Raw genomic sequence first — 111324 nt, forward strand, 5'->3', positions numbered from 1 at the left:
CTCAGCGGGCCCGGGCGGCGCTTCGTGGCGCTCGGCGGCGATCACACCGTGGCGCTGCCGGCGCTCCGGGCCGTGGCGGAGGCGCACGGCCCGGTCGCGCTCGTGCACTTCGATGCCCATCTCGACACCTGGGACACCTACTTCGGGGAGGCGTACACGCACGGCTCGCCGTTCCGGCGGGCGAGCGAGGAGGGACTGCTGCGGCGCGATCGCTCCGCCCACGTGGGGCTGCGCGGTTCGCTCTACAGCGGCGACGACCTGCTGGACGACGAGCGGCTCGGCTTCACGGCGGTGCACAGCCGCGAGCTCGACGCGATCGGCGCGCCCGGCGTGCTGCGGCGGATCCTCGATCGCGTCGGCGACGCGCCCGTGTACGTATCGATCGACATCGACGTGCTCGACCCGTCGATGGCGCCCGGCACCGGCACGCCGGAGGCCGGCGGCATGACGAGTCGCGAGCTGCTCGAGATCCTCCGAGGGATGCGGGCGTTGAACCTCGTCGGCGCGGACATCGTCGAGGTGTCGCCGCCGTTCGACCACGCGGCGATCACCGCCGTCGCCGCCGCGAACCTCGCCTACGAGCTGCTCGGCATCATGGCCGAGCAGCTCGCGGCCGAACCGGCCGTCAGCCCCGGCTGAGCTGCACGGCCGCCCAGAGCTCGAGCCGACCGCGGAGTCCGGAAGGATCGAGGCCGAGCAGCTCGCCCGCGGCGTCGATCCGGTGGCGGAGCGTGTGCCGGTGCACGCCGAGCCGCCGCGCGGCCGGCTCCCAGGCGCAGTCGTGCTCGATCCACGCTTCGACCGCGTCCCAGAGCTCGCCGCCGGTGCGTTCGTCGTGCTCCCGCAGGGTGCGCAGCGTGGCGCGCGCGAGCTCGCCGGCACCCTCGGCGGCGAGTGCGCCGAGCACCCCGCCGGCGGTGAGGTCGCGGTACTCGGCGACGTGCGGCGCGATGCCGCCCGGCGCGCGGCGCAGGGCCACGCTCGCGTCGTCGAGCGCGCCGGGCAGTCCCGCGAGACTCGTCGCGGTCGTGCGCCCGGCCCGCAGCGCATGCTGTGCGATCACGCGGCGGACCGTCGCCTCGGCGGCCGCCTCGACGAGCACGACGATGCGGCCGTCGTGGCGACCGAAGAACAGCCCGCCCGTGTTCGCGTTCGCCGCGAGTTCGAGGGCGTCGAGCACGAGATCGGTCTCGGGCGCAGCGTCGAGCACGAAGACGCCGAGCGGCGGGCCGGGCAGCTCGCCCCACGCGTCGCGGGCGGTGCGCCCGGCGAGTTCCACCGCCCCGCCGAGGAGCTGCTGCAGCACGCCGTCCCGAAGATGCAGACGTGCGGCGGCGAGGGCGCGGTGCTGGGCGAGCGCGAGGCTCGCGAAGGCGATGACGCTGTTCACGAGGTCGGTGGCCGAGGGATCGCGGTCGCGCAACCCGGCCAGGACGATCGCGCCGTCCAGATGCTCGACCCCGATCGTCTGGAGGGCGTACTCGAGCCCATCCACCTCGAGCCTGGAGGCGCCCCGCACGCCGCGGCCGAGGGCTTCGGCGACCGCGGTCCGCAGCCCGGGCGCGGCCGGTCGCGAACGGTCGGAGGCGAGCTGGGAACCCGCCGCGTCGAACAGCAGCACCCGGCAGTCGAGTTGCCGCTCGAGCTCGGCGACGATCGAGGCGAGTCCGTCGGGGCGGAGCGCGGCCTTCGTGAGTGCGCGCTGCGCGGCGACCGACCAGCGGATCCGCTCGGTGCGCTGCGCGTCAAGCGCCTCCGCCACGAACTGGATGTACGCGAGGTAGGGCGTGAGGTCGGTCATCTCGATGAGCGGCAGCCCGTGTGCTCGGCAGGCCGCGATGAGCGCGGCCGGTGTCTCGCCGTGGTGCAGCCGCGCGCCGAAGCCGAGCCCGACGATACCGTGCCGCTGCAGTCGCGCGACGTAGTCCTCGTAGCGCTCGTCCGGCGTCGCGCCAGGCGGGAACTGCGCGCCGTCGGTGAGCAGCAGGTGGCCGGCGGCGAGGAACGGCGTCGGGTCCGGCAGGTCCGAGCCGTGCACCCAGGAGATCGGTCGTTCGATCGAGTCCGGGGAATCGCCCGGCACGAGCAGCAGCAGGCGGTCGCCCCCGAACTCGAGGAGGCTGCGGATCGTCGGCGGCGCGGACATCCCGGAAGTATATGAGGGCCCAAGACGAAAGGCCCGGGATCGCCGGGCCGTTCGCACGTTCCCGCGGAGGACGGGAATGACCTGCACGCTAGGCGAGGCCGCCGGAATCCGCAGCCTCCCCGATCTGGGGACAGGGGCGGAGCCGGCGAGAGAAGACCGGGCCCGCGGCCCTAGGCTTGCCCCATGACCGATCGACTCCGCTGGGGCATCCTCGCGACGGGCGGCATCGCCCGCCTCTTCACCGCCGACCTGAAGCTCGCCGGCTTCGACGTGCGCGCCGTCGGCTCGCGCAGCGCGGCGTCGGCCGCCGCCTTCGCGGCGGAGTTCGGCATCCCCACGGCGCACGCGGGCTACGAGGCGCTGCTCGCCGACCCCGAGGTCGACGTCGTCTACGTCTCCACGCCGCATCCGCTGCACGCCGAGAACGCCGTCGCGGCGCTCGAAGCCGGCAAGCACGTGCTCGTCGAGAAGCCGTTCGCCCTGAACCGCGCCGACGCCGAGCGCATCCGCCAAGCCGCCGTGGCGAACGGCCGGCTGGCGCTCGAGGCGATGTGGACGCGCTACCTGCCGCACATGGTGCGCATCCGCGAGCTGATCGCGGCCGGCGCGCTCGGCGAGGTACGCTCGCTCATCGCCGACCACACCCAGCTGCTGAGCGACGACCCCGCCCACCGCATCAACGCGCTCGAGCTCGGCGGCGGCGCCCTGCTCGACCTCGGCATCTACCCGATCTCGTTCGCGTGGGACCTCTTCGGCGAACCCGCCGCCATCCGCTCCTCCGCCGTGTTCAAGGAGACGGGCGCCGACGCGCAGATCGCGACGATCTTCCAGTACTCGGGCGGGCGCACCGCCACCACGTACTCCGCGAGCGACACCCGGGGCCCGAACCGCGCCGCGGTCATCGGCACGGCCGCGCGCATCGAGATCGACGAGGTCTGGTACTCGCCGACGAGCTTCCGGCTCATCGCGGCCGACGGCGGCGTGCTCGAGACGTACGAATCACGGGTCGAGGGGCGCGGGATGCAGTTCCAGGCCGCGGCGTTCGAGGCGCTCGTCGCCGCCGGTCGCCTCGACGGCGGCGAGCTGCTGTCGACCGCCGAGACGGTGGGGATCATGGGCACGCTCGACGCGATCCGCGCCGAGATCGGCCTGCGCTACCCGGGGGAGTGACGCCGTCGTCGCGCGTCGTCACCGCACCCTGGTGCTGAGCCGCGCTCAGGAAGCGTGGAGGCATCCCCTCCGTAGAATGCCCTGGTGAACGAGCGGATGGATGAGGCGCGTGCACCCGGGGGTGCGAGCGCTTCGACCGACCCCGCATCCAGCGGCCTGCTCAGCCGAGTGCGCGCCGTCCTCGGTGCGCACCGCCTCGCGACCGCGATCGGCGCCGGGGTGATCGGCCTGCTCCTCCTGGGAGGCGGGGCACTCGCCGTGGGGGCCGCCACCCGCACGCCGCCGGCCCCCGCTCGCGTCGCCGCGGCGGCGGCGTCGACCCCGACGGCCGAGCCGCGACCCAGCCCCGACGCCGTCGCGGCCGCCGTCGCACTCCGCACCTGCTCGGTCGCCGACCTCGCGGCCGACCCGCGCCTCGCAGCGCTGCAGGCCCAGGTCGTGAACGCCGGCACCGGCGAGGTGCTGTTCGACCGGGGCGGCTCGACGCCGTCGCGCACGGCGAGCGTCATGAAGGTCCTGACCTCGGCGGCCGCCCTCGCCGTGCTCGGTCCCGACTACCGGGCCACCACGACCGTCGTGAAGGGCGCTGAGCCCGGCACCGCCGTGCTCGTCGGCGGCGGAGACGTCACCCTCTCACGCACGCCGAGCGGCGACGAGGGCGTCTACCCGGGGGCCGCGCATCTCGACGATCTCGCCGCGCAGGTGCGCGCCGCGTGGGACGCGGACCCGTCGAACCCGCCGCTCACCCGTCTCGTGCTCGACGCGAGCTACTTCGGCGGCGAGGAGTGGCAGCCGAGCTGGAACCTGAAGGAGCGCGACGACGGCTACATGTCGAACATCGCGGCGCTCATGGTCGACGGCGACCGAGACGATCCGTTCTCGAACACCTCGTTCCGCAGCGACGACCCGGTCGGGCGCGCCGGGCAGGCCTTCGCCGACGAGCTCGGCGGCATCGGGACGATCGAGCGGGGAACGGCGCCAGCGGGCGCGGCGCAGCTCGGCGCAGTGTCCTCCCCGACGGTCGCGCAGCTCGTCGACAAGGCGCTCGTCGTCTCCGACAACACGGTGGCCGAGATGCTCGCCCGTCTCGTGGCGATCGAGACCGGTGCGGGCAACAGCTTCGACGCCATCAACGCGGGGGTGCTGCAGGGCCTGGCGGGCTACGGCGTCGACACCTCGGGCATCGTGATCGTCGACGGCTCCGGGCTGTCCGACGACAATGCCGTGCCGCCCGCGTATCTCACGCGGCTGTTCCAGAAGATCGCGGCGCGCGAGGGACAGCTCGGCGTGCTGCTCGACGGGCTGCCGGTCGCGGGGGAGCGCGGCTCCCTCTCCTACGACGACCGCTTCACGGGCGACAACGCGGTCGCCGACGGCCAGGTCATCGCGAAGACCGGATGGATCGACACCGGCTACACGCTCGCGGGCGTCATCCACGCCGCGGACGGCACGACCCTGACGTTCGCGATCTACGCCCTCGGCGACGTCTCCGACGACGCGAAGCAGGCGATCGACACGCTCGCGACCGGCTTCTACCGCTGCGGCGCTCAGCTGTCGAACCGCTGATCCGTCCGGCCGCGTCGGGCCGGCGGTGCTGCGGCGAGGTGCCGAGCGCGCCCGGCGAGGGCACAATGGAGGCATGACGAAGGCGCTGTTCATCATCGACGTGCAGAACGACTTCACCGAGGGCGGGGCGCTCGGGGTCGACGGCGGGGCCGCCGTCGCGGCGGGCGTCACCGACTACCTCGCCGAGCACCGGGACGAGTACGAGCTCGTCGTCGCCTCGCGCGACTGGCACGACGGCGACAGTGACAACGGCGGCCACTTCGCCCGCGATGCGGCGCCAGACTTCGTCGACACCTGGCCGGTGCACTGCGTCGCAGGAACGCCCGGCGCCGAGTACCATCCGGCGCTCGACGTCACCGACGTCGACGTGCACATCCGCAAGGGCCAGGGCGAGCCCGCCTACTCGATCTTCGAGGGCACCGACGAGGCTGGTCGCGGCATCGCCGACCTCTTGGCCGAACGCGGCATCACCGAGGTCGACGTCGTCGGCATCGCGACCGACTACTGCGTACGGCAGAGCGCCCTCGACGCACTCGAGCACGGGCAGCGCGTGCGCGTGCTCATCGGGCTCGTCGCCGGCGTCGCGCCGGAGTCGTCCGAGGCGGCGCTCGCCGAGCTCGGCCACGCGGGCGCCGAGATCGTCGCGGCCGACGCATGAGCCGAGGGCGCACGGGGCGGGCCGAAGCGTGAGCCCGACCCTGCCCGGGGCGGCGGGGCCTGTCCTGCACGCCGAGGCGGAGGACGGCTCGCTCATCGCGTACCGACGCACCCCGGCGGCGGAGGCGACCGCCGATCACGCCGCGGCGCTGCCGCCCGTGCTCCTCGTGCACGGCTTCGGCGCCGACGGCGCGATCACCTGGCAGGGCACCGGCTGGGTCGAGGCGCTCGGCCGGGCCGGGCGCGAGGTCGTGACGGTCGACCTCCGCGGCCACGGCGACAGCGACGCCCCGCTCGAGCCGTCCGCCTATCGCGCCGAGGTGCAGGGGGCGGATCTCGCGGCCGTGCTGGACTCGATCGGCGCCAGGCGGGCCGACGTCGTCGGCTACTCCCTCGGCAGCCGCATCGCGGCCGCCCTCGCCCGGCGCGAGCCCGCGCGGGTGCGGCGCATCGTGATCGGCGGGACGGGACCGGAGGAGCTCTTCGCGAGCTGGGACCTCGGGCGCGCTCGGCAGCTGCTCCGCACGGCGGACAGGTCGGCGCCACGAGCGGACGACGCTCCGGATGCCGCAGCGCGCGGGCCGGAGGACGCCGTCATGCGTGCGGTGCTCGGCACGGCGCTCCGCTCCGGCGCCGATCCCGAGGCGCTGCTCGCCTGCATCGAGGGGGTCGCCGGCGCGCCCCTGGAGCTGCCGCCGGGCCTGCCGGCGCTGCTCGTCGCGGGGGCGCTCGACCCGGTGCCGCGCGGTGCCGCCGAGCTCGCCCGCGAGTGGGGCGCCGACTTCCTCGAGATTCCCGGCCGGGACCACGTCTCGACGCTGACCTCGCGCACGTTCAAGGACGCCGCCATCCGCTTCCTGGGCTGAACGGGCAGCGCTCCCGAACTGGGGGTGGGCCGGGCGTCGCGCCGGCGATTCGGGGCGCTAGAGTCGTCCTCGCCCGGGCCCGATGCGCGTGCCCGCGAGAGGAGCCTCCCCCGTGACCTCGACCCCAGCCCGGATCGTCCCGGCCGCGCTCGCCGCCGGCCTGCTGTTCGCCGCGGTCTCGGCAGCCGCTCCCGCTGCCGCCGATTCGGCGCCCGCCGCCGAGTGCCGCACGAACTGCACCACGGTGTTCGACACCGCGGGCCTGCACACGATCAGCATCCCGGCCGGCGTCGTCTCGCTGCAGGCGACCGTGTCGGGCGCGGCGGGCTCGCCCGCGGCGGCGGCGCTCGGCCTCTTCCCCGACGCCGTCGGCGGCGCGGGCGGCGTCAGCACCGTGACCCTCGGAACGAGTCTCGGCGGCAGCGCGCTCACGGTCCTCGTCGGCGGGGCCGGCCAGGGCAGCGCGCTCGCGGATGCCGCAGGCGCACTCCTCGTCGTGGCCGGCGGCGGAGGCGACGGCGGCTACGCCGGGCGCTTCGAACTCCCCGACCAGCTCTTCGCCGCCTATCCGGGCGGGGCCGGCGGTGCGCCGAGCGCGCCGGGCGTCGCACCCGGCGGCGACGGGACGACGTTCGGCACCGGCGCGTTCAACGGGGCGGGTGGCGGCCTCTCGGGCGGCGCCGGCGGGACCGGCGGCGCGAGCGGCGATGCAGGCGAGGCCGGCGCTTCGAGCGCGCCCGGCACGATCACGCTCTCCGCGGGCGGCGCCGGCGGGACGCTCGCGGTGCAAGACGACCGCTTCCAGGCGGGTGCCGGTGGTGGTGGATACACGGGCGGCGGCGGTGGCGCGGTCGCGCTCGACGCCGTCGACGGCGGGGACGAGATCATGATCGACGTCGTGGGCGCCGGCGGCGGCGGGTCGGGCTTCCTCGCGGACGGGCTCGCCGCGGTGGCCGGGGAGCCGAACCCCGGCGCAGCGTCCGTGACGCTCGTCTGGTCGCTCCCGCCCCTGCCCGCGCCCGAGCCGGTCACGCCGGCGGCCGAACCCGCAGGGCCGCGGCTCGCCGAGACCGGCGCGGAGCCGCTGCCGTTCGCGCTCGGCGCGCTGCTCGTCGTCGGGGCCGGTGCCGGGCTCCTCGCCGCGCGTCGTCGCCGCACGGCCTGAGCGCCCCGCGACGCGGGACGCTCCTGAGACGCTGAACGCCGCCCGGCGATCCCCGGAAGACGGGGCCGTCGGGCGGCGTTCGTGCGTGGCGTGAGGCGGCGGCTCAGAGGGTGTTGCCGAGCTTGAAGCCCTGCTCCTCGTCGCCCTTCCGCGTGTACGAGAAGCCGTCGGCCCCGATCGTGACCTCCATCTCGCTGTCGTCGGTACGGGCGACGACGGGCTTCGGGTTGCCGTCGAGGTCGAGCACCAGCGAGGCATCCGTGTACCAGCTCGGCACGACCGGGTTGCCCCACCAGTCGCGGCGCTGGTTGTCGTGCACGTCCCAGGTGACCACGGGGTTGTCGGGGTCACCGGTGTAGTAGTCCTGCGTGTAGATCTCGACGCGGTGGCCGTCGGGGTCGCGCAGGTACAGGTAGAACGCGTTCGAGACGCCGTGACGGCCCGGTCCGCGCTCGATCGCGTCGGAGCGGCGCAGCGAGCCGAGCTTGTCGCAGATCGCGAGGATGTTGTGCTTCTCGTGCGTGGCGAAGGCGACATGGTGCATGCGCGGCCCGTCGCCGCCCGTCATCGCCGTGTCGTGCACCGTGGGCTTGCGACGCATCCACGCCGCGTAGACCGTGCCCTCCTCGTCCTGGATGTCCTCCGTGACGCGGAAGCCGAGCGACTGCATGAAGTTCACGGCGCGCGGCACGTCGGGGGTGACCTGGTTGAAGTGGTCGAGGCGCACGAGCTCGCCCGGCGTGTGCAGGTCGTAGCGCCACGACAGCCGCTCGACGTGCTCGGTCTGGAAGAAGAACTCGTAGGGGAAGCCCAGCGGGTCCTCGACGCGCACCGAGTCGCCGATGCCCTTCGTGAAGCCCTCCGCCCGGCGCTCGACGCGGCAGCCGAGCTCCGAGTAGAACGCCACCGCCTTGTCGAGGTCCTCCGGGGTGCGCACCCGGTACGAGAAGGCCGCGACGGCGGCGACGGGGCCCTGGCGCAGCACGAGGTTGTGGTGGATGAACTCCTCGGTGGAGCGGAGGTAGATCGCCTCCTCGTCCTCCTCGGTGACGTACAGCCCGAGCACGTCGACGTAGAACACGCGGGAGGCCGCGAGGTCGGTCACGATGAGCTCCATGTACGCGCAGCGCAGGATGTCTGGAGCGGGCGCCGAGGGCGTCGGCACCGGGTTATCGCTGTGGATCGGGGCCTCCTGGCTCACGTAGAAGCCGGAGGAGGTGAGGGTCATTTCGTCGCGGTGGGTCATGTCAGCGTCCTTGCCTGGGGTGGAGTCTGGGGCGTGGGCCGGTCAGCGGGGGTCCGGGTCGTCGAGGTCCGATTCGTGGACCTCCTGCTTGCCGAACGTCGGGTTGTGCGGGGCGCCGAGCGTGATGTGCACGCTCTGCTGGTCGGTGTAGAAGTCGATCGAGCGGTAGCCGCCCTCGTGGCCGAGGCCCGAGGCCTTGACGCCGCCGAACGGGGTGCGCAGGTCGCGCACGTTGTTCGAGTTCAGCCACACCATGCCGGCCTCGACCGACTGCGCGAAGTTGTGGGCGCGCTTCAGGTCGTTCGTCCAGATGTAGGCGGCGAGCCCATACTTCGTGTTGTTCGCGAGGGCGAGCGCCTCCTCCTCGGTGTCGAACGGGGTGATCGCGACGACCGGTCCGAAGATCTCCTCCTGGAAGATGCGCGCATCGGGCGAGACGTCGGCGAAGACCGTCGGGGCGACGTAGTTGCCCTCGGGGAAGCCCTCGGGGCGACCGCCGCCCGCGACGAGGCGGCCCTCAGTCTTGCCGAGCTCGACGTAGCTCATCACCTTGTCGTAGTGCTCGGGGTGCACGAGCGCGCCGACCTCGGTCGCCGGGTCGTGCGGGTGGCCGACCTTCACGCGCTTCGCCTGCGCCGCGTAGCGCTCGACGAACTCGTCGTAGACGTCGCGCTGCACGAGGATGCGGCTGCCCGCGGTGCAGCGCTCGCCGTTCAGCGAGAAGACGCCGAAGATGCAGGCGTCGATCGCGACGTCGAGGTCGGCGTCGGCGAACACGACCGCCGGGCTCTTGCCGCCGAGCTCCATCGAGAGGCCCTTCAGGTACGGCGCGGCGTTGCCGAAGATGAGCTGCCCGGTGCTGCTCTCGCCGGTGAACGAGATGAGCGGCACGTCGGGGTGCTTCACGAGCGCGTCGCCGGCGTCCTCGCCGAGGCCGTTCACGAGGTTGAAGACGCCCTTCGGCAGGCCCGCCTCCTCGAAGATGCCGGCCCAGAGCGAGGCGGAGAGCGGGGTGAACTCGGCCGGCTTCAGCACGACCGTGTTGCCGGTCGCGAGGGCGGGGCCGAGCTTCCACGACTCGAGCATGAACGGGGTGTTCCACGGCGTGATGAGCCCCGCGACGCCGATCGGCTTGCGGTTCACGTAGTTCATCTGCCGGCCGGGGACCTTGAAGGCGTCGTCGGCCTGGGCGACGATCAGGTCGGCGAAGAAGCGGAAGTTCTCGGCGGCGCGGCGGGCCTGGCCGAGCGCCTGGGTGATCGGCAGGCCCGAGTCGAAGGACTCGAGCTCGGCGAGCCGGGCGTCGCGCGACTCGACGAGGTCGGCGATCTTGTGCAGCACGCGCGAGCGCTCGCGGGGGAGCATCCGCGGCCAGGGGCCCTCCTGGAAGGCGCGCTTGGCGGCGGCGACGGCGCGCTCGACGTCGGCCTTCTTGCCGGCGGCGGCGTGCACGTAGGTCTCGTTCGTGACGGGGTTCAGCACCTCGAACGTGTCGCCGTCGATCGAGTCGACGAACTCGCCGTCGATGTAGTGCTGGATCTTCTCCGGCAGATCGGCCGGGCGGTACGCGTCGGTCATGCGGTTCTCACCTTCATCGTGTCGTGGCGCCGAACCGTTGCGGCGGCGCCGGTGGGGCTCAGGGGGTCGGGGTGTGCGCGTGCTGCTCGGCCTGGTAGGCGAGCACGGCGTCGAGCGTCGCGGTGCGGTGACCGCGGGCGGCCAGCTCGATCTCGATCGCGGCGGCGCCGTCCTCGATGAGCCGGAGGATGGCCTCGTGCTCCTCGACGGAGGACTGCGCGCGGCCCGGCACGAAGCTGAACGAGGAGTCGCGCAGCACCTTCATGCGGTTCCAGCCGCGGTGCACGAGGTCGAGGATGTGCGGGTTCGGGCACTCCTCGAAGAGCACGGCGTGGAACTCGAGGTTCAGCGCGGTGAAGCGGTGCGGGTCGAAGGCGTCGAGGCTCTCGCGCATCCGTTCGTTCACGGCGCGGGCCCGGGCGACGTGCTCCGCCGTGAGCGTCGGCGCGGCGAGTGCGGTCGCGGCGCCCTCGACGAGGGCGAGGGTCTGCATGGTGTGCAGGTACTCGGTCTCCTGGATGAGGGCCACCTGCGCGCCGACGTTGCGCTCGAAGGTGACGAGCCCCTCGGCCTCGAGCAGGCGGATCGCCTCGCGGACGGGGACGACCGAGACGCCGAGCTCCCGCGCGATCGTGCCGAGCACGAGCCGGAAGCCCGGCACGTAGCGGCCGTCGTCGATGCGCTCGCGGATGAAGCGGTACGCCTGCTGCGCCTTGCTCTCGTTCATCGGGACGCCTCCGCGCGCTCGGCCTCGTACTTCGCGCGCCACTCCGCGTTCATGGGGAAGAGGCCGTCGACGGATGCCCCGGCGGCCACCTGCTCGGCGACCCAGGCGTCCTCGCGCTCCTGCGCGGCGGCCTCGGCGGCGACCTCGGCGGCGATGGCGGCGGGGATGACGAGCACGCCGTCGCCGTCGCCGACGATCACGTCGCCGGGCTGCACGGCGGCGCCGCCGCAGGCGATCGTGACGTCGGTCTCCCACGGTACGTGGCGGCGGCCGAGCACGCTCGGGTGCGGGCCCTGCGAGAACACGGGGATCTCGAACTCGGCGACCGCGTCGAAGTCGCGCACCCCGCCGTCGGTGACGATGCCGGCGGCGCCGCGCACCTGGGCGCGCAGGGCGAGCACGTCGCCCACGGTGCCGGTGCCGCGCTCGCCGCGGGCCTCCACGACGAGGACCTCGCCGGGGGCGACCTGATCGAAGGCGCGCTTCTGCGCGTTGAAGCCGCCGCCGTGCTCCTTGAAGAGGTCGGGGCGGAAGGGGATGAACCGCAGCGTCTTCGCGGTGCCGACGATGCGGTCGCCGGCGTGGTTCGGGAAGACGCCCTCGATGAAGACGTCGTGGTAGCCGCGCTTGCGCAGGGCCGCGGAGATCGTCGCGACAGCAGCCTGCGAGAGGAGTTCGCGCACCTCGGGGTCGAGGCCGGCCGGCGCGGCCTCGCGCACGGCGGCGGCGGAGTCGGGCGCGCTCGCGCGGCCGTCGGCGACCGCGGCGAGCAGCTCGGCTTCGCTGCCCCAGGCCTCGAGGCGCTGGTCGTCGTCGATGGCGGGCTTCGTGCCGAAGTCGCCGAAGGCGTGCTCGCCCTGGGTGACCGTGGTGACGAGGCGGCCGGTGCTCGGCGCGCCGGGCGCGGCGGGGGCGTCGACCTCGACCTCGACGACATCGCCCGGGACGACGACGGAGGAACCGGCCGGCGTGCCGGTGAGGATCACGTCGCCGGTCTCGAGGGTGAGGTGCTGGGAGAGGTCGGCGACGAGGCGGCCGAAGGGGAAGAGGAGCGTGTCGGAGGTGTCCTCCTGCACGAGTTCGCCGTTGACCCAGGTGCGGACGCGCCATCCGTCCTGCCCGGCGACTGAGGCGGGGATCGCGGCCGGGCCGATCGGCGTGAAGCCGTCGCCGCCCTTGTTGCGCACGTTCGAGCCCTTGTCGGCCGAGCGCAGGTCGTAGACGCCGAAGTCGTTGGCTGCGGTCACGGCGGCGATGTGCGACCAGCCGTTCTCGGGGGAGACCCAGCGCGCGGGCGCGCCGATGACGATCGCGATCTCGCCCTCGAAGGCGAGCAGTTCGGTGTCGGCGGGACGTTCGATGGTGCCGCCGGTCGCGGCGAGCGAGGAGGCCGGCTTGAAGAAGTAGCTCGGCTGGGCGGGGGTGCGGCCGCGCTGCGCGGCCCTCGACGGGTAGTTGAGGTGCACCGCGATGATCTTGCCCGGGGTGGGGATACCGAAGGTCATTGACGTCCTCGTCTCGTTGTATCTGAAATGATATACGATCTGGCGACGCGGCGGAAGTGCCGGCGCTCAGTAGCTCTCGCGGGGGGTGCTCGCGTCCGAGGCGATCGCGCCGGAGGCAACCGCGCCGTCGCCGGCCCGCTCGTTCGCGGGGTGCGCCCCGATGAAGCGGTCGGCGAGTGCCTCCGAGGCGCGCGCCAGGATCGCGACGTCGGCGCCGACGGCGGCGAACGCCGCGCCCTCGGCGAGATAGCGGTCGGCGTCCGCCGGGACGAAGGCGTTGATGCCGGCGGGCTTGCCGGCCGCGCGCGCGGCCTGGATCGCGGTCAGCGCGGCGTCGACGACGTCCGGATGGCTCGGCTGGCCGAGCAGGCCCATCGAGCCCGCGAGATCGGCCGGCCCGATGAAGATGGCGTCCACGCCGTCGACCGCGAGGATCTCCTCGACATTCGCGACCGCGGCCGCCGACTCGATCTGCACGATGAGGCTCACCGTCTCGGAAGCCCGGCCGAGGTAGCCCTCGATGCGGTTCCACCGGGAGGAGCGGGCGAGCGAGGCGCCGACGCCGCGCGCGCCGTGCTCGGCGGGAGCGACGTCGCCGCCGGCCGGGCCCGGGTAGCGTACGGCGCGGACGAGCTCGCGGGCCTGCTCGGCCGAGTCGACCATCGGCACGAGCAGGTTCTGCACGCCGAGGTCGAGGTACTGCTTGATGAGCACGGCGTCGCCGATCGGCGGCCGCACCACGGCCGAGACCGGGTAGGCCGACATCGCGTACAGCTGGTGCAGGATCGACCGCAGGTCGTTGGGGGAGTGCTCGGCGTCGAGCAGCACCCAGTCCACGCCGCTGCCCGCGGCGACCTCGGCGACGATCGGGCTGGCCGAGCAGACCCACATGCCGATCTGCGGGCGGTCGGCCGCGGCGAGGCGGGCCGAGAACGTCTGCGGGGCGTTCATTCGAATCGGCACGTGATCGCCCCCAGCTGGCCGTAGTCGGCGTGCACGGTGTCGCCGCGCTCGACCCACATCGGCCGGGTGAACGAGCCCGCGAGCACGATCTCGCCCGCCTCGAGGGACTGCCCGTGCTGCGCGAGCTTGTTCGCGAGCCAGGCGACGCCCATCGCGGGGTGGCCGAGCACGGCCGCGGCGACGCCCGACTCCTCGATCGTCTGGTTGCGGTACAGCAGCGCGCCGACCCAGCGCAGGTCGAGCTCGTCCACCTTGACCGGACGACCGCCGAGCACCATGCCGCCCATCGCGGCGTTGTCGCTGATGGTGTCGACGATCGTGCGGCCCTCGAGCTCGATGTGCGAGTTCAGGATCTCGAGGGCCGGCACGACGTAGGCGGTCGCGTCGAGCGCGTCGAAGATCGTCGTGTTCGGGCCTGCGAGCGGCTTCGCGAGCACGAAGGCGAGCTCCACCTCGATGCGCACGTTCGAGAAGCGGTCGTACTCGACCGTCGCGCCGGACTCGAACACCATGTCGTCGAAGATCACGCCGTAGTCGGGTTCGGTGATGCCCGTCGCGACCTGCATCACCTTCGAGGTGAGGCCGATCTTGCGGCCGACGAGGCGGGCCCCGGCGGCGGCGCGGCGCTCGGCCCAGAGCTTCTGCACGGCGTACGCGTCCTCGACGGTCATGCCGTCGTGGCGGGCGGTGAGCCGCGGCACGATGCCGCGGTCGCGATCGGCGATGAACAGTTCGTCGGCGATCGCCTCGATGGTGGACTGATTCAGCACGCGGGCTCCACTTCCTCGTCGGGCGCTTGCGTTGATCGTATACGATCCAGCGCCTCGCGCGCGAGGCATCCGGGGTCAGCGGGAGTTCACGCGGATGATCTCGTGCTGGTACGGCGCGATCACGTCGCCCGAGATACGGCAGTCGAGGAGCAGGAACGGGCGCTCCGCCACCGGGCGTGCGGCCCAGTCCGCGAGGGCGTCGAGCTCGGCGAGCTCGCGCACGACGACGCCCTCCGCGCCGAACGCGCGCGCCGCGGCCGCGAAGTCGGCCTCGGGGATGCGCATCGGGCCTTCAGCGAGCCCCTTCAAGCCGTAGAGGTTCACCTCCGCGCCGTAGGCGGCGTCGTTCCAGACGACGGCGACGCCGCGTCCGCCCGCCGTGCGGATCGCGGTCTCGAGGTCGGCGATCGCCATCAGGCCGCCGCCATCGCCCGTCGTGAGCACGATCGTGGCCTCGGGGCGGGCGGCCGCCGCGCCGGCGACGCTCGGGAAGCCCTGCCCGATCGACTGGAACGCGGTGCCGACCATCATCATGCGGTCGGGCGCCGCGACCGGCCAGTACATGTTCGCCCAGCCGATGAAGTGCCCGCCGTCGGAGACGACCACGCGGTCCTCGGGCAGCAGTTCGGCGATCCGGCGCGCGGTGCTGCGCGGGTCGAGCCGGCCGTCGGGCGCGGCGGCCTCGCCGGGCTCGTAGGCCCGCGCGGCGGCGACGTCGACGCGCTCCCGCCAGCCGTCGGGGCGCACTGCCTCGCCCGTGAGGGCGATGAGCTGCGAGACGAGCTCGCGGGCGACGAGCCCGGCGTCGCCGCGCACGTAGCCGCCCACGTTCGGATGCGTCGCCGCGGCGGCGACATCGACCTGGAACACGCGCGTGCCCGGCGCGAACAGTTCGCCGAAGCGCATCGTGAACTGGTTCAGCGATGCGCCGAAGACGACGGCGACATCGGCCTCGCGGACGAGCGCCATCGCGCCGTCGGCGCCGAAGCCGCCGGTGACGCCGAGGTCGAAGCGCGCCTCGGGGAAGACGCCCCGGCCGAGCGCGGTGGAGGCGGTGAGCGCGCCGGCTGCGGCCGCGAGCTCGCCGAGCGCCTCGCCGGCGTCGGCGAGCCAGGCGCCGCGGCCGGCGAGGAGGAACGGTCGCTCCGCCCCGGCGAGAGCGCGGGCGATCTCGCTCAGCTGGCCGTGTGCGAACTCGCCGGCCGGGGCGATCGGCGCCGGCAGCGCGGGGGAGGGCGCCGCGGCGAGGGGGCCGGCCTCGGCGGCGGCGACGTCGTAGGGGATCGCGAGCACGACCGGCAGCCGGTACTGCAGGGCGTGCTCGACCGCGATGACCGTGGTCGCCGCGGCATCCGCGCGGCCCACCGTATAGGTGCGCGCGCCGACCGCCGAGGCGAGCGCGATCTGGTCGACGTCCCAGGGGCGCGGGCCCGAGGTCGGCTCGTCGCCGACGACGAGCACGAGCGGCACGCGCGCCTGCGCGGCCTCGGCGAGCGAGGTGAGGGTGTTGGTGAAGCCGGCCCCGTAGGTCGAGGTCGCCGCGGCGAGGCGCTTCGAGGCGCGGTAGTGGGCGTCGGCGGCGACGACGCCGCCGGCCTCGTGGCGCACGGCGGTGAACACGGCGTCGGTCTCGCGCTCGATCGCGTCGAGGAAGTAGGCGTTGCCGTTGCCCATCACGCCGAAGACGTGGCTGACGTGGGCGGAGAGGGCGTGGGCGACGTGGGAGGAGACGGTGGGCATGCGGCGGCCTTTCGAGACGCGACGGACGGATTCCGTATGTGTCTCGCAACCGACGCCGGCATCGGCTCGCTTCGTGCCCATTTTTCGAGCACCGGCGCGGATGGCGCGCCTGGACGCAACGAGTATACGGCGACGGAAGGATGCCGCGGGCACGGCATGATTGAGCCATGAAGACCGTGCAGTTGCGTCGCTATCAGATCGTCGAGGGCGAGTTCGAGGCGTTCGTGGAGTGGTTCGAGACCCGGATGCCCGCGGTGCGGCGCGCCACCGGGTTCGAGGTGGAGTTCGCCTACGGGCGGCCGGAGGCGAACGAGTTCGTCTGGGCCGTGAGCGTGCCGGGCGACCGCGCCGAGTTCGAGCGCGTCGAGGCCGCCTACCTCGTCTCCCCGGAGCGCCAGGGGGCGTTCGAGGGGATCCCGGAGCGCATCGCGGCCAAGGAGATCTCCTTCGTGGAGGACGTCTCGATCGCCTGAATTCCGGGGGCGGACCGCGGGGGCGGCGACGTGCGCGGGCACGTCGCCGCCCCGTCTTTCTCCAGGTGTTGTGTTTCTTGTCAACAGTTGTAGACTTACCCGCACGGCACATCGAGGTGACGACCTCTCGAGCTCCACGGCTACGGCGCCGCGGCGCATCGACGCGCAGAACGCGACCGGAGGGATCGGCACTCGCCCTGACCGCGATGTCCCGCAGCACCCACCTGTTTCCCCGCAATCGAGAGAAGAAGACATGAAGAAGGCACTGCCAGGCGTCGCCCTCGCCGCGGCCGCCGCGTTCGCGCTCACCGCGTGCACGTCCGGTACTGACGCGCCCTCCGACGGTGACGGCGGGACCTCGGTCCACCCGCTGAGCATCGGCAACTTCCTGGACGTCACCTCCTGGGACCCCTCGCTCGCCGACATCGGCTTCGACGGCCCCTACCTGTCGGCGGTCTACGACCCGCTGCTGACCATCGACGGCGACGGCCAGCCGCAGCCCGGCCTCGCGACCGACTGGGAGGTGTCCGACGACTTCACCACCATCACGATGAACCTCCGCACCGACACCGAGTTCTCCAACGGCGAGGCCTTCAACGCCGAAGCCGCCGTGAAGAGCCTCGAGTACCTGAAGGCGGGCGTCCGCTCGCAGGAGGCGTACCAGAAGGTCGAGAGCTTCGAGGCGGTCGACGAGGACACCATCGCCATCCACCTCACCCAGCGCGACGACACGATCCTCTACTTCATGGGCCTCGGCCGCAGCTACATGATGGCGCCCTCGGCCATCGACGACGGCTCGCTCGCCACCGCCCCCGTCGGCTCCGGCCCCTACACGCTGGGCGCGAGCTCGGTGCCCGGCGCGGAGTACCACTTCGACAAGGTCGCCGACCACTGGGCCGCCGAGGACTTCCCCTTCGACCCGCTCACCATCTCGCCGCTCTCGGACGCGACCGCCATGCTGAACGGCATGGAGGGCGGTCAGTTCAACCTCATCTACGGCGACAAGACCGCGATGGACCTGGCCCCCGACAACGGCTGGAACGTCGCCAGCGGCCTCTCGATGTGGGTCGGCCTGCAGTTCAGCGACCGCCTCGGCGCGACCGAGATGGGCAAGCCGCTCGGCGACGTGCGCGTGCGCCAGGCGCTGAACTACGCGTTCAACGGGCAGGAGCTCGTCGACACCATCGGTCAGGGCGTCGGCGTCGCGACCAACCAGGTGTTCCCGGCCGACACCCCCGGCTACGTCAAGTCGCTGAACGACATGTACCCCGCGAACATCGAGAAGGCGAAGCAGCTGCTCGCCGAGGCGGGCTACGCCGACGGCTTCGACGTGACCATGCCGATGGCCCCGCCGTTCCAGCCGTGGCAGGCGATCATCGAGCAGACCTTCGGCGAGCTCGGCATCGGCGTCACCTTCAAGGAGACCGACTTCATGCAGTACATGTCGGTCGCGCCCGAGTACCCCATGTTCGTCGCGGTCATCGCGATGGACGGCAACCCGGTCGCCACGGTCGAGCGCCAGATTGCGAAGCCGCAGTGGTACAACCCGAACCCCGGCGTCGAGGCGTTCCCCGAGATCCAGGCCCAGATCGACACGGTGTTCACCGCCGAGCCCGGCGACGAGCAGATCGCCGCGATCGAGAAGCTCAACGAGCTCGTCACCGAGCAGGCCTTCTTCTCGGTCTGGAGCCAGTCGACGAACACCTACATCTCGACCTCCGAGTTCGAGGTGACGCCGGTCATCGGCATGATGTTCCCGACGCTCCGCCAGATCGAGGTCGTGGGCTGACCGCCTCGGGACGGGGCCGCGCAGCCCGCGCGGTCCCGTCCCACCGGCTTCCCCCGAGTCCGCACCCGATCCAGGAGACCCCATGCTCACCTTCACGCTCAAACGGCTCGTCTCCGGCGTGATCCTGCTCGCCGTCGTGGCGACCGCGACCTTCTTCCTGGCGCACGCCGCGATCCCCGACCCCACGCTGGGCCTCCTCGGCAGCGCCGCCACCCCCGAGGCGCAGCAGGCGCTCGCGGCGAAGATCGGCACCGACCGGCCCGTGATCGTGCAGTTCGGCGACTGGATCGCCGGGCTCGTCCGCGGCGACCTCGGCGACTCCTGGAAGAACTTCCAGCCCGTCGGCGCGCAGATCGCGCTGAAGCTCCCCGTCACCCTCTCGGTCGTGACCGCTGCGGTGCTGCTCTCCGCCGTGCTCGGCGGCCTGCTCGGCGTGCTCGCCGGCCTCCGCCCCGGCACCTGGATCGACAAGCTCGTGAAGGCCGGCGCCGTCATCCTCTTCGCGCTGCCCGGCTTCTGGGTGGCGCTCCTGCTCGTCATGACCTTCGCGGTGCAGCTCAAGTGGTTCCCCGCGGTCGGCTACGTGCAGCCGCAGGAGTCGGTCGGCGGATGGCTCCAATCGATCACCTTGCCCGCGATCTCCCTCGCCCTCGGCGCCGTCGTGATGATCGCCGAGCAGCTCCGCAACGCGATCATCCGCGCCGACGGCCTCGACTACATGCGCACGCTCCGCAGCCGCGGCCTGCCGCAGTGGCGGATCGTCGTGCATCTGCTGCGGAACTCGGCCCCGCCCTCGCTCACGATCCTCGCGCTCATGTTCGTCGGCCTGCTCTCGGGCGCCATCATCGTCGAGCAGATCTTCGCGCTGCCCGGCATCGGGCCGCTCACGCAGGCGTCCTCGCAGAACGGCGACATCCCGATGCTGCTCGGCATCACCGTCGTGACGGTCGTCTTCGTCGTCATCATCAACTTCCTGCTCGACATCCTGCTCGGCTGGATCAACCCGAAGGCGCGTGTGAAGTGACCTCCCCGCTGACCGAGAACATCGACACCCGCGCCGGCCGTCGCGGCTCCGTCTTCGTCCGCCTGCTGAAGCGCCCCGCCGGGGCGATCTCCTTCGGCATCCTCGTGCTGATCGTGCTCGTCGCGGTCTTCGCGCCGCTGCTCGCCCCGTACGACCCGAACTTCGTCGACCTCTCCATCACCCGCGCCCTGCCGAGCCCCGAGCACCCGCTCGGCGGCGACACGACCGGCCGCGACGTGCTGAGCCGGCTGATCTGGGGCACCCAGATCACGCTCTGGGGCGCACTCGTGGCGATCGTGACCTCGCTCGTCATCGGCGTGCCCTCGGGCCTCGCGGCAGGGTATTTCGGCGGCGCGACCGACCGCATCGGCACCTGGATCAGCGACGCCGTGCAGTCGGTGCCCGGCATGATCATCCTGCTCATCGTCGGCGCGAACACCGGCAACGACTTCAACCTGCTCATGGTCACCGTCGGTGTGTTCATGGCGCCCGGGTACTTCCGGCTCACCCGTGCGACGGTGCTCGCCGTGCGCAACGAGGCCTACGTCGACGCGGCGAAGGTCTCCGGCCTCTCGCACGCGCGGATCATGGGGCGGCACGTCATCCGCCCCGTCGTCGCGCCGATCGTCATCCAGTCCGCCCTCACCGCCGGCATGGCGATGGGCATGCAGGCGGGCCTGCAGTTCCTCGGCATCGGCGGCGGCACCACCCCGGGCTGGGGTGCCGCGATGAACGAGGGCTTCCGCGTCATGCGCACGGATCCGCTGCTGCTGCTCTGGCCCTCGCTCGCCCTCGGCATCTCGATCGCCGCGCTCGCGGTGCTCGGCTCGACGCTCGCCGACGTCGTGAGCGTCACCGCCCCACTGCCCTCGCGGAAGGCGCGACGCGCCCGCCGCGCGGCGGAGCGCGCCGCGGCCTCCGGCGAGCCGCTCGCCGTCACCGCTTCGACGGGCGCCGTCGCGCACGCCGCGGTGGACTCGGCGGTGCAGATCGAGAACCTGCGGGTGCGCTACGAGACCGCCGACGGCGAGGTCGAGGTGGTGCACGGCATCACGCTCGACGTGGCCCCCGGCGAGGTGCTCGGCATCGTCGGCGAGTCCGGCTCCGGCAAGTCGCAGACGGTGTTCTCGGTGCTCGACCTGCTGCCGAAGACGGGCAGCTACACGGCCGACGCGATCTGGATCGGCGGCGAGGACGTCACCGCGCTCGGCCGCCGCGAGCGGGCGCGCCTGCTCGGCCGCGAGATCGGCTACGTGCCGCAGGAGCCGATGACGAACCTCGACCCCTCGTTCACGATCGGGCATCAGCTCACCGAGCCGCTCCGCGCCGTGCACGGGATGAGCCGCGCCGACGCGAAGGCCAGGGCGCTCGCGATGCTCGAACGGGTCGGCATCGCCGATCCGCCCCGGGTCATGCGGGCGTACCCGCACGAGCTGTCCGGCGGCATGGCCCAGCGCGTGCTCATCGCCGGCGCGATCGCCGCGAAGCCCTCGGTGCTCGTCGCCGACGAGCCGACCACGGCGCTCGACGTGACGGTGCAGGCCGAGGTGCTGGAGCTCCTGCGCGAGCTCCAGCAGGAGTACCGGATGGCGCTCGTCATCGTCACCCACAACTTCGGCGTCGTCGCCGACATCTGCGACCGGGTGGTCGTCATGCGGCACGGCTCCTTCGTCGAGATCGGTGAGGTGGCGCAGCTCTTCTCGAACCCGGACGACCCGTACACCCGCGAGCTCATCGCGGCCTCGCTCGACGGGGCCGAGAGCCGCGCCGAGCTCGACCGCGCGTTCGCGCTGACCGGCTCTGCCGTCACCGCTGGCGACCCCACGCCGACCAGCACCACGGACACCACGGATGCCTCGACCGAGGCCGACCGCAAGGAGGTGCGCGCATGAGCGCGACCGCATCCGCCGCGCCGCTGCTGCAGGCGAAGGACGTCGTCGTCGAGTACGGCACCCGCCGCAAGCCGAATCGGGTGCTGCACGAGGTTTCGCTCGAGATCGCTCCCGGCGAGTGCCTCGGCCTCGTCGGCGAGTCCGGCTCGGGCAAGTCGACCCTCGGCAAGGCGATCCTCGGCCTCGTGCCCGTCGCTGGCGGCTCGATCGCCTTCGACGGCCGCGACATCACGCACGCCTCGGGCCGGGACCGCCGGGCGCTCGCCGCCGACATCCAGGTCGTCTTCCAGGACCCCTACGGCTCGCTCGACCCGCTGATGACGGTGGGCGACATCCTCGCCGAACCGCTCGCCACGGCCGGTGCGAGCCGCGCCGAGGCGAAGGCCGTGGTGGGCGAGATGCTCGACCGGGTGCGGCTGCCGAAGCACGTCATCGACCGCTACCCGAGCGAGTTCTCGGGCGGGCAGCGGCAGCGCATCGCCATCGCGCGGGCGCTCGTGCGCCGGCCGAAGCTCATCATCTGCGACGAGCCGGTGAGCGCACTCGACCTCACGACGCAGGCGACGATCCTCGACCTATTCATCGAGCTGCAGCGCGACACCGGCGTCTCGTACCTCTTCGTCTCGCACGACCTCGGCGTCGTGCGCCGTGTCTGCCACCGCGTCGCGGTGATGTACCGCGGCACGATCGTCGAGACCGGCGACGGCGAGCAGGTCACGGGCGACCCGCAGGACGCCTACAGCCGCCGCCTGCTGATGGCCTCGCCGGTCGCGGACCCCGCGCTGCAGGCCCAGCGTCGCGAGGCCTGGCTGGCGCTGCGCGGCGAGCGCGCCGCCTGACGGGGCGGACGCCGCCCGGCCGGCACGATCCCGGGCACGAGGAAGGGCCCCGCTCGTCGAGCGGGGCCCTTCCTCGTCGCGGTGCTCGGCTCAGCCGCTGACGACCTGCGGCTCGGCGACGGCCTTCAGGCCCTCGACGCCGAACTCGCGGCCGTAGCCGGACTGCTTCGCCCCGCCGAACGGCACCATCGGGTGCAGTCCGCCGTGCGAGTTGATCCACACCGTGCCGGCCTGCAGGCGCGCGGCGATCTCGCGGGCCCGATCCCGGTCGGCGGACCAGACGGAGGCGCCGAGGCCGACCTCGAGCTCGTTCGCGAGGCCCACGACCTCGTCGAGGTCCGAGTAACGGATCACCGGCAGGGCCGGGCCGAACTGCTCCTCGACGACGAGGTCGTTGTGCGGGTCGATGTCGGCGACGATCGTCGTCGGGTAGAAGTTGCCGACGGCGTCGTGGTCGGGGTCGCCACCGAGCACCACGCGGGCGCCGGAGGCCTTCGCCGACTCGACGAGGCGGTCGACGATCTCGTACTGGCCGCGGTTCTGCAGCGGGCCGAGCACGTTCTGCTCGTCGAGGCCGACGCCCATCGGTACGTTCTTGGCGACCTCCACGAGTGCCGCGACGACCTCGTCGTAGACGGAGTCGTGCACGTAGAGCCGCTTCAGGGCGGCGCAGGTCTGGCCCGTGTTGATGAACGCGCCCCAGAACAGGTTCTCGGCGATCGCCGCGGGGTCGACGTCGGGCAGCACGATGCCGGCGTCGTTGCCGCCCAGCTCGAGGGTGAGCCGCGTGACGTTGTTCGCGCTCGCCTCGATGATGCGCTTGCCCACCGGGGTGGAGCCCGTGAACATGATCTTGCCGACCTTCGGGCTTTTCGTGAGCGCGTCGCCGACGGTGCGACCCGGGCCGGCCACGATGTTCAGCACCCCGGCGGGCAGCACCTCGTTCATGACGGCGACGAGGGCGAGCCCCGAGAGCGTCGTCGTCTCGGCCGGCTTCGCGACCACGGTGTTGCCCATCCGCAGCGAGGGGGCGATCTGCCAGATCGCGATCATCATCGGCCAGTTCCACGGCGAGATCGCGCCCACGACGCCGATCGGGCGGTAGTGCAGCTCGGCGTAGTTCTCGCCGTCGTCGACGACGACCTCGACGGGCAGCGGCGTCTCGGCGGTGGCGCGCAGCCACGCGACGCAGGCGCCGACCTCGAAGCGGGCGTTCGGCCCGTTCAGCGGCTTGCCCTGCTCGCGCGAGAGCAGCTCGGCGAGCGGCTCGGCTGCGGCCTCGATGGCGTCGGCGGCGCGGTGCAGGTAGCCGCGGCGCTCCTCGTCGGCGAGGGCGGCCCACGCGGGCTGCGCGGCGACGGCAGTGTCGATGGCGCGTTCGAGGTCGGCGACGTCCTGCACCGGCGCGGTGCCGATGAGCTCGCCCGTGGCCGGGTCGTGCACGTCGCGGGACGGCCCCGACGCCGGCGTGATCGCCTCGAGGAGGCGGTCGTAGCTTTCCATGGATTCCTCCACTCAGAGAGTCCGGTCGAGACCGGGTGAATCCGGTCGGATCCCACGCTACGAGCGCCCGCCCGACCGGCCTTGACCTGGCGAGCACGAGCGTTGACCGTGTGCGTACTGGGCCGTCCGGGCCCTCGCCGGGGCGGGCGCGGGCTGGCAGCCTCGAGGCATCCCCGATGGAGAGGAACGCCCGTGGCCGCAACCCCCCAGTCCACCGTCACCCCCGAGCCCGGCGACGGCGCGCGTCGCGTCGTCGTCGTGGGCGCGGGCTCCGCCGGCAGCGTCGTCGCCCGCCGGCTCGCCGACGCCGGCGTCTCGGTCACCGTGCTCGAGGCCGGCGGCGAGGACACGAACCCCGCCATCCACGACCCGAGCCGGATGGGCGAGCTCTGGCACAGCCCCGACGACTGGGACTACTTCACCGAGCCGCAGCCCGCCGCGGCGGATCGCCGCCTGCACCTGCCCCGTGGCAAGGTGCTCGGCGGCTCGCACTCGCTGAACGCCATGATCTGGGTGCGCTGCGCGCCCGCCGACTACGACCACTGGGCGAGTCTCGGCAACGAGGGCTGGTCGTGGGCCGAGGTGCTGCCGATCTACCGGGACATCGAGCGCTTCTCGGGCGGCGCCTCGGCGCTGCACGGCGATGCCGGCCTCCTCGACGTCACCGACGACTACCCGCTCGACCCGATCCAGGCGTCCATCATCGAGGCCGCCGTCGAGGAGGGGCTCGAGCACAACCCCGACTACAACGGCGACCACCTCGACGGCGTCTCGCAGGAGCAGGTGACCATGCGCGACGGACGTCGCCTGAACACCTACCTCGCGTACCTCGCGCCCGTGCGCGACGCGGTCGACGTCCGCGTCGGCTGCCACGTGCACCGGCTGGTCTTCGCGGAGCCCGAGCCCGGCGCAACACCGGGGGCCGGCGCTCCCGGCAGCGGGCCGCGCGTCGTGGGCGTGGTCTACGAGCAGGACGGCGAGCTGCACGAGCTGCGCGCCGACGAGGTCGTGCTCGCCGCCGGCGCGATCGACTCGCCGCGGATCCTGCTGCGCAGCGGCATCGGGCCGGCGGACGAGCTCGCCGAGCTCGGCATCGACGTCGTCGCGGACCTGCCGGGCGTCGGCCGCAACCTGCACGACCACCTGCTGTCGCCGGTGATCTTCACGACCGAGCGCCCGGTCGGGCCGCCGCACGAGGGCGTGTCGGTGACGCAGACGCACCTGTTCTGGAAGAGCGACCCCGCCCTCGAGGTGCCGGACACCCAGCCGATCAATTTCAGCGTGCCGATGTACCAGGAGGGCATGACCGGACCCGGCGACGGATTCTCCCTCATGGCCGGGATCGTGACGCCGAAGAGCCGCGGCAGCATCCGCCTGTCCGGACCCGAGCCGCATGACCCGCTGCGCATCGACCTCGGCGCGCTCTCGCACCCCGACGACGTGCGCTCCCTCGTCGCCTCGGTCGCGCAGTGCCGCCGGATCGGTCGGCAGCCCGCGCTCGCCGAGGCGTGGGGCGCCTCGGAGCTCTACCCGGGTCCCGAGGTCCCGGACGACGAGCTCGAGGACTACGTGCGCTCGACCGCGATCACGTACCACCACCAGGTCGGCACCTGCGCGATGGGCGTCGGCCCCGACGCGGTCGTGGACCCGAAGCTCCGGGTGCACGGCGTCGCGGGGCTCCGCGTCGCGGATGCCTCGATCATGCCGCGCGTGACGACGGGCAACACGAATGCTCCGGCCGTGCTGATCGGCGAGCAGGCCGCCCGCTTCCTCCTCGCCGACTAACCGCCGCTCCCGACCACACCCCGAGTTGCCCGACTTTCATGAAAGTCGGGCAACTCGTAGGTGAGGGTGGAGCTCAGGGGGCGAGGGCGCCGCGGCGGCGGAGCGCGGGGAACACGACCGCCCAGCCGAGCGCGAGCGCGACGAGCGCGCCCGCGGCGATCGTCGAGCCCATGGCGAGCGCGGTCGCCCCGGTGAGCGAGGCGAGCGGGGCCACGATCGGGCCGACGGTGAACTGCGCGGTGCCGAGGACGGCGGATGCCGTGCCCGCCCGGTCCCCGTGCGCCGAGAGCGCGAGCGTGGAGCCGTTCGGGCCGCCCACGCCGACGCTCGCGAGGAAGAGGCCGAGCGCGAGGATCACCCAGAGCGCGACGCCGGCGATTGCGCCGCCGAGGAGCAGCAGGGCGCAGGCGGCCGTGACGCTGAGGCCGAGGAGGTACATCCGGGCGGGCCCGGTGCGGCGCACGAGCACGCGGCTGAGCTGCGCGCCGGCCATGTTCGCCACGGCGTTCGCGGCGAAGCACAGCGAGAACAGCTGCGGGCTGAGGCCGAACTCGTCCTGGAGCACGAAGCTCGACATCGAGAGATAGGCGAAGAAGGCGACGCCGCCCGCCGCCGAGGCGCCGAGCACGGCGAGGAAGAGCCCGTCGCGGGCGAGCGCGCCGAGATGCCGACCGCTCGCCGCGAAGCCGCCGCCGTGCCGGCGCTCGGGCGGCAGCGTCTCGCGCATGAGGGTGAGCGCGAGCACGAAGAGCAGCGCGCCGACGCCGCCGAGCACGCCGAAGATGCCGCGCCAGTCCATGACGAGCGCGAGCTGGCCGCCGATGACAGGGGCGACGATCGGCGCGGAGGCGCTGACCAGCATCAGCAGGGAGAGCATGCGGCTGAGCTCCGCGCCCGAATAGAGGTCGCGCGCGACGGCGAGGCAGATGACGATGCCCGCCGAGCCGGCGAGCCCCTGCAGGAATCGGGCGGCGAGCAGCACCTCGATGCTCGGTGCCACGACGCAGACGAGCGAGAGCACGGTGAACAGCGCGACCCCGACGAGGAGCGGGCGGCGACGGCCGAAGCGGTCGCTCAGCGGCCCCGCGACGAGCTGGCCGAGCCCGAGCCCGATCATGCAGACCGACATGGTCGCCTGGGCGAGCGCGTCGCTCGTGCCGAGGCTCGTGGCGAGCTGCGGCAGGCTCGGCAGGTAGAGGTCCATCGACAGCGGGCCGAAGGCCTCGAGCAGGCCGAGCACGAGCATCGCCCGACCGACGCCCATGATCGGCCGGGGGCGGCCCGCCGCTCCGGGCGCGTCCGGCCGGGCGCCGGCGTCGCCCGCGTCGTGCGTCACGGCGACAGCTCGAACGGCTCGACGCCGAGGATGCGTCGCAGCCAGCTGTCGCGCACCTCGTTCGCCGCCCGGGAGACGATCGCGTCCGGCGAGAAGCCCGAGAAGCCGTGGTAGGCGCCCGCCCAGACGTGCAGCTCGGCCTGGCCGCCCGCCGCCCAGATCCGGGTGGCGTAGTCGACCGTCTCGTCGCGGAACACCTCGGCCGCGCCGACCTCGAGGTACGCCGGCGGCAGGCCGCCGAGCTCGGCGGCGCGTGCGGGCGCGACGGCCGGGGCGACGTCGTCGCCGAAGCGGCGCTCGCCGAGCACGGCGGTCCACGCGGTGTCGTTGTTGTTCCGGTCCCAGGCGCCGATGCCGTCGTACTGCCGGCTCGAGACGGTCTCGTTGCGGTCGTCGAGCATCGGGCAGTTGAGGAGCTGGCCGGCGAGACAGGGCCCGCCGCGCTCCCGCGCGAGCAGCGAGACCCCGGCGGAGAGGCCGCCGCCCGCGCTCGCGCCGGAGACGATGATCCGCTCGGGGTCGACGCCGAGTTGGCCGGCGTGCGCGGCGAACCACTCGAGCGCCGCGTAGCAGTCCTCGACGGCGGCGGGGCCCGGGTGCTCGGGGGCGAGCCGGTACTCGACGGCGACGCCGACGGTGCCGTAGCGCAGGGCGAGCTCGATGAGCTCGGGGGTGCCGAAGAAGCGGGTGCCGAGCACGAGGCCGCCGCCGTGGATGCCGAGCACGCCGGGTGCGGCGGCCTCGGCGCGTTCGCGGGGGCGGATAACCGTCACCTCGACCTCGGGCGCGCCGGCGGGCCCCGGCACGCGCCGGTGCTCGAAGTCGAGCGGCAGCTCGCCGATCTGCGCCTCGATCGGCGGGATGATGGTGGCGAAGTGCGCCCGGTTCGCGAGGATCGTGTCGGCCCGGAGCGGGATGCGCTCGACGAGCTCGAGGAAGGCGGCGAGCCCGGGCTCGAGGGCGGGGTCGTAGGGCACCGGGGTAGGCGCGGCGTCGGTGGTCATCGGGACTCCCTCGTTCCGTGGCGGTGTGCGCGTCTGCGCGAGGTTCAGGTCCGAGTCGTCCGTGCCGGCGGGGCAGGCGTTCCGCCGGCACGGACGTCGGGGTCGGTGGGGCGCTCGGCTCAGCGGCCGGGCACGCGGGTCAGAGGCCGAGCACCCGGCGGAGCCAGGAGTCCCGGGAGGCGAGCGCCGCGCGGGTGAGCTCGGTGTCGGGCGCGTACATGTCGAAGCCGTGGAAGGCGCCGCCCCAGACGTGCAGCTCGGCCTGACCGCCGGTCGCCCAGATGCGGCTCGCGTAGTCGACGTCCTCGTCGCGGAACATCTCCGCCGCACCCACCTCGATGAACGCGGGGGCGAGGCCGGAGAGATCGGCGGCTCGGCTCGGCGCGGCGTAGGCGGGCGCCTCCGTGGAGCCGGCGAGCTCGGCGCCGAGCACCATCCGCCAGGCGAGCAGGTTGAGCTCGCGCTGCCAGGTGCCGATGCCGTCGTACTGGTAACTGCCCACGGTGCTGTTCGTGTTGTCGAGCATCGGGCAGATCAGCAGCTGGCCGGCGAGCGCGGGGCCCTTCCGGTCGCGCGCCATCAGGGCGACCGCGGCCGCGAAGCCGCCGCCCGCGCTGCCGCCCATGACGACGACCCGTTCGGGGTCGACGCCGAGCTCGGCGGCGTGCTCGGCCGTCCAGACGAACGCGGCGTAGTTGTCCTCGACGCCGGCGGGGTAGGGGTGCTCGGGGGCGAGGCGGTACTCGACGTTGACGCCGACGACGCCGAGCGACTCGACGAGGTCGATGACGCGACCGTGCTCCCAGGAGCGGTGACCGACGATCATGCCGCCACCGTGGTAGTTGACGAGCGCCGGCAGCGGCGTGCTCGCCGCGGCGTGCCCCGCCGGGCGGAAGATCGTGATCTCGAGATCGGGCGAGCCTTCCGGGCCGGGGATCACCCGCTCCTCGGTCTCGACTGCGCGGCCGGCGACGAGCTCGGCGGCGGACGGGAACATCCGGTCGGCGCCCTCCCGGGTGTGCGGCAGGCTCTCCTCCGTGAGCGGCGGCTGCGGGGCGGCGTTCATGGCCTCGAGGGCGGGCAGCAGTTCGTCGGCGAACGGCACGGGCGGGTAGGCGGTCATGGTCTCGGCTTTCGATCGGTCGGTCGGGAGAACGGGGTGGATGCCTCGGTGCGGCGGAGCGGGCGGCGGATGCCTCGGGCCGCTCAGGGGCCCTCGGGGTCGACGACCCCGCGGTCGGCCCAGAACGGCTCGACGAGCCGGCGCAGCTCGGCGGCGCCGACACGCTCGGCGAGCTCGACGGCCGCGAGGTTCTGCTCGAGCTGCGCCATCCGGGTCGCGCCGAAGAGGGTCGTCGTGTTCGCCGGGTGGGTGAGGGTGAAGGCGACAGCGAGCTGGGCCGGGCTCGCGTCGAGCGACTCGGCCAGCGCGACGAACTCGGGCACCTGCTCGACGATGCGGGCGCGGACGTCGCCGGGGTCCCGGCCCACCTCGCGCTCGCGCTCGACCCGGCCGGCGAGGATGCCGCCCTCCATCACGTCGGAGGCCTGCATGCTGAAGCCGCGCTCCCAAAGGGCGGCGAAGGGCTCGCCGTCGGGGATGGACCGGCGGGCGACGCTGTACTTCAGCTGCGCGATCTGCGGGCCGGGCACCCCCTCGGCCTCGGCGAGCTCGAGCAGCGTGCGGATGTTCGTCGCCGACCAGTTGTTCACCCCCCAGGCCCGGATGAGCCCGGCCTCGGCGAGCCCGGCGAGGTCCAGCACGAGCTCGCGCAGCGAGAGGTCGTCGCGGCGCAGGTCGCCGAGGATGACGAGGTCGGCGTACTCGGTGCCGACGCGGAACAGCGCCCGCTCCAGTTGCGGCCGGAAGCCGCCCTCGCCGTAGCCCTCGAGCCAGAGCTTCTCGGAGAGCTGGTACTGCTCGCGGGCGAGCCCGGCGCCGCGCACGATCGCCGAGAACAGCACGTCGGTGATCGCGGGCGGCTTCATGCCGGGGAAGCCGTAGACGCCGACGTCGAAGAGGGTGATCCCGCGCTCGACGGCGGTCGCGACGAGCTCGACGGCGTCCTCGAAGTCCATGCGGTCGTAGGTGTGCCAGGAGCCGAGCGCCAGCACGCCGGTGCGGATGCCGCTCGTGCCGATCTCGCGGGTGGGGATGGTGGTGGGTGCGGTCATGGTCGCTCCAGTCGTGGGCGTGCGGTCGTGGTGGCGCCGGCTCAGGGCAGGCGGGGGTCGATGACGGCCTTGATCTCGCCGAGCCGATGCATCCGCTCGATGTGCGCGCTCGCCTCGGCGAGCGGGACGGCGGGGGAGAAGAGCTCGTCCCACGGCATCCGATCGGCGAAGGCGCGGAAGAAGTCGATGGCGCGGGCGTAATCGGAGATGTCGCCGTTCAGCGAGCCGACGACGGTCAGCTCCTTGCCCATGACCGCCGAGAGGGCGATCGGCTCGCCGACGGGGCCGGTGGAGCCGACGACGACGAAGGTGCCGCGCTGGGCGGCCATGCCGATCGCCTCGGGACCGACGCTCGGCGCGCCGGCGAAGTCGAGCACGAGATCCGCGCCCTGCCCATCGGTGAGTTCGAGCACCCGGGCGACGACCGCGTCCGAGCCGCCCTCGATGCCCACGACGTGATCGGCGCCGAAGCGCTCGGCCATCGCCAGTCGTTCGGCGGGGGCGCCGACGGTGATGACCGTGCCCGCGCCGGAGAGCTTTGCGACGGCGGTGGCGAAGATGCCGAGGGCGCCCGAGCCCTGCACGACGACGCGGGAGCCGGGCCGCACGCCGCCCGCTCGGCCGAAGGCGCGCAGCACGGTCTTGGCGGCGCAGCCGGCCATCGAGGCCCAGGTGTCCTTGACCTCGGCGGGCAGCAGCAGCTTCGCCGCGCCGGGCACCACGTAGGCGTAGTCGGCGAGACCGGCGGTCGCGTAGGGCGGCACGTCGGAGCGCTGCAGGAAGCCGTAGCCGCGGCGGCTGCAGGCGACGGGCTCGCGGAGCACGGTGCAGCCGAAGCACTCGCCGCAGGTGGACTCGGACCAGCCGATCCGGTCGCCGACGGCGAGCTCCCGGCCGAGCGCGTCGCGGGTGCCTTCACCGACGGCGACGACCTCGCCGACCATCTCGTGGCCGAGCACCATCGGCAGCATGCCGGGAAAGCTCATCCGGCCCGACCAGATCTCGATGTCGGTGCCGCAGAGGCTCGCGCAGGTGATGCGCACGAGCGCCGCGCCGGGCTCGACCTGCTGGGGGAGCGGGAGCTCCTGCAGCTCGAGGGGCTCGCCGTGCGCGGTGAGCACGGCGGCGCGGGTGGTCGTGGGGATCGTCATCGAAAGCTCCCTTCGAGGCGGTGGTTCCGGTCGCGACGTTGTCGACCGGCCGCCGATGTGGGTTATTCTACATACGTTGACCAAAATTGCCAGCGCTCGAGGAGGAGACGTGCAGGGAGTCGAACGATCGGGTGCCGAGGGCCCCGCCGAGCTGGTGCTCAGAGGGGGGATGGTGCTCGCGCTCGACGCCGCCGACACCCGCGGCACCGCGATCGCCGTGCGGCACGGGCGAGTGCTCGCCGTCGGCGACGAGGCGCGGATCGCCCCGCTGATCGGCCGGCGCACCCGCGTGGTCGATCTCGCAGGGCGCGCCGTCATCCCGGGCATCAACGACTCGCACCTGCACGCGACGTGGCTGGGCGCGATGTGGCCCGACACGGTCTTCGGGGCGATGGAGGCGGGCGCCGGCGCCGAGGTGCCCGCCGGCGGGCACGGCGGACCGCTCGCCGAGGCCGCCCCGCTCGAGGCATCCGCCGCCGATCCGCACGTCCCGTCCGGGCCCCGCCTCGTCGATGACGAGGCCGGCCGGCGCCGGGCCATCCTGCGCGCGGGCGAGCTCATCGCCTCGCTCGGCATCACGAGCTACACGGAGCCCGGCCTCGGGCCGGGCGAGGACGACGGCGCGACCGGATGCTTCGGCCAGGCCGTGCTCGACAGCTACCGCGCGCTCGAGTCGGAGCGCGCGCTGCGCGCCCGCGTGAACGTGCTCGCCCTGTTCGGCGTGCTCGACGGGCCGAGCGAGCTGCGGGCGTTCCTCGCCGGACTGCGCGGGCTCGAGCGGCAGACCGAGCGTCCCGCCTGGCTGCGCGTCGCCGGGGTGAAGATCTTCGCGGACGGCATCCCGCCGATGCTGCAGGCGTGGACGGCGCACGCCTATCCGGACGGATCGCACGGCGGGCTCCTCGTCGGCGGAGGGGACCTCGACCAGCGCGCCGCGAACCTCGGTGAGATGATCCGGGCCGTGCACCGGCAGGGCCTCCAGCTCGGCGTGCACGCCACCGGGGACCGCACGATCGATCACGTCGTCGACGCGGTCGAGGCCGCCGCCGCGGAGGCTCCGGCCGATCTGCGCCACTACGTCATCCACGGCGACCTCGTCACCCCGGCGGCGCTCGAGCGGATGCGCGGGCTTGGCATGGGCCTCAACGTGCAGGCCGGGATCGCTGCGAAGACGGCCCCGTGGGTCGCCGGGGTGCTCGGCGAGGAGGTCGCCGCGGCGGCGTGGCCGATCGGGCGCGCGATCGAGGCGGGCGTGCGCGTCTCGCTCAGCTCGGATGCCCCCGTGCTCGCGCCGGACTGGCGGCAGGGCGTGGCGGACGCGGATGCCTGGATGGGCGCCGCGGCGCCGGCGGAGGCTGAGCGGCGGATGCTGCAGCTGCTGCGCGCGTACACGGTCGTGCCGGCGCATCAGGACGGCGCAGAGAGTTGGAAGGGCACGCTCGCGCCGCGGATGGCGGCCGACCTCTGCGTGCTCGAGGCGAACCCGCTGGAGCTCACCCCAGCCGAGCTGCCCGGCGTGGGCGTCGAGCTCACCGTCGTCGACGGCGACGTCGTCTACGAGCGCTGATCCGCCCCAGCCCCGACTCCCCCCAACCCAGAGTTGCCCGACTTTCATGAAAGTCGGGCAACTCGGTCGGCGGTGTGGCGCGGCGGCTCAGGTGAGCAGCTGGCCGCCGTCCACGGCGAGGCTCACGCCCGTGATGTGCGCGGCGCCCTCGCCCGCGAGGAAGACGACGGCGGGGGCCACCTCCTCGACTTCGGCGAGCGTGCCGAGCGGGATGCGGCTCGACCAGGCCTCGCGCGCGGGGGAGCCCTCCGGCATCCCCATCCGCAGCATCGGCGTCAGCACCGGCCCCGGCGCGACCGCGTTCACGCGGATGCCGTGCCCGGCGAGCTCGATCGCCGCCCAGCGGGTGAGTGAGTCGACGGCGGCCTTGCTCGACTCGTAGGCGCCCATCCCGGGCGTGGGTTGGCGGCCGCCGATCGAGGAGATGTTCACGATCGCGCCGCGGGTGCCGTTCGCGATCATACGACGGGCGACCGCCTGGGTGATCGTGAAGGTGCCGACGATGTTCACGTCGACGATCGAGCGGTAGGCGTCGGGCTCGAGCTCGGTGAGGGCGCCGTGCACCGAGAGGATGCCGGCGTTGTTCACGAGGACGCCCACCGGGCCGTGTTCGGCCTCCAGCTCCTCGACCGCGCGGGCGGCGGCCCCGGCATCCGTGATGTCGAGGGTGAGGTGCGCGACGCCGAGCTCCTCGCCCGCCGCGCGTGCGGCGTCCGCGTCGACGTCGGCGACGACGACCCGGTCGCCCGCGTCGCGGAACGCGGCGGCGATGCCGCGGCCGATGCCGCCGGCGCCGCCGGTGATGAGCACGATTCGAGGTTCGGACACGGGATCTCCTTCTGCCGTCGGCGTGCGTCGGTGCACGCCCGTGGTTATATTATACGAGCGTAGAAAAAAGCGACGAGGAGGCCGCATGACCGTCACCGTTCCCACCCGCCAGCTCGGCCCCGGCGGGCCGGAGGTCCCCGTCTTCTCCCTCGGGTCCTGGAACACCTGGGACCGCATAGACTTCGACGACGCGGTCGCGCTGATCCGTCGCGCGCACGAGTCCGGCGCGGCGTTCTTCGACGTGGCGCACTACGACCTGGGCCCGCACGCCGAGCAGGCGACGACCGACCTGATCTTCGGCCGTGCCGTGCGCGAGGCCGGGCTCGCCCGCGAGGACTACCTGCTCTGCGGCAAGCTCTGGCTCTGGGAGTACCCGCGCGTCGGCTTCGCCGGGCAGTTCACCACCTCCCTCGAGCGCATCGGCGTCGAGCGCGCGGAGTTCGCCGTCGTCGGCGACTACCTCGAGCCGATCGACGTGCGCCGCGTCGTCGACGACGTGCAGGCCGAGATCGCGGCCGGCCGGCTCGGCGCGTGGGGTGTCAACAACTGGCGAGCCGACGACCTCGTGCTCGCGCTCGACCACGCCGAGCGCGAGGGGCTCGTGCCGCCGAGCTTCGCGCAGCTGAAGTACGGCCTCGTGCGTCGCTCGATGGCCGAGGGGCCGGAGTACGGCGAGCTGTTCGCGTCTGGGCGGCTGGCGCTGCAGGCCTCGGATGCCTTCGAGGGCGGCATCCTCGCGGGCAAGGCCGTGCCCGGTCGCAAGATCGGCGCGGACGTCGGCGGGATCCGCGAGCGCATCGTCGCGATCTACCCGGAGGTGGCCCGGATCGCCGCCGAGCTCGATGCGACCCCGACGCAGCTCGGCATCGCATTCTGCCTCGCGAACCCCGTGACGGCCAACGTGCTCTTCGGCGTCAGCCGGATGTCGCAGCTGGAGGACAACCTCGGCGCGCTCGCCCTGCTCGATCGCGTCGGCGCGGAGGGCATCCGCGCCGCGACGGCGGGCCTGCAGCTCGACCAGGACGTCCGCTCCGACGGCGTCTGGGCGTAGCCGCGCACCGCGCCCGCCTGCTCCAACCCCGAGTTGCCCGACTTTCATGAAAGTCGGGCAACTCAGGATTTGGGCGGGGTCAGGCGTCAGGCGTCAGGCGTCAGGCGAGGAAGTCGAGCACCGCCCGGTGGAACTCGGGGCTCGCGAGCGCGCCGAGGTGGTCCCCGGGCACCCGCACGAGCTGCCCGCGCGCGACGCCCTCGACCACGCGGTCGAGGCCCGTCGTCATGGGGTCGTCCACTCCCGCGACGAACAGCACGGGGATCGCCGGGATATCCTGCGCCGGGTCGAACGGCTCGCGGGCGAGGCCGGCGATGAGGCGCGGCAGCGAGTCGCGGTCGCGGCCCGGAGCGCCGATCATCGCGGCCATCATGCCGAGGATCGGGTTGGCCGGCGCCTCGCCGTCCATCGCGCGGACCAGAGCGGCGACGTCGACGCCGGCGAACGGCTCGAAGGGGCTGAGGCCGCCGAGCACGAGGCGCTGCACACGCGGTTCGGCCGCCGCGAGCGCCCAGGCGAGCCGCGCCCCGAGCGAGTAGGCGACGACGTCGACCGGCCCGGACTGGGGGAGTGCCTCGCGGATGGCCCGGACGACCGTGCTCGTCGAGGCGTCCTCGTCCGCCCCGATCGCGCCGCCGGCGCCGTGCCCCGGCAGGTCGACGACGATCGCCTCGCGCCCGGAGGCGGCGATCGCGTCGGCGAGGCCGCTCGCCACGAAGTCGGTCTCGCCGTCCGAGGCGAAGCCGTGCAGGAAGACGACGGGGGCGTTGCCGCGGTCCGCGGTGTCGCCGGCCGCGGGCAGGGTGCGGGTGCTGACGGTGAGTGGCATGCGTTCGCTTTCGACGGTGAATGAACGGGTGGATTTGTTTTTCTATGTTAGTAGAAAAACGTGTAGCATCGTGCTGAATCCACGACATCGCCGTCCCACGGATGCGGGCGGCCGCACAGGAAGCGCAGCCATGACCGACACCCTCCAGCCCGCCGAGCGGGCCGCCAGCCCCGCCGCCATCGTCGACATCGCGATCGGCTTCATGGGCGCCAAGCAGCTCATCACCGCGAGCCGCATCGGCCTGTTCGCCGCGCTCGCCGACGGCCCGCTCGACGCCGGGGCGCTCGCCGCAGCGACCGGCGTGCCGGAGCGCCAGGTGCGGATCCTCGCGGACAGCATGAACGCGCAGGGGCTGCTCGAGCGCGAGGGCGGCCGCTACTCGCTGACGCCGGATGCCGCGGCCTACCTCACCGGCGATCGCGCCGAGATCGACCTCGGGCCCTTCCTCGCCTTCCTCGGCGACACCTCCTATGAGCAGTGGCGCGGCTACGACCGCACCGTCGACTCCGACGCGCCGGGCGTGCTCGAACTCGACGAGGCCGGCTGGGGCCGCTTCCTCGCGGGCGTGATGCGCTACAACGAACTGCACGCCGACGAGTTCGCCCGCGCCTTCGACGTCACCGGGCGGCGCTCGCTGCTCGACCTCGGCGGCCTCAGCCCGGCCTTCGCCGTCAACGTCATGCGGGCGAACCCCGAGCTCACCACGCGCTTCGTCGTCGCGCCCGACTTCGCCGACTCCGTCGCGCAGGCCGTGGCCGAGGCGGGCCTCGCGGACCGCGCCGTCGTCGAGGGCGGCGACACCGAGTCGGTCGAGCCGGGCGGCGAGCACGACCTCGTCTTCGTGAACCACGTGCTGCACCGCTTCACGGCGGAGCAGAACCGCACCATCCTCGCGAACGCCCGTGCGGCCGCGGCACCCGGCGCGAAGCTCGCGGTGCTCGACTTCACGCTCGACGACGAGCCGCGCCAGCGCCGGATCGACGCGCTGCACGCGGGGGAGTACTACAACATCGACGGCACCGTCGTGTTCCCCGAGGCCGACGTCCGCGAGTGGCTCGAGGGTGCCGGCTGGCGCTACGTGGAGACCATCGCGCTGCCGGGCAGCCCGCGCATCCTGGTGGCCGAGGCGCGCTGACCGCCCTGCCACGCTCTGCAAACCGAGTTGCCCGACTTTCATGGAAGTCGGGCAACTCGGTTTCGGGGCTGGAGCTAAAGTCGCTCGAAGAAGGCGCGGAGGTGCGCCTCCTGCAGCGCCGGCGTCGAGCTCTCGGGCGAGATGAGGCTCATGATGTTCGCCCCGACGTTGAGCAGCACGATCTCGTCAACGAGCTGCTCGTCGGGCGTGGCGGTCGTGATGTCGCCGTCCTCTCGGCCCTCGGCGACGTAGCGGGCCAGCGCCCCGCGCCAGACCGCGAGGTGGGCGAGGTAGGCCTCGTGCAGCGTCTCGTTCGAGACGGCGCGCTCCCAGAACGAGAGCAGCACGCGGCCGGAGGTGACGCGCTCGTCGTCGAGCGGCATCGCGGCCCAGCAGATGGCGCGGAGGGCGGCGACGCCGCGCTTGTCGGCCACCTCGGCCTCGATGTGCTCGCCCATCAGGCCGAGCGAGCGCTCGTAGGCGCCCTGGATGATCTCGTCCTTGCCGGGGAAGTAGTGCTTGAGCGCGCCGTTCGCGAAGCCCGCCTCCGCGGCGATCTCGCGCATCGTCGCCGCCTCGATGCCGCCCTTGACGATGAGCCGCCAGGTGACGTCGACGATGTCCCGGCGTCGCTGGTCGTGGTCGATCACCTTCGGCATCCGGCCCTCTTCCCGTCTTCGCGCGGGCGGCGCAGATCGCCGGCGCTCACGCGTCAACCAGTGTAGGCGAACGGTCAGCGGCGGGCGCGTCGAACCACCCTGGTTCGCTGAGCTCGTCGACGGGCCGCCGCCCTGGTTCCCTGAGCTTGTCGAAGGGAATGCCGCGCTTCGACGGGCTCAGCGAACCAACCGCTTCGACGGGCTCAGCGAACCAGCGCGATCAGCGGCGGGCCCGGAAGCGGTCGAGCAGCGCGTCGAGGCCCTGGTCGAGGTGCGCGTCGCCCGCCTCGTCGGGCATCAGCACGGCGATCATCTGCCAGCCGGCGTTCCGCGCGGAGACCTCGTTCACCGCGGTCGCGATGTCGACCTCGGGCGCGAGCTCGCCGTCCTCCTGCGCCTCGCCGAGGAAGCGCCGCATGAGCTCGCGCCAGCGCAGGTTGTGCTCGCGGTGGATCTCCCAGATCTCGCGGTCCTGGGCGGCGTGGTCCCAGAAGGCGAGCACGACCTTCGCGTAGCGCGGTCCGGCCTCGCCGAACGGCAGGATCTCGAGGCACATCTCGCGCAGCGCGTCGAGGCCCCGGAGGCCCTCGACGCCCGCCAGGATGCGGTCGTTGGCCTGGGTGTGCAGCCGCTGGAACGCCGCGGTGAGCACGCTCTGCTTGTCGGGGAAGTAGCGGGCGATCGCGCCGTGCGCGTAGCCGGCCTCTGCGGCGATCTCGCGCATCGTCGCGCGCTCGAAGCCGTCGCGCACGATGAGCCGCATGAGCGCCTCGACGATGTGCGCGCGACGCTCGTCGTGGTCGACGATCTTCGGCATGGCGCACCTCCTGTCGCGACGATCATACGGATGCCTCGCACCGATGATGCGCGTGGATCAGGCCGGGATGCGGCGTTTCGTCTCCATTTGGTGATTATCGTTACCGATCCGTGATCCAGCGGCGCACGAACGTCGGTATCGTTTAGTCACCAATCGGTGACTAACCGTTCGTGGCGAACCGATCGCCCTCCCTGATCGAACCGGTCGCATCCCCCGACGACGAAGGAGTCGCTCATGAAGACCACCTCCCGCATCGCGGCGGCCGTGGCAGCCATCCCGCTCGCGGCGCTCGCGTTCACGGCCTGTTCGTCCGGCGCGCCCGCCGCCACCGAGGGCGCGGACGGCGAGCTGACCACGCTCAAGGTCGCCACCATCGGCCTCACCTCCGACGGCGCGCTGCTCACCGGCATCGAGCAGGGCTTCTTCGAGGAGGAGGGGCTCGCGCTCGAGACGAGCGTCGTCGCCAACCCGCCCGCGGGCCTCGCCGCCGTGCAGAGCGGACAGGTCGACATCGCCTACTCACCGAGCATCCCGCTCCTCAACGCGCTCAGCCAGGGCGTGCCCGTCAAGGTCATCGGCGCCGCCGACGGCTACCCCGAGGACGCCGCCACTGCCGAGGACCCGGCCGCCCTCGACGACACCGGCCTCTTCGCCGCCGCCGGCAGCGGGGTCGCCGACGTCGCCGACCTCGCGGGCAAGACCATCGCGATCCCGGCGCGCAAGGCGCAGCTCGAGGTCGTCATCGCCGGCGAGCTCGAGAAGGCCGGGATCGACCCCGCGAGCGGCGTGAACTGGGTCGTGCTCGACTTCACCTCGGCGGTCGCCGCGCTGAAGAACGGCACCGTCGACGCCGCCGGCCTCGTGAGCCCCTTCACCACCGAGGCGGCTGCGGCCGGCGCGACCCAGATCTCCGCCCCGTCGGTCGGCTTCTTCGAGCGCGGCGCAACGGGACTCTGGACCGCCGGCGCCTCCATCGTCGAGCAGAAGGCCGACGCGATCGCCGCCTTCCAGCGCGCCCTCGTGAAGACGAACGCCTACGCCACCGAGCACCCCGAGGAGGCCATCCAGGCCGGACTCGACTACACCGGCTCGACGCTCACGCTCGACGAGGTCAAGGTGCCCGTCTGGCCGGCCGAGGTGAAGACGGAGGACCTCGAGCTGCCCAACGAGAAGATGGTCGAGCTCGGCTTCCTCCAGAAGCCCGTCGAGCTCGACGGCGTCATCGTCACGGGCTGATCCGGCATGCGCGTCCCGCTCCTTCGAACCGGGGTCGGCGCAGCCGGCGCGGTGGCGGCGCTCGGCGCCTGGCAGCTCGCCGCCACCGCGGGTCCGCTCGCCGACTCGCCGCTGCCGAGCGCAGCCGACTCCATCGGCAGGCTCGCCGGCCTCTTCGCGACGCCCGAACTCTGGCGGGCGCTCGGCGACACCGTCGTCATGGCGGTCGCCGGCCTCCTGCTGGCGACCGTCGTCGGCGTGCTGCTCGGCGTCGGCATCGGCACCTCGCCGCTCGCGATGCACGCGACCCGGGTACCGCTCGAGTTCCTGAAGCCGATCCCGCCGATCGTCATCCTGCCGATCGTCGTGCTCGTGCTCGGGCCCACGATGGCGATGGGGGTGTTCCTCGTCTTCTTCGGCTGCTTCGTCGCGATCGCGGTGCAGTCCGCCGCGGGCGTCTTCGACACCGATCCGGTGGCGCGGGCGACCGGACGCTCCTACGGCATGGGCCGCGGGGAGATCCTCACCAGGATCGTGCTGCCGAGCGCCCTGCCGTACATCGGCACCGCCATCCGCGTCGCCGCTCCGACCTCGCTCATCGTCGCGGTCGTCGCCGGACTCCTGGGCGGCGGACCCGGCCTCGGTCAGAGCCTGCTGCTCGCGCAGATCTCCGGTGACCAGGCGCAGCTGTTCGCCTACGTGCTCGCGCTCGGCATCCTCGGTCTCCTCGTGCAGGGGCTCAGCCAGTGGGGCGAGCGGCGCCTGCTGCACTGGCACCCGCAGTACCGGAAGGAGCTCAGCTGATGGTCTTCACCTCGTCCATCCCCGCCCGCACCTCGCTCGCCCGCCGCGCCGGGCGCAGCGGCACACCGCGCTGGGTGCTGGTCGGCACCGAGGTGCTCGTGCCGATCGTGCTGCTCGCGCTGTGGTGGGTCGCGTCCGCGAACTCGACGAACGCGTTCTTCCCGCCGCTGCAGCTGATCCTCGAACGGCTCGTCCAGCTCGTGCAGACGCCGGCCTTCCTCGTCGACGTCGGCTCCTCGGTGGGCAACCTGCTGCTGTCCTTCGTCCTCGCGAGCGTCATCGGCGTGCTGCTCGGCACCGCACTCGGGCTGGTGCGGCCGCTCGCCTGGTTCGTCGAGCCGACGATCCACTTCTTCCGCGCCATCCCGCCGGTCGCCCTCGTGCCGATCTTCGTCTCGCTCATCGGCTTCGGCAACGAGACCCGCATCCTCTCGATCACGCTCGCCGCCCTCTTCCCGGTGCTCATCTCGACGATGGACGGGATCCGCGGCACCGAGCCCACCCTCGCCATGGTGAGCCGGGTGTACCGGATCGGCTGGTTCGACCGCCTCGTCTCCGTGACCCTGCCCGCGGCGAGCCCGCGCATCCTCTCCGGCATGCAGGTGAGCCTCATCACGGCCTTCGTCGTGATGATCGCGAGCGAGATGCTCGGCTCCTCGACGGGGCTCGGGGCGGCCACGCTGCTCGCGCAGCAGTCCTTCGCGATCGCCGACATGTGGGTCGGCATCCTCGTCCTCGGCGTGATCGGCTACGCGACCACGGCCGTGTTCACCCTCTTCCGGCGCCGCGTGCTGCGCTGGTACCTCGCCTCGCAACAGCAGGAGAAGAACGCATGACCTCCGACACCCTCCGCGATGCGCCCGTGCGACTCAGCGTCCGCGGCCTCGCCAAGAGCTACGACACGAAGCGGGGCAGTGTGCCCGTCATCGCCGACCTGACCTTCGACGTGCGGGTCGGGGAGATCGCCTGCATCGTCGGGCCCTCCGGCATCGGCAAGACGACGCTGCTGAAGTGCCTGACCGGACTGCAGTCGATCAGCTCGGGCCAGGCCCTCATCGACGGACGGCCCATCGACGGGCCGCCCGAGGAGATGGCGCTCGTCTTCCAGGAGTACACCCGCTCCCTCATGCCGTGGCTCACCGTCGAGAAGAACGTGCGCCTCCCGCTGAAGCACCTGCGGCTCCCGGCGGCCGAACGGGAGGAGCGCATCCGCGGCGCGCTCGCCGCGGTCGGCCTCGCCGGCGCCGAGTCGAAGTACCCGTGGCAGCTCTCGGGCGGCATGCAGCAGCGCGTCGCGATCGCCCGCGCCATCGCCTACCGGCCCGAGGTGCTCGTGATGGACGAGCCCTTCGCCTCCGTCGACGCGCAGACGCGCTTCGAGCTCGAGGACCTGTGCCTGCGCATCCGCGAGCAGTTCGGCATGACGATCGTCGTCGTCACGCACGACATCGACGAGGCGGTGTACCTCTCCGACCGGGTGATCGTGCTCGGGGAGCGGCCGGCCCGGGTCACCGAGATCATCGACGTCGACTTCGGCGGCGCCCGGGACCAGCTCACCACCCGCGCGGTGCCGGAGTTCGCCGAGCTGCGCAGCGAGGTCTTCGAGCTCATCCGGAAGGCGGGCTGAGGTGGGGGAGCGGCGCGGCTACGAGCGCTTCGCTGGGCGGGCGGCCGAGTTCGCCTCCGAGTCCCGGCCGTCCTGGCCCGCGCGCCCGCAGGCCCCGGCCGGAGCGCCCAACGTCGTGGTGATGCTCGTCGACGATCTCGGCTTCAGCGACCTCGGCCCCTTCGGCAGCGAGATCCCGACGCCGAACATCGACCGGCTCGCGGCGGGCGGATGGGTCTTCACGAACTACCGCACCGCGCCGATGTGCTCGCCCGCCAGGGCCGCCCTGCTCACCGGCCTGAACCCGCACCGGGCCGGCTTCGGCTTCGTCGCGCACATCGATCCCGGCTACCCGGGCTACGCCTGCGAGCTGCCCGAGGACGCGCCCACCCTCGCCGAGTCCCTGCGCGCCGGCGGCTACGCCACCTTCATGGTCGGCAAGTGGCACCTCACGGTCGAGTCCCGCCTGCACGACGGCGCCGACCGCTCGAGCTGGCCCCTCCAGCGCGGCTTCGACCGCTACTTCGGCAGCATGGACGGCTTCACCTCGCTGCACCACCCGCACCGGCTCGTGCGCGACAACTCGGTCGTCGACGTGGCGGAGTTCCCCGAGGGGTACTTCCTCACGGACGAGCTCACCGAGGAGGCGCTCGGCATGATCGACGAACTCCGCGCGAACGACGCGGCCAAGCCGTTCTTCCTCTATTACGCGCACACCTCGGTGCACGGCCCGATCCAGGCGAAGGCCGAGGACATCGCCCGGCACGCCGGGCGCTACGAGCAGGGCTGGAACGCGCTCCGGGAGGCCCGCTTCGCCCGGCAGCGCGAGCTCGGCGTCGTGCCGCCGTCGGCGGTGCTGCCGCCGGAGGAGCTCGCCGACGGCGCGCGGATCCCGCACTGGGACACGCTGACGGAGGCCGAACGCGCCCTGTTCGCCCGGCACATGGAGGTCTATGCCGCCGCCGTCGAGGAGGTCGATCAGAGCGTCGGCCGGCTCGTGCAGCGGCTCGAGGAGCTCGGCGAGCTCGACCGCACGATCATCGTCGTCGCGAGCGACAACGGCGGGACCGCCGAGGGCGGCCCCGGCGGCACCCGCAGCTACTTCGCCCAGTTCGGGCTCTCGGCGGAACTGCCGGCGGACTGGGTGTCCGACGTGCCTCGCGAGCTCGACGAGATCGGCGGCCCACGGGTGTTCGGCCAGTATCCGACGGGCTGGGCGCGGGTCTCGAACACGCCCTTCCGCTCCTTCAAGTCCTCGACATACGAGGGCGGGGTGCACGCACCACTCGTCGTCTCGTGGTCCGGTGCGCCCGGCGCCGCCCGCGGCCTCCGTGAGCAGTTCGTCTTCGTGGCCGACCTCGCGCCCACGATCCTCGAGCTCACGGGGATCGCCCCGCTCGCCGAACGCGGCGGTCGACCCGCGCCGCAGCCCGACGGTCGCAGCGTGGCGAGGCTCCTGAGCGACCCCGCCGGTCCCGGCCGCGAGACGCAATACTTCGAGTGCGTCGGCCGACGAGCGCTCGTCGCCGGGGACTGGAAGGCGCTCGCACCGGCCCCGCCCGCGCGGCAGGACGGCGCGGCCGGGGGGCGGTGGGAGCTCTACGACCTCGCGGCCGACCCCACCGAGACGCGCGACCTCGCCACCCGGGAACCGGCGCTCGTCCGCGAGCTCGCCGAACGCTGGCGGACCGAGGCGTGGCGAAACACGGTGTTCCCGCTCGACGACGACGGATCGCTGCAGGAGGTGCGTCCGGCGGGAGAGGCGGCGCTGTCGGAGCCGGTGGCGCTGACGCCGTTCCGGCCGCCCCTGGAACGCTTCCGCGCCTCGCGGCTCACGGTGCTGCGCTCCTTCGCCGTCGAGGTCGAGCTGCTCGCCGACGCGGATGCCGCGGGTGTCGTCGTCGCGCACGGCGACCAGGGCGGCGGCTATCTGCTCGCCGTCGACGAGGGGCGCTGGCTGCTCTCGTACAACGCCTACGGCGAATTGCACCGCGTGCGCGGCGGGCGAGTGGATGCCGGCCCGCACGGAGTGCTGCTGCGCGTCGACGAGCTCGACGGGCTGCGCTGGCGGGTGTCCCTCGAGGTCGACGGCGCCCCCGACGCGGTCGTGCCGTCGGTGCCGATGCTCTTCGGCATGGCGCCGTTCACGGGAATCAGCGTCGGCTACGACTACGGCGGCCCGGTCGACTGGGGGCTGCACGAGGCGCATGGCGCCTATCGCTTCACCGGCGGATCGATCGAGCGACTGCGCTACGTCCCGGGCGCGCCGTCCAGGCACGACCGGCGGGTGCTCCTCGCGATCGACGAGGCGGTCGCCGCGATCGCGGACTGACCGGACCGGGCGGATCGGCGCAGGGCACGGCGCCGATCCGCCCGTGGTTCCCTGAGCTTGTCGAAGGGAACGCCGTGGTTCCCTGAGCTTGTCGAAGGGAACCCCGCTTCGACGGGCTCAGCGAACCAGACGGGCTCAGCGGACCAGCCGCTTCGACGGGCTCAGCGGACCAGACGCTTCGACGGGCTCAGCGAACCAGACGAGCTCAGCGCACGTACACCCGCCGCCCGGCGAACCAGGTCTCCGTCACCGTGGTGCGCACGAGCTCCTGCGCGGGGTGCGCGAAGGGGTCGCGGTCGAGCACGACAAAGTCGGCCGACTTTCCCGCGACGAGCGAACCGGTCTCCCCGCCGAGGCCCATGGCCTCGGCGGCGTTGATCGTGAACGCCGCCATCGCCTCGTCGAGGGTGATGGCCTGCTCCGGCCACAGGGTGCCGGGGAACACCCCGGCGGGGTCGGCGCGGGTCACGAGGCCGTGGATGCCCTCCCACGCGTTCGGCGACTCCGAGACCGGCCAGTCCGAACCGCCCGCGATGAGCGCCCCGGCGTCGAGCAAGGCGCGGTTGGGCTGCATCCGGCCGGCCCGCTCCTCGGGCAGCACGGTGGCGATGGCCTCCGGGGTGACCCCGGGGAACCAGATGAACGGCGACATGTCGGCGGAGACGCCGAGCTCCGCGAAGCGCGGGATGTCGGACTCGGCGACGAACTGCCCGTGCGCGACCTGGTAGCGGGTCTCCGTGAAGCCTTCGGCGCGCAGGCGGGCGACCGTGTCGAGCACGAGGCGCACCGCGGCATCCCCGGAGCAGTGGATCTTCGCCGAGAGGCCGCGCTCGGCGGTGCGCCGCAACCAGCCCCACAACTCCTCGGGTGCGAGCGTCGTCTCGCCGAGGAAGTGATCGCCGTGCGCGTCGTCCGGCAGGTACGGCTCCAGGAAGGCACCGGTGCGGGCCGGCGGCACCCCGTCGAGGAAGATCTTCACGAAGTCGGGTCGGTGGTGCTCGGTGCGGAACGCCTCGCCCTGCCAGACGAGCCCCTCGCCGACGGGGTCGTAGCCGAAGATCTGGTCGTTCACCGTGAGCGAGGAGACGACCCAGGCATCCAGCTCGCCGTCCGCGTCGAGGGCGCGCAGCGCCTCGAGGATCTCGAGCGAGACCGCCGCGTCCTGGAACGCGGTGACGCCGTAGCTGTTCAGCAGCTCGACGCCGCGCCTGGATGCCGCGCGGTGCTGCTCGGCGCTGAGCCGGCGCGTGCGGGCCATGGCCTCCTCCACGGGCAGGCCCGCGGACTCCAGCAGGACGCCGGTCGGCCGGCCGCTGACCGGGTCGAGCTCGATGACGCCGCCCTCGCCGGGGTCGGAGTCTGCCGTGATGCCGGCGAGCTCGAGGGCGCGGGAGTTCGCCCAGCGGTTGTGCCGGGAGTCCTCCATGAGCATCACCGGGCGGCCGCCGGATGCCTCGTCGAGCCGGGCGCGGGTCTCGTCGTTCGAGATCGCGGTGCGCAGGTTGCTGCCCCACGCCCCGCCCGTGATCCAGGCGTCGGCGGGCAGCCCGGCCGCGTACTCGCGGACCGCCGCGAGCACCTCCTCGACCGAGCCGGACGAGGAGAACGACAGCTCGAAGAGGTCCGTGCGCCCGGCGAGCGCGTGGTGGTTGTGCACGTCCACGAGCCCGGGCATCAGGAAGGCGCCGTCGAGGGCTCGCCGCTCGGTGCCCTCGCCCGCAAGCGCGAGCGCCTCGGCATCCGTGCCGACGGCGAGCAGCCGCCCGCCGCCGACCGCGAGGGCCTCGGCCCACGGTGCCGCGGGCTCGCCCGTCCAGATGCGGCCACCCGTGAGCACGAGCTCGGCGGGACCGCTGCTCGCCGTCGCCATCAGCGGGAGGTGTCGTACTCGTCGGGGTGCACGGTGACCGAGATCAGCCGGCCGTGCGCGCCGAAGGTGAAGTGCGTCGGCACCTCGCCCGACTCGTCGAGGCCGAACAGCACGCCGTGCGAACGGATCGCGCGGGCGTCGCGGTGGTCGGCGATCGTCACCGAGGCGCACGGGATGACCTTCTCGCGCCAGGCGAAGACGTAGATGCCCGGGCGGATCTGCCACACCGAGTTCTCGTCGGTGTCGGCGAGGCCGCGCTCCGGGCCCGCGAGGCACTGCCAGGTGTACCACTGCGGCGAGAGGTAGATGTGCTCGTACGCGTGCACCGGGCTGTACACCCACTGCACCCGGCGGCCGATGAGCGTCGTGGTCGGCGCGGGCGCGTCGCCCGTGAGCTCGATGCCCTCGATCTGCGAGGGGACGAAGATCTGCTGCACGCGGGTCTTGCCGGCCTCCGGCTCGGGCAGGATCACGCTGATCACGGCGAGCGCGTGGCCGCTGCGGAAGTCGAGCACGAGTGTGACGGCCTCGTTCGGCAGGTACTCGTGGTGGAACTGCACGTAGTACAGCTCCTCGTCGACCTTCACCGCCTCGTAGGCGTCGGTCTTCGCGGTGGCCTCCGTCGGGTCGCCCGCGCCCGGCTGGTACTCCCAGTCGACGGTGCCCTCGGCGAAGCGGTGCACGATGCGGGTGCCGCGCTCGTCGACGACGGCGACCTCGCGGCCCACGAGGTCGAGCGAGTGCGGCGCCTTATTCGCGTCGAACCCGGGCGCGAGGCCGTCGAGCGGCAGCCAGGTCGAGGTGTCGGACAGATTCGTGGCGGTGTCGGTCATGATGCTCCAGTCGTCGTCATCGTCGGGGTGGTCTCAGCGGCTCGGTGATCTCGGCGGCTCAGTGGCCGCAGCGGCACTCGCCGCCGCCGCAGCATCCGCCCGCGGCATCCGCGCCGTGGCCCTCGCCGGGCGCGCAGTGCGCGGCCGCGCCGTCGGGCAGGTCCATCGCGGGGTTCTGGTCGAGGAAGCCGTGCGGCTTGAACCAGAAGCCCGAGTAGTCGACCGGCATGATCGGCCAGTCCTCGGTGCGCGGGATGTGCGTCGGCCCGAAGACGTGCCAGAGCACCAGGTCCTCGCCGTCGAGGCTGCGGTCCGCGGCCGTCCACTTCGGCAGACCGTCGCCGGAGTGCGCGTTCGGGTAGAAGCCGGCGGGGTACAGCTCCTCGGGGTCGTAGCGGGTGCCCCAGAGGTGCTTCGTGGCGAAGGTGGCGCGGGCGTACACGGAGGAGTCCGGCTGCGCCGCGAGGAGCGCCTTGCCCTCGGGGATGAGCCAGTACGCGGTCGGTTTGCCGACGACGTTCGTGCGGTGCGCGCTGCGCACCTCCCGGACGCGGCCCGTCAGGCCGTTCGCGACGCGCTGCGCCGCAGACTCGCTCGACAGCTGCACGTCCGACCAGGTGAAGGCGTTGCCGTAGGGGTTGTCGGGACCGGTCGGGATGCCGACCATCTCGATCTCGTGCAGCGTGTTGTCTTCGCCGTCGATCGCCGCGTCGATGCGCGCGCAGAAGAGGTGCTGGTGCACGGGCGTGAAGATGCCGGGCGCGATCTCGGGCGCGTGCGGGTTCTCGCTGCCCGGGATGCCGGCGCCCGCGAACACGATGCCCGTCGCCTTCGCCTCGACCTGGATCGAGCCGTCGAGGTAGAAGTACCAGAAGAAGCCGTAGTCGTAGTTGCCGATCGTGGAGAAGTAGCTCACCACGAGGCGGCGGCTGCGGCGCGTCTCGGGGGTGCCGTCGAGGTCGGTGTGCTTCCAGAGGATGCCGTAGTCCTCCTCGTGCATGCACACGGCCTGCGGGATCTTCACCGGGTTGCCGTGGTCGTCGGGCACGAAGGCGTCGAAGTAGTGGATGACGCCGAGGCAGTCGCAGCCGAGCGCGAGCGAGTTCGCGTTTTTGCCGAGCAGGTACTCGCCCGCGTCGAAGTAGCTGATCCAGTGCCGGCTGATCGAGGTGTCGCCGTAGGGCACGACCATCTCGGGCACGCTCGCGCGGTGGGCGACGGAGCGGTGCTCCTCGCCGTCGCGGAAGGTGATCTGGTTCAGCACCAGCCCCTCCTGCTGCGTGAAGCCGACGCGGAAGCGCCAGTTCTCCCACTCGACCAGGCTGCCGTCGACCGAGAAGCTCGGGCCCTCCGGCTGCGTGATCTCGATCGGCTTCAGCGAGGTGCGCGCCGGGCCTTGCGCCGCGGCCGTGTAGTTGCCGTGCTGCATCGGCACGGGCACGTCGCCCTCGTCGTCGATGCGGATCACGCGGCGCTCCGTGAGGTCCACGTGCACGACGAGCCCCTCGATCGGGTGCGCCCACGGGCTGTCCTGCTCGTCGAGCCGCAGGTAGGTGTGCGAGCGGACGATGCGCCGGCCCACCTCATCCTCGCGGCCGAAGTGCCCCGGGGCGAGGGGAGAGCAGAAGGCCAGCTCCATGTGCTCCTCGAGCCCGCGGCGACGCATCGCCGCCTGCCACTCCGGCGAGGCCTTCACGATCGTCGCCGCGTCGTCGTACTCCTCGAAGAGGTACTGCGGCTGGCCGTACGGCGCCTCCGTGTTCGGCAGCACCCGGAACGCGTCGACCTCGCCGCGGCTCACCGCGACGATCGCCTCGCTCGCGACGCCGGTGTCCCGGTCGAGCAGGGTGACCCGGATGCGCCGGTCGAGCGGCTCGCCCTGACGCCAGGCCGCGAGGTCCGCCTTCGGCGGGTCCACCGGCAGCATGCGCGGCACGCGGGTGGATGCCGAGACGTGCCCGGCCTCGTCGAGGATCCGCCGCGCGGCCGCGATCTCCTCGGCCGTCAGCGGGTCGAGCGGGTGCTCGGCGCGCTCCGGGGTGGTCACCCGGGAGCCGTGCGTGTGCGTGGCGTCCGGGCGGTGGCTGCCCGCGGGGCGGAGGGAGAGGTCGGCGTGGTGCGTCATCGTGGTCCTCGATCAGGGGTCGTTGCGTCCAGTATCGGCCGAGGCGCCGACCGCACGGTTGACCGTGCGCGCCGACGCCTTGACGTTGCGTGCGAAGAGCCGCGGGACGAGCCGCGGGGCCGTGCGACCCCTACTCCACGACCTCGGTCGCGCGGGTGTGCACGTTGAACTTCTCGAGGTCGGTCTCGAGGCCGCCGTAGACCTCCGGCTTGCGCCGCTTGAGGTACGCCCCGTAGCCGATCCCGCCGACGACGGCCGCGGCGAGCAGCAGCGGCAGCAGCCGGATCCACAGCTCCTGGGAGCCTGCGACGACGTCGAAGTTCCAGATCGCCAGCAGCGAGATCGCGGCGATGCCGAGGAAGCCGATGCCGGGGGCGATGAGCGTCGACCACAGTCGGCTGTCGCGCTGCCGGCGGAACGCCACCACGATCGAGAGCGCCGCGAGGCCCTGCAGGATGAGCACGCTGAGCGTGCCGAATCCGAGCATCGCGGGAACGAGCGTCACGATCGGGTCGGCCCCGGCGAGGAAGAAGACGATCGCCATGATCGCCGCGAAGGCGGCCTGCACGAGCCCGGCGATCTTCGGCGTGCCGTTGGCACCGGTGCGGGCGAGCGCCCGCGGCAGCACGCGGGCCCGGCCGAGCGCGAAGAGGTAGCGGGTCGCCGAGTTGTGGAAGGCGAGCATCGCGGCGAAGAGGCTGACGAGCAGCAGGATCATCATCACGGTCGTGAGCGGCCCGCCGAGGTACTGCTGCGAGAGCGAGAAGATCAGGTCGCCGGTCGGCAGGTGGTCGATCGCGGTCTGCTGCGCCTGCGCGACGCCCGTGGCGCTCACGACGGCCCAGGTGGTGACGCCGAGGATGAGGCCGATCGCGGTGATCGCGATGTAGGTCGCGCGCGGGATGGTGCGCAGCGGGGTCTTCGCCTCCTCGCTGAAGAGCGCCGTCGCCTCGAAGCCGAGGAAGCCGGTCGCGGCGAGCAGCAGGCCGATCGGCAGCGAGCCGGAGAACACCCACTCGGGGCTGAACGCGGCGACGTCGTAGCCGGTCTGCACGAGCACCGAGATGTCGAAGACGACGAGCATGAGCACCTCGAGCACGAGGCAGACGCCGAGGATCTTCGAGGAGAAGTCCACGCCGATCCGGGCGAGCACGAAGCACACCACGATCGAGGCGAGGCCCCAGATGAGCCAGTGGATGTTCACTCCGGTGAGGTCGGCGATGATCGTCTGCATGAAGAAGCCGCTCGTGCCGATCGTGCCGACGACGAAGAAGTTGTAGCCGAGCGTCGCGATGAGGCCTGCGACGAGCCCGCCGGTGCGCCCGAGGCCCTTCACGACGAAGGCGTAGAAGCCACCGGCGTTGACGAGCTGCTTCGACATCTGCCCGTAGCCGATCGCGAAGAGCAGCAGCACGATCGCGACGATGAAGAACGAGGCGGGCGTGCCGCCGCCGTTGCCGAGGGCGATCGCGAGCGACGCGACGACGATGATGCCCGTGAGCGGCGCCACTGCCGCGAGCACGAGGAAGACGATGCCGGCGACGCCGAGGGCGTTTCGCCGGAGTTCATTGGGGGCGGAGTGTTCGCTCACTGCTGGATCCTTCGATCTCGGGAACTGTGGGTGCAGGTCTGGGGGTAGCAAGGATTCTGGCGCTGGAGCGGATGCCTCGGCTTGACGCCGAGCGAACGGCAGTGGTGTTCCAGCGCACGGTCGCGCGGCGCGTCTGCCGGGCGGCGGCCCGGCCGGTGCAGGATGGCGGATGCCGGCGGGTGCCGATCAGGGGGCGCCCGCCGGCGCACCACCGCACGACGGCAGAGAGGCCAGCCGGATGAGACTCGGACTCGAGGGACGCCCGGCGCTCGTCACGGGCGCGGCGAGCGGCATCGGCCGCGCGGTCGTGCAGCGGCTGCTCGACGAGGGCGCGCGGGTCGCGGCCGTCGATCGCGACGCGGAACGCCTGCGCACCGCGTGGGCTGGAACCGCCGGGGTCGTGCCGATCGCCGCCGACGTCGCCGACGAGGCATCCGTCGCCGCTGCGGTCGCGGACGCGACCGCCGAGCTCGGCGGCCTCGCCGTCGTCGTCGGCTGCGCCGGGATCTCGGGCCCCGTCGGCACGAGCCTCGACGAGACCCCGCTCGCCGACTGGCAGGCCGTCTTCGCCGTGAACGTCACCGGCTCGTTCCTGCTGCTGAAGCACACCGCCGCCGCCCTGCGCGCCGAGGCCGCCCGTTCGGGCGACGCCGCTGTCGTGCTGCTCGCGAGCGACTCCGCCCTCGTCGCCGCCCCTGGCATGGCGCCGTACTGCGCCTCGAAGGCCGCGGTGGTGCAGCTCGCCCGCGCCGCGTCGGTGGAAGCGGCCGGCACCGGCGTCCGGGTGAACACCGTCTGCCCCTCCGTCGTCGACACCCCGATGAGCCGCGGCGACCTCGGTCTCGAGGAGCGCGGCTTCGACGGCCTCGACTACCCGGTTCAACGCCCGGAGGAGGTGGCCGACGAGGTGCTCTTCCTCGCGTCGCCGCGGGCGCGCGCCATCACGGGCACTTCGCTCGTGAGCGACTTCGGCTACACGGCCCGCTCGGGGTTCCCGGCCTGAGCCGGGACCGGGGCGAACCCCACGACCGCAACGACAGGAAGGAGCCCGGCATGGGCTACGCGGGATCATCGACGGCGGGCAAGGTCGTCGTCATCACGGGCGGCGGCACCGGCATCGGCGCCGCCATCGCGGAGCGCTACGCGGCGGAGGGCGCGCACGTCGTCGTCGTCGGCCGCCGCCGCGAACCCCTCGAGCGGGTCGCGAACGCGATCGGCGCGCTCGCCGTGGAGGCCGACGCGGCCGACGCCGAATCGGCGAAGCGCGCGGTCGCCGAGGTGCTCGCCCGGCACGGCCGCCTCGACGTGCTCGTCGCGAACGCGGGCGGCCACGGCTTCGCCGCCGTCGGTGACACCGACGACGCCGCCTGGGAGGCCGCGATGCGCGCGAACCTCACGACCGCCTTTGTGATGGCCAGGGAGAGCCTGCCCGCCCTCATCGAGTCGAAGGGGCAGATCGTGGTGATCTCCTCCCTCGCGGGCCTCTTCGCCGGACCCTCCGTGGCCGGCTACACCGTCGGCAAGCACGCCCTGATCGGCCTCACCCGCACGCTCGCGCGCGACTACGGCCGGCACGGCGTGCGCGTGAACGCGGTCTGCCCCGGTTGGGTGCAGACGCCCATGGCCGACGAGGAGATGGACCAGTTCGCCAAGCACGCGGGCTTCGAGGGCGGGCGCGAGGCCGGCTACGCGGCCGTGACCGCCGACGTGCCGCTGCGCCGCGCCGCGGCCCCCGCGGAGATCGCGTCGATCGTGCGCTTCCTCGGCTCGGGGGAGTCGTCCTACATGACCGGCTCCGTGATCGTCGCCGACGGCGGCGCGCACGTGGTCGACCTGCCGACGATCGCCTTCGAGCACGCCGGCATGTGACCGAGCCGAGTTGCCCGACTTCCGTGGAAGTCGGGCAACTCGGCTGCTCGCTCAGGCGGCGGCGCCGCCGAGGTAGGCGCGGTGCAGCAGGCTCGCGTCCTCGCGGAGCGTCGCGGCCGGGCCCTGGAAGCTCACCTGGCCGCTCGCGACGACGAGCGCCTCCTCGGCGAGGCCGAGCGCGAGGTGCGTGAACTGCTCCACGAGGAGCACCCCGACGCCCTGCTCGGCGATCTCCGAGACGATCGGCAGCAGCCGCATGAACACGACGGGCGCGAGGCCGAGCGACATCTCGTCGATGAGCAGGAAGCGGGGCCGCGCGGCGAACGCGCGGGCGAGCACCACCATCTGCTGCTCCCCGCCGGAGAGCAGCGCGGTCGGCGCGTCGATGCGCTTCTCGAGCTCCGGGAAGCGGGCGAGCGCGGCGTCGATCTCCGCCGGCGTGCGGGCGGTGAGCGAGAGGTTCTCCCGCACCGTCAGGGAGGGGAACACCGCCCGCCCCTGCTCGATGTGCACGATGCCCTGCTTCGCCCGGGCGACCCGGGAGAGCTTCTCGATCGGCGTCCCGTCGATGCGGATCGTGCCGGCCGAGATCGGCGCGACTCCCGAGATGCCGTCGAGCAGGCTCGTCTTGCCGGCCCCGTTGGGGCCGACGAGGGCGGTCACCCGCCCCTGCTCGAGCGTGAAGGACACACCCTGGATGACGGGACCCGCGCCGCGGCTCACCGCGACGTCGTCGATGATCAACGCACTCACAGCATCTCCGTCTCACCCATGTACGCCTTGATGACCGCGGGGTCCGCGAGCACCTCGTCCTGCGGGCCGCTCGCGAGCACCCGGCCGAAGTCGAGCACGGTGAGCGTCGAGCACACCGTGCGCACGAGGTCGAGGTCGTGCTCGATGAGCACGATCGCCATGCCGTAGCGGGCGGGCACCTCGCGCAGGCGCGCCCCGAGCTCGAGGTGCTCCTCGTGGGACAGGCCCGCGGCGGGCTCGTCGAGCAGCAGCACGCGCGGCTTCGCGAGCACGTTCGCGGCGACCTCGACGAGGCGGCGCGTGCCGACGTCGACTCCGGCGAGCCGGGTGCGGGCGGGCGGGCAGCCGAAGAAGTCGAGCACCTCGGCCACCTCCTCCGCGGTGACCCGGCGGCGGGCGACGAAGCGCACGTACGCGTCGACGGTGAGGGCGGGCGGCACGCGGTCCTGCTGGAACGTGCGGCGGAGCCCGAGGCGGGCCCGCTTCGTCGGCGACATCCGGCCGAGCGCCGTGCCGCCGAGCCGCACGGTGCCGCTCGCGTGCGGCAGGAAGCCCGAGATCGCGTCGACGAACGTCGACTTGCCTGCGCCGTTCGGGCCGATGAGGCCCATCACGCTGCCGGCCGGCACCTCGAGGCTCACCTCGTCGAGCGCCTTGAGCGCGCCGAACTGCACGGTGAGTCCCGTGACCGAGAGCGCTGGCTCGTCACTCGCGGCTGCAGCGGGAGGGGCGGGCGGCGCGGATGCCTCGGCCGGCGGCTCGATCGCGGCCGGATGCGCCGCGGCATCCGCCTTGGCGGCCTCGCGCGCCGCCGCGGCACGGCGGTCCGCGCGCTTCCACCAGAGGTTCCGAATGCCCTGGCCGAGGTTCGTGCCGCTCGTGAGCGCCTGCACGCCGAGGGCGCCGAAGATCACGAAGCCCCAGTCCTGCGGCACGCCCCAGCGCTTGAGCAGCTCGGGCACGAGCACCCAGAGGATGCCGCCGAAGATCGCCATGTCGATGAGGTACGCGCCGCTCATCACTGCGAGCACGTACAGCGCGAGCGACTGCAGCGGGGTGAAGCTCGATGCGAAGGGCAGCTGCACCTGACCGGCGAGGAGGCCGCCCGAGATGCCGCCGAGCGCCGCGGAGACCGCGAAGGCGGTGAGCTTCGCCTGCTGCACGCTCTGGCCGACCGAGGCGGTGCCGCGCTCGCTGAATGCGACGGCCTTCCAGCTCGAGCCCCAGCGGCCGCGCTGCAGCCAGAACACCACGAGCCCGCAGACCGCGAGCACGATGATGCTGAAGAAGAAGTAGCCGCGGTCGGTCGAGAAGCCCTCGGGCCGCAGCACGGGGATGCCGTCTTTCGAGCCGGGGAACTGGATCTGCAGCAGCGTCACGTCGAACGCTGCGGCGAAGCCGAGCGTCACGACGGCGAGGTTGACGCCGCGCAGCCGCAGCGCGGGCAGACCCACGAGGATGCCGACGACGCCCGCGGCGAGTCCGCCGGCGATGAGCCAGACGACGAAGCCGCCGGGCACCTCGAGTACGTTGAACAGCGAGACCACCCAGGCGCCTACCGCGGCGAAGGTGAGCTGGCAGAGCGCGATCATGCCGGCCGAGCCGGTGACGATGCCGAGGCCGAGGATCGCGATGGCCGCGGTCACGGCCGAGACCGCGAGGAAGACGAAGTAGCCCGAGAGTCCGACGCTCAGCAGGTAGCCGGCGACGACGCCGACGACGGCGACGGCGAGCGGCCAGAGGAGGCGCAGGGCGCGCGAGCGGGCGAGGCCGGAGTCAACGTGCGGCATCCCACACCTCCTTGCGCTGCGTCCAGAGCAGCAGCACGACGATGAACAGGAACGGCAGGAAGTTGCGGATGAGCGAGACCTCGTCGATCTGCGCGACGAGCCCCGAGAGCACGCCGAGCACGAGGCCGCCGACGACGGCGAGGTCCAGCCGCTTGAAGCCGCCGAGCAGGGCCGCCGCCGCGGCGGGCACGATCAGCATCGCGAGGCTGATCGCGTCGTTCGACTGGGTCGGGGCGACGACGACGATCGCGATGGCGCTGATCACCCCGGTCACGACCCAGACCGCGATCGAGAGGGGCTTCGAGGGGATGCCGAGCAGCTCCGCCGTCGTCGGTCGCTCCGAGAGCGCGCGGAGCCGCGTGCCGATCGCCGTCCGGGTGAGCAGGATCCGCACCGCCACGGCGACGACGATCGCGAGCGACACGGTGACGAGCGTCACCTGGCTGATCACCACCCCGCCGACGGTGAACGCCGGCCCCGAGATGATCGAGGCGAAGGGCTGCGGCTTGTTGCCGAACAGGATGAACGAGAGCGAGATGAGCAGCAGCAGCGGGCCGACCGTCATCGCCGAGCGCGTGGTGGTGTCGGCCTCGGACAGCCAGGTCGCGGCGATCCAGCCGATGACGCCGGAGAGCACGCCGGCGAGGAGCACGCCGAGCACCGAGCCGAGCCAGATCGGCAGCCCGGTCTCGGTGACGAGCCAGACGGCCACGAAGCCGCCGAACATGCCGGTCGCGGCCTGCGAGAAGTTGACGACGCGCACGAGGCGCGACATGAGGGTGAGGCACACGGCGAGCACCGCGTACAGTCCGCCGGCGGCGAGTCCGGCGAGCGCGCCCTGCAGCATGGCGTGCTCCTTCCTAGCGGGAGATCAGGGAGGGGTCGGGGAGCGAACGGCGGGACCGGCCGGGGGGATGGCCGGTCCCGCCGTCCGGCTCACTCCGGGATCACGATCCAGTCGTCCCCGTTGGACTCCCACGCGTTGGTGCCGCTCAGGAGCTTGATCGGCCAGCCGGCGGTGTTGTCGTGGTGCGCATCGGCGGTGCCGAAGACCCAGGGCGTGCCGACCATGGGGTTCTCGATCGGCTTCATGTCGTGCAGCGCCTTCGTCACCGTCTCGCGGGTGATGTCGCCGTCCATGCCCTCGAGCACCTCGATGAAGTACTTCGCGGCGAGGAAGCCGCCCTGGCTGAAGGAGGTGAGCGGGATGTCGTTCGCCTCCATCAGCTCGCGCCACTCCTTGTTGACGTCGCTCTCGGCGTCGGTGAAGGGGTAGAACTCGGCGGGCACGTACACGCCGGCGCCGACGTCGGAGACGGCCTTGGCGAAGTTCTCGCTGTAGACGCTCGTGAGGTAGAGCCAGGTCACGTCGTCCCAGCCCTGAGCGGCGGCGGCCTTGACCTGCCCGATGGCGTCGGGCTCGACGGGGTTCACGGCGACGGCCTTGCAGCCGGCGTCCTTCGCCTTCACGATGTACGGCGTGTAGTCCGAGGCGCCGTACGGCACGGTGTCGTCGACGTAGATCGGCTCCTTGCCGGTGACCTCGGTCCAGCGGTCGATCGCGGCCTGGTAGGTCGGCCGGGTGGAGCCGGCGATCTCGAGCAGCACGCAGATGTCGTCGAGGCCGAGCACCTCGGAGCCGTAGTACAGCGTCAGCGTCATGTCGTTGAAGGGGCCGACGTTCGCGGGGGCGATGTTCGGGGTCGAGAAGCAGCCGGTGTCGACGCCGATGCCGGGGATCGAGAGGATCTGCTCCTGCTCGTAGTACTGCGCGTTGATCTCGCACTCGATGAGGCTCGCCGAGCCGACCATGGCGACGGCCTCGTCGCTGCCGACGATCTCGCGGGCGGCCGCGGAGGCGCTCGCCGGGTCGCCCTTGTCGTCGAGGGACTTGTACTCGATCTTCCGGCCGTCGAGGCCGCCCGCCTCGTTGAAGGCGTCGAAGACGGCGGCCGCGGCGAGGCTCGCCTCGGGGAAGGTCGCGGGGCCGCTCTTGGTGTTCACGGAGCCGACGACGATGGGCGAGCCGCCGTCGCCGCCGCCGGAGTCGCCGCCGGCGCAGCCTGCGAGCACGAGCGCTGTCGCGGCGGCGAGGGCCGTCGCGCCGAGGAGGTGATGCTTCATTGGATCCTGCCTCTCGATGGCCGCGGGGTCGACCGCGGCATCCGTCGTCGATCCGGGCACGGAACGACGTTGGTGCGTGGCATGCAGTCTCCAGCGGCGCCGTGCGCCCTGGAATGCCGTGCAGCGCACGACGCTTGCCTGAGCGGGAAGACGCGCGCGCCGCGTCCCGGCTCGCCCGCTCCGGAGGGGACGGGCTGGCCGGCGACGAGTGCTGGCCGGTTCAGGCGGGGCGGATGGCCCGGTTCACCAGCTCGGTGTCGGTGAACTGCTCGAAGCCGGTGACCCGGCCCGCCTCGAGCCGCCAGACGTGCGCGACGCGGGCGGCGAAGAAGCGGCCGGTCTCTCGGTAGGTGCCCGAGTAGGTGCCGATGCCGACGACCGTGTCCCCGCCGTCGACGACCTCGTCGATCGTGAGCGTGTAGTCGTCCCACTCGGCCTGGATGCGCTCGAAGACGTGCTCGGCGACCGCCTGCGGGCCGACGTACGTTCCGGCGTACGGGAAGCCCGCCGCCTCGGTCCAGCGCACTGAGTCCGCGAGGGGTGCGAGCATGCCTGCGAGGTCGCCGGCGTCGGAGGCGGCGTAGTGCGCCCGGATGATCTCCGCGTTGCTCATCCCGGTCACACCGGCTGCGCGTCGGGGTACGCGACCGAGCCGAGCGGGTAGACGTGCCCGCCGGCCTTGGAGTGCTCGCTGCGGCCGTCGCCGGTGAGTCCGAGGAAGTTCCCCGTCGTCATCAGCTGGTAGCCGAGGTCGTGCAGCCACACGCTCGCCACGGCGATCCGGAACTCGCGGAAGCAGAACAGGTACAGCCCGTCGTCGAGCTTCCAGACGGTCGAGAGGTCCATGTCGCCGTGCCCGCGCTGCACGCCCTCAAGGCACTGCCAGGCGTAGCGCAGGCTCGAGACGTAGACGTGCTCGTAGAGGTGCTCGGGGCTGTAGCGGTAGACGTTGCGCTTGCCGATGAGGTCGCGGCTCGGGCCGGGGGCGTCGCCGCTCGGCTCGGCGCCGTCGATCGTCGCGGCCCAGAAAGTCTGGCCGACGCGGGGCACGTCGTCGGGCGTCTCGTCGTCGGCGATGCGGCTCAGCACGACGATCGCGCGGCCGGTCGGCGCGGAGAGCACGACCGTGATCGACTCGCGCTCGCGGCTCTCGAGGGGCAGCGTCACGAAGTGCACGCCCTCGCGCACCTCGACCGCGTCGTACGGGTCGACGGCGGGCGCCTCCTGGGCGAGGGCGCCGCCGCCCGTCCAGCGCACGGTGCCCTCGTCGAAGGCGAGCTCGAGCCGCTCGCCGTCGTCGAGCGAGAGTCCGACCCGGCGGCCGGCGAGCGAGCCGCTCGGCAGGCGGTACGTGTCGATCCCCGCCGCGAACTCGTCGTAGGTGTGCCAGTCCTCTTCGCCCTTCACCGGGGCGGTGGTGTCGGTCATGCTGCGTCCTTCCGGTCGGTGTTCGAGCCATGCTCGGCCCGGGCCGGAGTCCGCCTCAAGGGCGGCGGGATGATCGTGCGGGGCTGGTCAATCCGCGTGCCGCGCGCGGCAAGGGCGGGTGAGACCACGACCACACTCCAGGCTTGCCCGACTTCCATGAAAGTCGGGCAAGCCTGGGGCCTGGTCTGCGCCCGGAGGCGGTCCCGCAGCCTGGCTCAGCGGGTGCGGAGCTCGCTCGGCGCGTGCCCGTAGGCGGCCTTGAACGCGCGGCTGAAGTGCGCGGCGTCGACGAAGCCCCAGCGCGCCGCGATAGCCGCGACGGGGCGGTCGGCGTAGAGCGGGTTCATCAGGTCGCGGCGGCAGCGCTCGAGCCGCCGGGTGCGGATCCACGTCGACACGGTGGTGCCCTGCGACTGGAAGAGCCCGTGCAGATGCCGGGTGGAGATGTAGTGCGCGGCCGCGATGGAGGCGGGCCCGAGCTCGGTCGAGGCGAGGTTCTCGTCGATGTACGCGCGGATGCGCTGCATGAGCGCCTGGTGCGGGTCGCCGCCCTCGCGGTCGAGGTCGAGCTCGCGAGCGAACACGGTCGTCACGAGGTCGAGGGCGCTGTGCGTGAGGCGGACGCCGGCGGAGCCGTGCAGCTGTTCGAGGTTGCCGGCGAGCTGGGTGAGGTACGGCACGACGAGTGCGCCGAGCCCCTCGTCGCCCGCCATCCGGACGGCGGTCAGCTGTCCCACCACCTCGGAGGGGAGGTCGATGAGGTGCTTCGGGAACATCACGACCATGGTGCGGAACTCGGCGTCGAAGACGAGCGAGTAGGGCCGGTTGGTGTCGTAGACCGCGAGGTCGCCGGGGCGCAGCACCGCCTCGCGGTTGTCCTGGATCAGGATGCCGGAGCCGGCGAGCATGAGGCTGAGCTTGAACGAGCCGCGGTCGCCGCGGGCGATGAGCTCCGGGGTGCGCTCGACGATGTGGTCGGTGGCCCGCACCTCGCTCACGTGCACCTCGTCGACGTTCGCCGCGCGGATGAGGCCGCGGAACGGGTCGGGATGCTCGCTCGTCACCTGGAGCGGCACGAAGGAGTCGCTCACCGCGGTGCGGAAGGCGGAGAAATCACGCGCGAGGATGGTCGAGACGGGGCCTTGCTCGGGACGAGCGGCGGGGGAGCTGTGCACGGGTTCACCTCGATGTGCTCGGAACGCGACTGCGTTGTATACGATCCGTAGCGGCGAGCTTAGCAGGCTCCCGCGGGCACGGCACCCGCCCCGGAACGGGGCACGCCGGGCGCCGGTGCGCTCGCGGTCAAGGCCGCTGCGCCCGCGTCACTGCGGTGCGCCCCCGCGCTCGCTAGCGTCGGGAGCGTGCTCGCCCCCGTCCTCACCGCTGCCGCCCTCGGGCTCACTGCGGCGTCCGGCGCCTGCGCGGGCCTCGCCGTGGTGCGCCGCGCCGCGCCGAAGCGGGTCGTGCCCGCGGCGATCGCGATGACCGTCTCCGCGGTGGACATGCTGCTCCCCGGCGCCCTGCTCGCGCCGGTCGCGTGGGGTGCGCTGCTGCTCCTGCTCGCACTCGGCCTCCTCCTCGGTCGCACCGCGGCCGCGGCGCGCGCCGAGCTCGCCTGGCACGCCGGCTCGACGCTCGTGATGGCGGCGATGTGGTTCGGGATGGCGGTGCCCGCGGGGGCCGCCGTCATGGAGCCCGGCGGTGCAGCGCACGGCGGGCACGGCGCGCCGGTGACCGGGATGCTCCTGCTCGCCGCGGCCCTCGCGCTCGCCGTGGCGGCGTTCCGGCACCTGCCGCGGGCCCGCCGCCAGGAGCCGGGCATCGCCGCCTGGCGGCATCCGCTGATGGCCGTCGCGATGCTCGCGATGCTCGCGGCCATGCCCGCCTGGTGACCGCCCGGGATCGGGCGGCTCCCGCGCGCGGCGCGAACTGAGCGACGCTCGACGCACGGTACACTGATGGCGGGCCGAGGTGCCGCCGCGTCCAGTCCTTCCCACTCCGCGGGTCCGTACAATCCCAGACACCCCCGTATTCGAGTGCGGTCGACGCTGCCCACCTGCGCGCGCGAGGCCGAGAAGGACGCAACGTGAGCCACGAGTTCGAAGCCCGACGCCAGGACTGGATCGCCCGAGAGGAGCTCGCCGAGCGGATGATCCCGCTCATCGGCGGCCTCTACCGAGACCACGGCGTGGTCACGAGCATCCACGGCCGGCGGCTCATCAACCGCTCGGCCGTCGAGCTGCTGAAGGCGCACCGCTTCGCGCGCCAGGCCGGAGACGTCGAGCTCGACCTCGAGGACACCATGCGCGTGCTCGAGGCCCTCCGCGACATCGCCCCCGGCCCGGCCTCGATCGACGTCGCCCGCCTCGTCAGCCGCTACGCCGACACCGCGGGCGAGCTGGACGACGCCGCCGCGCTCGCCGACTTCCTGCGCGCGGAGCTCGCGCCCGTCCTCGTCGACGTCGACGCGGCCCCGGCCGAGGGCACCGACGTCGTGCTCTACGGCTTCGGCCGCATCGGGCGCCTGCTCGCCCGCATCCTCATCGCCCACTCCGGCGGCGGCCAGGGGCTCCGCCTCCGCGCCATCGTCGTCCGCCGCGGCAGCGACAACGACCTGCAGAAGCGGGCCAGCCTCCTCCGCCGCGACTCGGTGCACGGCCCCTTCCAGGGCACCATCGAGGTCGACGAGGAGGCGAACACGATCCTCGCGAACGGCACGCTCATCCAGGTGATCTACTCGGACGACCCGGCGTCGATCGACTACACCGCCTACGGCATCCGCGACGCGATCGTCGTCGACAACACCGGCCGCTGGCGCGACGAGGCCGGCCTCGAGCAGCATCTGCGCTCCACCGGGGTCTCCCGCGTGCTCCTCACCGCCCCCGGCAAGGGCGCCATCAAGAACATCGTGCACGGCATCAACCACGACGTCATCGAGCCGGGCGACCGCATCCTCTCGGCCGCGTCCTGCACGACGAACGCGATCACCCCGGTGCTCGCCGCCATCGACGAGGCGTACGGCGTCGTCCGCGGTCACGTCGAGACGGTGCACTCCTTCACGAACGACCAGAATCTCATCGACAACTTCCACAAGGGCGACCGGCGCGGGCGCTCGGCCGTGCTGAACATGGTCATCGCCGAGACCGGCGCCGCGAAGGCCGTCTCGAAGGCCCTGCCGCAGCTCGAGGGCAAGCTCACCGGCTCCGCCATCCGGGTGCCGACGCCCGACGTGTCGCTCGCCATCCTGAACCTCCAGCTCGAGCGGCCGACCGACAAGGCGACGTTGAACGGCTTCCTCCGGCAGACCTCGTTGACCTCGCCGCTGCGCCAGCAGATCGACTACATCGAGTCGCCCGAGGTCGTGTCGACCGACTTCGTCGGCTCGAACCGCGCCGGCATCGTCGACGGCCTCGCGACGATCGCCGACGGCACCGACGTCGTGCTCTACGTCTGGTACGACAACGAGTACGGCTACTCCTGCCAGGTGGTCCGCGTCATCGAGGCGATGGCCGGCAGCCACCCGGTCGTGCTCCCCGAGCGCGTGCCGGTGGTCGTCGAGCGCGAGATCGCCCCGATTCCCTGAGCGGGACCGCGACGTAGGCTGAGGGCATGAGCACCGAAGCCGTCATCGTCGACGTCGTGCGCACTCCCGTCGGGCGGGGCAAGCCCGGCGGGATGCTCTCGGCCGTGCATCCCGTGGACCTGCTCGCCGGAGTCCTCGACGCGATCGTGGGGCGCAACGACCTCGATCCCGCGCTCGTCGAGGACGTCATCGCAGGCTGCGTCAGCCAGGTCGGCGAGCAGTCCATGAACCTCGCACGCAGCGCCGTGCTCGCGGCCGGCTTTCCCGAGACGGTGCCCGCGACGACGATCGACCGGCAGTGCGGTTCGAGCCAGCAGGCGGTGGCGTTCGCCGCGCAGGCGGTGCTCGCCGGGCAGGCCGAGATCGTGATCGCCTGCGGCGTGGAGTCGATGAGCCGTGTGCCGCTCGGCTCCTCGCTGCAGGGTGCGGACCCTCAGGGCGAGCGCTTGCGTGCGCGCTACCCGGAGGGCCTCGTCAACCAGGGCGTCGCCGCGGAGCTCATCGCGGCGCGCTGGGGTCTCGACCGAGAGCGGCTCGACGCCTACGCCGCGCGCTCGCACGAGCTCGCGGCCGCGGCGGCCGAGTCGGGCGCCTTCGCCACGGAGCTCGTGCCGGTGCCGGGCGTCGACCGCCTGAGCGACGAGACCGTCCGGCCGGGCACCACGGTCGAGGGGCTCGCCGGGCTCCCGGCGGCCTTCCGCACCGACGAGCTCGCCGACCGCTTCCCCGAGCTCGACTGGCGCATCACCGCGGGCAGCTCCTCGCCGCTCAGCGACGGCGCCTCGGCCGCGCTCATCATGAGCCGGGCCGCCGCGGAACGGCTGGGGCTGCCGCCCCGAGCCCGCTTCCGCGCCTCCGTCGTCGTCGGCAGCGACCCGATGACGATGCTCACCGGCGTCATCCCGGCGACGGCTCGCGTCCTCGAGCGGGCCGGCCTCGACCACGACGACATCGACGCATACGAGGTCAACGAGGCCTTCGCCTCCGTCCCGCTCGCCTGGCTCGCCGACACCGGCGCCGACCCAGCGAAGCTCAATCCGCGCGGGGGAGCGATCGCGCTCGGGCACGCGCTCGGGTCCTCGGGCACCCGCCTGCTCACCACGCTCGTGAACCAGCTCGAGGCGAGCGGCGGCCGCTACGGCTTGCAGACGATGTGCGAGGGCGGCGGGATGGCGAACGCGATGATCATCGAACGGACGGCGTCCTGAGCGCTCGCCGCTCCGGGCGACGAGCCTGCGCCGCCCGATCCGAACACGACGAAGGGACCACCCAGGAATGGAACTGACCGGCACTTCAGCGATCGTCACCGGCGGAGCCTCCGGCCTCGGCCGGGCCACCGCGCGCGCCCTCGTCGACGGCGGGGCGTCCGTCGTGCTCGTCGACCTGCCGGGGCCCCGTGGCGAGGAAGCCGCCGCCGAGCTCGGCGGCACCGCCCGCTTCGTCGCCGCCGACGTCGCCGACGAAGCGCAGGTGCGCGCCGCGGTCGAGGCTGCGAGCGCGCTCGCCCCGCTCCGCGTGGCCGTGAACTGCGCGGGCATCGCCACCGGCAACCGCACGGTCGGCCGGGAGGGGCCCGCCCCGCTCGACGTGTTCGAGCGGACCATCCGGGTGAACCTCATCGGCACCTTCAACGTGACCCGCCTCGCGGCCGCCGCGATGGCCGAGACCGAGCCGGTCTCCGCGGGCGTCACGGGCGGTCCGGCCACCGCCGAACGCGGCGTCATCGTGAACACGGCCTCCGTCGCGGCCTTCGACGGGCAGATCGGGCAGGCCGCCTACTCCGCCTCGAAGGGCGGGGTCGCGGCCATGACGCTGCCGCTCGCCCGCGACCTCTCGAAGCTGCTCATCCGCGTCGTCACGATCGCGCCCGGGATCTTCGAGACGCCGATGATGGCGGGCATGCCGCAGGAGGTGCAGGACTCGCTCGCCGCCCAGGTGCCGCACCCCTCGCGGCTCGGCTCACCGGCCGAGTACGCCGATCTCGTGCGCGCGATCGTGCGCAACCCGATGCTGAACGGCGAGACGATCCGCCTCGACGGCGCCATCCGGATGCAGCCCAAGTAACCGCTCAGGCGGCGGTGCGGCGTTCCCGGCTCGCCTGCCAGGTCTTCACGACGCCGTCGACGACATCGGCGATCGCCACGCCGACGACGGTCACGACTGCGACGGCCACGACGATCGGACCGGCGTCGCCCCAGGGCCAGCCCATCGCCGCGAGCGCGTCCGGGTTGAACAGGCGGCCCTCGACGAGGAGCCAGAGCGCGGGCACCGTGAACGCGACGTTCAGCAGCACGTTGACGCCGGCGAGCCACCACGTCCAGCCGATCGCGTAGACGGCGACGGCGAAGAGGATCTCGAGCCCGATGATGGCGATGAAGTAGGGCAGCCAGAAGCTCCAGAGCGCGGGGTCGAGCAGCGGCACCGCTTCGAGCTGCGGAACCCACGGGATGCCGAACTGCTGCCAGACGAGGGCGACCGCGAACACCACGAGGAAGAACACCGCCGCGATCAGGTCGGCGAGTCTCGAGGTGCGCACGGGCTCCACGCTCGCGGGCAGCTGATCGAGCGTCCACAGCGAGTCGATGCCGCGCTTGCCCTCGGGGGCGGGCGAACGTTCGAGCACGGCGAAGACGAGCGTCGTCCAGAACCCGACGTGCACGACGACCGAGAGCGACACGACGATCGCCGAGCCGATCACGTCGCCGATCGGGGCACCCGAGATCGCCTTGCCGAGGGCGACCCCGACGGCGCTGAGTGGCACCACGATGGCGAGGAGGAGCTTCAGCAGCCGCCACCAGACGAGGTAGTAGCGCGGCCCGATGAGCTGGAGCAGGCGGTCGACGTAGCCGGCGGCGAGGGCGACCGGATCGCCGAGCTCGGTGAGCACCGCGCGCTCGGCCTCCTCGGGGGAGGAGCCCTGCTCGAGCAGCGCGTCGGTCTCGTCGCCGATGCGCTCGCGCAGCTCGCGCTCGAACTCGCGGCGCTGGCCCTCGGGGACACTGCGGGCGGCCGCCCAGACGTAGCGGTCGGTCAGCGTGGCGGTCATGAGTCGTCTCCCGTCAGGCGCGAGAGCGCCGCATCGATGAGTTTCCAGTCGCCGGTGAGCGTCTCGGCGAGACGTTCGCCGGCGGGGCTCGTGCGGTAGAACTTGCGGGGCCTCGCCTCGTCGGTGTTCCACTCGCTCGTGAGCAGCCCCTGCTTCTCGAGCCGGCGCAGCAGGGGATAGAGCGTGTTCGCGTCGACCGTGATGCCGAGCGCGTTCAGCGACTCGAGCAGCGCGTAGCCGTAGTCGGCGGTGCGCAGGCGGATCAGGCAGGCGAGCACGACGGTGCCGCGGCGCAGCTCCTGGAGGTGGCCGGCGGTGGGATCGTCTGTGCTCATGACTCACACGATACTGTGCAACACGCACTATTGCAAGACACACGATGACGTGTGGATGTTCGGGCGCGCGGGTGCGCGGGTGCGCGGGTGCGGGCCCGCGGGCCCCGTTCGGCCGCATGGCATCCGCTCAGGACAGGCGGAGCTCCGCCTCGATCGCGGGGGAGAGGTCGCCCCGACCCGCGACCGCGACCTCGTCGAGTCCCTGCCAGGCGGCGGCGCGGCGGAGCACCGGCACGAGCCTCGCCGCGGTCTCGGCGGGCGCACCCGGTTCGGCCCAGGCGGACTGCACGCGCAGCACTCCGGCCTGTCGATCGCTCTTCAGGTCGACCCGGCCGACGATGCGGTCGTCGACCAGCAGTGGCAGGCTGTAGTACCCGAACACCCGTTGCGGCTCGGGCGTGTAGATCTCGATGCGGTAGTGGAAGTCGAACATGCGCTCGGTGCGCGGCCGGAACCACACCACCGGGTCGAAGGGGGACAGCAGCGCGGTGGCCTCCATGCGGCGCGGACGGCGGGCGTCGCGGTGCAGCCAGCTCGGCGTCGCCTTGGAGCCGGTGCGCCAGCCCGGCACCTCGACGGGCAGGAGCACCCCCGCCTCCTCGAGCTCGGAGATCGCGCGCCGGACCGGCGCGCGCTTCATGCGCCAGTAGTCGGCGAGGTCGGCCTCGGTGCCGATGCCGAGGGCGGATGCCGCGAGCTCGACGAGCTCGCGGACAGCATCGGGCTCGGGCGGCGCCGAGTCGATCAGCTCGGCGGGCAGCCCCTGCTCAGGCAGCGCGTAGACGCGCTCGAAGCGCCGCCGCTCGACGCACACCACGTCACCGGTGCGGAACATCATCTCGAGGGTGCGCTTGACGTCGGACCAGCCCCACCAGGGCCCGCGCCGCTCGTTCGCATCGTGCTCGATCTCGCTCGCGCGCAGCGGGCCCTTCGCCGCGAGCTCGGACCGCAGCCACCCCGCGAGCCCACGGTCGTCGGCGACCCAGCCGCCCCAGTCCTCGCCGCGGTCGCGGTACTCGGCTCGGCGGAACGCGAAGAGCGGCCAGAGCCGCCGCGGGATGAACGCCGCCTGATGCGCCCAGTACTCGACCGTGCGGCCGCGCCGGCCGTAGGTGAGCCGGTCGAGCGCCCCGCGGTCGTAGTGGCCGAGGCGGCTGAAGGCGGGGAGGTAGTGACTGCGCTCGAACACGTTCACCGAGTCGATCTGCAGCAGGCCGAGCCGGTCGACCACGCCGCCGACCGCTCGCGGGCCGGCGGCCTCGCCCGGCTCGAAGACCGGCTTGCCGATGCCCTGCGCGGCGAGCGCGATGCGGCGGGCGAGCGCGGGGCTGACGGTGTCGACCATGTCGGGAGGCTACCGGGCGCCGCCGACATCCGCCCGAGTCGGGTCGCGTTCGCCCAGGCCAGGCCAGGTCAGGCCAGGCCAGGCCGAGCCGGGGCCCGCATGCCGGTGCCGGAATAGGCCGCATTTAGACTGGAGCGATGGAGGACTCGAAGGGGCGGGCTCGAGGCAGGTTCCTGCGACGGTCGCGAGCGGCCGACGCGGAGGCGACGAAGCACGAGGCTCCCGACGAACGGGACGCCCGCGAGGGCGTGCCTTACGGCATGCGGCTCGCCGCGGCCTGGTCCTGGCGGCTGCTGCTCGTCGGCGGCGTCGTCGCGGTCGTGATCTTCCTCGTCATCCAGCTCCGCCTCATCGTGATCCCGCTGCTCGTGGCCGTGCTGCTCTCGGCGCTGCTCGTGCCGTTCAGCCAGTTCCTGCAGCGGCACCGCTGGCCCAAGTGGCTCTCCGTCACGACGGCGATGCTGGCGATGCTCGCCGTCGTCGGCGGGCTTCTGACGCTCGGCATCTGGCAGATCGCGCGCGGCTCCGACGAACTCGCCGCGCAGTCGCTCACCGCCTGGGAGGATCTCAAGGTCTGGCTCCTCGAGGGGCCGTTCCACATCACCGAGGCGCAGTTGAATGACTGGGTCGGCCAGGCCGTCACCGCGATCCAGCAGGACTCGGGCGTGCTGTGGAGCGGGGCGCTCTCGGTCGGCTCGAGCTTCGGGCACTTCCTCGCGGGCATGCTGCTCGCCCTGTTCGCGACGCTGTTCATCCTCATCGACGGGCGCGGCATCTGGCGCTGGCTCGTGGGGATCTTCCCCCGTCGCGGTCGTGCCGCCATCGACGGCGCCGGGCGCGCGGGCTGGACCACGCTGCAGAACTTCGTGAAGGTGCAGATCCTCGTCGCGACCATCGACGCGATCGGCATCGGCCTCGGCGCGCTCCTGCTCGGCGTCCCGCTCGCCATCCCGATCGCGGTGCTCGTCTTCCTCGGCTCCTTCATCCCGATCGTCGGCGCCGTGGCGACGGGTGCGCTCGCCGTCTTCGTCGCGCTCGTGTACAACGGCTGGGTCATCGCGCTCATCATGCTCGGCGTGGTGCTCCTCGTGCAGCAGGTCGAGGGGCACGTGCTCCAGCCGCTGATCATGGGCACCGCCGTGAAGGTGCACCCGCTCGGCGTCGTGATCGCCGTCGCGACGGGATCGCTGCTCGCCGGCATCCCCGGCGCCCTCTTCGCCGTGCCGATCGCCGCCGTCGCGAACGTCATGATCGCCTACATCGCGAAGGGCGACTGGAAGCGCGGCAGCCCGCCCGCCGACTCCGACGCGACCTCCCCCCTCTGGCGCACCGTCCCGCAGCGTCCCGGCTTCCAACGAGGAGAACCCACCCCGTGACCATCACCTTCCCCGGCCCCGGGCTCGCCGACTTCGAGCGCGCCCGCGGGATCGTCTCCCGCGTCGCCCGCGAGACGCCCATGGAGTCCTCCCGCTACCTCGCCCGCGTCGTCGGCGCCCCCGTGCATCTGAAGTGCGAGAACCTGCAGCGCACCGGGTCCTACAAGCTCCGCGGCGCCTACCACCGCATGTCGAGCCTGAGCCTCGAGGAGCGCGAGCGCGGCGTCGTGGCCTCCTCGGCGGGCAACCACGCGCAGGGCGTCGCCTTCGCCGCCCGCGAGCTCGGCATCAAGGCGACCATCTTCATGCCCGTCGGCGTCGCCCTGCCGAAGCTCGAGGCGACCCGCGCATACGGCGCGGACGTCATGCTCGCCGGTGCCTCCTTCGGCGAGACCCAGCAGGCCTCGATCGAGTACGCCGAGCGCACCGGAGCCGTCCTCATCCCACCCTTCGATCACCCCGACGTGGTCGCCGGCCAGGGCACCCTCGGCCTCGAGATCCTCGACCAGGTGCCCGACGCCGCGACCATCGTCGTGCCGATCGGCGGCGGCGGGCTCGCCGCGGGCATCGCGAGCGCCGCGAAGCAGAAGGCCGCCGCCGAGGGGCGCACGATCCGCGTGGTCGGCGTGCAGGCGGCGAACGCCGCCCCGTACCCCGTGTCGATCGACGCGGGGGAGCCGGTGCAGGTGCCCGTGCTGCCCACGATCGCCGACGGCATCGCGGTGTACCGGCCGGGCGAGCTGAACTTCCGCATCATCCGCGAGGCGGTCGACGAGGTCGTCACCGTCGGCGAGGACGACATCGCCCGCGCCCTGCTGGTGCTGCTCGAGCGCGCGAAGCTCGTGGTCGAGCCGGCCGGCGCGGTGTCGGTGGCGGCGCTCCTCACCGGTGCGGTGCAGTCCGAGGGGCCCGTCGTGGCGATGCTCTCGGGCGGCAACATCGACCCGCTCCTCATGCAGCGCGTCATCTCGCACGGCCTCGCCGCCTCGGGCCGGTACCTGACGGTGCGCGTCGGCCTGCCCGATCGGCCGGGGCAGCTCCTGCGCATCGCGGAGCTTCTCGCCGGCTCGCACGCGAATGTGGTGGAGGTGCTGCACACGAGGCACGGCCGCGGTCTGCAGATCTCCGAGGTCGAGATCGACATCTCGGTCGAGACGCGCGGCCCCGAGCATCGCACGCAGGTCGTCGAAGTGCTCCGCAGCGCGGGCTACGCGCCCGTCGTCCTCGACGACTGACGACCGGCTCGCGACGCGCGAGCGCCGCAGACGCAGGATGCCCCGGGCGATTCGCCCGGGGCATCCGTTCGTCCGTGGACCGGGTCGACTACTCGCCGCCCCAGGTCTCGACGCGCACGATCTCGACCGCGATCTCGCGGCCGTTCGGCGCCTCGTAGCTCGTCTTCTCGCCGACCTTGAGGCCGAGGATGGCGGCGCCGAGCGGGGACTGCTCGCTGAACACGTCGAGCTCGGAGTCGCCCGCGATCTCGCGGCTGCCGATGAGGAAGGTCTCCTCGTCGCCGGCGATGACGGCGGTGATGACGGTGCCGGCCTCCACGATGCCCTTCGACGCGGGCGCCTCGCCCACCTCGGCGTGCTTCAGGAGCTCGGCGAGCTGACGGATGCGCGCCTCCTGCTTGCCCTGCTCGTCCTTGGCGGCGTGGTAGCCGCCGTTCTCCTTGAGGTCGCCCTCTTCGCGAGCGGCCTCGATGCGCTTGGCGATCTCCTCGCGACCGTGCGTGGAGAGGTGCTCGAGCTCGGCGGCGAGCCGGTCGTAGGCCTCCTGGGTCAGCCAGGTGACGGTGGCGTCCTGCGCCATGGTGCACACTCCTGTTCGGAACTGCGTCCGGAATAGACGTGTCGCCCCGGCGGATGCCGGAGCGAATCTCCAATGTTAGGTGAGCCAGCACCGGTTGATCAAACCGGTGTTCGCCTCCTGCGCGGTGCGGACCGTCTCCGTGAACTCGCGGATCGGCTTGTCGGAAGCAGGAATCTCGACGACTTTCCAGCCGACGACCGTGAAGTCCTCGTTGAACGCCTGCACGATGCACGCGGTCTCGTTGCCCGCGGGCACGGAGAGCTGCCAGGTCACCTCGACGGCGCGCTCGTCGGGCTGCAGCACGTGGCCGAGGTCGGTCGCCTGGATCTGCGGCTTGCTGCCGTCGAGTCCGGCCCACGCGACCCAGGCGACGAGCACGATCGCGACGGCGGCGCCGCCGAGCACGAGCAGCAGCCGGTCGCGCGAGCGGTTGCGCTTCGTGCGCCCGTAGCGGGCCTCGATCGCCTCGGAGGGCGCCGCGGGGGTGTCGGCATCGGCGGGCGACCGTTCGTCGCTCGGCGCGGATGCCGCGGCGTCGGCAGGGCTCACTCGGGCTCCTTCGAGGTGGATCGACTAGGCTGCATCCAGCCTAACGCCGCCCCCTGAAGGGATCCCGATGCTCCTGTCCTCCGCCGTTCCCGCGCTCTCCGCCGTCGTCGTCGCGGCGGAGAAGGAGGAGTTCGACCCGAACACGGTGACGCCCGGCGTCATGGGCTTCGTCGTGACCTTCCTCGTGATGATCGCGGTGCTGCTCCTCATCCTCGACATGACCCGCCGCATCCGCCGCACGAACTACCGCGCGCAGGTGCAGGAGCAGCTCGACGCCGAGGAGCGCGCCGAGGCCGAAGGGGCCGCCGAGTCGAGCGATGCGGGCGAGCCGACCGCCACCGGCGCGGATGCCTCGGACGCTCCCGCCGAGCCCGGCGCCGCGAAGCGCGACTGACCGCGCGACCGCCGAGTCAACCCGCGTTGTAGGCGGGCGCGAGCGCGATCAGCAGCGTGGCGGTCCAGTGGCACATGAACGCCAGCACCGTGCACACGTGGAAGATCTCGTGGAAGCCGAAGTGCCCGGGCCACGGGTTCGGCCGCTTCACGCCGTAGACGACCGCGCCGATCGTGTAGAGCACACCGCCGACGATCACGAGCACCATCATCGCGACGTTCGCGGCGAGCAGGTCGGCGAGGTACATGACCGCGGCCCAGCCGAGCAGCAGATAGAGCGGCACGTAGAGCCAGCGCGGCGCCGTGATCCAGAAGACGCGGAAGCCGATGCCGAGCAGCGCGCCGGCCCAGACGATCGCGAGCAGCACGAAGCCCTTCTCGGGCGGCAGCGCCAGCACGGCCAGCGGGGTGTAGGTGCCCGCGATGAGCAGGAAGATGTTCGCGTGATCGATGCGCTTCAGGATGACCTTGGTGCGCGGCTTCCAGTTGAAGCGGTGGTAGAGCGCCGAGTTTCCGAACAGCAGCATCGAGGTGAGCATGAAGACGGCCGAGGCCCACTTCGCCGGGGCGCCGTGGGCGAGGGTGATGAGCACGATGCCCGCGGCGATGGTGACCGGGAAGGTGCCCGCGTGGATCCAGCCGCGCCAGCTCGGCTTCAACTCGGCCGGGTTGGCCAGCGACGCGTCGAGGAGCGGGATGTTCGGCAGTTCGGGCCCGCGGCCCTCGTCGCGGGCGACCGCGGCGTCCGAGGCGTCGAGCTCGGCGAGCGGATGCTCCAGGCGCTCGGCGACGTCTTCGGGCTCGCGCGCATCCGTGGGGGTCATGAACCAAGCGTAGGGCGTCGCCCATCACGATCCGCTGTGAGTGTCGGCCCCGGGTGGGGGTAGCGTAGTCGGGTGCAGAACAGCGATCGGTCCCTTGGTCGCGGTCTCCTCTACCGGATGTATCAACGGCGCCTGCAGCGGGGCCTCGGTCCCGGGTCGGTGCCGCGGCACGTCGCGATGATCATCGACGGCAACCGGCGCTGGGCGAAGCAGCTCGGCTACGACACCGCGGCCCATGGGCATCGGGCCGGCGCGGCGAAGATGCGCGAGTTCCTGGAGTGGTGCGACGACCTCGGCATCCGCGTGGTCACGCTCTACCTGCTGTCGAGCGACAACCTCAGCAACCGCGCCCCCGACGAGCTGGCCGACCTCATCGAGATCATCGCCGAGCTCGCCGAGGAGCTCAGCCATTACCGCGACTGGCGGGTGCAGCACGTCGGCAGCGACGCCGGCCTGCCCGAGCCGCTCGTGGCGGCGCTCGACGCCGCCGAGCACCGCACCGCCGACAAGCGCGGCCTGCACGTGAACCTCGCCGTGGGCTACGGCGGACGCACCGAGATCACCGATGCGATGCGGGCGATCGTCGCCGCGCACCACGCCGAGGGCCGCAGTCTGGAAGACCTGGCCGAGCGGCTCACGCCCGATCTCATCGGCGAGCACCTCTACACCGGCGGACAGCCCGATCCCGACCTCGTGATCCGCACCTCGGGCGAGCAGCGGCTCAGCGACTTCATGCTGTGGCAGTCGGCGCACAGCGAGTTCTACTTCGTCGAGGCGCTCGGGCCCGATCTGCGCAAGGTCGACTTCCTGCGCGCCCTCCGCGATTACGCCAAACGGCACCGGCGCTTCGGCGGCTGAACCCGCTCGCGACGCCGCAGCACCTGCGGCCGAGCCGTCCGGGCGGTCGGTACGAGCGCTGTTCGCCCCGCGAGCGCTATCCTCAGTGCTGGACTTGCGGAAGGGGCCCATGAGCATCGAGGAGTACGCCGCCGGATTCACGGAGGAGCCGGGCTATCTCGACTACGGTCGAGTCGGTCCGATCGCCTCCGTCGCGGCGGAGGAGACGCTGGCGCTCACGCAGGTGCTCGCCCGCGCCAGACACGGCAGCCTCGACGTCATGCGGGAGCAGGACGCCCGGGTCCGCGACGCGGCCGCAGCGCTCCTCGGGCTGCCGAGCGAGCAGATCGTGGCGCAGCCCAACACGACGCAGGGCCTCATGCACGCGATGTTCGGTCTCACCGGCGGCGTGCTGCTCTCGGCGGGCGAGTTCCCGAGCCTGCCCATCGCCGCCGTGCGTGCCCGGGAGGCGCTGCACGCGATCACGCCCGTGTGGCTCGAGACCGACCACGGCAAGGTCACCCCGGCGCGCATCCGCGAGCAGCTCGACCCGAGCGTGAAGGCGGTCGCGGTCAGCCTCGTCGACTCCCGCACCGGCTACCTGTGCGATCTCGAGGGCATCCGCCAGGTCATCGGCGACCGGCTCCTGATCGTCGACGCCATCCAGGGCTTCGGCGTGGTCGACGCGCCGTGGGCGCTCGCCGACGTCGTCGCGACCGGCGGGCAGAAGTGGTGCCGTGCCGGCTGGGGCACGGGCGTCCTCGCCCTCAGCGAGCGCGCGCTCGACCGACTGACGCCCGTCTTCTCCGGCTTCACCGGCACGGAGGAGGACGAGCCCTGGGGCGAGGTGCCGCCGCCGGCCTCGTCGTCCCGGGCGTTCCGGGTGACGAACCCCGACCCGATCGCGGAGGCCCGCTTCGCCGTCGTGCTCGAGCAGCTCGCCCGCGTCGGCGTGCCGCAGGTGAACGCCGCGGTCACGGAGCGCGTGAGCCGGGTGATCGAGCTCGCCGACGAGTTCGCGATCGCCGTGGCCTCGTCCCGGGACGAGCACGAGCGCGCCGGCATCGTCGTGCTCGAACCGCTGGCCGAGCAGGCGACGACCCTCTCCGCCTCCCTGCACAACCACGGCGTCACCGCCACGAGCCGGCAGGGCCGGGTGCGGCTGAGCGTGCACGCGGGCACCACCGAGGAGACCCTCGGCATGCTCCGCGACGCGCTCGTCTCCTACTCGACCGCCGCCAGCTACTGACCGCACACCGCGCCGGCTCGACGCGGTGTGCGGGGTCGAAGGTGGATGCAGGTGAACGCCCGATATCCGCCCGCGTGTCGCTTCCAGGGTTCCCGCGAAACGGTCGTAGCTTCGGCTCAACGGGTAAATCACCTGTTCGAGTCGGCTCGTGACCGCTCGTAGGAGGATCGCCGGCCGGCGCGTGATCCGAGCGAAATGCTCGGGGCGGGAGCGGTTGTGGCGTCATCGGTTACTCCTGAATCGGTCGGTCGTTCCGCTGGGCGTGCGAAGGCGCGCGACACGGCGGCTGAGCACGAGAAGCTCGCACAGGCCGAGCGCACGTACGTCCTCGATACCTCGGTGCTGCTGAGCGATCCGCGCGCGCTGTTCAACTTCCACGAACACGCGGTGGTGCTGCCCGTCGTGGTGATCACCGAGCTCGAGGCGAAGCGCAACGACCCCGAGATCGGCTACTTCGCGCGGCAGTCGCTGCGACTCCTCGACGAACTGCGGATCGAGCACGAGCGGCTCGACTTCCCCATCCCGGTCGGCGAGGGCGGCTCGCTGCGCGTCGAGCTCAACCACTCGAACCCCTCGGTGCTGCCGAGCGGACTCCAGCTCGGCGACAACGACTCCCGCATCCTCGCCTGCGCCGCGAACCTGCAGGCCGACGGGGTGCCGGTGACGGTCGTCTCCAAGGACCTGCCCCTCCGTGTGAAGGCCGCCTCGATCGGCCTCGATGCGCAGGAGTACCGGCACGAGCTCGCCATCGACTCCGGCTGGACCGGCATGGCCGAGATCACGCTCGGCTCGAACGACATGGCGCGGCTCTACGAGCGCGAGACGCTCACGACGAGCACGGTGGAGGGGATGCCGATCAACACCGGGCTCGTGCTGCACTCGGACCGCGGCTCGGCGCTCGGCCGCGTCGTGGGGGAACGGGAGGTGCGGCTCGTGCGCGGGGACCGCGAGGTGTTCGGCGTGCACGGCCGTTCGGCGGAGCAGCGGCTCGCGATCGACCTGCTGCTCGACTCGGAGGTCGGCATCCTCTCGCTCGGCGGCCGAGCGGGCACCGGCAAGTCGGCGCTCGCGCTCTGCGCGGGGCTCGAGGCGGTGCTGGAGCGCCAGCAGCACAAGAAGATCATGGTGTTCCGCCCGCTCTACGCGGTCGGCGGCCAGGAACTCGGCTACCTGCCCGGCGACCAGGGCGAGAAGATGAACCCCTGGGGGCAGGCGGTGTTCGACACCCTCGGCGCGCTCGTCTCGCAGAACGTGCTCGACGAGGTCGTCGAACGGGGGATCCTCGAGGTGCTGCCGCTCACCCACATCCGTGGACGCTCGCTGCACGACGCCTTCGTGATCGTCGACGAGGCGCAGTCGCTCGAACGGAACGTGCTGCTCACCGTGCTGAGCCGGATCGGCCAGAACTCGCGGGTCGTGATGACGCACGACGTGGCCCAGCGGGACAATCTGCGGGTGGGCCGGCACGACGGGGTCGCCTCGGTGATCGAGACGCTGAAGGGGCATCCGCTGTTCGGCCACATCACGCTCACCCGCAGCGAGCGCAGCGCGATCGCGGCGCTCGTCTCGGAGATGCTCGACGGCAACGAGCTCGCGTAGTCGGTGCGAGGCGGCCCGGGGCTCCGACTCCGGGCCGCTTCGCGTGTCGGGCAGGCCGGGTCAGTACATCCGCTCGGCGTAGCTCGGGCCGTAGTACTCCTCGAGCGCCGCGACGGACTCGCCCGGCCGTTCGAGCGCCTGGGCGATGACGGCGCGACGGGGCGCGGCGTCGGGGGTCCAGCTGGCGGCGTCCCAGGTCTTCGAGCGCAGGAACGCCTTCGAGCAGTGGAAGAAGACCTGCTCCACGGCGACCTCGAGCACGAGCTGGGGTACATGTCCGCGCACGGCCATCCGCTCCGCGTACGGGACATCACGGAGCACGCGCGCCCGGCCGTTCACCCGCAGCGTGTCGCCGCGGCCGGGGATGACGAAGACGAGGCCGACGTTCGGGTTCTCGAGCACGTTGTGGAAGCCGTCGGCGCGCCGGTTGCCCGGACGCTCCGGGATCGCGATCGTCGTGTCGTCGAGGACGAGCGCGAAGCCGGCCGGGTCGCCTTTCGGGGAGACGTCGGCGGCGCCCGAGGCATCCGCCGTCGCGATGAAGCAGAGCGGGGATGCCGCGAGGAACGCCCGGTCGAGCTCGTGCAGCCTCGTGCGCTCCTTCGCCTTCGCGGCGGGGAGCGGCGTGCCGATCAGGGCCTCGAGCTCGGCGCGGTCGGTGACTGGCGTGCCTCCGTGATCCATGGTCCCACGCTACTCCCGCGCGCCGCTCGAGCCGTTCGCTCCGTGCACCAGCCGGAACACCCCCGGAATCACCGGGTGTTGCGCGGCTATCTCGATATAGCTAGGTTCGAGGCATGTCGTCTCCCCGCATCACCGACGCCACCGCCGACGTGCTCGAAGCGCTCGTCGATGCCGCCGATCCGATCTGGGGCCTCGCGCTCGTGAAGCGCTCCGGCCGGCCCGCGGGCACCGTCTACCCGCTGCTCGAACGGCTCGAGCGCGCCGGCTGGCTCGAGTCGGAGTGGGAGCTCGACGCCGACCGGCCCGGACCCAGACGGCGGCTCTACACCCTGACCGCGGCCGGGCGCGAGGCCGCCGGGCCCGCGATCGCCCACCGGATCGCCCGCCGGCGCGCCGTGTCCGCGCACTCGCGGTCGGGCCTCGGACCCGTCGCGGTCGGAGGCAACGCGTGAGCGCCGAGCGGTGGATCGGCGCTGCCGTCCTGCTGCTGCCCGGAGCGCTTCGTCCGCGGTTCCGCGAGGAGTGGCTCGGCTCGCTCCGTGACGCCCCGGAACTCGGCGTCTCCCGCGCCGCGATCGTGCGCGGTGCCTACGCGACGGCGCTCGGCGCCCCGCGCTCCCCGGCCGCGTTCGGTCTCACGCCGGGGGAGCTGGGCTTCCGCCGGCTACGCTGGGCCGCGGCCTGGTTCGCGACGGCGCTCGTGCTGCTGAACGGCGGATGGCTCATCCCGGGCGAGGCGCTGCCGGGCACGTTCGCCGGACTCGTGTCCATCGGCCTCGGCGGGCTCGCCGTCGTCGCGCTGGTGTTCGGCGCGATCGCGGCGAGCGTCGGGCTGCGGACTCTGCTGCCCGTGCGGCGGCCGCTCGTCGCCTGGCTGCTCGCGATCGGGATCGCGGTCGCCGGGGCATCCGTGCTCGCCCTCGTGCTGACGCTCTTCGCGCTCAGCTTCGCACTCATGCTCGGCCTCGTCGCCGGGCTCGGCGTCGCCGCGGTCGCGATCGCCTGGCCGATCGCGCGCGACCCGGCGCTGCGGCGCACGACGCCGGGGATCCCGGCGCGGCTCGGCACCCGGCTCTCGGCGCTCCTCGCCGCGCTGACGCTCACCACCGCCCTCGTCGTCGCCGTGCTGCACCTCCTCGTGTGGAACCCGATGGCGAAGGTTCCCGGCCTCGGGCTCGCCGAGATCTACGCCGAGCTCGCCGCTCGCGGCGAGCATCCGTCGCTCGGCATGGGCTTCGTCCTGGCCTGGGCGGCGATGTGGCTGCCGCTCGTGCTCCTGTTCCTCGCGGTGGCGGTGGTCGGCCCACGGGGACCGCTGCGGAACCTCGACGAACGCCGAGTGGCGCGCTCGGCGCTCACCGGGCTGGCGTTGCTCGGCTTCGGCGTGTTCGTCGCTGGCTTCAACCTCGGCATGTCGCTCGCCGACGCGTTCATGATCTCGGGCGGCGACGCCGCGCTGAGTGGTGCGCTGCTCACCGCCGGAGCGACGGTGGCGGGGATCGCCGCGTGCCTCCGGATCATCCCGCACACGACGGCTCCCGTCGAGGCGCCCGCCGCCTGAGACGGGCCAGGAACGACGGATGCCCCGTGCCGACGTGCGGCACGGGGCATCCGGGTGCTGAACGCTACTTCGCCTGCGGCGGACGCGTCATCGAGAGCAGGTCGAGGGCGGCGTCGAGCTGCGCCTCGCTCAGCTCCCCGCGCTCCACGTAGCCGAGGTCGATGACGGCCTCGCGCACCGTGATGCCCTTGGCCACCGAGTGCTTCGCGATCTTCGCCGCGGCCTCGTATCCGATGAGCTTGTTCAACGGGGTCACGATCGACGGCGACATGCCGGCGAGGGCGGTCGCGCGCTCGGTGTTCGCCTGCAGCCCGTCGACGGTCTTGTCGGCGAGCACGCGGACCGAGTTCGAGAGCAGCCGGATCGACTCGAGCAGCGCGGTGCCCATGACCGGGATCTGCACGTTCAGTTCGAACGAGCCCGAGGCGCCGCCCCAGGCGACGGTCGCGTCGTTGCCGATGACCCGCGCGCAGGCCATGAGCACGGCCTCGGGCACGACGGGGTTGACCTTGCCCGGCATGATCGAGGAGCCCGGCTGCAGGTCGGGGATGTGCAGCTCGCCGAGGCCGGTGTTCGGGCCGGAGCCCATCCAGCGCAGGTCGTTGCAGATCTTGGTGAGGCTCACCGCGATGGTGCGGAGCGCGCCCGAGGCGTCGACGAGGCCGTCGCGGTTCGCCTGCGCCTCGAAGTGGTCGGCGGCCTCCGTGATCGGCAGCTCGGTCTCCTGCTGGAGGAGCTCGATGACGAGCTGCGGGAAGCCGGCCGGCGTGTTGATGCCGGTGCCGACGGCGGTGCCGCCGAGCGGGACCTCCGCGACGCGGGGGAGCGCCGTGCGCACGCGCTCGATGCCGAGCCGGATCTGACGGGCGTAGCCGCCGAACTCCTGGCCGAGGGTGACCGGCGTGGCGTCCATCAGGTGCGTGCGGCCGGCCTTCACGACCCCGGCCCACTCGGCGGCCTTCGCCTCGAGCGACACGGCGAGGTGGTCGAGCGAGGGGATGAGCTCGTCGATGAGCGCGGCCGTGACGGCGATGTGCACCGAGGTCGGGAACACGTCGTTCGAGGACTGCGAGGCGTTGATGTGGTCGTTCGGGTGCACCGGGCGGCCGAGCTTCTCGGTCGCGAGCGTGGCGAGCACCTCGTTCATGTTCATGTTCGAGCTCGTGCCCGAGCCGGTCTGGTAGACGTCGACCGGGAAGTGCTCGACGAAGCCGTGACGGCCGGCGATGACCTCGTCGGCGGCGGCGACGATCGCCTCGGCGAGGTCCTGCTCGAGCACGCCGAGCTTCGCGTTGGCCTGGGCGGCCGACTTCTTGATGCGGGCGAGCGCGGCGATCTGCGCGGGCTCGAGGCCGCTGCCGGAGATCGGGAAGTTCTCGACGGCGCGCTGCGTCTGGGCGCGGTAGAGGGCCTTCGCGGGAACCCTCACCTCACCCATCGTGTCGTGCTCGATGCGGTAGTCGGCGGCGTTGTCCACCACGATGTGTTTCCCTTTCGATCGGCGATGCCGGACGCTCCGGCGGGGCCCGGCTGGCGGCTGGCGTCGGCGGTCAGACCGCGCCGACGACGATGTCGGTCTCGACCCGGCCCTCGAGGAGCCGGTAGTTCGCGCCGACGATAGCCAGCGTACCCGCTGCGATCGCGTCGCTGATCATCTCGGAGGACTCGACGAGCCCGGTCACCGTGTTGCGCAGGTGCTCGCGACCGACGTAGCCGGCGTCGATCCGCGCGGGCTCGACCGGGGCGTCGCTCGGCACCCCGGCGACCTTGCGCACGGCCGGCACGATCTTCTCGACGAGGCCGCCGATGAAGGAGGGCAGCGGCGCCGCGTCGGCGGTCTGGGAGTCGATGGCGGCGCGCACCGCGCCGCATTCGTCGTGGGCGAGCACGAGCACGAGCGGCACGTTCAGCACGCCCACCGCGTACTCGAGCGAGCCGAGGGCCGAGTCGGAGACGACCTGGCCGGCGTTCCGCACGACGAAGGCGTCGCCGAGGCCGACGTCGAAGATGATCTCCGCCGCGAGGCGCGAGTCGCTGCAGCCGAAGATCGCGACGAGCGGACGCTGGGCGTGCGCGAGCGAGGCGCGGCGCTCGACGTCCTGACGCGGATGCATCGGGGCGCCGGACACGAAGCGGGCGTTGCCGTCGCGGAGCTCCCGCCAGGTGTCGGCGGGAGTCTTCGGGGTGGAGCTCTTCACGGAGGGATCCTCTCGTTCGGCGGCGGTCGCCGGCTCGGTCACTCGGAACCGGCCGAGCCGTGGGCCGTGATGGTCGGCGCGAGCGCCGTGGCCAGCTCGGCGAACTCCTCGGGCGAGGCGGTGCCGATCAGGATGATGGTCTGCTCGCCGGCCTCGGCGACGAGCCCGTAGCGGGCGTTGCCGACGTCGGCGTCGCTCGTGCGGTTGTCGTACACGGTCCAGTCGACGCCGGCGATCTCGGTCGTGCCGACGGGGAGCGTGCGGGCGAGCTGCGTCGACACCCAGCTCGGGTTCGCGCCGACCGCCTGCGACATGCCGATGTACTCGTCGCCGGGCGTGAGGTAGCCGACGTACCAGGCGGTGACCTGGTCGGCCTTGCTGGTGCGGATCTCGGCGGCGTTCGCGCGCCAGCCCTCGGGCAGCACGGGCACGGCGAGGTCGTTCGAGAACGCGGGCTGCACCTGCTCGGCGACCGCGGGCACGTCGACGTCGCGCTCGATCGCGGTGTTGCTGCGCGGCACGATGAGCACGATGAAGAGCATCAGCCCGAGGCTCGCGACGAGCGCGAGCACGAGGTTGCGCAGCGTCTGGCGCTGGCGGTGCTTGCGGGAGTTCTCGGCCTTGCGGGCCGCGGTCTCCTCCGGCGTCTCCGGGCGGCCGAGCTCGGCGACGACCCGCGGGGCGCGCTCGGCCATCAGGCCTCGCCCTCCGCGTCGGAGGTCGGGGTGCCCGGGGCGGGTGCCGCGGCGGCGACCCCGGCGCGGGCGGCGTCGAGCCGGGCCTTCGCGCCGATCAGCCACTCCTCGCAGCGCGCCGCCAGCGCCTCGCCGCGCTCCCACAGCGCGAGCGACTGCTCGAGCGTCGCGGAACCCTGCTCGAGTTCGGCGACGACGCGCACGAGCTCGTCGCGCGCCTGCTCGTAGCTGAGCTCGGCGAGGTCGGGGGAGGAGGGCATACCGGCCATTCTATTCGCCGCCACTGTCGGCGCCCGACGCGGCCGACCCGTCGCCGCGGCCGGCGGCATCCGGCGCGGCGCCCGCCGAGACCGCGGCGATCGTGCCCTCGGCGAGCGTGAGGGTGAGCGCCGCGCCCTGTGGTGCGGCGGCGGGCGCGCGCACGACGTGCCCGTCGTCGCCCTGCACGATCGCGTAGCCGCGGTCGAGCGTCGCCTGCGGGGAGAGGGCGCGGAGGTGCCCGCGCAGCTCGCCGAGGCGGTGCTCCTGCCGCTCGACGAGCCGGTCGACGAGCTCGGTGCCGCGGGCGACCCAGCGGGTGAGCTCCTCGGCGCGGCGGTCGACGATCCAGCCGCCGTCCGCGAGCGAAGGCCGGGAGCGCAGGTGCCCGATGCGGTCGATCTCGTGGGCGAGGAACCCCTGCAGGCGCATCGTCAGGCGGGAACGCGCCTGCCCCACCCGGGCGAGCTCCTCGGCGACGTCGGGCACGACGCGCTTCGCGGCATCCGTCGGCGTCGAGGCGCGCAGGTCGGCGACCTCGTCGAGGAGCGGCCGGTCGGCCTCGTGGCCGATCGCGCTCACGATCGGGGTCGTGGCCGCCGCGGCGGCGCGGACGACGCGCTCGTCGCTGAACGGCAGCAGGTTCTGGAAGTCGCCGCCGCCGCGGGCGACGATGATGACCTCGACCTCGGGGTCGGCGTCGAGGCGCTCGATCGCACGGGTCACCTCGCCCACGGCGCGATCGCCCTGCACGGCGGCGTGCACCACGCGGAAGTCGACCGCGGGCCAGCGCAGCCGGGCGTTGCGCAGCACGTCCTTCTCGGCGTCGGAGTCCTTGCCGGTCACGAGCCCGACGACGCCGGGCAGGAACGGCAGCCGGCGCTTGCGCTCGAGCGCGAACAGCCCCTCGGCGGCGAGCTGGGCGCGCAGGCGTTCGAGGCGCTCGAGCAGGTCGCCGAGGCCCACGTGCTTCAGCTCGAAGACCTGGAAGGTGAGGCTGCCGCCCTTCACCCACCAGTTCGGCTTCACGAGCGCGACGACCCGGTCGCCCTGCTTGAAGTCCTCCGAGAGCCGCGCCCGCACGCTCGACCACAGCGTGAACGACACCGTGGCGGCCTGGTCGATGTCTTTGAGCTTGCCGTAGACGTTGCCCGCGGAGACGCCCCACTGGGTGATCTCGCCTTCGACCCAGACGGTGCCGAGCCGGTCGATCCACTCCTTGACCTTCGTCGAGAGTAGGGCGACGGGCCAGGGCTCGTCGCGCGTCGCCGGCGCCTGCGTCACTCTGCCTCCCGGGAGCTCGTCAGCCTGGGCCACGTAGGATGGACATCGTGACGAGCTCGATTGATGCCCCGCGGGTCGGCCTCGGCATGCCGAGGATTCCGAGCGTGCGAGGCCGGCTCAAGGATATCCCCGCCGGCCGACCCAAGCGCGTGCTGCTCGCCGCGCCCCGCGGCTACTGCGCCGGCGTCGACCGCGCCGTGATCGCCGTCGAGAAGGCGCTCGAGCACTACGGCGCCCCGGTGTACGTGCGCAAGCAGATCGTGCACAACATCCACGTCGTGACCGAGCTCGAGAAGCAGGGCGCGATCTTCGTCGACGAGGTCGACGAGGTGCCGGAGGGCGCGCACATCGTGTTCAGCGCGCACGGCGTCTCGCCCGCGGTGGTCAACGCCGCGGCCGACCGCGGCCTGCACGCGATCGACGCGACGTGCCCGCTCGTGACGAAGGTGCACCGTGAGGCCGTGCGCTTCGCCCGCGACGACTTCGAGATCCTGCTCATCGGCCACGAGGGCCACGAGGAGGTCGAGGGCACGGCCGGCGAGGCGCCCGACCACGTCACGCTCGTGAACAGCCCCGACGACGTGCCCGACATCGAGGTGCGCGACCCCGACAAGGTCGTCTGGCTCTCGCAGACGACGCTCTCGGTCGACGAGACGATGGAGACCGTGCGCCGGCTGCGCGAGCGCTTCCCGAACCTGCAGGACCCGCCGTCCGACGACATCTGCTACGCCACGCAGAACCGCCAGGTCGCGATCAAGAAGGTCGCCGCCGAGGCGGAGCTCGTGATCGTGGTGGGCTCGGCCAACTCGTCCAACAGCGTGCGCCTCGTCGAGGTCGCGCTCGAGAACGGCGCCAAGGCCGCCTACCGGGTCGACTACTCGAGCGAGATCCGTCAGGAGTGGCTCGACGGGGTCGCCACGGTCGGCGTCACGAGCGGCGCCTCGGTGCCGGAGGGGCTCGTCAAGGAGGTGCTCCTCGAGCTCGCCGACGCGGGCTACGGCGAGGTCGCCGAGGTGAAGACGGCCGAGGAAGACCTGATGTTCTCGCTGCCGAAGGAACTCCGCAAGGATCTCGCGGGCAACCGCGACGCACGCGCCCTCGGCGGACGCACGCGCGCGAACGGCTGAGCGCCCACGCCCCGCCGGGCGGACCCCCTGATCGGCATTCGCCTCGGGCGAACACGATTGGAGTGAGCGCTCACTCAGCGTAGGCTCCCGCTCGTGATCACTACGAGCGAGACCCGCAGAGGGCGGGCGAAGCCGATGTCCGTCGACGAGCGCCGCGAGGCGATCGCCCGGGCGACCCTGCCGCTGCTCATGGCGCACGGGCGGGACGTCACCACCCGGCAGATCGCCGAGGCGGCGGGGGTCGCCGAGGGCACGCTCTTCCGCGTCTACGAGAACAAGGACGCGATCGTGGATGCCGCGGTCGCGGCCTACCTCGAGCCGGGCCCCTTCCGCGCGGAGCTCCGACGCATCGATCCCGGGCTGCCCTTGGAGCTCAAGGTGCGGATGATCATCGACCGCTTCCACGACCGCTTCGCCGGGATCTTCGGCGTCTTCGCCGCGCTCGGCACCCACCCGCGGCCCCCGGTCGACGTGAACGTCGACGCGATCGTGGCGATCTTCGCGGAGCTGCTCGAGCCCGAGCTCGAGCGCCTCCGGGTGCCGCCGGCCACCGTCTTCGCCTTCGTGCGAGTCGTCGCGTTCGCCTCGGCCCTGCCGCACTTCAGCTCCACGATCTCGCTCGACTCCGCCGAGCTCGCGAGCCTCGTCTGCCGGGGCATCGCGCACGATCCGCCGGCCGCGGCGGCCGAGTCGCCCGCGGCGGCCGAGCCATCCGCCATCCCCACCGACCTTCCCACCACCGAGAGGAGCGAGCCGTGCTCGTAACCCTGCTTCGGCGATATCTGCGGCCGTACTGGCCGCTCCTCGTCGCCGTCGTCGTCTTCCAGCTCGCGCAGTCGATCGCCTCGCTCTACCTGCCGAGCCTCAACGCCGACATCATCGACGACGGCGTCGCGACCGGCGACACCGGCACCATCTTCCGCCTCGGCGGGATCATGCTCGCGATCACCCTCGTGCAGGTCGCCTGCGCGATCGCCGCCGTCTATTTCGGCGCCCGGGCCGCGATGGCCCTCGGCCGCGACCTCCGCCGCGCCGTGTTCCGTCGCGTCTCCGACTTCTCCGAGCAGGAGGTGTCCCGCTTCGGCGCGCCGAGCCTCATCACCCGCTCGACGAACGACGTGCAGCAGGTGCAGATGCTCGTGCTGATGAGCTGCACGATCCTCGTGTCCGCGCCGATCCTCGCGATCGGCGGCGTCATCATGGCGCTCCGCGAGGACCTGCAGCTCTCCTGGATCATGGTCGTCGCCGTGCCCGTGCTGCTCGTCTCGGTGGGGCTCATCATCAGCCGCATGGTGCCGCTGTTCCAGTCGATGCAGCGCAAGATCGACAACGTCAACCGGGTGCTGCGCGAGCAGCTCACCGGCATCCGCGTCATCCGCGCCTTCGTCCGCGAAGGCGTCGAGAGCGAGCGCTTCGACGAGGCCAACGACCAGCTCACCGACACCGCGCTCAAGGCGGGCCGGCTGTTCGCGCTCGTGTTTCCGATCGTCATGCTCGTGCTGAACCTCTCGAGCATCGCCGTGCTCTGGTTCGGCGCGTTCCGGGTCGAGGACGGCTCCATGCAGATCGGCTCGCTCACCGCGTTCCTCAGCTACCTCATCCAGATCCTCATGGCCGTGATGATGGCGACGATGATCGCGTTCCTGCTGCCGCGTGCGGCGGTGTCGGCGGGACGCATCGGCGAGGTGCTCGAGACCGAGCCGAGCGTCGTCGAGCCGACCGCCCCGGTCAGCGAGCTCAGCGAGCCAGGCACCGTCGAGTTCCGCGACGTCACCTTCGCGTACCCCGGCGCCGACGAACCCGTGCTGCGCGAGGTGAGCTTCACCGCCCGTCCCGGCGAGGTGACCGCGATCATCGGCAGCACCGGCGCGGGTAAGACGACGATCGTGAACCTCGCCGCGCGGCTCTTCGACGCGACCTCCGGCAGCGTGCGCGTCGGCGGCGTCGACGTGCGCGAGCTCGACCCCGAGGTGCTGAACGCGCAGTTCGGCCTCGTGCCGCAGAAGCCGTACCTCTTCGCCGGCACCGTCGCCTCGACGCTGCGCTACGGCAACCCGGACGCGAGCGACGAGGAGCTCTGGGCCGCGCTCGAGACCGCGCAGGCCCGCGACTTCGTCGAGGCGATGCCGGAGCAGCTCGAGGCGCCGATCGCGCAGGGCGGCACGAACGTGTCCGGCGGGCAGCGGCAGCGGCTCTCCATCGCCCGCGCGCTCGTCAAACGGCCGTCGGTGTTCCTCTTCGACGACTCGTTCTCCGCGCTCGACACCGCGACCGACGCGCGCCTGCGGGCCGCGCTCGAACGCACCGTCGGCGACGCCACGATGATCGTCGTCGCCCAGCGCGTCGCCACGATCACGGGCGCCGACCAGATCCTCGTCATCGAGGACGGCCGCATCGTCGACCGGGGCACCCACACCGAACTGCTCGAACGCTCGCAGCCGTACCGCGAGATCGTCGAGAGCCAGCTGAGCGTCGAGGAGGCGGCATGAGCGAGACGAGGACCCCGCGTCCCCCGGTGCGCCGGGGCCCCATGGGCGGCGGGCCGATGGGCGGCATGGGCATGCCCGCCGAGAAGTCGATGAACTTCGGCCCTTCGGCGAAGCGCCTCGTCGGGCGGCTCGCACCCGAGCGCGGCCCCGTCGTGTTCGTCATCCTGCTGGGCGTCGTGAGCGTCGTGTTCTCGGTGCTCGGCCCGAAGATCCTCGGCCAGGCCACGAACCTCATCTTCGAGGGCTTCTTCTCGGCGCAGCTGCCGGCGGGCGCCACCAAGGAGCAGGTCGTCGAGGGGCTGCGCGCGCAGGGCCAGGACCAGCAGGCCGACCTGCTGTCCTCGCTGAACCTCACGCCGGGGCAGGGCATCGACTTCGGCGCGGTCGCGACCGTGCTGCTCTGGGTGCTCGCGCTGTACGTGCTGTCCTCGCTGTTCGGCTGGGCGCAGGCGTACGTGCTGAACGGCGTCACGCAGCGCACCGTGTACCGGCTGCGCCGCGAGGTCGAGGAGAAGATCCACCGGCTGCCGCTGTCGTACTTCGACAAGATGCAGCGCGGTGAGCTGCTCTCCCGCGTCACGAACGACATCGACAACATCTCGCAGACGCTGCAGCAGACGATGAGCCAGTTGCTCACCTCGCTGCTCACCGTCATCGGCGTGCTCGTGATGATGTTCGTCATCTCGCCGTGGCTCGCGCTCATCGCGCTCGTCACGATCCCGGCGACGCTGCTCATCACGACCGTCATCGCCAAGCGCTCGCAGAAGCAGTTTGTGGCGCAGTGGACCCACACGGGCGTGCTGAACGCGCGCATCGAGGAGGCCTACTCGGGCCACTCGCTCGTGCGCGTCTTCGGCCGCAGGAAAGAGGTCGAGCAGTCCTTCGACGAGAAGAACGAGGAGCTGTACCAGGCCAGCTTCGGCGCCCAGTTCGTGAGCGGCATCATCATGCCCGCCATGATGTTCGTCGGGAACCTGGTCTACGTCGTCATCGCGGTCGTCGGCGGCCTCATGGTCTCGGGCGGCTCGATCTCGCTCGGCGACGTGCAGGCGTTCATCCAGTACTCCCGGCAGTTCACCCAGCCGCTCAGCCAGCTGGGCGCGATGGCGAACCTGCTGCAGTCCGGTGTCGCGAGCGCCGAGCGCGTGTTCGAGCTGCTGGACGCCGAGGAGCAGGTGCCCGACCCGGTCGAGCCGGAGGCACCCGCCGAGGAGTCCGGCCGACTCGTCTTCGAGGACGTCTCGTTCTCCTACGACCCCGAGAAGCCCCTCATCGAGGACCTCTCGCTCGTCGCGGAGCCGGGCCAGTCGATCGCGATCGTCGGTCCGACCGGGGCCGGCAAGACGACGCTCGTGAACCTGATCATGCGCTTCTACGAGCTCGACGGCGGGCGGATCACCCTCGACGGCGTGGACGTCACGAAGATGACCCGCGACGAGCTGCGCGGCCGCATGGGCATGGTGCTGCAGGACACCTGGCTGTTCGCCGGCACCATCCGCGATAACATCGCCTACGGCCGGCCGGATGCCACGGAGGAGGAGATCCTGGACGCCGCCCGGGCGACGTACGTCGATCGCTTCGTGCGCTCGCTGCCCGACGGCTACGACACCGTGCTCGACGACGAGGCGTCGAACCTCTCGGCGGGCGAGCGGCAGCTCGTGACGATCGCACGGGCGTTCCTCGCGCAGCCCTCGGTGCTCATCCTCGACGAGGCGACGAGCTCGGTCGACACCCGCACCGAGCTGCTGCTGCAGCACGCGATGAACGCGCTGCGCGCGGACCGCACGAGCTTCGTCATCGCGCACCGGCTGTCGACGATCCGCGACGCCGACCTCATCCTCGTGATGGAGGCGGGGCACATCGTCGAGCAGGGCACGCACAGCGAGCTGCTCGCGGCGGGCGGCGCGTACGCCCGCCTCTACGAGGCGCAGTTCGCCGCCCCCATCGAGGACGACGCGGAGGATGCGGTCGCCTCCTGACGGAGGCCGTCGCCGGTGAGACGAGCGCGGCGTCCGGATGCCTCATCCGGACGCCGCGCTCAGCCGGTGCTCTGCGCGGGGCTACGGCGTCGGGCTCGGTGTCGGCGTGCTGATGCCGGTGACGAAGTCGACGTACGTGGGGTCGTTCAGCATGACGATCGACAGCAGCACGAGCGTCACGGCGAAGGAGGCCGCCCCGCCCGCGAGCGGGACCCAGAAGGCCAGCCGCCCCGCACGCAGGCGCAGGATCGAGAGGCCGAGCACGACGGCGTAGAGGGCGAGCTGGATGATCGTGCCGACGAGCACGAGCGTGGGCAGCCACTCGGGCGGCGTGAACGTGCCGACGCCCATCAGGTCGTAGCTGAGCTGCATCTGCCGGGGGATCTCCTGCAGCGATGCCGCGGAGTTCCAGGCGCCGAACGCGCCGAACGCGAGCAGGCCGATCGTGAGGATGCGGTCCCAGCCGGGCGCGCGACGGGCCGGCTTCGCCGAGGCATCCGACGGCGTCTGCTGTGGGGCCGGGATGGGCTCGGGGCGCACCGGCTGGGCCGGAGCGCTCGCCTCGGCCGACTCCGGCGGCTGCCAGCTCCAGCCGGGCGGCGCGTACTCGCCGTAGCGAGGACGAGGCCGCTCGTCCGCGGACGGGGGAGCGGGGGTGCCCGGCTCCGGCGTCTCGGGACGGGCGGCCTCGTCGTTCGTCATCTCGGCCTTAGGCGCTGATCGACTGGCCGGCGGAGCCGAGCTGGCGGGTCGACTCGCCGACGCGGACGGCCATCGCCGACTCGGCGACCTTGCCCCAGGCGCGCGGGTCGTACTGCTTCTTGTTGCCGACGCCGCCGTCGACCTTCAGCACGCCGTCGTAGTTCTGGAACATGTAGCCCGCGATGGAGCGGGTGAACGCGTACTGGGTGTCGGTGTCGATGTTCATCTTCACGACGCCGTTTGCGACCGCCTCGGCGATCTCGGCGTCGGTCGAGCCGGAGCCGCCGTGGAAGACGAGGTCGAGCGGCTTCGGCCCGGTGCCGTACTTGGCGGCGAGGCCGTCCTGGATCTCCTTCAGGAGCGCGGGACGCAGCTTCACGTTGCCGGGCGCGTAGACGCCGTGCACGTTGCCGAAGGTCAGGGCGGCCATGTAGCGGCCCTGCTCGCCGAGGCCGAGCGCCTCGACCGTCGAGATCGCGTCCTCGAGCGTCGTGTAGAGCGCCTCGTTGGAGCCCTCGTGCTTCACGCCGTCCTCCTCGCCGCCGACGACGCCGATCTCGACCTCGAGGATCGCGTTGATCGCCTTCATACGGGGCAGGATCTCCTTGGCGATCTCGAGATTCTCGTCGAGCGGCACGGCCGAGCCGTCCCACATGTGCGACTGGAAGATCGGGTTGCCGCCGGCCTTCACGGCCTCCTCGGAGGCCTCGAGCAGCGGGAACACGAAGTCGGCGAGGGCCGGCTTCGGGCAGTGGTCGGTGTGCAGCGCGACGGTGATCGGGTAGGACTTGGCGACCTCGTGCGCGAAGCGCGCGAAGGCGAGGGCGCCGGTGGCGCGGGCCTTCACGGTGTGCCCGGCGAAGTAGTCGGCACCGCCCGTGGTGACCTGGATGATGCCATCGGAGCCCGCCTCGGTGAGGCCCTGCAGCACCGCGTTCAGCGTCTGCGAGCTCGAGACATTGAAGGCCGGGAAGGCGAAGCCCTTGGCCTTGGCGGTGTCGAGCATCTCGGCGTACTGCTCGGGAGTTGCGATGGGCATGGAGGCTCCTTCGTGACGACAGCGGGATCGGCACGAGTCTACCGAGTTCGCGCGCCGCGCCCAGGGGTGCACCGGGGTCGGCCAGGATGATGGCGTGATCGTTTCGCTCGATGTCGCTGATCTGACGGACCCGCTGCGCTCGGCGGTCGCCGCCGCGGCGGCCGGCTGCCTGCCGCTCGTCGGCGGGGGCGATGGCGACGCGCTCGACGGGGCGGCGGTCTCGGCCATGCGAGGGGCGCTCGCCGGGGCGCCGGTCGAGGGACGCGTCGTCGTCGGCGAGGGCGAGAAGGACGGGGCCCCGATGCTGAGCCCGGGCGAGCGCTTCGGCCGGGGCGGCGTCGCCGTCGACCTCGCGGTCGATCCCGTGGACGGCACCCGGCTCGCGGCGGCCGGCCGGCCGGGCGCGATGGCCGTGGCCGCGGCGACGGCCCGGGACGGCTTCTTCGACATCGGGCCGGCGCACTACCTCGACAAGCTCGTCACCTGGGTGCCGGGCCTCGGAGCGGTGGATGCCCCGGACGGCGCGCTCCTCGCGGCGGTGCCCGCGCTCGTGGCGCGGGCGGCCGAACTGCGCGGCGTCCGCGCCGCCGAGGTGCGCATCGCCGTGCAGGAGCGCCCGCGCAACCGCGCCCACGCCGAGGCGGTGCGGGCGAGCGGGGCCGAGCTCGTCGCCTTCGAGCACGGGGAGGTGGAGCGCAGCCTGCGTGCGCTGCACGGAGGAGCGCGCGACGCGGCGACGCGCGCCGGGGCATTCGGAGCGTCCTGGGCGTCCGAGGCATCCGACATCGGATCGTTCGGCGAGGGTCCCCTCGATGCCGTCCTCGGCATCGGCGGCGCGCCGGAGGGGACCATCGTGGCCGGGGCGGCCCGCGCACTCGGCGGATCGATGCTCGCCCGCTTCGCCCCGCAGTCCCGGCGCGAGGCCGAGCGGATCCGCAGCGCCCTCGGAGCGGACGTCGTCGATCCGCGGCGGGTGATTCCTCTCGACGTGCTCTGCGCTGGACCGGCCGAGGTCGTCGTCGCCGCCGTCACGCCGTGCGAGGTCGGCGTCGAGCTCCCGGGCGCCGAGGATCGTGCCGGCGGGCTGCGGGTGGCGTGGTGGTCGGCCGCCTCGGGACGGCACGGGCGGATGGACTTGCCGCGCGGTTAAGAACGGGCGAAATTGCACGGCCGTGCACGCCGAAACCGCGCCGGGTTTCGCGCCGGCTCGTTAGGCTCGTGGTGGCGGGAACACCGCCGATCGGCGCGCCGCGAGACGATCCGCGGCGCAGATGCGTCCTGGAGGACCCCCTCATGAGCAACGAAGCCAGCCTGTTCCACCACCCCGACCGCAACCTCGCGCTGGAGCTCGTGCGGGCGACCGAGGCGGCGGCGATCCGGGCGGTTCCGTGGATCGGCAAGGGCGACAAGAACGCGGCCGACGGCGCCGCGGTCGACGCCATGCGGGCCTTCCTCGCGACGGTCGACTTCGACGGCGTCATCGTCATCGGCGAGGGCGAGAAGGACGAAGCCCCGATGCTCTTCAACGGGGAACGCGTCGGCTCGGGCAACGGTCCGGCCTGCGACATCGCGGTCGATCCGATCGACGGCACCTCGCTCACCGCGGCGGGCCGTTCGCACGCGCTGTCGGTGCTGGCGGTCTCTGACCGGGGCACGATGCTCGACGCCTCCAGCGTCTTCTACATGGACAAGATCGTCACCGGCCCGGCGGGGCGCGGGGTCGTCGACATCCGCAAGCCGATCGGCGAGAACATCCGTGCGTACGCCGCCGCGATCGGCAAGGACGTCGCCGATGTGCGCGTCGCCGTGCTCGACCGCCCGCGCCACGAGCAGCTCATCGCCGACATCCGCGCCGCGGGCGCCGGCACCCGGCTCATCCTCGACGGCGACGTCGCGGGCGGCATCAATGCGGCCCGGCACGACTCGCGCATCGACATGTGCGTCGGCATCGGTGGCAGCCCCGAGGGCATCACGACCGCGTGCGCCGTGAAGGCGCTCGGCGGCTTCATGCAGGGCCGCCTCGCGCCGAAGGACGACGAGGAGCGCGCCCGCGGCGCCGCGGCGGGGCTCGATGTCGATGCGGTGCTCGAACTCGAGGACATGGTGCGCGGCGACAACACCTTCTTCGTCGCGACCGGGGTGACCGACGGCGCGCTCGTCGCGGGCGTGAAGCGCGAGGGCGACTACATCACGACGGAGTCGGTGGTGCTGCGCTCGAAGTCGGGCACGCTGCGCCGCGTGCAGGCGGAGCACCTCGCCTCGAAGTGGCTCGACGAGGACTGAGTCCAGCCCCTCGACGCGATCCTGCTCGCGTGCCATGCTGTGCCCTGGACCGATCGAGGAGGGTGCCATGATCGAGATTCGCGATGCGTTCCCCGGCTTCGCGGTGCGGGAGGTCGAGGCGGCGCTCGCGTTCTACCGCGACGTGCTGGGGCTCGAGGTGGTCGAGGCGATGGGCGGTTTCCGCTTCGCGCTGCCGTCGGGCCAGTCGGTGTTCGTCTACGGCAAGCCGGACCACAGTCCGGCGCCGTTCACGATCCTGAACTTCGAGGTCGACGACCTCGACGCCGCCGTCGACGCGCTGAACGCGGCGGGCGTGGTGACGAAGATCTACTCGGGCGGGCAGGACTACGGCACCGACGAGCGCGGGATCGCGCACGGCCGGGAGTCGGGAATGGGCCCGGACATCTGCTGGTTCCGCGACCCCTCCGACAACGTGCTCAGCGTGCTGCGCGGCTGAGCGCCGCTGCGCTGTCGGACGCCGCTGCGCTGTCGGACGCCGCTGCGCTTCTGGACGCCGCTGCGCGGCTGACTCCGGCTGCCGTCGGCTGAGCGCGGCGGGCGTCGCCCGACTCAGTCGTCGTCGCCGAGCCGAGCCCGGATGCCCGCATCGATGTCGGCGAAGACGTCGAGTTCGTCGTCCGCTGCGCCTGAGGGCTCCGCGGGCGACTCGAGCACCTCGGCCTCGGCGACATCTCCTGCGGCCTCGACGGCGTCACGCCCGGCGGGGATGGCCGTCGTGAACTCGTACGCGGTCAACTCGCGCGGGCTCTCTTCGATGCCTTCGAGGGTCGCGAGCACCTTCGTCTCGTCGAGCGCCTTGAGCTTGCGGGCGGTCGGCAGCACGCGCGACTCGAGCGAGCCGACGAAGGTGTTGTAGTCCTTCACGGTGCGTTCGATGGTGCGGCCGAGCTTCTCGATCTGCCCCGCGGTGGTGGCGAGACGGCCGTAGAGCTCACGGCTGAGGTCGAAGAGCGTCTTCGCCTCCTTCGTGAGCACGTCCTGCTGCCAGCTGAACGCGACGGTCTTCAGCACCGACCAGAGCGTGACGGGCGAGGCGAGGGCGACCCGCTTCGAGAAGGCGAACTCGAGCAGCGAGGGATCGGCCTCGAGCGCGCTCGAGATGAGGGACTCGCTCGGGATGAACGCGATGACCATCTCGGGGGAGGCGCCGAGCCCCTCCCAGTAGGTCTTGCCGCCGAGCGCCGTGATGTGGTCGCGCACAGCCTTCACATGGTTCTTCATCAGGCTCTCGCGCCGGCCGGCGTCGGCGCCGGTCGCGGTCGCCGGGATCTGGCTCGCCTCGAGGTAGGCGTTGAACGGCACCTTGGCGTCGACGGCGATGTGCTTGCCGCCCGGCAGGTGGATGACCATGTCGGGACGACCGGCGCCGGCGTCGGTGGTGACCGAGTGCTGCGTGTCGAAGTCGACGCGCTCGATGAGGCCCGCGGCCTCGACCACGCTGCGCAGCTGGGTCTCGCCCCAGACGCCACGGGTGCTGTTGGAGCGCAGGGCCGAGGCGAGCGACTCGGCCGTGGAGCGGAGCCGCTCCTCGTTCTCGGCGGCGATCTTCAGCTGCTGGCTGAGTTCGCCGTGCTGCTGATGCCGCTGCGTCTCGAGCGCGGTGACCTTGCTCTGCATCTCGGTGAGGGTCTGCTTGACGGGCGCGAGCGCCTGGAGCACCTTGCTGTCGGCGGCCTCGCGCTGCTCGCGCTCGCGCCGCTCGAGCTCGTGGCGCTCGACGATCTCGCGGTACTGCTGCCTGGCGCTCAGGATCTGCTCGCGCAGCCCCTCGGCGGTCGCCTCGATCGCGGAGAGCTCGGCGCGGAGCTCGGCCTGGGCGCGCTGCTCGTCGGCGAGCAGCCGCGAGCGCTCGGCCGCGTGCTCGGCCTGCAGGGCGGCCAGCTGCGCCTCGTGGCGGGCCGCGACGAGCGCCGGGTCTTCGGCCGGTGCGGCGTCGGGGATGCCGGCGGCCCGGCGCGACGCCAGCACCCAAGTGGCGAGCCCCCCGAGGGCGGCGCCGACGAGGAGGCCGATGATGAGCAGCAGGATCTCCATGCCGACAGTGTCGCAGCCGCCTCCGACATCGGCGCCGAGGCGCCCGGCGAGCCGGGACCGCGCACCAGCCGAGTGCGCCTACTGCAGGGCCATCGGCCCGTGCGCGGCCTCGCGGGCCTTGACCGCGCGGGCGCCGAGCGCACCGACGCGCACGCCCGTGACGTGGGCGAGTCGCTCGAGGTCGTCGGCCTCGTGACGCTTGGCGGCGTGCGCGACGATCGCGGCGCACGCCTCGGCGTCGTCGAGCGCGTTGTGGTGCGAGAAGTCTTCGAAGCCCGCCGCCATCGCGGCGACCGGGAGCCGGTAGGAGTCGAGGTGGTAGGTCTTGCGGGCCACCTGCAGGCTGCACAGGTAGCGGTGGTCGGGAACGGGCAGTTCGAGCACCCCGCAGCTCTTCTCGATCACGCCCATGTCGAAGCCCGCGTTGTGCGCGACGAGCCAGTCGGCGCCGGCGAACTCGCGGAACTCGGCGAGTCGATCGCCCCAGCCCGGCGCCTCGGCGACCATCTCGGGCGTGATGCCGTGGATGCGCACGTTCCACTCCATGAACTCGTCGTGCGGGAACGGCGGGCGCAGCAGCCAGTACTCGCGCTCGACGACGCGGCCGTCGCGTACCTTCACCATGCCGATCGAACAGGCGGAGGCTCCAGAGGAGTTCGCGGTCTCGAAGTCGATGGCGGTGAAGTCCACTGGCATGCGGGCATCGTCGCACGCGCCTCCGACGGTTGACGGATGCCTCGCCGCGGGCGTGGAATGGGAGGCATGAATCCGGGGGATGCCGAGACGCAGCGGCACGCGAGGTCGTTCGGCGACGCGGCATCCGTCTATCAGGCGGCCCGTCCCGGCTACCCGGCCGAGGCGGTCGCCTGGCTGATCGGCGACGCCGCCCGGGTGCTCGACCTCGGCGCGGGCACCGGCAAGCTCACCCAGGCCCTCGTCGCGCTCGACCGCGAGGTGATCGCGGTCGACCCGGTCGAGGAGATGCTCGAAGAACTGGAGGTCGCGGTGCCCGGCGTGCCGCGCATCCTCGGTACGGCCGAGGACATCCCGCTCGAAGACGGCTCGGTCGACGCGGTCGTCGCCGGTCAGGCGTGGCACTGGTTCATCCCGTCCCGCGCGGTGCCGGAGATCGCGCGCGTGCTGCGGCCGGGCGGCGTGCTGGGCCTCGTCTGGAACAGCCGCGACACGAGCGTCGGCTGGCTCAAGGAGGCCGGCGAGATCATGCACGAGCGGCACGACGCGAGCGCGAGCTTCGAGCAGTACGTGCAGATCGGCCCGCCGTTCGGCCCGATCGAGGAGCACACCGTGGAGTGGACCGCCCGGATGAGCCGCGCCGGATTCCTCGACCTCGTGCGCTCCCGCTCCTACTTCATCACCTCGAGCCCCGGCGCCCAGCGGGACACGATCGCCCAGCTGGAGCGGCTGTTCGCGCGGCATCCCGACCTCGCCGGCGGCGACGAGCTCGACGTGCCGTACCGCACCCGCTGCTTCCGCGCCCGCCTCGACGACTGATCCTCACGCCGGGCCGGCGAAGCCCGGCCGGGCGGAACGGCGCGGCACCGGTACGATAGAGCCCCGTGGCTCTCACTATCGGCATCGTCGGCCTGCCCAACGTCGGCAAGTCCACCCTCTTCAACGCCCTCACCAAGAACCAGGTGCTCGCGGCGAACTACCCGTTCGCGACGATCGAGCCGAACGTGGGCGTCGTGAACCTGCCCGACCCGAGGCTCGAGACGCTCGCCGGCATCTTCGGCTCGGAGCGCATCCTGCCGGCCGCAGTGTCCTTCGTCGACATCGCCGGCATCGTGCGCGGGGCGAGCGAGGGCGAGGGCCTCGGCAACAAGTTCCTTGCCAACATCCGCGAGGCCGACGCGATCGCACAGGTCGTCCGGGGCTTCACCGACGGCGACGTCGTGCACGTCGACGGCAAGGTCGACCCCAAGTCCGACATGGAGACGATCAACACCGAGCTGATCCTCGCCGACCTCGAAACCCTTGAGCGGGCCATCACCCGCTACGAGAAGGAGGTCAAGGGCAAGAAGCTCGACCCCTCCGTGCTCGCGACGGCCAAGGAGGCCCAGGAGGCGCTGCAGGCCGGCACCCCGCTCTCGGCGACGAAGATCGACCTCGAGCCCGTGAAGGAGCTCGGGCTGCTCACCGCGAAGCCCTTCATCTACGTCTTCAACGTCGACGAGGGCGTGCTGACGGATGCCGCGCGCAAGGCCGAGCTCGCCGCGCTCGTGGCGCCGGCGGAGGCGGTCTTCCTCGACGCGAAGATCGAGTCCGAGCTCATCGACCTCGACCCCGAGGACGCGGCGGAGCTGCTCGCCTCGACCGGCCAGGAGGAGTCAGGCCTCGACCAGCTCGCCCGCGTCGGCTTCGACACGCTCGGTCTGCAGACCTACCTCACCGCGGGCCCCAAGGAGTCGCGCGCCTGGACCATCCACAAGGGCTGGAAGGCGCCGCAGGCGGCGGGCGTCATCCACACCGACTTCGAGCGCGGCTTCATCAAGGCCGAGGTCATCTCCTTCGCCGACCTCGTCGACGCCGGCTCGGTCGCCGAGGCCCGCGCGCGCGGCAAGGCGCGCATGGAGGGCAAGGACTACGTCATGCAGGACGGCGACGTCGTGGAGTTCCGCTTCAACGTCTGAGCAGTGCGCGTGCACCGCGCAATCCGGGGGGATCGAACGATGAACGGTGACAGGCCGACGTGGGCCGGGGCCGGTGCGATCGACGCGGCCGTCCGCGGCTCGCATTTCTCCGGAGTCGTGACGGTCGACGTCGCCGGGGCTCGAGTGTTCGAAGCGGTCGCAGGCGACGCGAATCGGGCGTACGGCGTGGCGAACACCGTCGGGACGAGCTTCGCGGTCGCGAGCGGGAGCAAGGCCTTCACCGCCCTCGCCGTCATGCGCCTCGCTGAGGCGGGGCTTGTCGAACTCGACGCCCCCGTCCGGGACTGGCTCGGCGACGAGCTGCCCCTGATCGCTGACGGGGTCACCCTTCGTCACCTGCTCGGGCATCGTTCGGGAATCGGCGACTACCTCGACGAGTCGGAGGACCTCGCGGCGTCGGACTACGTCCTGGATGTCCCGGTCCATACGCTGACGACGGCGGAGGCCTTCCTCCCCGTACTTGCGGGTCGCCCCCAGTTGGCCGAGCCCGATACCGGCTTCGCGTACTCGAACTCCGGCTTCGTCGTCCTCGCGCTCGTGATCGAGCGGGCGACCGGCGAGGCCTTCCACGATGCGGTGCAGCGGCTCGTGTTCGACCCCGCGGGCTTGCGCGACACCGCGTATCTGCGGCTCGACGAACTGCCCAGCCACGCGGCGGTCGGGTATCTCTTCGACCACGGCGACCGCGCGAACACCCTGCACCTGCCGGTGCGGGGCAACGGCGACGGCGGTGCCTTCACGACCGCGGCCGAGCTGCACCGCTTCTGGACCGCGTTGTTCGAGGGCCGCATCGTGTCGGCTGCGGCCGTCGAGGAGATGACGACGCCTCGTTCGGAGGTCCCGGAGGAGGGCCTGCGCTACGGACTGGGCTTCTGGCTCCATCCGAGCGGCGACGCCGTGCTCATCGAGGGCGCGGACGCCGGAGTGTCCTTCCGCAGCACGCACGATCCGGCGACGCGGACGACGGTGAGCGTGCTCGGCAACACGAGCGACGGTGCGTGGCCGGTGATCGGGGCCGCGGCCGAGGCGCTCGACGCCGCGGCGGGCCGCTCGGCTCCCGTGCAGGACGACACGGCGATCGGCGCATGACGCCGGCGGCGACGCGCCGATTGCGCGAGCGGTGGACGCCCGAGCTCACGAGCGCGTTCGAGCGTGAGCTCGTCGTCGCCTCGCAGCGCCCCGGGGCCGCGTTCCCGGCGTCCCCGTTCGGAACGACTGCCGCGGGTCGCGTCGATCTGCGCGGCGCGCGGCTGACGACCCCGATCCGGCACCTCGGCGCAGCGGGCATCGACCTGTCGGACGTCGTCTTCGCCGATGGCGCGTCGGTGATCGAGTCGGAACTGGAGGACTGCGTCCTCGACCGGATCGATATGCGGGGCGTGTTCGTCAGGCGACGCTTCGTGAACTGCAGCTTCGTCGGGGCGAAGCTCACCGGCGCTCGCCTGGGCGGGTACTTCGAGGGCTGCGATTTCTCCGTCGCCACGTTGTCGCGCACCGTCGCCTCGGGCGTGCGCTTCGAACGCTGCAGCTTCACCGGCGCGAGCCTGCGGGACGTGATGTGGACGACGCGCTGCGTCTTCGACCACTGCGAGTTCGAGGGCGTGGGCTCGTTCACCGGCTCTGTCGCCGGCAGTGTGTTCGTCGGCCCGACGCCGCCCGACCTCGGCGGATGCATCGTCGATCACGTGCAGTACGAAGGCGGATCCCCAGTCTGAGCTGCTTGCTCGGCCGCCGCGGTTCGCGTTCGGGATTCCATCCGCGAGCGGCTTCCTGGTCATGCGCGCGCAGTTCACCGCCGGGATTTATCGGGGAGTTTGCCGAAGGGCTCGGCCATGGCGGGCTCCACCTCTCTGGTGCCTGGACTACTCTGGATACCAAGAATGCTCTCCGCCCCCGGCAGAAAGGCCCCCGTTCCATGCGCAGAACCGCACTCCTCGCCCCCGCTTGCCTCGCAGCGCTGGTCCTCGCCGGCTGCTCCAGTGCACCGACCGAGGCGAGCATCGGGGAGCGGCTCGAGGTGGGGGTGCGTCAGGCCGAGGTCGACGCCACCGCTGCGGTCACCGTCACCGAGGTGTCCTCGATGTCGGTCGCCGAGGCGAAGGATGAATTGCAGCTCCCCGAGGCGTATGACGACGGCACGGTCTTCCTGGTCCGGTTCGATGCAGCGCTGCTGAAGGGCGAGTACCCCGAAGACAGCATCTACGGCTTCGGGGCCGAGAACTGGGCGGCCGCGGGCAAGGACGACGTCGATGTCGTCACGATCAACGCTCGACCGGATGTGGAGGTCGACGGCTGCGCGGTGTTCTCCACCGATGACGCGATGGACTTCGCTTCCGGGGTCGAGGTCTCCTCCTGCGTCCTCTTCGCCAGTGAGCGCGCAGACGCGGCGATCGAGTCGGTCGTCTACGGTCAGAAGTCCATCAGCCGTCGCGGCTCCGGAAACGGCTGGAGCTGGGCCGTCAACGGCTGAGGCGCGCTGAGTCGGGTGGGATCCCGCGGCCCCGTGCCCGGGGGTTGACGCTCGACGCTCGCCGAACTCAGGCGCCGAGCGCGCGATCGGCCTCGCTCGGCAGCTTTTCGACCGGCACCACCACGACGTCCTGCACCTTCCAGTCGAGCCGGGCGATGCCTTTCGAGGCCGCGGAGAGCGTCTCCGTGCGCACTCTGGCGCGTCGCGGCACGACGAACGCCTCGACGTGGAAGACCTGCCCCTCGTCGCGCAGCCGCACGCCGGCGTCCAGCACCCAGGGCAGGCCTCGCAGGTACCGGGTGATCTCGCCCGCGAGCGGATGCGGCTGCTTGTCGTCATAGCTGCGCGCACGCTGGTCCATGAGGTCGATGACCGCGCCCTTGGTGTTGCGCACGCCGTCCCAGACGATCCCGATCGAGATGAAGAGCGCGGCGGCGCCGTCGAGCCACCAGATGCCGAGCCCGATGCCGAGCACGCCGACGATGGACGCCGCGTTCGTCTGCCAGTCGGCTTTCGCCATGTCGGCGTCGGCGTAGAGCAGCTTGTTGTGCAGCACCGGCGCGAGCTTCGCCTTCGCCGGGCCGTAGATGAACACGGGGCCGACGACGACGATCACCATCACGGCGATCATGAGCCAGCCGAGCCAGACCGCCTGGCCGAACAGCTGAACGGTGCCGATCGTGGGATGCTCGGCGGCGATGAGGCCGGTCACGGCCTCGACGGCGAGGTTGAGGCCCACGGCGAGCAGCGCGATGCCGGCGACGAGGTGGCCCACGCCCATCGCGCGGTGCAGGCCGTAGGGATGCTTCACCGTCGGCCGCCGGCGCACGAAGATGACCGCGGTGAGGAACGCGAGCTGGGGGAGGAGCGACAGCATGTCCTCGATCCAGGCGGTGCGCATCGCCTGCGATCCGCCGACGACGAAGGCGACGACGGTGATCGTGATCGAGGTGTATACGATCGTGAACAGCTCCCAGCGGATCGCCTTCTTGAGCGCGATCCGCTGCGTCTCCGGCAGGTCGGTGCGGCCGAACTGCGCACTGCTCGGCCGGGTCATCCGCCGACCTCCTCGTCGAGGGAGCGCTCCAATGCCGAGAGGAACGCGTTCTCGCCCATCGGCACGAGCAGCACGAGGCTGCGTCCGTCGGCGTGCTCGATGTCCCGGTATCCGCGCGTGAGGCCCGCCCGCTCGATCCACGGGGTCTGGTCGGTGAACCCGCCGATCACCAGGTCGAGCTCGCCGTCCTCCAGCGCGGTGACGAGCGTCTCCTCGCTGCCGACCCGCCACGTCACCCGTGCGTCGATGGTGTCGGCGAAGCCGCGGACGAGCTCGGGGAGCGGCCCCTCGGGGCTCGGTCCCGCTGTCTCGACGAGTCCCGGCTCCTCGACGGCCCCGACGCGGAGCTCACCGCCGCTGACCCGGTCGAGCGTGCCGTCCGGGTCGCTCGGCACCTGCATGCCGCACGCGGCGAGGGAGAGGGCGGCGAGGCAGGCGACGACGCCCAGCAGGAGCCGTCTCGCCGTACGACCGCCGGGTGACTGCACACCGTTCACGGAGCTTCGCACCCGCCCATCATCGCCGAGCGGGGGTGCCGGCCGCAGCTGCTTGACGAGCCGGTGCGCGATCTGCCATGGGCGGAGGTCAGGCCCGCGACGCCGCCTCGCGCCGGACTCGTTCGGCGTGGGCGCGCACGCGGTTGCGATTGCCGCAATCGGCGGAGCTGCACCACCGGCGGTTGTGCTGGCGGGAGGTGTCGAGGAAGACCCAGCCGCAGTGCCGGTCCTCGCAGCGATGGAAGGCCGAGAGCGCGGGGGAGGCGAAGAGCCGGGCGAACTCGAGCGCGAGCAGGTGCCGCGGGGTGCCGAGCTCCAGCGTGCGCGGGTGCCGGGCCCAGGTGCCGTCCGCGCTGCGCTCGAGGCGGCTCGCCGCGTGCGCGAGTGGCAGCTCCCGCTCGAGTGCGACGGGCGAGCTCGCCTCGCCGGTGAGCGCGGCGTAGCTGTCGTCGCGGAGCGCCAGGATGCCGGTGTGCTCGGCCGCCGCGGCCGAGGGATCGGCGTCGGCGAGTTCGGCGAGGCGCTCGGCCGCAGTCGGGGTGAGCAGCTCGACGCGCTCGAGCCAGGCGAGCACGTGCGAGTAGCTTCGCAGGCGCTCACCGCGGCGCTCGGGGTCGAGCCGCCAGTCCACGGTGTTGCAGAAGTCGAGCGCGACATCGCCGCCGATTCGGGAGACGGCGAGTTCCGGCATCCGCATCGCGCGCTCCTCTCTCCCTCTGCTACGTTCTTGCTAATGATCATAACCTTGATAGGGAGTTAGCGGATGCCGAAGCGCTCCGGCTTCGCCGCCCTCTGGGCCTCGCAGGCGACGTCCAACACCGCCGACGGCATCCTCGCCGCGGCCGCGCCCCTGCTCGTGGCCTCGCTCACCCGCGACCCCGTGATCGTGGCGGGGATGACCGTCGTGCAGTTCCTGCCCTGGCTCGTGTTCACGCTGCCCGCCGGCGCCCTCACCGACCGGATGGACCGGCGCACGCTCCTCGTCGCCGGCAACCTCCTCCGAGCGCTCGGCTTCGCCCTGCTCGCCACCTCGGTCGCGGTCGGCTGGCAGAACGTGTGGCTCCTCTATACCGCCGTCTTCGTAGCCGGCACCGCGGAGACGATCGTCGACAACGCCGCGCTGACGGTGCCGCCGCGGCTCGTGCCGCGGGCGCAGCTCGAACGCGCGAACGGGCGCCTCTTCGCGACCCAATCGGTCGTGAACACCTTCGTCGGGCCGCCGATCGGCTCGATGCTCATGGCGGTGGCGGCGACGCTCGCGTTCTTCACGAGCGCCGGCCTCTTCGCCGTCGCGGCGGCGGCCGCGCTGCTGCTGCCGCAGCTCCGGCCGGCGGCACACAGGACGCACGCCACCGACGCCGAGACGGACGGTCCGCCGCCCAGGCCGAGCTCCATGGCCGCCGACATCGCGGCGGGATGGGGGCACTTCTGGCGGCATCGGCTGCTGCGCCGGGTCGCGCTCATCTCGGCATCCTTCAACTTCTTCGGCACCGCCACCGGGGCGATCCTCGTGCTGCTCGCGACCGGGCCGCTCGGGGTGCCGGAGGCCTGGTACGGCCTGTTCATCGCGGTTCCCGCGGCGGGCGCCATCCTCGGCTCGCTCGTCGCGGAGCGCGTCATCCCGCGGATCGGCGGCGGGCCCGTGATGTGGGCCGCCGCGCTCGTGCCGGCGGCGAGTTTCGCCGTGCTCGGCCTGAGCGCGAATCTCGTGCTCGTGCTGGTCGGCATGTTCCTCGCGGCCGTCGCGACGGCGTGCAACCAGATCGTCGTTTCGACCCTGCGCCAGGCGGCGGTGCCGGACGCGCTGCTCGGGCGGGTGACCGCCGCGTACCGGCTGATCGTGCTCGGCGCCGTCCCGTTTGGCGGTCTCGCCGGCGGACTGCTCGCGTCCGCGTTCGGGCTGCAGCCGACCTTCGTGATCGCGGCCGTCGGACTCGCGCTCGCCGCCGTGCTGCTCATGCCCGGCGTGACGAGCGAGGCGCTCCGCCGGGCCGAACTCGGCTGAGGGTCAGCGCAGCGCGAGCTCCTCGCGGAGCCGCGGCTCGACGCGGTGCTCGGGGCGGAGCCCCGCCTTGTCGGCGTAGAACGCGCGGATGCGGTCCATGTCGGCGCCGAGATCGTCGCCGAGCGCGAAGGTCGGCCCGAGTCCGGTGGTCATCGTGGTGCGGTCGACGAAGCCGAGGGTCACCGGCATCCCCGTCGCCCTGGCGATGCGGGCGAAGCCGGACTTCCAGTACTCGTGCGGCCCGCGCGTGCCGTCGGGCGTCACGACGAGGCCGAACACCTTGCCGGCCCGCACCTCGGCGACGACCTCGTCGACGACGCGGGCGGGATCGGCGCGGTCCACCGGGATGCCGCCGAGGCGCCGCATGATCGGGCCGCGCCAGCCGCTGAAGAGACTCTTCTTGCCGAGCCAGCGCACGTCGATGCCGAGCCGCCAAGCGATGGCGAGCATGAGCACGAAGTCCCAGTTCGAGGTGTGCGGGGCACCGATCAGCACGGTCGGCTGCGCGGGCGCGGGCGACCCGGTGAGCGTCCACCGGCTGCAGGCCCAGTAGACACGGGAGGCGAGTCGTCGAAGCATCCACCAACGGTACGTGGGCCGGTATGCCCGCCCGCGCATACGGTCTGCTCCGCCGGCCCGCGCTACGACTCGCGGGAGTCCGCGAGCTCCGGGAAGAGCGCGCGAACGAGCGGATGTCTCGGGCCGCCCGGCTCGGCCAGCTCGGTGAGCAGCGCCTCGAAGTCGTCGGCGACGACGCTCGTCTCCTCGAACTCCGGCCCGCCGCCGTGCACGATCCGGCCGTCCGAGCGGATGGCGAGGTACTCGTAGTCGCCACCCACCGAGAGGAGCACCGGGAGATGCCCGGCCCAGAATGCGGCGACGGCGGCGGTCTGATCGGGGTCGACGGCGGCGTCGAGGCTGAGCTTCTCGAACTCGTTCCAGGCGAACGCGGAGTCGGCCGTGCCGCGGTAGTCCTCGACCGAGAGGAACCAGACGGTGTCGTCCGCGTTGGCGAGCCGGCTGAACGCGACGGTCCAGGCGCCGAAGGCGGCGGGGAAGCCGAGGAGCGAGCTGGGGACCGGGCGCTGCTCGTCGAGCGGCGGCTCGAAGCCCCATCCCGCTCGGCGCAGGGCGGTGATCGTCGTGGTGAAGTCCATCGCCGTCGACGATACCGGCGCGGCCCCGCCGCGTCCGTCGCGAATCCGCGATGTCGTGCAAGACTCTCGCCGGAGGCGACACAGACAGGGCGTGAAGCGTGTGAGCACCGACGAGATCGCCCCGGACGAAGGGGAGCCCATGCCCGAGGACTCGGAGGGACGCGCCGAGCCCGACGCTTCGGCGAGTGCGCCCGAACCACTCGACGAGCGCGGCTGGTTCGAGGGCGTCGTCCGCGAGTACGCCGGAGCCCTCGTCCGCTACTTCGCTCGCCGCGGTCCCCGCCAGGATGCGGAGGACCTCGCGGCCGAGGTGTTCGCGACCGCCTGGCGTCGACGGGCCGACATCCCCCGCGAGGCCGTGCTGCCGTGGCTGTATCGCACGGCGGGCTTCACGCTCGCGAACCACCGGCGAAAGCTCGTCGACCTGCCGGTCGAGACCGTGCCGGAGCGGGGGACCAGCGCGGTCGCCGAAGATCCGGAGCTGAGCCTGCTCTTCGACGCCGAACTCCGTGGCGCGCTCGAGAGCGTCGGCGAGCGGGATCGGCGCATCCTCCTGCTCCACGCCTGGGAAGGGCTCGACGGAGCGGAGCTGGCGGCGGTGCTCGGCATCAGCCGTTCCGGCGCGGACGCCGCGCTCTCCCGCGCCCGGGCGCGGCTCCGTGAGGCCTGGGGCGAGCGGCTGGCGTTCTGACCCCCTGCCGCCGGCTCCGGTGCCCGAGCCGCCGGACCGGGCCGCGAGCCGGCATATCCCGAGCGCTGCAAGCTCCGGCGCCCCCACGACATATCCCAGATGACGGCGGCCCCGGCCCCGCAAGGAGAGGCGAAGACATGAACGACGAGACGCACGACGAACAGGACCCGATGGCGCGGCTGCGTGGCGCAGACCCGGCCGCCGGGCTCGAGCCGCGAGCCGGCTTCGCCGAGGAGACCGCCGCGCAGGCGATGGCCGCGACGGCCGCCCCGGTCGCCGAACTCGGCAGTGCGCGGGCGAAGCGGCGGCTGCGCTGGTTGCCGATCGCCGCGGTCGCCGCGTCGATGCTCGTGCTCGGCGGCGGCGCCGGCTACGCGGTGGCGGCGCTCGGCGGCGACAATGGCAGCACGCTCGCAGGGGCGCCCCCGATCTCGCTCCCGAACAGTCAGGGCGGAGCGCAGAACGGTGCACCGCTCCAGCCCGGCGCCGGTCAGCCCGAGATGGCGCAGGACAAGGCGATGGCGGGAACCGGGGCGAGCGCCCTCATGATGCCGTGGGGCTGGGGACGCAACCACTTCACCTCCTCCGGATTGTCGACGGAGGCGGGTCGCGCAGCGGGCTACGGCTACGACCCCGGCGCGGCCGCAGACCCCGCGACGATCGGCGCGCTCGCGGCCTCGCTCGGGATCGACGGCGAACCGGTGCTGAAGGACGGCTCCTGGACGGTCGGAGCGCAGGACGGCACGGCCCCCTCTCTCTGGGTCAATCTGGACGGGACACTGAGCTTCTGGTACTCCGACCCGGCGATCTCGCCGTGGAACTGCCCGGCCGACGCCGCGTGCGAGCCGAGCGGCGCGCTGCCGAGCGAGGACGCCGCGATCGACGCACTGCGCTCGATCATCACCGCGAGTGGGCGGGACGCCTCGTCGTTCGCCTTCGGCTCTGAGACCTGGGAAGGCGCGGTCACCCGGACGGCGCAGGCCTGGCCGATCGTCGACGGGCAGCGGCTCGACCAGGGCTGGACGCTCGAGCTGGCCGAAGATGGGATCGTCTCGGTGTCGGGCGGTCTCGCCCCGATCATCGGGCTCGGCGAGTACCCGGTGGTGAGCGCGGACGAGGCGTTCGGCCGCCTCTCCGACCCGCGCTTCGGCGCGCAGCGCACCGGCGTCGTCGACGTGCTGCGAGCCGACGCGGCCACGGAGAGCGAGACCTGGGTGCCGCCGACCGCTCCGCCCGCGACGCCCGCGCAGGGCGCCGCGGTCGCCTGGCCCGTCACCGAGGTACGCATCGTCGACGCCCGCCTCGGGCTCGCGAGCCAGTGGCAGCCGGACGGCAGCGTGGTCGTCGTCCCCGCCTACGAGTTCACCGACGCCGACGGCGGCACCTGGTCGGTGATCGCCGTCGCCGAGGAGTCGCTCGACTTCGGCGCGGAGTGACCCGGTGGGCCACCCCTCGCGTGACGCCGTCGGCGGGACGTGAGAGGGTGGCCCCATGCCGGAGTCGCCAGAGGTGCAGGCGCTCGTCGAGGAGCTGGGCGAGCGCATCGTCGGCCGCGTCGTCCGCGAGGTCGACGTGCTCGAGTTCCGGGCCGTGAAGACCCGGCCGCGACCGCCGGCGGACCTCGTCGGCGCGCGGGTCGCCAGCGTCGCCCGACATGGCAAGCACGTCGATCTCCGCTTCGACGACGGCCGGCATCTCGTCGTCTCGCTCGGCCGGCACGGCTGGGCGCGCTGGGGCGGGGCGGATGCCGCGGCCGATGCGCCCCCGGTCCTGTTCACGATCGGCTTCGACGAGGGGCCGGCGCTCGAACTCACCGACGCCGGGGGCTGGGTGTCGCTCGGCCTGTCGGTGGTCGACGATCCGGCGGAGGTTTCCGCGATCGCGAAGCTCGGGCCGGACCCGGCAGCTCCCGGGTACTCGCGCGACGACTTCGACCGGGCGTTCGCCGGCCGGCGCAAGCAGACGAAGGCCGTGCTGCAGGAGCAGGAGTCGATCGCGGGCATCGGCAATGCCTATTCCGACGAGATCCTCTTGCGAGCCAGACGCTCGCCGGTGGCGCACGCGGCGAGCCTGTCAGGCGCGGAGCTCGACGCCCTGTTCGAGGCGACGGTGGGCGAGATCACCGAGGCCATCGCGGCGCGGCGGGGCATCCCGATCGGCGGGCTCAAGGCCGCCAAGGTCGCCGCGATGCGGGTCCACGGCCGAACGGGGCAGCCGTGCCCGGAGTGCGGCGGCACCATCCGGGACTTCGCCTTCGCGAGCACCGTCGGCCAGTACTGCCCGAGCTGTCAGACGGGCGGCGAGCTGCTGCCGGAGCCGTCCCAGCGCTGAGGCGCTGCGCCGACCGGTTTGCCTCGGCGGCCCGCGATCGCCGAGCATGGCGGGGTGGACGAACGCGCCGAACTGCTCCTGGCCTATGACGACGAGCTCCGCACGGAGGCCGAGGTCCGCGAGGCGGAGGCGGTCGATCGTCTCGGTCCGCTCTTCGTCGCCCGCTTCGCCGGGGGTCGCGGCTTCGTCAGCTATCGGGACCTCGGCGGCGCCACGGCCGGACGCATCGGCGAACTCGTCGCCGAGGTCGCACGGCGCTTCGCCGCGGACGGGCGGGTCGTCGAGGCGGAGTGGAAGACGCGCGGCCACGATGCAGCGCCCGGGCTCCACGAGGCGCTGCTCGCGCACGGCTTCGTGCCCGAGGACCCCGAGTCGATCATGATCGGCGAGGCGACGAAGCTCGCCGTCGACGTCGAGCTGCCGCCCGGGGTGGTGATCCGTCGTGTCGTCGAGGAGCGCGAGGTGCGCGCGGCGAGTGCGATGCAGGACGAGGTGTTCGGCGGCCCCGTCTCAGAGGCCCGGGCGGACGAGCTCCTCCGCAAGCTCACCCGAGGGGACGGCGTCGAGGAGTGGGTCGCCGAGGTCGACGGCCGCTTCGTCAGCGCCGGCCGGATCGAGCCCGTGCCCGGCACGCGGTTCGCCGGCATCTGGGGCGGGGCGACCCGCGAGGAGTGGCGCGGGCGCGGCATCTACCGGGCGCTCACCTCGGCGCGGGCGCGCTCGGCGCTCGCGCAGGGCAAGACGCACATCACCAGCGACTCGACCGAGTTCTCACGGCCGATCCTGGAGCGCTCGGGCTTCGTCAAGGTGTCGACGACGACGCCGTACGTCTGGCGGCGCTGAATCTCTGGCGGCGGTAAGCGCACGCCGGCCGCGTGCGCTCAGGCCGCGGCGTGGGAGAGCGGGGCGACGAGGACGCGGACGGTGGCTTCGGGCGCGGCCGTGAACCGCCCGGCCGCGCCGTCGACGGTCGTGTAGTCGACGCGGATGCCTCGCCCGATGCGTCGGACGCGGGTGATCTCGTAGTGGCGGCCCGTGGTGTTCACGAGCGTGTCGCCGACCCGCAGTTCGCGGGTCTGCCGGAGCTCGATCTCGTTCATGCTGAGAGTGTCTCAGCACCCACCGACATTCGCCTCGGCATCCGCTCGCCGGGCCTGGGCGCTTCCGGATGTCGGCGGCGGGTGGCAGCATCGAGGCATGCCGGAGCTCCCCGAGGTGCAGGCGCTGACGGCGTTCCTCGACGAACGCGCGGTCGGTCACGCCTTCGCGTCCCTGCGGGTCGCCGCCATCGCCGCGTTGAAGACGTTCGACCCGCCGTTGTCGGCCCTCGAGGGGCGCACCATCGAACGGGTCACGAGGCACGGCAAGTTCGTCGACCTCGACGCGGGTGGGGTGCACCTCGTGTTCCATCTGGCCCGCGCCGGGTGGCTGCGCTGGTACGACGAGCTGCCCGCCACCCCGGTGAAGCCGGGCAAGTCGCCGCTCGCGCTGCGGGTGCGGCTCGACGACGGCTCCGGCTTCGACCTCACCGAGGCCGGCACGAAGAAGTCGCTCGCCGTCTCCGTCGTCCGCGATCCCGCCGAGGTGCCCGGCATCGCGAGACTCGGCCCCGACCCGACGGCCGACGAGTTCACTCTGGCCGACTTCGCCGCCGTGCTCGACGGGCGCCGCACGCAGATCAAGGGCCTGCTGCGCGACCAATCCGTGTTCGCTGGCATCGGCAACGCCTACTCCGACGAGATCCTGCACGCCGCCCGCATGTCGCCGTACGCCCTCGCCGCGAAGCTCACGCCGCAGCAGGTCGAGCAGCTTTACACCGCGATGCGCGAGACGCTCGCCGAGGCGGTGGCCGAGGCCTCCGGAAAGCCGCCGGCCGAGCTGAAGGACGCGAAGCGCCGCGCCCTGCGCGTCCACGGGCGCACGGGGCAGAGCTGCCCGGTGTGCGGCTCCACCATCCGCCAGGTGATCTTCGCCGACTCGACCTTCCAGTACTGCCCCGGCTGCCAGACCGGGGGCAAGGTGCTCGCAGACCGGGTGCTGTCCCGGCTCGTCAAGTAGCTGCGGCGGCCCGCGCGGCTGCGGCCCGTCGGGGTCGCTGGCAGACTGGGAGGCGATGACGACTGCGAACGTGTCCTGGCCCCGTCCCGCCGGCCGCCTCGAACTGCGGCTGCCGACCGCCGAACTCCTCGACCGTGTCCTGGAGTGGCGCAACCGTCCGGAGGTCACCCGCTGGCTGCTGCACACCACCGTCGAGCCCGAGGCGTTCCGCACCGCGTGGCTCGAGAGCATCGCCGACCCGAAAGACCACTCCGCCATCGCCCTGCTCGACGGCGAGGTCGTCGGTACCGGCTCGCTCTCGCTGAGCGACGCGATGGGGCAGAGTCACGTGCCCGATGGCCCGTGGCGCGGCGCCGAGGCCGACCTCGGCTATCTCATCGATCCGGCGCACGCCGGTGCCGGACACGCGACCGAGATCGCTCGCGCACTGCTGGGCCTCGCCTTTGACGAGCTCGGAGTGCGCCGCGTCACCGCGGGCTGCTTCGCCGACAACATCGGCTCCTGGCGGGTGATGCAGAAACTCGGGATGCGGCGCGAGCAGCACGGCGTGCGCGACTCCTGGCACGCTGAACTCGGCTGGATCGACGGCTTCACCTACGCCATGCTCGCCGAGGAGTGGCCGGCGCGCTGAGTCACCCGAGCTCGAGCTCCAGGCGGTCGAGGAGCCGACGGAGCTGCTCGGGCGTGGTCGAGGCATCCAGACGCTCGGCGAGCTGCGCCGCGAGGGCGCGCTTGCGCCCCGCGCCACTGCCGGCGAAGCGATGCAGCTGATCGCCCCGCGCCCGGTCGCGCCACTCCGGCTGGCGCTGGAACCTCGCGAAGCGGCCGGCGTCGCCGATCTGCCGCAGCGCGTCCTCGACCGCATCGGTGCCGAGGGCTCGGATGAGCTCGTCCTCGAGGTCGCGAACGCAGACGAAGAAGCCGCGCGCGGCGAGACCGTCGCGATCCGGCATCGCCCCGCCCTCGGCGAGCGCGGACGCCACGACGCGCTCCTCGGGGGCGTCGGTGAGTCCGAGCAACGCCGTCTGCGGATGTGCGGTCCGGAGTTCGGCGACCACGCGGCGGATGTTCGTGACGCCGTGCATCGGCACGAGTGCGGCTCCGCCCGCCCCGCCGTGGAAGTGGATGCCTCGCGAGGCCGCCAGTCGTTCGACGACGACGGCGTCGCTGTCGCCCTCGACGAGCACGGCCGCCCGCGGCGCCGTGCGGCCGGCGAGTTCGAAGACGCGCATGATGAGCCCAGCCTGGCAGCGGGGGAGCCGATCCGCCAGCGCTCGAACACGCGAAGTACGGGGTGGACGGGTCGCGCAGGGCGGGCGGGAGGATGATGGGGGCGTGACCACCCCGCCCGCCGTCCCGGATCTCGCCGCGCTCGCCGCGCGGCTCCGCGCCGCCGGCTGCGTGTACGCCGAGGAGGAGGCCGCGCTGCTGCTCGATGCGGTGGCGGCGTCGCGCCCGGCGGCTGCGAGCGAACTCGAGCGGCTCGTCGCCCGTCGCGAAGCGGGGGAGCCGCTGGAGCAGCTCCTCGGCTGGGCCGAGTTCGACGGCCTCCGGCTGCAGCTCGAACCCGGCGCGTTCGTGCCACGGGCGCGCACCCTGCTCGTCGCCCGCGAGGCCGTGCGGCTCGCGCGCCGCGCCTCCCCACCGGCGACGGTGCTCGACCTCTGCTGCGGCGTCGGCGCGATCGGGGCGGTGCTGCAGCGAGCGCTGCCCGAGGTGCGGCTCCTCGCGGTCGATCTCGACGAGGTCGCGATCGCGGCCGCGCGCCGCAATCTCGAACCGGCGGGCGGCGTCGTGCGCCAGGGCGATCTCTTCGACGCCGTGCCCAGCGGACTCCTCGGCGGATTCGACGTCATCGCGGTGAACGCCCCCTACGTGCCGAGCGCCGAGATCGCGCACATGCCGCCCGAGGCGCGCGAGCACGAGCACCGCCTCGCCCTCGACGGCGGGCACGACGGGCTCGCGCTGCACCGCAGGATCGCGGTCGAGTCCCCGCGATGGCTGCGAGCGGGCGGTGCGGTTGTCATCGAGTGCGGCGCGCGGCAGGCGGAGCGCTCCGCGGCGCTGTTCGCGCGTGCGGGGTTCACGAGCGAGGTCCTCGCCGACGAGGCGCTCGACGCGACGGCGGTGCGGGCCCGGCTGAGCTGAGCTGAGCTGAGCCCGACGATTCACCCCGGCGGCGTTCGGCGCAGCAGCTGGTCGACGAGCTCGTCCGGCGTCTGGGCGAAGTCGAGGTACCAGGCGCCGACCGCGCGGAAGTCGGCCGGGGCAGACAGCACGACCGACTCGTCGAAGCCGTCGAGCTCGGCGAGCGCCTGCGGGGATGCGACCGGGGCGGCGAGCACCAGCCGCGCGGCCTCGAGCGCCCGGAGCACACGTCCGGCGGCGGCGACGGTCGCGCCCGTCGCGATCCCGTCGTCGACGAGCACGACGGTGGCATCGCGGACCGCGGCGGCCGAGGCATCCGTGCGCCACCTGGCCGCGCGCCGCTCGACCTCCGCGGACTCGCGGGCGACGATCGCGGCGAGCTCCGCCTCGTCGACGGCCACCGCCTCGACGACGTCGTCGTTCCACACCACGGCCGCACGCGCCCCGGCGCCGGCACCGGCCTGCCCGACCGCACCCATCGCGAGCTCCGGCTGACCGGGGACGCCGAGCTTGCGCACGACGATCGCTTCGAGCGGCGCCGCGAGCCGAGCGGCCACCTCCGCCGCGACGGGCACGCCCCCGCGGGGGATGCCCACGACGACGAGCGGCTCCGGCCAGCTCGCTCGCCGGTGCTGCA

107 protein-coding genes (2 of these 107 running past the window's edge) are annotated in these 111324 nt (G+C 72.5%); 54 read left to right on the plus strand and 53 right to left on the minus strand.

Annotation, left to right across the window (positions count from 1 at the left end):
- Positions 1-639 carry the 3' portion of an agmatinase gene (gene speB / locus QSJ60_RS08120; protein WP_285463249.1) on the plus strand. Its footprint begins 324 nt before the window's first position, so the window shows 639 of its 963 coding nt (coding positions 325-963); the start codon falls outside the window, past its left edge; it ends in the stop codon at positions 637-639.
- Here speB and QSJ60_RS08125 read toward each other — a convergent pair.
- Positions 626-2146, minus strand: coding sequence for a PucR family transcriptional regulator (locus QSJ60_RS08125; RefSeq protein WP_285463250.1), 1521 nt, complete (start codon positions 2144-2146; stop codon positions 626-628). The two genes, speB and QSJ60_RS08125, sit on opposite strands and share 14 nt — an antisense overlap.
- Positions 2147-2329: 183 nt before the next feature.
- On the opposite strand from QSJ60_RS08125, the gene QSJ60_RS08130 reads away from it, so the two are divergent.
- The 5 genes from QSJ60_RS08130 (at position 2330) to QSJ60_RS08150 (ending at position 7570) form a co-directional block, all read left to right on the plus strand.
- Positions 2330-3316, plus strand: a complete 987-nt coding sequence (locus tag QSJ60_RS08130) for a Gfo/Idh/MocA family protein (protein WP_285463251.1) — start codon at positions 2330-2332, stop codon at positions 3314-3316.
- Positions 3317-3400: 84 nt separating this feature from the next.
- Entirely contained in the window at positions 3401-4882 is a 1482-nt protein-coding gene (dacB, locus tag QSJ60_RS08135) for a D-alanyl-D-alanine carboxypeptidase/D-alanyl-D-alanine endopeptidase (protein ID WP_285463252.1), read from the plus strand.
- A 73-nt stretch (positions 4883-4955) separates the two neighbouring features.
- Complete coding sequence (locus tag QSJ60_RS08140; protein ID WP_285463253.1) at positions 4956-5540, plus strand: isochorismatase family protein; 585 nt, start codon at positions 4956-4958, stop codon at positions 5538-5540.
- A gap of 28 nt (positions 5541-5568) precedes the next feature.
- Positions 5569-6405, plus strand: a complete 837-nt coding sequence (locus QSJ60_RS08145; RefSeq protein WP_285463254.1) for an alpha/beta fold hydrolase — start codon at positions 5569-5571, stop codon at positions 6403-6405.
- Between the two features lie 112 nt (positions 6406-6517).
- Positions 6518-7570 carry a hypothetical protein gene (locus tag QSJ60_RS08150; protein ID WP_285463255.1) on the plus strand — a complete coding sequence of 351 codons (1053 nt, stop codon included), beginning with the start codon at positions 6518-6520 and terminating at the stop codon, positions 7568-7570.
- Between the two features lie 103 nt (positions 7571-7673).
- Here QSJ60_RS08150 and hpaD read toward each other — a convergent pair whose 3' ends face one another.
- The 7 genes from hpaD to QSJ60_RS08185 form a co-directional block, all read right to left on the minus strand.
- A complete protein-coding gene (hpaD, locus tag QSJ60_RS08155; protein WP_189084447.1) occupies positions 7674-8816 on the minus strand; it encodes a 3,4-dihydroxyphenylacetate 2,3-dioxygenase in 1143 nt (380 codons plus the stop codon).
- 42 nt (positions 8817-8858) lie between these two features.
- A complete protein-coding gene (gene hpaE / locus QSJ60_RS08160; RefSeq protein ID WP_285463256.1) occupies positions 8859-10394 on the minus strand; it encodes a 5-carboxymethyl-2-hydroxymuconate semialdehyde dehydrogenase in 1536 nt (511 codons plus the stop codon).
- Positions 10395-10452: 58 nt separating this feature from the next.
- Positions 10453-11121: a GntR family transcriptional regulator gene (locus tag QSJ60_RS08165; protein ID WP_189084449.1), complete on the minus strand. Its 669-nt coding sequence runs from the start codon at positions 11119-11121 to the stop codon at positions 10453-10455.
- Entirely contained in the window at positions 11118-12626 is a 1509-nt protein-coding gene (locus QSJ60_RS08170; protein ID WP_285463257.1) for a fumarylacetoacetate hydrolase family protein, read from the minus strand. Before QSJ60_RS08170 ends, QSJ60_RS08165 begins: the two co-directional genes overlap by 4 nt.
- A 66-nt stretch (positions 12627-12692) precedes the next feature.
- Positions 12693-13589 (minus strand): aldolase/citrate lyase family protein, encoded by an 897-nt coding sequence (locus QSJ60_RS08175; protein WP_285463258.1) that lies wholly within the window; start codon positions 13587-13589, stop codon positions 12693-12695.
- Positions 13574-14359, minus strand: coding sequence for a 2-oxo-hept-4-ene-1,7-dioate hydratase (gene hpaH / locus QSJ60_RS08180; RefSeq protein ID WP_285463259.1), 786 nt, complete (start codon positions 14357-14359; stop codon positions 13574-13576). Before hpaH ends, QSJ60_RS08175 begins: the two co-directional genes overlap by 16 nt.
- Positions 14360-14434: 75 nt before the next feature.
- The gene (locus QSJ60_RS08185) at positions 14435-16099 is read right to left on the minus strand and encodes a thiamine pyrophosphate-binding protein (protein WP_285463260.1); all 1665 of its coding nucleotides are present in this window, start codon (positions 16097-16099) and stop codon (positions 14435-14437) included.
- A 167-nt stretch (positions 16100-16266) separates the two neighbouring features.
- On the opposite strand from QSJ60_RS08185, the gene QSJ60_RS08190 reads away from it, so the two are divergent.
- The 5 genes from QSJ60_RS08190 to QSJ60_RS08210 all read left to right on the plus strand — a co-directional run bounded on the left by QSJ60_RS08190 (position 16267) and on the right by QSJ60_RS08210 (position 22116).
- Positions 16267-16572 (plus strand): hypothetical protein, encoded by a 306-nt coding sequence (locus QSJ60_RS08190; RefSeq protein ID WP_230767680.1) that lies wholly within the window; start codon positions 16267-16269, stop codon positions 16570-16572.
- 253 nt (positions 16573-16825) lie between these two features.
- A complete protein-coding gene (locus tag QSJ60_RS08195; protein ID WP_230767682.1) occupies positions 16826-18361 on the plus strand; it encodes an ABC transporter substrate-binding protein in 1536 nt (511 codons plus the stop codon).
- Positions 18362-18443: 82 nt separating this feature from the next.
- Positions 18444-19385: an ABC transporter permease gene (locus QSJ60_RS08200; protein ID WP_230767685.1), complete on the plus strand. Its 942-nt coding sequence runs from the start codon at positions 18444-18446 to the stop codon at positions 19383-19385.
- A complete protein-coding gene (locus tag QSJ60_RS08205; protein WP_285463261.1) occupies positions 19382-21277 on the plus strand; it encodes a dipeptide/oligopeptide/nickel ABC transporter permease/ATP-binding protein in 1896 nt (631 codons plus the stop codon). Before QSJ60_RS08200 ends, QSJ60_RS08205 begins: the two co-directional genes overlap by 4 nt.
- Positions 21274-22116 carry an ABC transporter ATP-binding protein gene (locus QSJ60_RS08210; protein ID WP_230767688.1) on the plus strand — a complete coding sequence of 281 codons (843 nt, stop codon included), beginning with the start codon at positions 21274-21276 and terminating at the stop codon, positions 22114-22116. The genes QSJ60_RS08205 and QSJ60_RS08210 overlap by 4 nt, the downstream gene beginning before the upstream one ends.
- A 90-nt stretch (positions 22117-22206) precedes the next feature.
- Here QSJ60_RS08210 and QSJ60_RS08215 read toward each other — a convergent pair whose 3' ends face one another.
- Positions 22207-23619, minus strand: a complete 1413-nt coding sequence (locus tag QSJ60_RS08215) for an aldehyde dehydrogenase family protein (protein WP_230767690.1) — start codon at positions 23617-23619, stop codon at positions 22207-22209.
- Between the two features lie 192 nt (positions 23620-23811).
- On the opposite strand from QSJ60_RS08215, the gene QSJ60_RS08220 reads away from it, so the two are divergent.
- Entirely contained in the window at positions 23812-25404 is a 1593-nt protein-coding gene (locus tag QSJ60_RS08220; protein WP_285463262.1) for a GMC family oxidoreductase, read from the plus strand.
- Between the two features lie 73 nt (positions 25405-25477).
- Here QSJ60_RS08220 and QSJ60_RS08225 read toward each other — a convergent pair whose 3' ends face one another.
- The 5 genes from QSJ60_RS08225 to QSJ60_RS08245 all read right to left on the minus strand — a co-directional run bounded on the left by QSJ60_RS08225 (position 25478) and on the right by QSJ60_RS08245 (position 31070).
- Positions 25478-26740: a multidrug effflux MFS transporter gene (locus QSJ60_RS08225; RefSeq protein WP_230767694.1), complete on the minus strand. Its 1263-nt coding sequence runs from the start codon at positions 26738-26740 to the stop codon at positions 25478-25480.
- The gene (locus tag QSJ60_RS08230; protein WP_285463263.1) at positions 26737-27744 is read right to left on the minus strand and encodes an alpha/beta hydrolase; all 1008 of its coding nucleotides are present in this window, start codon (positions 27742-27744) and stop codon (positions 26737-26739) included. The genes QSJ60_RS08225 and QSJ60_RS08230 overlap by 4 nt, the downstream gene beginning before the upstream one ends.
- A gap of 139 nt (positions 27745-27883) precedes the next feature.
- Positions 27884-28867 (minus strand): alpha/beta hydrolase, encoded by a 984-nt coding sequence (locus tag QSJ60_RS08235; protein WP_230767698.1) that lies wholly within the window; start codon positions 28865-28867, stop codon positions 27884-27886.
- A gap of 83 nt (positions 28868-28950) precedes the next feature.
- Positions 28951-29919, minus strand: coding sequence for an aldo/keto reductase (locus QSJ60_RS08240; protein ID WP_230767700.1), 969 nt, complete (start codon positions 29917-29919; stop codon positions 28951-28953).
- A 41-nt stretch (positions 29920-29960) separates the two neighbouring features.
- A complete protein-coding gene (locus tag QSJ60_RS08245) occupies positions 29961-31070 on the minus strand; it encodes a zinc-binding dehydrogenase (protein WP_285463264.1) in 1110 nt (369 codons plus the stop codon).
- Positions 31071-31179: 109 nt separating this feature from the next.
- Between QSJ60_RS08245 and QSJ60_RS08250 the strand changes: the two genes are divergently transcribed.
- On the plus strand, positions 31180-32637 hold the full coding sequence (locus QSJ60_RS08250) for an amidohydrolase (RefSeq protein WP_230767704.1): 1458 nt from the start codon (positions 31180-31182) through the stop codon (positions 32635-32637).
- 87 nt (positions 32638-32724) lie between these two features.
- Here QSJ60_RS08250 and QSJ60_RS08255 read toward each other — a convergent pair whose 3' ends face one another.
- Positions 32725-33465 (minus strand): SDR family NAD(P)-dependent oxidoreductase, encoded by a 741-nt coding sequence (locus tag QSJ60_RS08255; RefSeq protein WP_230767706.1) that lies wholly within the window; start codon positions 33463-33465, stop codon positions 32725-32727.
- An 85-nt stretch (positions 33466-33550) separates the two neighbouring features.
- Here QSJ60_RS08255 and QSJ60_RS08260 point away from each other — a divergent pair, with 85 nt between their 5' ends.
- Complete coding sequence (locus QSJ60_RS08260; protein WP_285463265.1) at positions 33551-34516, plus strand: aldo/keto reductase; 966 nt, start codon at positions 33551-33553, stop codon at positions 34514-34516.
- Positions 34517-34616: 100 nt separating this feature from the next.
- Here QSJ60_RS08260 and QSJ60_RS08265 read toward each other — a convergent pair whose 3' ends face one another.
- On the minus strand, positions 34617-35345 hold the full coding sequence (locus QSJ60_RS08265; RefSeq protein ID WP_230767710.1) for an alpha/beta fold hydrolase: 729 nt from the start codon (positions 35343-35345) through the stop codon (positions 34617-34619).
- A gap of 130 nt (positions 35346-35475) precedes the next feature.
- Between QSJ60_RS08265 and QSJ60_RS08270 the strand changes: the two genes are divergently transcribed.
- Positions 35476-36480 (plus strand): methyltransferase, encoded by a 1005-nt coding sequence (locus QSJ60_RS08270; protein WP_285463266.1) that lies wholly within the window; start codon positions 35476-35478, stop codon positions 36478-36480.
- Positions 36481-36554: 74 nt separating this feature from the next.
- Here the strand turns inward: QSJ60_RS08270 and QSJ60_RS08275 are convergent, their stop codons facing one another.
- Both QSJ60_RS08275 and QSJ60_RS08280 read right to left on the minus strand, forming a co-directional pair.
- Positions 36555-37139: a TetR/AcrR family transcriptional regulator gene (locus tag QSJ60_RS08275; RefSeq protein ID WP_285463267.1), complete on the minus strand. Its 585-nt coding sequence runs from the start codon at positions 37137-37139 to the stop codon at positions 36555-36557.
- 220 nt (positions 37140-37359) lie between these two features.
- Positions 37360-37956: a TetR/AcrR family transcriptional regulator gene (locus QSJ60_RS08280; protein ID WP_230767716.1), complete on the minus strand. Its 597-nt coding sequence runs from the start codon at positions 37954-37956 to the stop codon at positions 37360-37362.
- Positions 37957-38190: 234 nt separating this feature from the next.
- On the opposite strand from QSJ60_RS08280, the gene QSJ60_RS08285 reads away from it, so the two are divergent.
- From QSJ60_RS08285 to QSJ60_RS08305, 5 genes are read left to right on the plus strand one after another with little or no spacing between them, the layout of a single operon-like run.
- A complete protein-coding gene (locus QSJ60_RS08285) occupies positions 38191-39192 on the plus strand; it encodes an ABC transporter substrate-binding protein (protein ID WP_285463268.1) in 1002 nt (333 codons plus the stop codon).
- A gap of 6 nt (positions 39193-39198) precedes the next feature.
- Complete coding sequence (locus QSJ60_RS08290) at positions 39199-39975, plus strand: ABC transporter permease (RefSeq protein ID WP_285463269.1); 777 nt, start codon at positions 39199-39201, stop codon at positions 39973-39975.
- Positions 39975-40811 carry an ABC transporter permease gene (locus tag QSJ60_RS08295; protein WP_285463270.1) on the plus strand — a complete coding sequence of 279 codons (837 nt, stop codon included), beginning with the start codon at positions 39975-39977 and terminating at the stop codon, positions 40809-40811. Before QSJ60_RS08290 ends, QSJ60_RS08295 begins: the two co-directional genes overlap by 1 nt.
- A complete protein-coding gene (locus tag QSJ60_RS08300) occupies positions 40808-41602 on the plus strand; it encodes an ABC transporter ATP-binding protein (RefSeq protein WP_230767723.1) in 795 nt (264 codons plus the stop codon). Before QSJ60_RS08295 ends, QSJ60_RS08300 begins: the two co-directional genes overlap by 4 nt.
- A gap of 1 nt (position 41603) precedes the next feature.
- On the plus strand, positions 41604-43913 hold the full coding sequence (locus tag QSJ60_RS08305; RefSeq protein WP_285463271.1) for an arylsulfatase: 2310 nt from the start codon (positions 41604-41606) through the stop codon (positions 43911-43913).
- 205 nt (positions 43914-44118) lie between these two features.
- Here the strand turns inward: QSJ60_RS08305 and QSJ60_RS08310 are convergent, their stop codons facing one another.
- From QSJ60_RS08310 to QSJ60_RS08325, 4 genes are all read right to left on the minus strand, one after another.
- Positions 44119-45783, minus strand: a complete 1665-nt coding sequence (locus tag QSJ60_RS08310; protein WP_285463272.1) for an amidohydrolase — start codon at positions 45781-45783, stop codon at positions 44119-44121.
- Positions 45783-46616, minus strand: coding sequence for a molybdenum cofactor biosynthesis F family protein (locus QSJ60_RS08315; RefSeq protein ID WP_285463273.1), 834 nt, complete (start codon positions 46614-46616; stop codon positions 45783-45785). Before QSJ60_RS08315 ends, QSJ60_RS08310 begins: the two co-directional genes overlap by 1 nt.
- A 58-nt stretch (positions 46617-46674) precedes the next feature.
- Positions 46675-48741 (minus strand): primary-amine oxidase, encoded by a 2067-nt coding sequence (locus QSJ60_RS08320; RefSeq protein WP_285463274.1) that lies wholly within the window; start codon positions 48739-48741, stop codon positions 46675-46677.
- Between the two features lie 130 nt (positions 48742-48871).
- Positions 48872-50332, minus strand: a complete 1461-nt coding sequence (locus tag QSJ60_RS08325; RefSeq protein ID WP_285463275.1) for an APC family permease — start codon at positions 50330-50332, stop codon at positions 48872-48874.
- Positions 50333-50570: 238 nt separating this feature from the next.
- Between QSJ60_RS08325 and QSJ60_RS08330 the strand changes: the two genes are divergently transcribed.
- Positions 50571-51335 (plus strand): SDR family NAD(P)-dependent oxidoreductase, encoded by a 765-nt coding sequence (locus QSJ60_RS08330; RefSeq protein WP_230766336.1) that lies wholly within the window; start codon positions 50571-50573, stop codon positions 51333-51335.
- A 50-nt stretch (positions 51336-51385) separates the two neighbouring features.
- The gene (locus tag QSJ60_RS08335; RefSeq protein ID WP_285463276.1) at positions 51386-52201 is read left to right on the plus strand and encodes an SDR family NAD(P)-dependent oxidoreductase; all 816 of its coding nucleotides are present in this window, start codon (positions 51386-51388) and stop codon (positions 52199-52201) included.
- Positions 52202-52252: 51 nt separating this feature from the next.
- Here QSJ60_RS08335 and QSJ60_RS08340 read toward each other — a convergent pair whose 3' ends face one another.
- The 7 genes from QSJ60_RS08340 to QSJ60_RS08370 all read right to left on the minus strand — a co-directional run bounded on the left by QSJ60_RS08340 (position 52253) and on the right by QSJ60_RS08370 (position 59471).
- Positions 52253-52954, minus strand: a complete 702-nt coding sequence (locus tag QSJ60_RS08340) for an ABC transporter ATP-binding protein (RefSeq protein ID WP_285463277.1) — start codon at positions 52952-52954, stop codon at positions 52253-52255.
- The gene (locus tag QSJ60_RS08345) at positions 52951-54744 is read right to left on the minus strand and encodes a branched-chain amino acid ABC transporter ATP-binding protein/permease (RefSeq protein WP_285463278.1); all 1794 of its coding nucleotides are present in this window, start codon (positions 54742-54744) and stop codon (positions 52951-52953) included. Before QSJ60_RS08345 ends, QSJ60_RS08340 begins: the two co-directional genes overlap by 4 nt.
- Positions 54731-55591 (minus strand): branched-chain amino acid ABC transporter permease, encoded by an 861-nt coding sequence (locus tag QSJ60_RS08350; protein WP_189084483.1) that lies wholly within the window; start codon positions 55589-55591, stop codon positions 54731-54733. Before QSJ60_RS08350 ends, QSJ60_RS08345 begins: the two co-directional genes overlap by 14 nt.
- 89 nt (positions 55592-55680) lie before the next feature.
- The gene (locus QSJ60_RS08355) at positions 55681-56868 is read right to left on the minus strand and encodes an ABC transporter substrate-binding protein (protein ID WP_230766325.1); all 1188 of its coding nucleotides are present in this window, start codon (positions 56866-56868) and stop codon (positions 55681-55683) included.
- Positions 56869-57088: 220 nt separating this feature from the next.
- Complete coding sequence (locus QSJ60_RS08360) at positions 57089-57481, minus strand: nuclear transport factor 2 family protein (RefSeq protein WP_230766323.1); 393 nt, start codon at positions 57479-57481, stop codon at positions 57089-57091.
- Positions 57482-57486: 5 nt separating this feature from the next.
- Complete coding sequence (locus QSJ60_RS08365) at positions 57487-58296, minus strand: MoaF C-terminal domain-containing protein (protein ID WP_230766321.1); 810 nt, start codon at positions 58294-58296, stop codon at positions 57487-57489.
- Positions 58297-58511: 215 nt separating this feature from the next.
- Positions 58512-59471 carry an AraC-like ligand-binding domain-containing protein gene (locus QSJ60_RS08370; RefSeq protein ID WP_285463279.1) on the minus strand — a complete coding sequence of 320 codons (960 nt, stop codon included), beginning with the start codon at positions 59469-59471 and terminating at the stop codon, positions 58512-58514.
- A gap of 186 nt (positions 59472-59657) precedes the next feature.
- Here QSJ60_RS08370 and QSJ60_RS08375 point away from each other — a divergent pair, with 186 nt between their 5' ends.
- The 4 genes from QSJ60_RS08375 to QSJ60_RS08390 all read left to right on the plus strand — a co-directional run bounded on the left by QSJ60_RS08375 (position 59658) and on the right by QSJ60_RS08390 (position 63943).
- Positions 59658-60188 carry a hypothetical protein gene (locus QSJ60_RS08375; protein ID WP_285463280.1) on the plus strand — a complete coding sequence of 177 codons (531 nt, stop codon included), beginning with the start codon at positions 59658-59660 and terminating at the stop codon, positions 60186-60188.
- Positions 60189-60382: 194 nt separating this feature from the next.
- The gene (locus QSJ60_RS08380) at positions 60383-61879 is read left to right on the plus strand and encodes a glyceraldehyde-3-phosphate dehydrogenase (protein WP_285463281.1); all 1497 of its coding nucleotides are present in this window, start codon (positions 60383-60385) and stop codon (positions 61877-61879) included.
- Between the two features lie 26 nt (positions 61880-61905).
- The gene (locus tag QSJ60_RS08385; protein ID WP_285463282.1) at positions 61906-63087 is read left to right on the plus strand and encodes a thiolase family protein; all 1182 of its coding nucleotides are present in this window, start codon (positions 61906-61908) and stop codon (positions 63085-63087) included.
- A gap of 67 nt (positions 63088-63154) precedes the next feature.
- On the plus strand, positions 63155-63943 hold the full coding sequence (locus QSJ60_RS08390; RefSeq protein ID WP_285463283.1) for an SDR family NAD(P)-dependent oxidoreductase: 789 nt from the start codon (positions 63155-63157) through the stop codon (positions 63941-63943).
- Between the two features lie 4 nt (positions 63944-63947).
- On the opposite strand, the gene QSJ60_RS08395 is transcribed toward QSJ60_RS08390, so the two are convergent.
- The 3 genes from QSJ60_RS08395 to QSJ60_RS08405 all read right to left on the minus strand — a co-directional run bounded on the left by QSJ60_RS08395 (position 63948) and on the right by QSJ60_RS08405 (position 66605).
- Positions 63948-64925: a permease prefix domain 1-containing protein gene (locus tag QSJ60_RS08395; protein WP_285463284.1), complete on the minus strand. Its 978-nt coding sequence runs from the start codon at positions 64923-64925 to the stop codon at positions 63948-63950.
- Positions 64922-65260 carry a PadR family transcriptional regulator gene (locus QSJ60_RS08400; RefSeq protein ID WP_285463285.1) on the minus strand — a complete coding sequence of 113 codons (339 nt, stop codon included), beginning with the start codon at positions 65258-65260 and terminating at the stop codon, positions 64922-64924. The genes QSJ60_RS08395 and QSJ60_RS08400 overlap by 4 nt, the downstream gene beginning before the upstream one ends.
- A gap of 127 nt (positions 65261-65387) precedes the next feature.
- Complete coding sequence (locus QSJ60_RS08405; protein WP_285463286.1) at positions 65388-66605, minus strand: winged helix-turn-helix domain-containing protein; 1218 nt, start codon at positions 66603-66605, stop codon at positions 65388-65390.
- Positions 66606-66742: 137 nt separating this feature from the next.
- On the opposite strand from QSJ60_RS08405, the gene QSJ60_RS08410 reads away from it, so the two are divergent.
- Together QSJ60_RS08410 and ilvA are read left to right on the plus strand one after the other, a co-directional pair.
- Entirely contained in the window at positions 66743-67981 is a 1239-nt protein-coding gene (locus tag QSJ60_RS08410) for an AI-2E family transporter (protein ID WP_285463287.1), read from the plus strand.
- On the plus strand, positions 67978-69216 hold the full coding sequence (gene ilvA, locus QSJ60_RS08415) for a threonine ammonia-lyase (protein WP_285463288.1): 1239 nt from the start codon (positions 67978-67980) through the stop codon (positions 69214-69216). Before QSJ60_RS08410 ends, ilvA begins: the two co-directional genes overlap by 4 nt.
- Positions 69217-69304: 88 nt before the next feature.
- On the opposite strand, the gene greA is transcribed toward ilvA, so the two are convergent.
- Positions 69305-69796, minus strand: coding sequence for a transcription elongation factor GreA (greA, locus tag QSJ60_RS08420; protein WP_230766307.1), 492 nt, complete (start codon positions 69794-69796; stop codon positions 69305-69307).
- A 75-nt stretch (positions 69797-69871) separates the two neighbouring features.
- Positions 69872-70345 carry a DUF4307 domain-containing protein gene (locus QSJ60_RS08425; RefSeq protein ID WP_285463289.1) on the minus strand — a complete coding sequence of 158 codons (474 nt, stop codon included), beginning with the start codon at positions 70343-70345 and terminating at the stop codon, positions 69872-69874.
- Between the two features lie 67 nt (positions 70346-70412).
- Here QSJ60_RS08425 and QSJ60_RS08430 point away from each other — a divergent pair, with 67 nt between their 5' ends.
- Entirely contained in the window at positions 70413-70739 is a 327-nt protein-coding gene (locus QSJ60_RS08430; protein WP_230766306.1) for a hypothetical protein, read from the plus strand.
- Positions 70740-70755: 16 nt separating this feature from the next.
- On the opposite strand, the gene trhA is transcribed toward QSJ60_RS08430, so the two are convergent.
- The gene (gene trhA, locus QSJ60_RS08435; protein WP_285463290.1) at positions 70756-71562 is read right to left on the minus strand and encodes a PAQR family membrane homeostasis protein TrhA; all 807 of its coding nucleotides are present in this window, start codon (positions 71560-71562) and stop codon (positions 70756-70758) included.
- 72 nt (positions 71563-71634) lie between these two features.
- Between trhA and QSJ60_RS08440 the strand changes: the two genes are divergently transcribed.
- The 3 genes from QSJ60_RS08440 (at position 71635) to phoH2 (ending at position 75247) form a co-directional block, all read left to right on the plus strand.
- Entirely contained in the window at positions 71635-72420 is a 786-nt protein-coding gene (locus QSJ60_RS08440; RefSeq protein WP_189084501.1) for an isoprenyl transferase, read from the plus strand.
- Positions 72421-72529: 109 nt separating this feature from the next.
- Positions 72530-73648: an aminotransferase class V-fold PLP-dependent enzyme gene (locus QSJ60_RS08445; RefSeq protein ID WP_285463291.1), complete on the plus strand. Its 1119-nt coding sequence runs from the start codon at positions 72530-72532 to the stop codon at positions 73646-73648.
- 195 nt (positions 73649-73843) lie between these two features.
- The gene (phoH2, locus tag QSJ60_RS08450) at positions 73844-75247 is read left to right on the plus strand and encodes an RNA 5'-3' helicase PhoH2 (protein WP_189084503.1); all 1404 of its coding nucleotides are present in this window, start codon (positions 73844-73846) and stop codon (positions 75245-75247) included.
- Between the two features lie 60 nt (positions 75248-75307).
- On the opposite strand, the gene QSJ60_RS08455 is transcribed toward phoH2, so the two are convergent.
- Positions 75308-75931 carry a pyridoxamine 5'-phosphate oxidase family protein gene (locus tag QSJ60_RS08455; RefSeq protein ID WP_285463292.1) on the minus strand — a complete coding sequence of 208 codons (624 nt, stop codon included), beginning with the start codon at positions 75929-75931 and terminating at the stop codon, positions 75308-75310.
- 113 nt (positions 75932-76044) lie between these two features.
- Here QSJ60_RS08455 and QSJ60_RS08460 point away from each other — a divergent pair, with 113 nt between their 5' ends.
- Positions 76045-76383: a PadR family transcriptional regulator gene (locus QSJ60_RS08460; protein WP_230766301.1), complete on the plus strand. Its 339-nt coding sequence runs from the start codon at positions 76045-76047 to the stop codon at positions 76381-76383.
- Complete coding sequence (locus tag QSJ60_RS08465; protein WP_285463293.1) at positions 76380-77492, plus strand: hypothetical protein; 1113 nt, start codon at positions 76380-76382, stop codon at positions 77490-77492. The genes QSJ60_RS08460 and QSJ60_RS08465 overlap by 4 nt, the downstream gene beginning before the upstream one ends.
- Before the next feature lie 64 nt (positions 77493-77556).
- Here the strand turns inward: QSJ60_RS08465 and QSJ60_RS08470 are convergent, their stop codons facing one another.
- The 5 genes from QSJ60_RS08470 to xseA all read right to left on the minus strand — a co-directional run bounded on the left by QSJ60_RS08470 (position 77557) and on the right by xseA (position 81927).
- The gene (locus QSJ60_RS08470; RefSeq protein WP_285463294.1) at positions 77557-78972 is read right to left on the minus strand and encodes a class II fumarate hydratase; all 1416 of its coding nucleotides are present in this window, start codon (positions 78970-78972) and stop codon (positions 77557-77559) included.
- Positions 78973-79042: 70 nt separating this feature from the next.
- Positions 79043-79690 carry a carbonic anhydrase gene (locus tag QSJ60_RS08475; RefSeq protein ID WP_285463295.1) on the minus strand — a complete coding sequence of 216 codons (648 nt, stop codon included), beginning with the start codon at positions 79688-79690 and terminating at the stop codon, positions 79043-79045.
- A 38-nt stretch (positions 79691-79728) separates the two neighbouring features.
- Positions 79729-80385, minus strand: coding sequence for a DUF4245 domain-containing protein (locus tag QSJ60_RS08480; protein WP_189084508.1), 657 nt, complete (start codon positions 80383-80385; stop codon positions 79729-79731).
- The gene (locus QSJ60_RS08485) at positions 80385-80654 is read right to left on the minus strand and encodes an exodeoxyribonuclease VII small subunit (protein ID WP_285463296.1); all 270 of its coding nucleotides are present in this window, start codon (positions 80652-80654) and stop codon (positions 80385-80387) included. The genes QSJ60_RS08480 and QSJ60_RS08485 overlap by 1 nt, the downstream gene beginning before the upstream one ends.
- A 1-nt stretch (position 80655) precedes the next feature.
- Positions 80656-81927: an exodeoxyribonuclease VII large subunit gene (xseA, locus tag QSJ60_RS08490; RefSeq protein WP_285463297.1), complete on the minus strand. Its 1272-nt coding sequence runs from the start codon at positions 81925-81927 to the stop codon at positions 80656-80658.
- A gap of 86 nt (positions 81928-82013) precedes the next feature.
- Here xseA and QSJ60_RS08495 point away from each other — a divergent pair, with 86 nt between their 5' ends.
- The 4 genes from QSJ60_RS08495 (at position 82014) to QSJ60_RS08510 (ending at position 87522) form a co-directional block, all read left to right on the plus strand.
- On the plus strand, positions 82014-83054 hold the full coding sequence (locus QSJ60_RS08495; protein ID WP_189085112.1) for a 4-hydroxy-3-methylbut-2-enyl diphosphate reductase: 1041 nt from the start codon (positions 82014-82016) through the stop codon (positions 83052-83054).
- A 93-nt stretch (positions 83055-83147) separates the two neighbouring features.
- Positions 83148-83819: a TetR/AcrR family transcriptional regulator gene (locus QSJ60_RS08500; RefSeq protein ID WP_285463298.1), complete on the plus strand. Its 672-nt coding sequence runs from the start codon at positions 83148-83150 to the stop codon at positions 83817-83819.
- Entirely contained in the window at positions 83810-85543 is a 1734-nt protein-coding gene (locus QSJ60_RS08505) for an ABC transporter ATP-binding protein (protein ID WP_285463299.1), read from the plus strand. The genes QSJ60_RS08500 and QSJ60_RS08505 overlap by 10 nt, the downstream gene beginning before the upstream one ends.
- Positions 85540-87522 carry an ABC transporter ATP-binding protein gene (locus QSJ60_RS08510; RefSeq protein ID WP_285463300.1) on the plus strand — a complete coding sequence of 661 codons (1983 nt, stop codon included), beginning with the start codon at positions 85540-85542 and terminating at the stop codon, positions 87520-87522. The genes QSJ60_RS08505 and QSJ60_RS08510 overlap by 4 nt, the downstream gene beginning before the upstream one ends.
- Before the next feature lie 81 nt (positions 87523-87603).
- Here the strand turns inward: QSJ60_RS08510 and QSJ60_RS08515 are convergent, their stop codons facing one another.
- Together QSJ60_RS08515 and fbaA are read right to left on the minus strand one after the other, a co-directional pair.
- Entirely contained in the window at positions 87604-88224 is a 621-nt protein-coding gene (locus QSJ60_RS08515) for a DUF6264 family protein (RefSeq protein ID WP_285463301.1), read from the minus strand.
- Positions 88225-88231: 7 nt separating this feature from the next.
- Entirely contained in the window at positions 88232-89263 is a 1032-nt protein-coding gene (gene fbaA, locus QSJ60_RS08520; protein ID WP_189084515.1) for a class II fructose-bisphosphate aldolase, read from the minus strand.
- A 94-nt stretch (positions 89264-89357) separates the two neighbouring features.
- On the opposite strand from fbaA, the gene QSJ60_RS08525 reads away from it, so the two are divergent.
- From QSJ60_RS08525 to QSJ60_RS08535, 3 genes are all read left to right on the plus strand, one after another.
- Positions 89358-90413: a fructose-bisphosphatase class II gene (locus QSJ60_RS08525; RefSeq protein WP_285463302.1), complete on the plus strand. Its 1056-nt coding sequence runs from the start codon at positions 89358-89360 to the stop codon at positions 90411-90413.
- A gap of 143 nt (positions 90414-90556) precedes the next feature.
- Positions 90557-91546, plus strand: a complete 990-nt coding sequence (glpX, locus tag QSJ60_RS08530; protein ID WP_189084517.1) for a class II fructose-bisphosphatase — start codon at positions 90557-90559, stop codon at positions 91544-91546.
- 67 nt (positions 91547-91613) lie between these two features.
- Entirely contained in the window at positions 91614-92003 is a 390-nt protein-coding gene (locus QSJ60_RS08535; RefSeq protein WP_285463303.1) for a VOC family protein, read from the plus strand.
- Positions 92004-92116: 113 nt separating this feature from the next.
- Here the strand turns inward: QSJ60_RS08535 and QSJ60_RS08540 are convergent, their stop codons facing one another.
- Both QSJ60_RS08540 and QSJ60_RS08545 read right to left on the minus strand, forming a co-directional pair.
- The gene (locus QSJ60_RS08540; protein WP_285463304.1) at positions 92117-93601 is read right to left on the minus strand and encodes a DNA recombination protein RmuC; all 1485 of its coding nucleotides are present in this window, start codon (positions 93599-93601) and stop codon (positions 92117-92119) included.
- A gap of 78 nt (positions 93602-93679) precedes the next feature.
- Entirely contained in the window at positions 93680-94297 is a 618-nt protein-coding gene (locus QSJ60_RS08545) for a 3'-5' exonuclease (RefSeq protein WP_285463305.1), read from the minus strand.
- 66 nt (positions 94298-94363) lie between these two features.
- Here QSJ60_RS08545 and QSJ60_RS08550 point away from each other — a divergent pair, with 66 nt between their 5' ends.
- The 5 genes from QSJ60_RS08550 (at position 94364) to QSJ60_RS08570 (ending at position 98743) form a co-directional block, all read left to right on the plus strand.
- On the plus strand, positions 94364-95113 hold the full coding sequence (locus QSJ60_RS08550; RefSeq protein ID WP_285463306.1) for a class I SAM-dependent methyltransferase: 750 nt from the start codon (positions 94364-94366) through the stop codon (positions 95111-95113).
- 65 nt (positions 95114-95178) lie between these two features.
- On the plus strand, positions 95179-96252 hold the full coding sequence (gene ychF, locus QSJ60_RS08555; protein WP_285463307.1) for a redox-regulated ATPase YchF: 1074 nt from the start codon (positions 95179-95181) through the stop codon (positions 96250-96252).
- Between the two features lie 39 nt (positions 96253-96291).
- Positions 96292-97362: a serine hydrolase domain-containing protein gene (locus QSJ60_RS08560; protein WP_285463308.1), complete on the plus strand. Its 1071-nt coding sequence runs from the start codon at positions 96292-96294 to the stop codon at positions 97360-97362.
- Positions 97359-97988 carry a pentapeptide repeat-containing protein gene (locus QSJ60_RS08565; RefSeq protein ID WP_285463309.1) on the plus strand — a complete coding sequence of 210 codons (630 nt, stop codon included), beginning with the start codon at positions 97359-97361 and terminating at the stop codon, positions 97986-97988. Before QSJ60_RS08560 ends, QSJ60_RS08565 begins: the two co-directional genes overlap by 4 nt.
- 200 nt (positions 97989-98188) lie before the next feature.
- Positions 98189-98743: a hypothetical protein gene (locus tag QSJ60_RS08570; RefSeq protein ID WP_285463310.1), complete on the plus strand. Its 555-nt coding sequence runs from the start codon at positions 98189-98191 to the stop codon at positions 98741-98743.
- A gap of 67 nt (positions 98744-98810) precedes the next feature.
- On the opposite strand, the gene QSJ60_RS08575 is transcribed toward QSJ60_RS08570, so the two are convergent.
- From QSJ60_RS08575 to QSJ60_RS08585, 3 genes are all read right to left on the minus strand, one after another.
- The gene (locus QSJ60_RS08575; protein WP_285463311.1) at positions 98811-99800 is read right to left on the minus strand and encodes a cation efflux transmembrane domain-containing protein; all 990 of its coding nucleotides are present in this window, start codon (positions 99798-99800) and stop codon (positions 98811-98813) included.
- Positions 99797-100309: a transglycosylase SLT domain-containing protein gene (locus tag QSJ60_RS08580; RefSeq protein WP_285463312.1), complete on the minus strand. Its 513-nt coding sequence runs from the start codon at positions 100307-100309 to the stop codon at positions 99797-99799. The genes QSJ60_RS08575 and QSJ60_RS08580 overlap by 4 nt, the downstream gene beginning before the upstream one ends.
- 76 nt (positions 100310-100385) lie before the next feature.
- Positions 100386-100994, minus strand: a complete 609-nt coding sequence (locus tag QSJ60_RS08585; RefSeq protein ID WP_285463313.1) for a CGNR zinc finger domain-containing protein — start codon at positions 100992-100994, stop codon at positions 100386-100388.
- A 66-nt stretch (positions 100995-101060) separates the two neighbouring features.
- Here QSJ60_RS08585 and QSJ60_RS08590 point away from each other — a divergent pair, with 66 nt between their 5' ends.
- Entirely contained in the window at positions 101061-102302 is a 1242-nt protein-coding gene (locus tag QSJ60_RS08590) for an MFS transporter (RefSeq protein WP_285463314.1), read from the plus strand.
- A 3-nt stretch (positions 102303-102305) separates the two neighbouring features.
- On the opposite strand, the gene QSJ60_RS08595 is transcribed toward QSJ60_RS08590, so the two are convergent.
- Positions 102306-102881: a 1-acyl-sn-glycerol-3-phosphate acyltransferase gene (locus QSJ60_RS08595; RefSeq protein WP_285463315.1), complete on the minus strand. Its 576-nt coding sequence runs from the start codon at positions 102879-102881 to the stop codon at positions 102306-102308.
- Positions 102882-102943: 62 nt separating this feature from the next.
- On the minus strand, positions 102944-103459 hold the full coding sequence (locus tag QSJ60_RS08600; protein WP_285463316.1) for a hypothetical protein: 516 nt from the start codon (positions 103457-103459) through the stop codon (positions 102944-102946).
- Between the two features lie 139 nt (positions 103460-103598).
- Here QSJ60_RS08600 and QSJ60_RS08605 point away from each other — a divergent pair, with 139 nt between their 5' ends.
- From QSJ60_RS08605 to QSJ60_RS08620, 4 genes are all read left to right on the plus strand, one after another.
- Positions 103599-104150 (plus strand): RNA polymerase sigma factor, encoded by a 552-nt coding sequence (locus QSJ60_RS08605; protein WP_285463317.1) that lies wholly within the window; start codon positions 103599-103601, stop codon positions 104148-104150.
- 137 nt (positions 104151-104287) lie between these two features.
- Complete coding sequence (locus QSJ60_RS08610; protein WP_285463318.1) at positions 104288-105586, plus strand: hypothetical protein; 1299 nt, start codon at positions 104288-104290, stop codon at positions 105584-105586.
- Between the two features lie 55 nt (positions 105587-105641).
- The gene (locus QSJ60_RS08615; RefSeq protein ID WP_285463319.1) at positions 105642-106481 is read left to right on the plus strand and encodes a DNA-formamidopyrimidine glycosylase family protein; all 840 of its coding nucleotides are present in this window, start codon (positions 105642-105644) and stop codon (positions 106479-106481) included.
- A 54-nt stretch (positions 106482-106535) separates the two neighbouring features.
- Entirely contained in the window at positions 106536-107324 is a 789-nt protein-coding gene (locus QSJ60_RS08620; RefSeq protein ID WP_285463320.1) for a GNAT family N-acetyltransferase, read from the plus strand.
- 38 nt (positions 107325-107362) lie between these two features.
- On the opposite strand, the gene QSJ60_RS08625 is transcribed toward QSJ60_RS08620, so the two are convergent.
- Complete coding sequence (locus QSJ60_RS08625; protein WP_230766246.1) at positions 107363-107581, minus strand: hypothetical protein; 219 nt, start codon at positions 107579-107581, stop codon at positions 107363-107365.
- Between the two features lie 97 nt (positions 107582-107678).
- On the opposite strand from QSJ60_RS08625, the gene QSJ60_RS08630 reads away from it, so the two are divergent.
- Together QSJ60_RS08630 and QSJ60_RS08635 are read left to right on the plus strand one after the other, a co-directional pair.
- Positions 107679-108539, plus strand: coding sequence for an Fpg/Nei family DNA glycosylase (locus QSJ60_RS08630; RefSeq protein ID WP_285463321.1), 861 nt, complete (start codon positions 107679-107681; stop codon positions 108537-108539).
- Between the two features lie 55 nt (positions 108540-108594).
- The gene (locus QSJ60_RS08635) at positions 108595-109170 is read left to right on the plus strand and encodes a GNAT family N-acetyltransferase (RefSeq protein WP_285463322.1); all 576 of its coding nucleotides are present in this window, start codon (positions 108595-108597) and stop codon (positions 109168-109170) included.
- A 1-nt stretch (position 109171) separates the two neighbouring features.
- Here the strand turns inward: QSJ60_RS08635 and QSJ60_RS08640 are convergent, their stop codons facing one another.
- Complete coding sequence (locus QSJ60_RS08640; RefSeq protein ID WP_285463324.1) at positions 109172-109771, minus strand: hypothetical protein; 600 nt, start codon at positions 109769-109771, stop codon at positions 109172-109174.
- A gap of 103 nt (positions 109772-109874) precedes the next feature.
- Here QSJ60_RS08640 and QSJ60_RS08645 point away from each other — a divergent pair, with 103 nt between their 5' ends.
- On the plus strand, positions 109875-110687 hold the full coding sequence (locus QSJ60_RS08645) for a putative protein N(5)-glutamine methyltransferase (protein WP_285463326.1): 813 nt from the start codon (positions 109875-109877) through the stop codon (positions 110685-110687).
- Positions 110688-110707: 20 nt separating this feature from the next.
- Here QSJ60_RS08645 and QSJ60_RS08650 read toward each other — a convergent pair whose 3' ends face one another.
- On the minus strand, positions 110708-111324 hold the 3' portion of the coding sequence (locus QSJ60_RS08650; protein ID WP_285463327.1) for a phosphoribosyltransferase. It continues 52 nt past the right edge of the window; 617 of the gene's 669 nt are visible here — the last part of the coding sequence; its start codon lies off the right edge, out of view — the gene reads right to left on this strand; the stop codon is at positions 110708-110710.

The sequence above is a fragment of the Agromyces sp. NBRC 114283 genome, from assembly GCF_030268405.1.
Taxonomy (GTDB): domain Bacteria; phylum Actinomycetota; class Actinomycetes; order Actinomycetales; family Microbacteriaceae; genus Agromyces; species Agromyces mediolanus.

What these genes read in the sequence shown, in the direction of transcription:
- fbaA (WP_189084515.1), bottom strand. Translation starts at nt 89,263, where the DNA reads ATGCCCATCGCAACTCCCGAGCAGTACGCCGAGATGCTCGACACCGCC.
- QSJ60_RS08600 (WP_285463316.1), bottom strand. Translation starts at nt 103,459, where the DNA reads ATGGACTTCACCACGACGATCACCGCCCTGCGCCGAGCGGGATGGGGC.
- QSJ60_RS08360 (WP_230766323.1), bottom strand. Translation starts at nt 57,481, where the DNA reads ATGAGCAACGCGGAGATCATCCGGGCGCACTACGCCGCCTCCGACGCC.
- QSJ60_RS08595 (WP_285463315.1), bottom strand. Translation starts at nt 102,881, where the DNA reads ATGCTTCGACGACTCGCCTCCCGTGTCTACTGGGCCTGCAGCCGGTGG.
- trhA (WP_285463290.1), bottom strand. Translation starts at nt 71,562, where the DNA reads ATGACCCCCACGGATGCGCGCGAGCCCGAAGACGTCGCCGAGCGCCTG.
- QSJ60_RS08265 (WP_230767710.1), bottom strand. Translation starts at nt 35,345, where the DNA reads ATGCCACTCACCGTCAGCACCCGCACCCTGCCCGCGGCCGGCGACACC.
- QSJ60_RS08480 (WP_189084508.1), bottom strand. Translation starts at nt 80,385, where the DNA reads ATGGCCGAGCGCGCCCCGCGGGTCGTCGCCGAGCTCGGCCGCCCGGAG.
- QSJ60_RS08410 (WP_285463287.1), top strand. Translation starts at nt 66,743, where the DNA reads ATGGAGGACTCGAAGGGGCGGGCTCGAGGCAGGTTCCTGCGACGGTCG.
- greA (WP_230766307.1), bottom strand. Translation starts at nt 69,796, where the DNA reads ATGGCGCAGGACGCCACCGTCACCTGGCTGACCCAGGAGGCCTACGAC.
- QSJ60_RS08550 (WP_285463306.1), top strand. Translation starts at nt 94,364, where the DNA reads ATGAATCCGGGGGATGCCGAGACGCAGCGGCACGCGAGGTCGTTCGGC.
- QSJ60_RS08405 (WP_285463286.1), bottom strand. Translation starts at nt 66,605, where the DNA reads ATGGTCGACACCGTCAGCCCCGCGCTCGCCCGCCGCATCGCGCTCGCC.
- QSJ60_RS08185 (WP_285463260.1), bottom strand. Translation starts at nt 16,099, where the DNA reads ATGCCCACCGTCTCCTCCCACGTCGCCCACGCCCTCTCCGCCCACGTC.
- QSJ60_RS08630 (WP_285463321.1), top strand. Translation starts at nt 107,679, where the DNA reads ATGCCGGAGCTCCCCGAGGTGCAGGCGCTGACGGCGTTCCTCGACGAA.
- QSJ60_RS08235 (WP_230767698.1), bottom strand. Translation starts at nt 28,867, where the DNA reads ATGACCGCCTACCCGCCCGTGCCGTTCGCCGACGAACTGCTGCCCGCC.
- QSJ60_RS08125 (WP_285463250.1), bottom strand. Translation starts at nt 2,146, where the DNA reads ATGTCCGCGCCGCCGACGATCCGCAGCCTCCTCGAGTTCGGGGGCGAC.
- QSJ60_RS08170 (WP_285463257.1), bottom strand. Translation starts at nt 12,626, where the DNA reads ATGACCTTCGGTATCCCCACCCCGGGCAAGATCATCGCGGTGCACCTC.
- QSJ60_RS08625 (WP_230766246.1), bottom strand. Translation starts at nt 107,581, where the DNA reads ATGAACGAGATCGAGCTCCGGCAGACCCGCGAACTGCGGGTCGGCGAC.
- QSJ60_RS08585 (WP_285463313.1), bottom strand. Translation starts at nt 100,994, where the DNA reads ATGCGGATGCCGGAACTCGCCGTCTCCCGAATCGGCGGCGATGTCGCG.
- QSJ60_RS08640 (WP_285463324.1), bottom strand. Translation starts at nt 109,771, where the DNA reads ATGCGCGTCTTCGAACTCGCCGGCCGCACGGCGCCGCGGGCGGCCGTG.
- QSJ60_RS08295 (WP_285463270.1), top strand. Translation starts at nt 39,975, where the DNA reads ATGGTCTTCACCTCGTCCATCCCCGCCCGCACCTCGCTCGCCCGCCGC.
- QSJ60_RS08445 (WP_285463291.1), top strand. Translation starts at nt 72,530, where the DNA reads ATGAGCATCGAGGAGTACGCCGCCGGATTCACGGAGGAGCCGGGCTAT.
- QSJ60_RS08195 (WP_230767682.1), top strand. Translation starts at nt 16,826, where the DNA reads ATGAAGAAGGCACTGCCAGGCGTCGCCCTCGCCGCGGCCGCCGCGTTC.
- QSJ60_RS08635 (WP_285463322.1), top strand. Translation starts at nt 108,595, where the DNA reads ATGACGACTGCGAACGTGTCCTGGCCCCGTCCCGCCGGCCGCCTCGAA.
- QSJ60_RS08210 (WP_230767688.1), top strand. Translation starts at nt 21,274, where the DNA reads ATGAGCGCGACCGCATCCGCCGCGCCGCTGCTGCAGGCGAAGGACGTC.
- QSJ60_RS08240 (WP_230767700.1), bottom strand. Translation starts at nt 29,919, where the DNA reads ATGACCGCACCCACCACCATCCCCACCCGCGAGATCGGCACGAGCGGC.
- hpaE (WP_285463256.1), bottom strand. Translation starts at nt 10,394, where the DNA reads ATGACCGACGCGTACCGCCCGGCCGATCTGCCGGAGAAGATCCAGCAC.
- QSJ60_RS08130 (WP_285463251.1), top strand. Translation starts at nt 2,330, where the DNA reads ATGACCGATCGACTCCGCTGGGGCATCCTCGCGACGGGCGGCATCGCC.
- QSJ60_RS08590 (WP_285463314.1), top strand. Translation starts at nt 101,061, where the DNA reads ATGCCGAAGCGCTCCGGCTTCGCCGCCCTCTGGGCCTCGCAGGCGACG.
- QSJ60_RS08300 (WP_230767723.1), top strand. Translation starts at nt 40,808, where the DNA reads ATGACCTCCGACACCCTCCGCGATGCGCCCGTGCGACTCAGCGTCCGC.
- QSJ60_RS08245 (WP_285463264.1), bottom strand. Translation starts at nt 31,070, where the DNA reads ATGACGATCCCCACGACCACCCGCGCCGCCGTGCTCACCGCGCACGGC.
- QSJ60_RS08350 (WP_189084483.1), bottom strand. Translation starts at nt 55,591, where the DNA reads ATGCTGCAGGGCGCGCTCGCCGGACTCGCCGCCGGCGGACTGTACGCG.
- QSJ60_RS08355 (WP_230766325.1), bottom strand. Translation starts at nt 56,868, where the DNA reads ATGAAGCATCACCTCCTCGGCGCGACGGCCCTCGCCGCCGCGACAGCG.
- QSJ60_RS08230 (WP_285463263.1), bottom strand. Translation starts at nt 27,744, where the DNA reads ATGACCACCGACGCCGCGCCTACCCCGGTGCCCTACGACCCCGCCCTC.
- QSJ60_RS08515 (WP_285463301.1), bottom strand. Translation starts at nt 88,224, where the DNA reads ATGACGAACGACGAGGCCGCCCGTCCCGAGACGCCGGAGCCGGGCACC.
- QSJ60_RS08385 (WP_285463282.1), top strand. Translation starts at nt 61,906, where the DNA reads ATGAGCACCGAAGCCGTCATCGTCGACGTCGTGCGCACTCCCGTCGGG.
- QSJ60_RS08200 (WP_230767685.1), top strand. Translation starts at nt 18,444, where the DNA reads ATGCTCACCTTCACGCTCAAACGGCTCGTCTCCGGCGTGATCCTGCTC.
- QSJ60_RS08460 (WP_230766301.1), top strand. Translation starts at nt 76,045, where the DNA reads ATGTCGTCTCCCCGCATCACCGACGCCACCGCCGACGTGCTCGAAGCG.
- QSJ60_RS08290 (WP_285463269.1), top strand. Translation starts at nt 39,199, where the DNA reads ATGCGCGTCCCGCTCCTTCGAACCGGGGTCGGCGCAGCCGGCGCGGTG.
- QSJ60_RS08510 (WP_285463300.1), top strand. Translation starts at nt 85,540, where the DNA reads ATGAGCGAGACGAGGACCCCGCGTCCCCCGGTGCGCCGGGGCCCCATG.
- QSJ60_RS08430 (WP_230766306.1), top strand. Translation starts at nt 70,413, where the DNA reads ATGCTCCTGTCCTCCGCCGTTCCCGCGCTCTCCGCCGTCGTCGTCGCG.
- QSJ60_RS08285 (WP_285463268.1), top strand. Translation starts at nt 38,191, where the DNA reads ATGAAGACCACCTCCCGCATCGCGGCGGCCGTGGCAGCCATCCCGCTC.
- QSJ60_RS08315 (WP_285463273.1), bottom strand. Translation starts at nt 46,616, where the DNA reads ATGACCGACACCGCCACGAATCTGTCCGACACCTCGACCTGGCTGCCG.
- QSJ60_RS08575 (WP_285463311.1), bottom strand. Translation starts at nt 99,800, where the DNA reads ATGACCCGGCCGAGCAGTGCGCAGTTCGGCCGCACCGACCTGCCGGAG.
- QSJ60_RS08320 (WP_285463274.1), bottom strand. Translation starts at nt 48,741, where the DNA reads ATGACGCACCACGCCGACCTCTCCCTCCGCCCCGCGGGCAGCCACCGC.
- QSJ60_RS08275 (WP_285463267.1), bottom strand. Translation starts at nt 37,139, where the DNA reads ATGCCGAAGGTGATCGACCACGACCAGCGACGCCGGGACATCGTCGAC.
- QSJ60_RS08485 (WP_285463296.1), bottom strand. Translation starts at nt 80,654, where the DNA reads ATGGCCGGTATGCCCTCCTCCCCCGACCTCGCCGAGCTCAGCTACGAG.
- QSJ60_RS08610 (WP_285463318.1), top strand. Translation starts at nt 104,288, where the DNA reads ATGAACGACGAGACGCACGACGAACAGGACCCGATGGCGCGGCTGCGT.
- QSJ60_RS08400 (WP_285463285.1), bottom strand. Translation starts at nt 65,260, where the DNA reads ATGAGCACAGACGATCCCACCGCCGGCCACCTCCAGGAGCTGCGCCGC.
- QSJ60_RS08140 (WP_285463253.1), top strand. Translation starts at nt 4,956, where the DNA reads ATGACGAAGGCGCTGTTCATCATCGACGTGCAGAACGACTTCACCGAG.
- QSJ60_RS08260 (WP_285463265.1), top strand. Translation starts at nt 33,551, where the DNA reads ATGACCGTCACCGTTCCCACCCGCCAGCTCGGCCCCGGCGGGCCGGAG.
- QSJ60_RS08570 (WP_285463310.1), top strand. Translation starts at nt 98,189, where the DNA reads ATGCGCAGAACCGCACTCCTCGCCCCCGCTTGCCTCGCAGCGCTGGTC.
- QSJ60_RS08605 (WP_285463317.1), top strand. Translation starts at nt 103,599, where the DNA reads ATGCCCGAGGACTCGGAGGGACGCGCCGAGCCCGACGCTTCGGCGAGT.
- QSJ60_RS08540 (WP_285463304.1), bottom strand. Translation starts at nt 93,601, where the DNA reads ATGGAGATCCTGCTGCTCATCATCGGCCTCCTCGTCGGCGCCGCCCTC.
- QSJ60_RS08190 (WP_230767680.1), top strand. Translation starts at nt 16,267, where the DNA reads ATGAAGACCGTGCAGTTGCGTCGCTATCAGATCGTCGAGGGCGAGTTC.
- QSJ60_RS08615 (WP_285463319.1), top strand. Translation starts at nt 105,642, where the DNA reads ATGCCGGAGTCGCCAGAGGTGCAGGCGCTCGTCGAGGAGCTGGGCGAG.
- QSJ60_RS08165 (WP_189084449.1), bottom strand. Translation starts at nt 11,121, where the DNA reads ATGAACGAGAGCAAGGCGCAGCAGGCGTACCGCTTCATCCGCGAGCGC.
- QSJ60_RS08280 (WP_230767716.1), bottom strand. Translation starts at nt 37,956, where the DNA reads ATGCCGAAGATCGTCGACCACGACGAGCGTCGCGCGCACATCGTCGAG.
- QSJ60_RS08310 (WP_285463272.1), bottom strand. Translation starts at nt 45,783, where the DNA reads ATGGCGACGGCGAGCAGCGGTCCCGCCGAGCTCGTGCTCACGGGTGGC.
- QSJ60_RS08335 (WP_285463276.1), top strand. Translation starts at nt 51,386, where the DNA reads ATGGGCTACGCGGGATCATCGACGGCGGGCAAGGTCGTCGTCATCACG.
- phoH2 (WP_189084503.1), top strand. Translation starts at nt 73,844, where the DNA reads ATGCTCGGGGCGGGAGCGGTTGTGGCGTCATCGGTTACTCCTGAATCG.
- QSJ60_RS08330 (WP_230766336.1), top strand. Translation starts at nt 50,571, where the DNA reads ATGAGACTCGGACTCGAGGGACGCCCGGCGCTCGTCACGGGCGCGGCG.
- QSJ60_RS08560 (WP_285463308.1), top strand. Translation starts at nt 96,292, where the DNA reads ATGAACGGTGACAGGCCGACGTGGGCCGGGGCCGGTGCGATCGACGCG.
- QSJ60_RS08345 (WP_285463278.1), bottom strand. Translation starts at nt 54,744, where the DNA reads ATGCCGCACGTTGACTCCGGCCTCGCCCGCTCGCGCGCCCTGCGCCTC.
- QSJ60_RS08495 (WP_189085112.1), top strand. Translation starts at nt 82,014, where the DNA reads ATGCCGAGGATTCCGAGCGTGCGAGGCCGGCTCAAGGATATCCCCGCC.
- hpaD (WP_189084447.1), bottom strand. Translation starts at nt 8,816, where the DNA reads ATGACCCACCGCGACGAAATGACCCTCACCTCCTCCGGCTTCTACGTG.
- QSJ60_RS08390 (WP_285463283.1), top strand. Translation starts at nt 63,155, where the DNA reads ATGGAACTGACCGGCACTTCAGCGATCGTCACCGGCGGAGCCTCCGGC.
- QSJ60_RS08365 (WP_230766321.1), bottom strand. Translation starts at nt 58,296, where the DNA reads ATGACCGACACCACCGCCCCGGTGAAGGGCGAAGAGGACTGGCACACC.
- QSJ60_RS08565 (WP_285463309.1), top strand. Translation starts at nt 97,359, where the DNA reads ATGACGCCGGCGGCGACGCGCCGATTGCGCGAGCGGTGGACGCCCGAG.
- QSJ60_RS08395 (WP_285463284.1), bottom strand. Translation starts at nt 64,925, where the DNA reads ATGACCGCCACGCTGACCGACCGCTACGTCTGGGCGGCCGCCCGCAGT.
- QSJ60_RS08215 (WP_230767690.1), bottom strand. Translation starts at nt 23,619, where the DNA reads ATGGAAAGCTACGACCGCCTCCTCGAGGCGATCACGCCGGCGTCGGGG.
- glpX (WP_189084517.1), top strand. Translation starts at nt 90,557, where the DNA reads ATGAGCAACGAAGCCAGCCTGTTCCACCACCCCGACCGCAACCTCGCG.
- QSJ60_RS08270 (WP_285463266.1), top strand. Translation starts at nt 35,476, where the DNA reads ATGACCGACACCCTCCAGCCCGCCGAGCGGGCCGCCAGCCCCGCCGCC.
- QSJ60_RS08545 (WP_285463305.1), bottom strand. Translation starts at nt 94,297, where the DNA reads ATGCCAGTGGACTTCACCGCCATCGACTTCGAGACCGCGAACTCCTCT.
- QSJ60_RS08535 (WP_285463303.1), top strand. Translation starts at nt 91,614, where the DNA reads ATGATCGAGATTCGCGATGCGTTCCCCGGCTTCGCGGTGCGGGAGGTC.
- QSJ60_RS08455 (WP_285463292.1), bottom strand. Translation starts at nt 75,931, where the DNA reads ATGGATCACGGAGGCACGCCAGTCACCGACCGCGCCGAGCTCGAGGCC.